Below are 115,343 nucleotides of genomic sequence, written 5' to 3' on the forward strand. Positions count from 1 at the left end.
AAATGCAATTAATCTATACAACGAAATAAGATTACATTTATCTTTAGACTATAAAACACCAAATATGGTATATAAATTAACAGCGTAAAATCAATTTTAACCTGTAGCCATATTTCAGGACTAGACAGTTGTTGCTCTTTGGATTATTTCTGTTTCAGTCTTATTTCCTGTTTTTTCAAAAACCTTATCAACAGTATCACAAAATCCATCTGTTTGCTTAACATCCTTATAGCTATAAATTATAAGTTGATTTGATGGAATGTTCTTGTTATTTAGCACATATTTTAACTGATCGATAACCATTAACCCATTTTTTGTCTCGATAATACCATAAATAAAATCATGTGTGATTGTTAATCTTACAAAACCACCATCACCAGTTTGCCCTCTATAGGTTTTTGATTTTCCGACAGGCTTAAATTCTATATTAGTATCTGAAACAGATAAACTTTCTCGATAACTTAAAGACCTAATATCTTTATTGTAAAGAGATAGTGAATATTGATGTTTATTACCTATCTGCCAATCTAATTGAGTTTCATTCCCATTAGAAACAATGGTATTTAGTTTTACCAAATCAATTTTAAACACCTCAAATTCACTAAACAGATTATCTAAACCTTTTAATTGACCAATGTTCATATCAATGTCAGAGCCTTTCAATTTATGTTGTGCTTGCAACAAGAAAAAATTAATTCCAAATAGAAGAATGAATAATAATTGTCTTTTCATAATTATCGCTGTGTTTTATTTTAATTTTGAATAATTTATTTTTCTACTCAACTTTTATTTTAGTGAGTTCAAAAGGGAATGCGCAAATATTCTCAACTTCAAATGTTTCAAATAAATAACCACTAAAAACAACATCTAATCCATCTTCCTTAAATTCTTCTGTAAGATTACAAGGGCTAAATGTTAATGTGTATTTTCCAGATTCATCTTCCAAAGTAAAAAGTTTAGAACAAGTTTGACTGTTAGGGCCAATAATTTTCCCTTTAGCATTTTCAAATGTAGCTATCACCTTTCTGTTTTCATCTTTATAGCAGGTTGGATTGATAGATTCATCACTATTGGAACAACACATCAATGTTATTCCTACAAAAAAAACAATCAAAGACTTCATAGTTTTATATTTAAGGTTATACCCATTAGATGCAAAAACACCTAAAAGGTTGCTTCAATTTTTGTAAGAAATAATTTTAAGCAAAACTAGCCTATTTAAAACTTGTGTAATATGATATAAGTCAGTTTTTGTAAGATTTTGAATATGCTTAAATAAGTGGGAGTCACGTTTATTTTAGAGAAAACATAAACGTTTACGATGCTAGACAGGAGTTAAGCGCTAGCTTATATGGGGGGGGGGGGGCTAACTAAAGCTTTAAAAATAAATTTTATAAATCAAAAAAGCGAGATGCCCACGGGTAACTCGCTTTTTTTTGTTCAATTAAAAAAATTGAAAAAAAGTAAAGAAAATGCTTTAAAAAAAAGTAACAAGTATATTTACAGAAATAGTAGTAAGAACCAAAATAATTAACCCTGCTATAAAGTATTTTTCTAGACTGTTGTTTGTTTCCATGTTGTTTATTATTAGGATAGGCTTGAGGAATGTTGATTTTTCTAAAGAAGACTCTGCTTTAAAAAAACAGAGCCCTCATAAAAATTCTCCCTATAAGAATTAATTAATAGCTTTGTAAAGGTATGTTATAGAGGTGTTATAAAAAATACGTAGTTCTACGTATTTTTTGCAATCGCCTAGTTTAAATCTAAAAGAAACCCTAGAGGTTTTCGTTTAAATTGGCTTTTTTCGAGAATGCCGAAAACTGGCTGTACTGCTTCGAATATAGTGTGTTTCAAGAAATTTTTATTGTAGAAAAAAAGGCTCTAAATCATAACAATTTAGAGCCCATTTAATAATTCTCCCTAAGAACTAATTAATAGCACCGTAAAGGTATGTTATAAGGTGCTTATAAAAAATACGTAGTTCTACGTAATTTTTACAAGACGCTTGTTTTATAAATAAAGAAAGCTCTAAATCATTACAATTTAGAGCTTTCAATAATTCTCCCTAAGAACTAATTAATAGCTCTGTAAAGGTAAGTTATGGAGACGATATAAAAAATACGTAGTTCTACGTATTTTTTCAAATCGGTTATTTTAATTGTTAACGGGTATTACAAAAAGTTTTTATTTAAACCTGCCCATTTAGAGAGCGATGTGGGTTTGTTGTCTAATTTTAATTTTGCTACAACATTACTTCGGTGTTTTTCTACGGTTCTTACAGAAATGCTTAACTCTTCAGCAATATCTTGGCTCGTTTTGTTTTCGGCAATAAGCTTAACTATTTTAAGCTCAGATTTACTTAACAACTCTAGTCCTTTAGGCTTTTGCCCTAAATTATTATGGTTTAGATACGATGCGATTTCTTCACTAAAATAAGACCTGTTGTTTACAACATGAGCAATACAGGTTTCAATTTCTTCAATAGCAAATTCTTTTAAAATATAGCCGTAAACACCAACTTCTATGGCCTTATCGTAAATTTCTTCTTCCTTGTCAAAGGTTATTAAAATAACTTTAGTATCAAGGTTGTTTTTTTTACAAGCTTCGGCAACCTCCAGCCCTGTTTTATGGGGCATTCTTATATCTAAAATAGCAATTTCTGGCTTTAATTTTACAATAAGATTATACGCAGCATTGCCATCTTGGGCGCTGCCAACAATGTTGAATCCTTTTGAGGTTAAAAAATCTGACAAACCTCTTAACATAAGCGGATGGTCGTCCGCAATTACAATACTGTGGTTCATTAATTAATTCGTGAGAGATTATTTTTTGCTATTAAACATAAAAGTAATTATTATAATTGTACCATGTTATAATTTTAGATATAAATATTTTTTTTCATAATCAATTATGGCTTTTGCCTTTTTTAAAATATCGGCACCAATAATGCCATCAACCGGTTTTGAGTTATGATTTATAAGTGCGGTATTTACATGCGTTAGGTTGAATAAAACCAAAACCACTTTATCGTGTTTCCACTTGCCAATTTTAACTTTGTTTTTTTTAGCCATTTGGGTATCCATATCTATAGCGCCAGCACCGGCGGCTTTAATTTGGGAGTCTTCGGCCAATAGTTTAAAATTTTCAACCGCCTCAAAACCTACGCAAGAGCTTGAAGCTCCGGTATCTAAAATAAATAGCCCTTTTACGCCATTTATGGTAGCTTTAACTTCAAAATGATTGGTTTTGGTAAGTTTCAATTTTACTTTTGTATAGCCTTTGTCGAGCAGAAATTGTTGAAGGGTTTGCATCTATTTTAGTTTTAAACAAAGATAATCCTATAAAACAATTATTTTTGAACTCATTTAAAAAAATACAAAATTTGATCATTACAGATACCCACACCCATTTATACAGCGAAGCTTTTGATGATGACCGCAATGCGATGATTAATCGCGCCATAAAACAAGGCATTACACGCTTTTTTATTCCAGCCATCGATTCAACATATACAGCAGCAATGCTTCAGCTTGAAAAAGAATATCCCGAAAATGTGTTTTTAATGACGGGTTTACATCCAACATATGTAAAAAACAATTATAAAGACGAGCTAAAACATGTTGAAGATTTACTAGCAAAGCGGCATTTTTATGCCATTGGAGAAATTGGTATTGATTTGTATTGGGATAAATCGACTTTAGAAATTCAGAAGCAAGCCTTTAAACATCAAATACAGCTTGCAAAACAATATAAATTACCCATTGTTATTCATTGTCGTGAAGCTTTTAACGAAATATTTGAAGTTTTAGAAACAGAAAAGAGCGACGATTTATTCGGTATTTTTCATTGCTTTACCGGTAATTTAGAACAAGCACACCAAGCCATATCCTATAATATGAAATTGGGCATTGGAGGTGTTGCCACCTTTAAAAACGGAAAGGTTGATAAATTCTTAAATCAAATCGATTTAAAACATATAGTGCTGGAAACCGATGCGCCATATTTAGCGCCAACACCCTATAGAGGCAAACGAAACGAAAGCGCATACATATTAAAGGTGTTAGAAAAATTGTCTTATATATATAATAGAAGTGAAGCAGACATTGCTAAAATTACCACCGAAAACTCAAAAGTAGTTTTTAAAATATAAATTATGAGTAAAACCAAACCCAACATATTACTTATTTATACAGGCGGCACCATTGGTATGGTAAAAGATTTTAAAACGGGAGTACTGCGAGCTTTCGATTTTAAAAATATTTTAAAACGCATTCCCGAATTATACCTATTAGATTGTAATATTGATACCGTATCGTTTAAAGAACCCATTGATTCTAGTAATATGAACCCTAAATATTGGGTGCAAATTGCTGAAATAATTGAAAAAAATTATGACAGTAACGACGGATTTGTAGTGTTACACGGCAGCGACACGATGAGTTATACCGCATCAGCTTTAAGTTTTATGTTGGAAAATTTAGCAAAACCCGTTGTGTTTACGGGCTCTCAATTGCCTATTGGCGATTTACGAACGGATGCCAAAGAAAATTTAATAACCTCTATCCAAGTGGCATCGTTGCAACATCGACAAAAACCTGTAATTAAAGAAGTGTGTTTGTATTTTGAGTATAAATTGTATCGCGCCAACCGAACCACAAAAATTAATGCCGAACATTTTGAAGCTTTTGCCTCTTTAAATTATCCAGATTTAGCAGAATCTGGAGTCCATTTAAAAGTAAATAATGAATATTTGTTAAAACCTAATTTGAATAAAAAATTAATAGTTCATAAAAATTTAGATAAAAACATTGCACTTATAAAATTGTTTCCAGGCATTTCTGAAGCCGTTTTACAAAGTGTTTTTAACACACCAAATTTAAAAGGCGTTATTTTAGAAACCTACGGCGCAGGGAATTGCACCACCGAGGCTTGGTTTATAATTATTCTAAAAAAAGCCATTAAAAAAAATATACATATTATTAATGTAACACAATGCTCTGGCGGAAGTGTAATTATGGGGCATTACGAAACCAGTAATCAGTTAAAAAAAATAGGCGTTATCTCGGGCAAAGACATTACAACCGAGGCCGCAATACCCAAGTTAATGTATCTTTTAGGAAAGGACATTTCTACTAAAACCTTTAAAACAAGCTACGAAATGCCCTTAAGAGGGGAAATATCATAAAATTAACCATTAAAATTTTAACAGCTTAATTTTTTTTTGTTATTTGAGCCACCGTAATTAAAAGGGCTTAAAAAAAACAGAGAGGTGGCCGAGTGGCTTAAGGCGCACGCTTGGAAAGCGTGTATGCGTTAATAGCGCATCGAGGGTTCGAATCCCTTCCTCTCTGCTGTTTTTTGTTTTTTATTACTTTATTTTTTATATCTTTAACACTTTAACTAATAAAATTAAGATCGAGAACATGAAAAGATTATTTTCTATCCTTGCCATATCTGGAATGATGGCATTCGGAACTGTTAATGCAACTACAAATGCAAACGCAACTACAGCAGTAACAACAGTTGCAACTACGACTCAAGAAACAGATGCAACACCTGCAAAAGAGGCAAACTTTCATCAAGAACTAAAAAAGCGGTTCGTTGAAGGTGGCCCAGGGTTTATGGGTATTGTATTATTGTGTTTAATTTTAGGCTTAGCCATTGCCATCGAGAGAATTATCTTTTTAAACCTTTCTACAACAAACACAAAAAAATTAACTCAAAATGTTGAAGATGCACTAGCATCTGGTGGTGTTGAAGCAGCAAAAGAGGTTTGTAGAAATACAAAAGGCCCTATCGCTTCTATCTTCTATCAAGGATTGGACAGAACAAACGAAGGTGTTGATGCGGCCGAAAAAGCTGTTGTAGCTTACGGCGGTGTGCAAATGGGACAGTTAGAAAAAAACGTGTCTTGGATTTCTTTATTTATCGCCCTGGCGCCGATGCTTGGTTTTATGGGTACGGTAATTGGTATGATTCAGGCCTTCGATAAAATTGAAGCCGCAGGCGACATGAACCCTTCTTTAGTAGCTGGTGGTATTAAAGTAGCACTTTTAACAACCGTATTTGGTTTAATTGTTGCTATTATACTTCAAATTTTTTACAATTATATTATTGCAAAAATCGATAGTATTGTTAACGATATGGAAGATGCTTCAATTACGTTAATGGACATGTTGGTTAAGCACAAGAAGTAATTCATTATCATTGTAAGTAGCAGTAAATGGGCCAGAACAATTAAAATTACGTTACGTAAAACGGGTTTTGGTTAATTACATCCCTGTACAAAGCTTGGTCTAAGTACACTTATATAAATTAATAAAACGTAAAAAAATGAAAAAAATATTAACCATATTGTTAGGTATAGTAGGCGTAGTATCTATTATATTTCTCGCAATGATAATTTCAACAGGCGATGAGGCTATTAAAGCAGGCGAGTCTAGTGGTACAGTAAACACCATTATGTACATAGGCTACGTTATCTTGCTCTTAACCCTTGTGTTTGTTGTTGTTTTTAGTTTAAAAAACATATTAAGCAATTCAGAAACACTTATAAATACCCTTAAAGGTTTTGGTGCTTTTGCACTGTTAGCGGCCATAAGCTATTTTGGGTTGGCCACTGGAGTAGAAACACCATTAAAAGACGGGGACATGTTATCTGCGGGCGGTTCTCAACTATTAGGGGCAGGATTATATTTATTCTATCTTCTCTTGGCTATTGCGGGCGGATCTATGTTGTTTTTCGGAATTAAAAAAATGATTAAATAATATGGCAAAACGAGCAGCACCAGAAGTTAATGCAGGCTCAATGGCCGACATAGCTTTCTTATTATTAATATTTTTCTTGGTAACCACTACCATTGAGAAAGATTCGGGAATTAACCGAAAGCTCCCTCCTATGGAAGAGTCTGAAGAAGATGTTATTATTAAGCAGAAAAATATTTTTACCGTTGTTATAAACAAAAACGATAGGTTGTTGGTTGAAGACGAGATTATGGATATTAAAGACCTGCGAAAAGCAGCCGTTGAGTTTTTAGACAACGGTGGAGATGGCACTTGCGACTATTGCCAAGGTGCTAAAAGCCCAAGTTCTTCAGATAACCCAGATAAAGCTATTATATCGCTAAGCAACGATAGAGAAACATCTTATGCTGCTTATATTACCGTTCAAAACGAGTTGGTAGCAGCTTATAACGAGTTAAGAAACAGAAGAGCCCTTGAGGTTGGCCCACAAAAAGGTTTTAATAACATGAACTTTATTGAAATGCAAAACAACCTTAAAGATGTAAGATGGACTGGTAACAAAGACAAGTTAAAAGAGGTTGTCGATCAAATCAAGAAAGAAATACCTCAAAAACTTTCTGAAGTTGTAGAATAATTTAGAATTAAATAGAACAAAGATTATGTCTAAATTTAAAAAGAAAAAAGATGGAGGATTGCCTCCTGTTAACACAGCATCATTGCCAGATATAGTATTTATGCTATTGTTCTTTTTTATGGTAGCTACCGTAATGCGAGAAGACACATTAAAAATACAAAATAAGTTACCATTGGCAGACCAGGTAGAAAAGCTAGACAAAAAATACCCGATTAGCTATATCTATATGGGCAAGCCAAGTGAAAACTATAAAAAATTTGGTACCGTTGCCAGAATTCAGCTTAACGATAAATTTGCCGATGTTTCTGAAGTTGGACGCTTTATAGAAGCTGAAAGGTTAGCTTTAAGAGAAGAACTTATTCCGTTTTTAACCGTGTCCCTTAAAGTCGATGAAGAAGCCAATATGGGAATTGTTGGCGATGTTAAGCAAGAACTTAGAAAAGTAAATGCATTGAAAATCAATTACACAACAGGTATTGGTGATGCATTAGGAAACATGGATTAAATCAATCTTAATTTTATATTATAAAAGCGTTTTGTTAATTCAAAGCGCTTTTATTTTTTAATCATAGTACAATTTTAGCAGCACTTTACTAGTTATACCAAATGAGCTTTAAAATGATTGATGATAAACTTGAAGTCATTTTCATTTAAATGAAATAGAAACAGCAAATTCATGAATTGGTTAATTTAAACACACATCCGCATAAATGAAAAACATCTTTTTGGCAATATTTTTTATAATGGGTTTTAATTGTGTTTACTCGCAAAACACTAAAGGCACAGTTACAGATTCGCTTTATAAAGAAGATCACTTTTATGCTGGAATCACCTATAATTTATTAGCGGGCACACCAGAAAGCATTAAGCAAAGTGGATTTTCAACAGGCTTTCATTTAGGGTACATTAAAGATATGCCCTTTAATAAAGGCAGAAATATTGCCCTAGGCATTGGGCTTGGGTATTCGGCCAATTCGTTCAACCAAAATTTATTGGTTAACAAAGAGACTTCAGGCCTTTTTGAGTACAGTATTTTAAACGATAAGAGCAGCTATTCCAAAAATAAAATCTCAATGCATTTAATTGAACTGCCCTTAGAGTTTAGGTGGCGAACATCTACACCAACCAACTCAGATTTTTGGCGGGTTTACACAGGGTTTAAACTAGGTTATTTGGTAATGCACACCGCAAAACATGTTGGCGATTTGGGAGTTTTAAAATACAGCAATGTCAATAATTTCGAAACTGTTCAATATGGTTTAACTCTAAGTATTGGCTATGGTACATGGAATCTTCATTTATATTATGCACTAAGCCCTATATTTAACAAAAAAGCTACAATAAACGGCAGTTCAATAAACATTAAGGCCATTAAAGTGGGTCTGGTATTTTATATACTTTAAACCGTTTCTTTGTTTTTAAGTGAAGATACCGCCAATCTTTATAACCAATAGTTAACCAAAACCAACTGCGGAAACAGGCCTATAAAACAGCCTATAATCAATTCTTTGTAGGTATGGGCATTTAAGTGCAATCTCGATGTTGCCACAGCACCGGTAATAATAGACATTAGCGCCAACGTACCATTAATGTTTATGTTAAAATGAATACTTAAAGCAATAAAAAACATGAACACCCCAGATATGGCAATCATATGAATGCTCGTTTTAAATTTAAAAAACGCTAAAAACAAACATGCCAGAGTAGAAATTAATATTCCAACAAAAAAGTAATACAGCTCTATAAACTGGCTTGGTTTAACAATACGCTGCAGTACCAGTAGAATAACCAAAACATTAAGTATAAGCGGGAAAATACGCTCTTTGGTGCTTTCTAGGTAAATAGATTTTACTTTGCCCAGAGTTTTTAACAAATAGTATAGCAAGATGGGCAATGCAATGGTTAAAATGAAAAGCGAGATTAATTTAGCTCTAATAATTTCTATGGGAATAAACCTTGGTGACTTGGCAAAGTAAAACACCACGCCCAGTAAAGGCATTATTAACGGGTGGAAAATAAACGAGATGCTTCTTAAAACGCGGTCTATCATGCCCATTAAATTTTTTTGCGTAAACGTGCAACGGGAATATCTAATTGTTCTCTATATTTTGCTACGGTGCGTCTGGCAATAGGGTATCCTTTTTCTTTTAGAATAGACGCTAAAGCTTCGTCTGTAAGGGGTTTGCGTTTATCTTCTTCTTCAATAACGGTTTCTAAAATTTTCTTTATCTCTCTTGTTGAAACGTCTTCGCCTTGATCGTTTTTCATCGACTCAGAAAAGAATTCTTTAATCAATTTAGTACCGTAAGGTGTATCGACATATTTACTGTTTGCCACTCTTGAAACCGTTGAAACGTCCATCGAAATTTCATCGGCAATATCTTTAAGGATCATGGGTTTTAAATTGCGCTCGTCTCCAGTTAAAAAGTACTCTTTTTGATAGTGCATAATGGCACTCATGGTTACAAAAAGGGTTTGTTGGCGTTGTTTTATGGCCTCTATAAACCACTTAGCCGCATCTAGTTTTTGTTTAATAAAAACTACGGCATCTTTTTGCGAACTCGATTTTTCCTTACTGTCTTTATAGCCTTTAAGCATGTTGCTGTATTCTCTGGATACGTGCAGCTCTGGTGCGTTTCTGCCGTTTAGCGTAAGTTCTAGTTCGCCATCAACAATTCTAATGGCAAAATCGGGCACTATATGTTCTACAATGCGGTTGTTACCGGCATAAGTTCCGCCGGGTTTTGGATTTAAATGCTCGATTTCTGAAATGGCATCTTTGAGTTGAATTTCTGAAATATCGAATTTTTGAAGTAGTTTTTTATAATGCTTTTTGGTAAACTGATCGAAAGCAGTATCAATAATATTGATGGCTAATTGGGTATCGGGCGTTTTTTCTTTTCGGTGCAACTGAATGCTTAAACATTCCTGAAGATTCCTAGCACCTACACCAGCAGGATCCAATTGATGTACAATGCGCAAAACCGATGCTACTTTGTCTTCATCGGTATAAACGTTTTGTGTAAACGCCAAATCATCGGTAATATCGGATAACGAACGACGGATGTACCCGCTTTCATCAACACTTCCTACTAAAAATTCAGCAATATCGCGTTCTTCGTCAGATAACCTATAGGTGTTTAATTGATTGATTAAATGTTGTGTGAAAGATGTTCCTGCGGCATAGGGCATCGTTTTTTCCTCATCGTCGCTACTGTAATTATTTACTTGTGTGCGGTAATCCGGGATTTCATCATCACTTAAATATTCATCTACATTAATATCTTCGGCATTTATGGTTTCATTATCACCATAATCATCGGTAGAATTATCTAAATCAGAATCGTAATCGTTGTCCAATTCTTCTTTACCACCTTCAAGCGCTGGATTTTCTTCAAGTTCTTGCTTTATACGTTGCTCGAAAGCCTGTGTGGGCAACTGTATCAATTTCATTAATTGAATTTGCTGCGGCGACAGTTTTTGCGATAATTTGAATTGTAAATATTGTTTAAGCATGTTCCGATTTGATTATTGTAAAAATATAAAACTATTTTTAAAAAAGAAGACCTGTCTGGTTTAGATACTGAAACAAGTTAAGCACAGTGAACCTGACAGGTCTATTTGAGACGAAAGTAAATCTAAAACTCTGCGTTTTGCGGGGTTCTTGGGAAAGGAATAACGTCTCTAATATTGCCCATTCCTGTTGCGAACATAACCAAACGCTCGAAGCCTAAGCCAAACCCAGAATGTACAGCGGTGCCGTATTTGCGTAAATCGAGGTACCACCAAAGTTCCTCTTCGTCGATATCCAAAGCCTTCATTTTTTCTTTTAGAACCTCTAAACGCTCTTCGCGTTGCGAGCCACCAACTATTTCGCCAATGCCTGGGAACAGTATATCCATGGCACGAACGGTTTTGCCGTCTTCGTTTAAACGCATGTAAAAGGCTTTTATATTTGCCGGATAATCAAATAAAATAACAGGGCATTTAAAGTGTTTTTCAACTAGGAAACGCTCGTGTTCGCTTTGTAAATCGGCACCCCATTTGTTTATAATATATTTGAATTTCTTTTTCTTATTGGGTTTGCTGTTGCGCAGAATATCGATAGCTTCGGTATAGCTTACACGTTTAAAATTGTTTTCGGTAACAAATTTTAATTTTTCAATTAACGACATATCGCTACGTTCTGCCTGAGGTTTTGTTTTTTCTTCGTCTTGTAAACGCTTGTCTAAAAATTCTAAATCTTCGCGGTTATTTTCTAAAACATAAGCGATAACCGATTTCATAAAATCTTCAGCTAAATCCATATTACCAGCTAAATCCATAAAAGCCACTTCGGGTTCAATCATCCAAAACTCAGCTAAATGGCGCGAGGTATTCGAGTTTTCTGCGCGAAAGGTTGGACCAAAGGTATATACTTTGCCTAAAGACATGGCATAGGTTTCGGCTTCCAATTGACCCGAAACGGTAAGGTTGGTTTCTTTTCCGAAGAAATCTTTTGAAAAATCGACTTCGCCTTCATCATTTAACGGCGGATTTTTGGCATCTAAATTGGTAACGCGAAACATTTCGCCTGCACCTTCGGCATCGCTTCCTGTAATAATTGGTGCGTGCATATAGTAAAACCCGTTTTCGTTAAAATATTTATGAATGGCAAATGATAACGAAGAGCGTAAACGCATTACCGCGCCAAAAGTATTGGTACGGGTGCGTAAATGGGCGTTTTCCCTTAAAAACTCAAAGGAGTGTTTTTTGGGTTGAATAGGAAAGGTTTCGGCATCAGAATCGCCTAAAATTTCAATGGAACTTACATTGATTTCAACGTTTTGGCCTTTGCCTTGGCTTTCTACCAATTCGCCTTTTATATGTAGCGCAGCACCTGTTGTAATACGTTTTAAAATAGCTTGGTCTGTATTTTCAAAGTCCACCACACATTGTATATTATTTAAAGTAGAGCCATCGTTTAAGGCTATAAAACGGTTTGCTCTAAAGGTTCTTACCCAACCTTTTACTTCTACTTCTGGCAGGGTAATTTCCTGCGATAATAATTGTGATACGGTACGTAATTGCATGTGTATTTAATTTTAAAGTGCAAATATAATATTTAGTACACAGTAATCAGTCGCCAGTAGGCAGTAATTTTAAGGCTTAAGGGCTTTGGGCTTTCAATCTTCAAATAATTAAAAAACAAACTCCAAAATGAGAAATATTTTTTGGAATTTAGTATTTGTTTTTTTTTGGAATTTTATTCAGCCTCGTCCTCCTCTGGAATAATATTTATTGAAGGTTCTTTCAATACTTCTTTATTGGCAATACTGCGTTCTAAAGACAGTAATAAAGACGGTAATAACAAGAGGTTTGAAAGCATAGCGAAAAGTAAAGTCGCCGAGACCAAAGCCCCTAATGCCACCGTACCGCCAAAGCTGGAAATGGTGAAAACCGAGAACCCGAAGAATAAAACAATGGAGGTGTAAAACATGCTTACCCCCGTTTCGCGTAAAGCGGCGTAAACCGATTTTTTAATCTTCCAATGGTTGGCCTGTAACTCTTGCCTGTATTTTGCTAAAAAGTGAATGGTATCATCTACCGAAATACCAAAGGCAATACTAAATACCAAAATGGTCGAGGGTTTTATAGGTACGCCCAAATAGCCCATTAAACCTGCGGTTACCAATAATGGCAGTAGGTTTGGGATGAGCGAAACAACAATCATTCTAAAAGACCTAAACATATAGGCCATAAACAAGGAAATAAGAAATATAGCCAGCGATAAAGAAATTACTAGGTTTTTTACCAGATATTCTGTGCCTTTTTGAAACACCAACGCTTTGCCAGTCATGGTAACGTTGTAGCGTTCTTTAGGGAAAAGCTTGTCTATTTCGGTTTGCAGGTCTTCTTCGATACGCTCCATTTTATCGGTACCAATATCTTTCATAAATGTTGTAATACGCGCATACTGCCCCGTGCTATCAACAAAATTTTTAAGCAAATCGACATTTGATGTCGAGTTTTTGGCATACGATAAAATAAAACTATTTTCTTGCGATGTTGGCAGTTGATAGTGCTTTGGGTTGCCGTTGTAATAGGCCTGTTTGGAGTATTTAACCAAACCAACCACCGAAATGGGTTTAGAGAGTTCGGGCGTTTCAGCAATTAATTCCTCCAGTTCGTTCATACGTTTTAAAGTGGCGAGTTTCATAACACCTTTTTTGCGCTTGGTGTCAATCATAATTTCCAATGGCATAATGCCGTTAAACTCGTTTTCAAAAAAGCGAATATCGTTTACAAATTCAGATTGCTGTGGCATATCTTCAATTAAACTGCCCGAAATTTTTATTTGATAAATACCAATAATACTAGCTATTAACAGCACTACCGATGTTGCGTAAATGGCTATGCGTTTTTGCTTTACCATGCGCTCCATCCAGTTTACAAAAGCACCTATCCATCGTTTGTTCAAATGCTCTAAATGGCGCTCTTTGGGGTAAGGCAAAAAGGTGTAAATAATAGGAATTATGAGCAGGCACAAAATAAAAATGGCCAAAATACTTAGCGATGCCACAATACCAAATTCCTTTAAAAGTTTGCTCTCGGTTAAAATAAAGGTAGCAAAACCAGAAGCCGTGGTTACGTTGGTCATTAAGGTTGCATTCCCGATTTTGGTAATTACGCGTTGCAACGATTTTACTTTATTGCCGTGTAGTTTAACCTCGTGTTGGTATTTGTTTATTAAAAAGATGCAGTTTGGAATACCGATTACAATTATTAATGGCGGAATCAAGGCCGTTAAAACGGTAATCTCGTAATTTAACAAACCTAGGAAACCCAAGGTCCACATCACGCCAATACACACCACGATTAGCGAAATAAAAGTGGCTCGAAACGACCTGAAAAAGAAAAAGAAAATAAGGGAGGTAACCAATAAGGCAGCGACTATAAATTTGCCTATTTCGTCTATAATCAATTGAGCGTTAAGGGTTCTTATATAAGGCATTCCAGAAACCCTAACATCTAAATTTTGGGCAGCTTCAAAGGCTTCAATGGCGGGGTTTAAAACATTAATAACAAAGTCTTTTCTGGCCGATGTGTTAACAATATCCTTTTTTAAATAAATGGCCGTTCTAATCGTTTTTGTTTCTTTATTAAACAGGAAATTGTCATAAAATGGATACTTTTTAAAAAGCTCATCTTGAAGCGTTTCAATTTGTTTTAAAGATGAAACCGAATCTTTTATAAAAGGTTCGAGCCTGAATTTTGCGTTTTCATCATCCTTGATAAGCTTTTGTAAATCTTTGATTGAAATAACAGTTTCAACATCTTCAAATTGTTTGAACGATTCTGAAAGTTTGTTCCAAGCATTCAGCTTTTCAACGGTAAAAAGGGAAGTATCTTTAACTCCAAAAACAATTAAGTTACCTTCTTCACCAAAGATTTTTAAAAAATCGTTATAAACCACGTTTACCTCGTGGTCGTCCGGTAATAAGTTGGCTTCGGTGTGCGTAAACCGCATGTTTTTCCACTGAAAACTAAAAAATACAGTAGCCCCAATTATGGCAACAAGAATGGCTATTTTGTTACGCAAAATAAGTCTTGCCGTTACATCCCAGAAGTTTTTTGTGAATAGTTTAAACATGCTCTGTTTTAAAGATGCGCAAAGGTAGAAAAAACCTATATATAACTAGCCTTAAATAGCTTATAATGTAATATTGAAAGTAAATTTAAGTGCGATATTATCGGCAATTTCGGGCAAATGGTAGGCACCGTACCTGTAAGTAAAGCTTAGGCCAAAACCAAAAAGTAATTTGTTAAGCTCGAAACCAGATTCTGTAAAGCCCTTATTTAAAGAATTAAATGTTATGTTTTGATGTCTTTCTGGATTTTCTATGTCGCCAATGGCATATCGGGTTATTAATACCAGTTGTGGTTGAAAACGCTTTGATATTTTAAATGGCGCAATAAAATGTTTGAGTTGAAGGGTTGTAAATTTATCTGAAAAAAACTCATTAAAAAACATGGTTTCAAAGCTGTTTAAGCCTGCTACCGAAAACCGTTGCATAATGGTTTCTTTTCTGATGTTGTTTGGGTATGCGTGATACAAATGGGTTAACGGCGCGTTTTGGGAAGTAATTCCAGAGACTAAAGTAATTTCTGATAGCGTTTCGTTTTTATACTGGATTTTATGAATGGTTCTAAAATCCAGTTTTGAAAAATTGATGTTGCTGTTAAACACATTTTTAAAGCTATTGGTAAACTGAAGCGTAAATTTAGGGTAGCCTTCTTTGGTTTCAACTAATTTATTTTCGGCATATTCAAAACTGTTAAAAGGGCTCCATTGCAATGCCAAAGTTGCGGTACTTAAATGAAACTCGCTGAGTGTATGGCCATTAAATACGTATTGATAGTTATAGGTTGGGTTTATGTTGCTAACGGCAAATTGGGTTTCAGATATAAGTTTGGGCGTTATTTGGTGCTCTATGGAAAGGGTTTTTGTAACGTGTTTATGAAACAAATCGATATTTAACAAACGTGGTTCGAAAAACTGGAAAAAGCGTGTGTCTGTTAAAAACTTTGTGCTTCCTGTTTCCTGTAAATCGTTAGTATATGAAGCATTTAACCAGGTGTTGGTTTTTTCGGCTAACATAAAACCGGCGCCAATACTATATTTAAAACGGTGGTCTTTAAAACCGTAAACGGTATAACCGTTAACTCTGAATGTCTTTGAAAACGCCTCGTTGGTTATACCGCCAATACCTGTACGGAGGCCTTCGTATTGATTGAATTTTACTAAATAACGTAAATCGAAATTAAAAAACTTGGTGGGCAAAAAACCGTTACCGAGCTGTTTTACAAAAGCTTTTTTTTTAATGGAATCTTGTTTGGGTTCTATGTTAATATTTGAAAAAGATTGAGAGTGCAGCAACATTGTAAAAATAAAAAACAGGAAAGTTGTACAATGTTTTGGCATGCTAGCAATAAAAAACTCTGGTTAAAAAAAAGCGACAATTTAGTCGCTTCTTAATTTACACGGTCATGATTTCTTTTTCCTTATTTTCAAAGACCTCATCAATCTTTTTAACGTATGTGTCGGTAATTTGTTGTATGTCTATTTCAGCGTTCTTTTTTAGGTCTTCAGATATACCATCATTCTTTTTAACATCGTTCATGGCATCTTTACGCGCAGCCCTAACACTAATTTTGGCATCTTCGGTCTCAGATTTGGCTTGTTTAGCCAAATCTTTTCGACGTTCTTCGGTTAAAGGTGGCACATTAATTATAATGGTTTCTCCGTTGTTCATGGGGTTAAAGCCAAGGTTGGCATAAGCAATACTACGCTCGATTTCCTGCAGCATGCTTTTTTCCCAAGGTTGCACGGTTATGGTTCTGCCATCGGGTGTGTTTACGTTGGCCACTTGACTTAAGGGCGTTTGCGAGCCGTAGTAATCTACCATAACGCTGCCCAACATTGCAGGACTTGCTTTACCTGCTCTAATGTTAACCAATTGTTTTTCTAAATGCTTTATGGCATTATCCATAGCTTCTTTTGCCGTGTCTAGTATAAATTGTACGTCTTCGTTCATGGTTTTAAAATTTTATATCGATAATTTCAAAAATTGAGCCAAACTAAAATGCTTTATTTTTATAATATTGTTTCCTTAGACTTCCTTTTTATTCATTAAATAATATTTTTTATGATAATGAATTGATGAATCTTCTATTTAAAGGGAATGACAATTTATTTGAAACTTTAAGGCAATACCTTAAAGTTATATTTTAATAATTAAATATTCACTTCTGTTCCTATTTTCTCGCCGGTAACAACCTTCATTAAATTTCCTCTGGTATTCATATCGAAAACTATTATTGGCAGTTTGTTTTCTTGGCTTAATGTAAAAGCGGTAGTGTCCATAACTTTCAGTCCTTTTCTTAAAACATCATCAAATGTAATATTATCAAACTTTATAGCCGATGTGTCTTTCTCAGGGTCGGTGTTATAAATGCCATCAACTCTTGTGCCTTTTAAAATCACGTCGGCCTCAACCTCAATAGCTCTTAAAACTGCAGCAGAATCGGTTGTAAAATATGGGTTTCCTGTGCCGCCGCCAAAAATAACTACGCGCCCTTTTTTAAGATGGCTCATGGCTTTTCTACGTATAAACGGTTCTGCAACTTCGTTTATTTTTATAGCGGTTTGCAAGCGTGTTTTTACACCAGCATCTTCTAAAGCGTTTTGTAACGCTAAACCATTTATTACTGTTGCGAGCATGCCCATGTGGTCGCCCTGTACTCTGTCCATACCATTTACCGCACCTGCTACACCTCTAAAAATATTACCGCCGCCAATAACAATGGCCACTTCAATGCCTTTTTCTGTAACGGCTTTAATATCTTGGGCATATTCTGCTAATCGTTCTGGATCTATACCGTATTGCCGGTCGCCCATTAAGGCTTCGCCAGATAGTTTGAGGAGTATTCTTTTGTATTTCACTTGTCGTTTTTATTTGATAAGATTTCCGCGTAAGCGAAAACTAAAGTTTAGCAAAACTAAACAAAATTTAGGATTTAATGAATTTTAAATAAAATACTAAATTTTGAAATGCAAATATAATTTCGTTTTTTTATAATTGATTAACCTCCGTTGAAATATGAAAGTAAAATTTTTAGTTATATGCGCTTGTGCCTTAGTTTTAACATCTTGTAAACAAAAAGAATTAGACACAAAGCTTATAGCGTCTAAATATTATAAAGGTGTTGTAAAAGTTTTGCTTTTTGATTCTGAGCTAGAAAAAGCAAAACCTGGTAAAGGTTATCTAGGTAGGGGCTCTGGTTTTATTGTTACAGATGATGGCTATATATTTACCAACAGGCATGTAGTGGAAAAATGCGTTAAGGGTTATATTGATTATGATTATTATAATTCTAACAAGAAAAAATCGTCTAAAGTAGCTCTATATTCTGATGCCATTGTAAATAATAAAAATTTAATTAAAGCTTACAGGGTAGGCTACACCACACCAATAATTCAGGTTTTTAATAGTAATAACGAAACAGACTACACCTTGTATAGGGCAGAAGTTATAGCTATTGGAGAAGGTGCTTATGATGGGGCGTTACTTAAAATAGTAAGTGATTTTGACGGTAAGCCCATAAAAGAAAAATTTACAACCGTACCCATTGGTAATTCTGATAATGTGTCGCAAGGCGAACAATTGTGCGTTTTTGGTTTTCCGCAGCAAATTAAAGGATCGGCAAGTGTTATGTTTAAAGACATGAGTACCTTAAGCATTGGTATTATGAGCGGTTTGGATTATAATTTTAACGCAGACTATGGGTATTTGAAAACCGATGCCGAAATACACCCAGGTAATAGTGGCGGCCCTGTATTTAATGAAGAAAACAAGGTAATTGGCATAGCAACGGCCTATGGAAAAGCCACTGGCATTGGTTTGGTAGGAGGCATAAACGGTATGTATTATATTTCTGCAATTGATAGTAAAGCGCACTCTAAACTTATAGAAAAAGGGCTTACCCTACCCAAAAGGTCGGCATCAATAAACACAACCCGCGGCACTAAGCAACCCATTAAAACCGTGGCTCAGATTAATGCCTTGGTTGAGGCCAGAAAACCCAAAAAGATAACCTATAAGATTCCAACAAAAAAAAACAATGTAGATTATTATAAAAATTCCAAGGTCTTTTTTGCAAACGTTTCAACAAAACAGAATAACAATAAAAAGCCTAGTGTGTCTCAAAGGCATACCAAGTTTTCTATGGATCCGAAAAACAAAGGCGGAAAAATATGGGTTTATATAGATAATTATATTACACCATTAAATACAGACCAAATTAAAGTGTATATTGATAAAATGTCTGCTAACGGAACTTACAAAAAATATAAAAATCTAGTTTACAATGTATCGAAAACCTCATATTACACCTATTTTTCTTATGATTTTTATGAAGCTGGAAAATATAAAATTTATGCCTATTCAAAAGAAAACAAATATATAAACAGTAATGTTGTTGAGCTCTATTTTAAAAAATAAATTGAAATGAATAATAAGAGGTTGTCTAAAAAAGGCAGTCTCTTTTTTTATGATTTAGATTTATAAAAAAGTGTTTCTTTTTGTATCTTAAAAGTATGAAAAGCAATGTCATTCATAGCCATAGCGAAGAATCTCAATTTATTTTAATACTTTCATTCTATGAAAACAAAAGGCAGCCATAATTATTACGTTTATATCCCACCTAACCAACAAAAACAAAACGGTTTTATATACAGGTGTAACTAACAATTTGAAAGACCGATTGTATTTTCATAAAAACCCATTACCGTTTTCAAAAACGTTTACTGCTAAATATAAATGTTTTTATTTGTTGAATTACGAACATTTTTTAGAAATTGAAGATGCTATAGCAAGGGAGAAACAAATAAAAGGGAAAAGTAGGTTAAAGAAAGAGAAGGTAATTTCAAAGGTTAATCCTGAATGGCTTTTTTTGAATGATAGTATTTGTTTTATAGATTCTTCGGTCGTTCCTTCCTCTGAATGATAAAGTGTGCCTATTTCTGTATGATAAAATAACTTTCCAATCGTTAAACGAAACGCAAAATGTCATTCAGAGCATTCCGATAATTATCGGAGTCGAAGAATCTATAATTGAAGTGAGGAATGGAGCGTTCTAGATTCTTCAGTCGTTCCTCCTTCTGAGTGACAAACGAGCGAAAAAAAAACCACTACAATCATAGAGAAAATAGTGGTTTTCAATTTTATATCGAGGTTCCTGGTTTTCGCAGGAATTAGAATTACCCTAAAGCAACACGTTTAAATCCAGCAATTTCAACATCGCCAAAAGAAGAAACGTATTCTGCAACGGTTTTCTTTTCGTCTTTAATAAACTTTTGATCTAGTAAGCATTGTTCTTGATCTAAAGTGGTGTTATCAGAAATAAAACGCTCCATTTTACCAGGTAAAATTCTGTCCCAGATTTGTTCGGGTTTGCCTTCTGCCTTTAGTTCTGCTTTTGCTGCTTCTTCAGCTTCAGCTAAAACTTCGGGTGTTAATTGTGCCATTGAGATGTATTTTGGTACATTTTTTAAGGTTTTACCTAAACGCCCTAATTCAATATTGTCTTTTTCAATAACAGCAATTCTAGCTTCAGTTTCTGATGCAATAAATGCGGGGTCAAAATCTTTATAAGATAATGTGGTGGCACCCATAGATGCTACTTGCATGGCAATATCTTTAGCTAATACGTCTGCGTTTTCAACTTTAGTAGTTAAACCAACCAAAGCCCCAATTTTATTGATGTGTACGTAAGTACCAACATAGGCAGCTTCTAATTTTTCAAAAGCTTTAATATCTAGTTTTTCACCAATAACACCAGTTTGCTCAACTAATTTATCGGCAACCGTCATACCATCAAAATCGGCTGCTAAGAAAGATTCTTTGGAGTCGTGATTTAAAGCAATATCGGCCAATTGGTTTGCCAGTGCTAAAAAGTTTTCGTTTTTACCAACAAAATCAGTTTCGCATCCTAAAACAATGGCAACGCCTTGTGTGTGGTCTGCGTTTATTTTAGAAACGGCAGCACCTTCAGAAGAGTCTCTATCAGCTCTTTTCTCAGCTACTTTTTGCCCTTTTTTGCGAAGCACTTCAATGGCTTTGTCAAAATCGCCTTCGGCTTCAACTAAAGCTTTTTTGCAGTCCATCATGCCTGCGCCAGTTGCTTGTCTTAATTTGTTTACTTCTTGTGCTGTTATTTTTACTGTGGTACTCATAGTTATTATAATTTAAAAAAGCCGTTCAATATGTTTTCTGTGGAGAAAAAAATTAAACGACTTAATTATGTTTTATTAATGTTGTTTATTCTTCTTCTTCGGCTGTAGCCTTTTTAGCTGGAGCAGCTTTAGCCTTAGCTTTAGGAGTGTCTTCTTTAGTTGAAGCCGCGGCTTCTTTTTCAGCTTTACGTTCGGCTAAACCACCTGCAATTGCAGAAGCCACATGAGAAAGCACTTTATATATCGATTTAGAAGCGTCATCATTTGCTGGTATTACATAATCAACTTGACGTGGATCAGAATTGGTGTCAACCATTGCAAAAATTGGAATGTTTAATTTTTGAGCTTCTTTAATCGCGATGTGCTCACGTTTAATATCTACAACAAATAAAGCTCCTGGTAAACGTGTCATGTCGCTAATAGATCCTAGGTTTTTTTCTAACTTAGCTCTTAAACGATCTACTTGTAAACGTTCTTTTTTAGATAATGTTAAGAAGGTGCCGTCTTTCTTCATTCTATCAATAGAGGCCATTTTTTTAACGGCTTTTCTAATGGTAACAAAGTTGGTTAACATACCACCTGGCCATCTTTCAGTGATGTAGGGCATGTTGATTTCGCTGGCTTTTTCAGCTACAATATCTTTAGCTTGTTTTTTTGTTGCAACGAATAAAATCTTACGGCCTGAGTTTGCAATTTTAGCTAATGCTGCACCTGCTTCGTCAATTTTAGCCGCTGTTTTATAAAGGTTTATAATATGGATGCCGTTGCGCTCCATATATACGTAAGGCGCCATGTTTGGATCCCACTTACGTGTAAGGTGACCGAAGTGTACACCTGCTTCAAGTAATTCTTTTACTTCTACTGCCATTTTGTAATAGTTTACGTTCTGTTGAATTAGCAATGTTCCATTTGGCTTTTAGCTTTTAGCTGCTGGCTTTTGGCTTCATTTAGATGCTAAACTAAATCCTGTTTTTTACAACTAGGACAACAATAACTGTTTTTTTATACTGAACTTGTTTCAGTATCTTTTTAATAATTTGTTTTGAATATGATTTGAGGAACTGATAAACAGATTCCCAACCAAGTTGCCAATAAAATTAACGTTTCGAGAATTGGAATTTTTTACGCGCTTTCTTCTGTCCGAATTTTTTACGCTCTACCATTCTTGGGTCTCTAGTTAACAAACCTTCTGGTTTTAAGATTAATCTGTTCTCTGCATCAAGTTCGCACATAGCGCGAGAGATTGCTAAACGAACAGCTTCTGCTTGCCCTGTAATACCTCCTCCAAATACATTTACTGTAATATCAAAGTTGGCGTCATTGTTAGTCATAACTAAAGGTTGTTTTACTTTGTACTGTAAAGTAGCGGTAGTAAAATAATTAGTTAAGTCTTTTTTATTGATTGTAATGTTACCTTTTCCTGGGGCAACATAGGCGCGCGCAACAGCCGTTTTTCTACGGCCAATTTTGTGAATTACATCCATTATTTGAATTCGTTTAAGTTAATTGCTTTTGGTTTTTGAGCTTCGTGTTTGTGCTCTGAACCAACAACAACGGTTAGATTACGGAATAATGCTGCACCTAATTTGTTTTTAGGCAGCATCCCTTTTACTGATTTTTCTACTACTCTTGCAGGGTCTTTCCCGTACAGTTCGTTAGCAGTTAAACTTTTCTGACCTCCTGGGTAACCGGTGTGACGAACATAGGTTTTGTCGTTCCATTTGTTACCAGATAACGTGATTTTTTCAGCATTGATAACAATTACATTATCTCCGCAATCTACGTGAGGTGTGAAGTTTGGCTTGTGCTTACCTCTTAAAAGTTTTGCAACTTTAGATGATAAACGACCAAGCGCCTGACCTTCAGCATCAACCAAAACCCACTCTTTGTTTACAGTAGCTTTGTTTGCTGAAATCGTTTTGTAGCTTAATGTGTCCACACTTTAAATTTTTTCTAATTAAACATTCCTCTCTTAAAAAAGAGTTTGCAAATTTACGATTATATATTTGATTACCAAATAGTGAAGTGAGATTATTTTAGATTAATAATTATGGGTTTGTACCGATTGGGATATGCAAACAAAAAGCCTAATTAGACCTCTTTTTTAATAAGATAGACCAAATAGGCTAAATATTGGTTTTATATAATTTTCGCTAAGGTTTAGTTGGCTCTACAAATTTAAGATTTATGCCCACTGAAAACAAAAAATTTCTATCGGTAAAATAACTGGGTTGGGTGTAATTATTACCGTATTCGTTTAGTAATTTACTGGTTACAAAATTAACCTCACTGTTAAATGGCAGTTTGCCATTGGTTAATCTGTTTAGTGGCAGTTTAGCTCCAAAGCCCCAAGTAAAGCCTTTTTTATTATCGGTAACCCATGTGCCGCCGCCAGATTTAGGGCCATTGGGTCGTTTTTCGTTATAATAACCCATTCTTATAGCTATTAGATCCATAAACCAAGCTTCGGCACCAATACCAATAGCGGTGTTGTTTTTGTGGTCAGGATTTACAGAGTTTTTCTTTGATCCTTTCATTAAATCTTTATACTGTAAGTGCAACGATAAATCTACGGTGTTTGGTGCACCTTCAAAAAACCCTTTGTTTTGAGTAAAACCAACATTAAAAGGTAAGCTTGCATGGTACGATGTGCCAAGGGTTAAATAGGTTGGTAAATCTCTGTAATGTAAAAAATTTTGATAGCGTTGTTCAATTTGGTTTTTCATTAGTAGGTTTACAAAACTGCCTGCAAATCTTATTTTTTGGTTGCTTACGTTTTCAGCTTTTATCCAATTCACTTCTTTGTCATATACAGCTCCAAAAGACAAAATAAATTCTGAATTTGTTACCGTATTATTAACAAATTTCTCGACCAAATAATTACCCGATAATCCTAAATTCAAGTTAGGAATAACCTCAAAAGCCCCTACCAAGGTATATGCCGATTGACTTCTACGTTTTACGTTTTCACTAAACCCACCTATTATGGTGGTCCATGGCGAATTTTTTTCGTCGAACCAATTTAAGGTACTTGCGCCAACAATTAATTTTTCGTTAACACGATAGGAGACTCCAAGAAAAGGGTATTTGCCGCCTTTATAAACTTGGTTTCCGGATGCATAATTTATATGAACAGCAATTTTTTCGTCAGTTAGTCCAACGGTTGCTGGATTATAAAATGCATTTTCAATACCTTCTAAGGTAATGGTTGTTAAGCCCATGCCTGTAGCTCTGGTGCTTGAGGGTTGCCCGTTGAACACACCGCGATAATGGGTAGGTATGTAGTAAGAGGTTTGTGCACTAACTGTTTGGGTAAATACCGCAAAAAAAACGAGAGCACTGATTTTGATATTTTTTTTCATAATTAATAACGATTGATTAGTTGTATGTACATCGTATTAAAAAAAAAATGTCATCATTAAATTAAAATGCCTGCAACCAATTATCGTTAATTTCCAAATCGACATCAAACGCGACTTTTCATTTATAGGTGTTTTTCATTTCAGTGTTAAACTTTGTATATATTGAAATATTGATGTTTATCCTTAACATTACAAAAAAATAATGTATCTTTAAAGAGTAACCAACAAGAACTTCTTATGAACCCAATACAAATTAAGAAGCCCCTCCATTGTTGCCTACAATATTTTATTATTATATATATTACTTTATTTTGTTCCTCTTTTGTATCTGCACAATTTAATATTGCTGGGATGCAAAATAATGGGCAAATGGTTAATGTAGCTAAATTGTCAATACACGAACCTAACAAGCCTCCTTATACACAAACCATTCAGTATAATCCAACTAAACAATATCAGTTTGGAACAACAATCACAACTTTTGGCACTGCTGTATCAACAATGTACAAAGGCCAAAGGCAAATAATTCACCCAAATTCATCCTTAAAATTAATCAAGGAAAAATATGGGATAAAGGCTCAAACCGTTAAAGGAACAGTAGATCATATATTAAAGAATGTAAAACAAAATGTTGGGTTTTATAAAGCGGGCAATGGCTATACCTGGGGGCATGCAGATGGCACTCAGTTTAGAGTTCAAGCTGCTGGACAAAGTAAGGCTGTAAATATTCAAACAGCAGAGGGTCGAGTTGTTATTATCGATCAAGTTCCTGTTATAATAAACCAAAACGCAACAACAAACATAGGCGGAAAAAAAGTTGGATCTCAATTAAATACCACAGTTAGAACTACAAATACTGCTGGTGATTCTTACTCGACTCATCAAAAAAGGGATACAATTTTTTATAAAACTTACGAGCAAGCCATTGATGCTTTTAAGAAAGACACCTATAATAAAGAACAGAGCGGAAATGCCTACTTTGAAGAGCTGGCAGAAAACTATAGCCTAATAGGAGAGCTATATATGGAAATTGGCCAGTTTGAAAAAGCCATTATACCTTTAGGCAAAGCTGTTGAGTATATGGCAATGTCTGACCCTGAAGATATATACATACTCGATACGTCGCTGTATTTAAGTGAAGCCATGATAAGCACAAATATTACTGAGTACCAAAATATAGGGAATACCTTAGCGATCGATATTATAAATATCCTTATTCCTGAGCTAAATGAATATATAAGCGAATATAAATATGCAATTCAATATAATGATGAGGATTGGGCATGGGATATCTGCTACGATTTAGTTGATATTAATGAATATTTAGGTTGGGCTTATGAGCTGTTAAAGAATTTCAAAAAATCTGACTTTTATTACGATTGGGCAGACGAATACGATAGCAGGTTATAAGTATGGAAACACTAACTCTTAAACGTTTTGCAATATATCTCATTACGTTTTTTACTTTATTAATTGTTGCATTAACAATAACTAAATTCTGGAAAGATTGGGATTACGCATTTTATAAAAAGGTATATATGAATGAGAGCGATGCTGCTTCAAAGCTCTCTTCTCGTATTGCGGTTGTAAATATTGAAAAACCAAATCTAGACAGTAAAAATGAATCTTTAAAACAGTTTCGGAAAAAAATCATCTCTTTTCTCAATACAGTTCAACACCATAACACAACCAATCAAGAAAGTCCAACGGCTGTTATTTTAGACATTTCATTTTCTAATGATACAATTCAACTTAAAGAACTAAAAGAAGCAATTAAAAAAGTAAGAGCCAAACGTATTGATGTATATGCTGTTTATAGCCTCAGAAATTATTATGCTCAAGACTCTATTTTTGAGACTAATGATTTTAAGCAGGCTAAAACCCTGTATGATAGTGATAGTATTTTAGTTGGAGGAAGGCTTCACGCTGGTTTTGTAGCAGATAAAGAGTTAATTCATTACCCATCAGATTTATTTTTAAAAACCGCATTTGGAGATACGTTAAAAATAGAATCTATCATAAAGCGTATTGCTTTAAACGACGATTCAAATAGTTTTCCAAATGAATTCGAAAACCTTGCGGTGCCTCTAGGCCCAATTGAAGCTATAGAAAAACAGCGCTATGATTTTGTTGCACCAGATGAAAGCTCGAAATCTATTGGCAGCTTTAATGTTCCTTTAAAGATGCACAAGAAGTATGTAATTGCAGGAGATCTTAAAAATGATTTTCAGAAAGATATTTCAATGCCTAGAACTTATTTTTTGGCTTGGGCTCTAAACGAAAAAATAATCGATGTTAAAATAGCTAAACAACCAATAACAAATTTGGCCATTATTTTAGGACAAACATTGTTTTTTAGTTTATTTACCGTATTCGTTTTTGCATTGCTATTTAAATACATAAAACGGCTGCAAACCAAACCCAAAACCCTTGCGGTAATTTCATTTTTAATTAGCGCAATTTTCTTTGCCACATACGGGCTTCTGGTATTTGCTTTTAATAAAGTTATCCCTATTGGTATGACCTTAATGGGTATGGCTGTTGCAGCATTTTTAACATGGCGCTATGCACTTAAATTTCTGGTTATGGGAATTATTGAAGGCGGAGGCGTTTATGATGTGTTTATAAGTTATTCGCACAATGATTACGATTGGGTAAAAAAAAATCTTTACTTACCACTATCAGAATTTAAAAAAGAAGACGGAAATAAACTAAAAATATTTTTTGATGAAAAGAGTATTGGCATTGGCGAACAATTTACAATTAAATATATGAAGGGCATTGCAGACTCTAAAGTTATTATTCCCGTAATATCTAAAAGTTACAATGTTAAAAACCATTGCCAAAATGAATTAAACATTGCCATTAAAAGATCGGTTGAAAAGTTAATGATAATGACCCCAATAACATTTGATTTTGCCGACGTACCAGAAATTCTAACCCATATTTTGGTACTAGATGTTAATCAAAACAAGAATTATTTAGAAAGCATAAAAACAGAATTAAACAAAACTTTAAAATAGAATTTTTTATTACCGTGAGTGCAATATATATTATCCCTTTTTTGTAGTACATCAATATTCGATTCGGGTGGGTATAAGCCATCAGCCAATAAACCAGATATCTGATTTGGCAATAAAAAAAATCTACAATATCAGTACGTTTGGCAATGATGCTAACTTTTTTTAAAACAACCTCGGCAAATTAAAAATGATAAAAAGCATTCTCTAAATGCTCAATACCAAAACCCTTCTTTTCTTTAACAATGGCAATAATATCAAAACGCACCTCAACATCTAAGTCGTTTGCGGTAACATACGCATCAACAGCTTTCACAAGGCGTTGTATTTGTTTGGGTTTAACAAAATCCTGCGGATTTCCAAAATCGGTGGTCGAACGTGTTTTTACTTCAATAACGGCAAGAATGTCTTTTTTTTGGGCAATAATATCCACTTCGGCTTTATCAAAAAAATAGTTGCGCTCAATAATACCGTATCCGTTTTCCAACAAAAAATCTACTGCCAGTTGTTCGCCTTTTTTACCAAGCTCGTTGTGTTGTGCCATGTTGCTAAAATAAATATATTAAATGAAATTACTGCACCTTTAAGAAGGAGGCACGACTAAAGCATCTTTTTTAACGAGTTTTATATTTAATCTATGGGGTTTTAGGTGTTTCGCTACGCTCATCGCGAGCAAGCATGACCAAGCAATCTTTCAAATAAAAGAACCAGTAAAACCAAGATATGTTTCGCAGCGTTCTGCATGCCTTAGCCCCTAAACAAAAAGAAATCGTCCTTCATGTGTTCAATTTTTGCATCTTCGTTGGTTATAATATAATCGATGGCCTGCGAGGTAAAATAGTCGCCTTTTTCGGTTAGCGATACAATATTTTTTTCAATTAAAATCATATTATTTTTCAAAGCCAATTCTAGCACCGTTTTAGCCCTCACTTTTTGCCAATTAATATGTTCGTTTAAATGGTTTACATGGCGTTCTTCTTCTTCATAATGGTTTTTTAAGTGTAGTAAAAACGTTAATAAAGAAACTTCTATGCGTTGCTGCTTTTCTCTGTAAAGCACCGCAATAACACCTTTGCTTGGGGCAAATAAATACACGATTAAAAACAGTAAACCCAAAACAGTTGTTATCGAGCCGGCAATGGAGGCATCGAGCCCATGCGCAAACCAATATCCAGAAAGGGCGCTAAAAACCCCAAATGCTATGGCCAGGGCGAGCATTTTCTTTAAATTGGTTGTTAAAAGGTATGCGGTTGCTGCCGGGGCAATCATAAGCGCCACGACCAAAATAGCACCAACAGCATCAAAAGCACCAACAATGGTTACCGAGGAAACCGACATGAGACCGTAATGAACAATAGCCGGCGAAAAACCAAGCGATGCCGCCAAACCAGCATCAAAGGTGCTTAGCTTCAACTCTTTAAAAAATGCCAACAGCAAAAGCACTGTAATTATTAAAATACTGCCAATAACCCACAACGATTTTGGTCCAAGATCGACACCAGAAATAAGCAATCTATCAAATGGCGCAAAAGCCAATTCACCCAATAAAACGGCATCGACATCTAAATGAATATCATTGGCGTTTTTGGCAATCATTATTACTCCAATACTAAACAAAGCAGGAAATACTAAACCAATTGCCGTATCTTCTTTTACCAATCCTGTTTTTTGAATATACTCTACCAAAACAACCGTAATAATTCCTGTTAAGGCAGCAAGCAATATGAGTAATGGCGAGTTGAGGTCTTGTGTGATAAAAAAACCAACAACAATACCTGGTAATATGGAATGACTAATGGCATCGCTTATCATTGCCATTTTTCTGAGCACTAAAAATGTACCCGGAATAGCGCAAGCCACGGCCACTAAACTGGCAATTAATTGTATTTCTATTTGAGCACTATTCACTGGCTTGTTGATTGTAAAGATTTGAGGCTGTTTTAAAGCCATACTCCGTTAGGCTCCACATGTTCCCATCAAGTTTTACGTAATTCTTTTTTACTAATTTTTGAAGTGTTCCTTTGGTATATCCCTGAAAATTATTCAATATTTTAATAGCATGCGGATGCGAAATATTCTCGTGCGTTTCAGCAATATGATACATGAAGGCCAAGGTTTTATGAAGCTGTAAATCGCGTCTGTTTTTAATAAAACGGATCTGTTTAAACAACAAACCGCGGCTTGGAGAAAACACAAACGAAAATACCACAAAAACCGCAGCAACCAAAACAATAACGGGTCCGGTCGATAAGTTGTTTTGGCTCGCGCTAATGGCTGTACCAAACACCCCTGAAAACGCACCGAAAACCGCAGCAAGAAAAACCATGGTACCCAAACTGTTTGTCCACTGTCTTGCGGCGGCGGCGGGCGCCAACAACATGGCACTCATTAAAACCACTCCAACGGTTTGCAAACCTAAAACAATGGCCAAAACAATAAAAGAGGTAATTAAAACATCAATAAACTTAGTGTTGAAACCTAGGGTTTTTGTGTAATCGGCATCAAACAAAAGTATTTTAAATTCTTTCCAAAAAAGCAGTAACACTATTATACAAACACCTGTAACCAATGCCATGAGCCAAACATCGCTTTCAACCAATGTGGCGGCTTGTCCGAATAAATATTTATCCAATCCCGCTTGATTGGCATTGGGCTGTTTTTGTATGTATGTAAGCAATAGCATGCCAAACCCAAAGAATAGAGACAGGATTAAACCCAAGGCCGTATCGGATTTTAAATGGGTTTTGGTAATAATTCCACGAATCCAAAACGTTCCAATTAGACCGCTTACCAAAGCCCCTAAAAGCAATACGTTGGTATCTTTTGTGCCAGTAATTAAAAAAGCAATAGCAATGCCTGGTAATGCCGCATGAGATATGGCGTCGCCCAAAAGACTTTGTTTACGTAACACTGCAAAACTACCCAGCATACCTGTTACAGCACCTAAAATAGCTGTTCCGAGTGTGATGGTTCTTAGAGTGTAATCACTAAATACTAAAGAAAAATAGTCTTGTAAATTCATTTTTGTCATTCCTGCGAAGCAGAAACTAATTTAGTTAATTTTTTTTTTGAAACTATTTCTGCTCATTTTGCATTGATGTAAAATCCTGATAATAAGATTGTTAACTTGTTTTATTCTTGAATACTTACTTTATAGTTTATACCGTAAGTCTTTGTCAAATTATCATCGTTAAAAATATCTTTAACGGGGCCTGTGGCAATTTTTTTTACGTTTAAAAAGGTTACCCAATCAAAATATTCGGGTACGGTTTGCAAATCGTGATGCACAACAATAACTGTTTTTCCCGCTTTTCGCAACTCTTTTAAAATGTTGATAATAGCAATTTCGGTGGTGGCATCTACACCTTGAAACGGCTCGTCCATAAAGTATATTGAAGCATTTTGCACCAATGCTCTTGCCAAAAATATACGTTGTTGTTGGCCACCGGAAAGCTGACTTATCTGCCTATTTTTAAAAGCCAGCATGCCTACTTTTTCTAAAGCTTCGAGTGCTGCCTTTTTTTCTTTTTGCTTAGGGCGTTTTATCCACCCCAAACTACCATAAGTTCCCATCATTACAACATCTAACGCCGTGGTTGGAAAATCCCAATCTACACTTCCTTTTTGGGGTACGTAAGCGACCAATTTGCGTTGCTCGTCGTAAGGCTTTCCGTAAATACTAATGCTTCCGGCAATGGGCTTTAAAATGCCCAAAATTGCTTTTATGAGCGTTGATTTTCCTGCACCATTGGGCCCAACAATAGCCATAAGCACACCTTCGGGGATTTCTAAATCGATATCCCAAAGTACGGGTTTGTAGTTGTACGCAACGGTTAAATCGTCTATTTGTACTGCGATGTTTTGTTTCATCTTTTATTTTTATTTGTCATTGTGAGGAGGGAAACGACGTGAAAATCTGTTCAATTTTGGGTTATAATTTAACAGATTTTCACGTCGCACTTTTGGTGCTCCTCAGAATGACGTTTCATTTCAACGCATTAACAATCGTGTTCACATTATACTCGAACATACCAATATAAGTCCCTTCAACCGTTCCTGCATTTCCTAAAGCATCAGAGTATAAGGTGCCTCCAATTTTTACCTCATGCCCTTTCGAATTTACTGCGGCTTGCAAGGCTTCGATTGTGCGCCTTGGCACAGAGCTTTCAACAAAAATAGCTTTTACATTATTATCTATAATGAAGGCTGCCAGTTTTTGTACATCCTGCACACCCGCTTCGGTTGCCGTAGATAAACCTTGCAAGCCAACCACTTGAAAACCGTAACTTTTTCCGAAATAATTAAAGGCATCATGTGCGGTTACCAATATTCTTTTTTCATTTGGAAGTGTTTCAATCAAGCTTATAACTTTATTTTGAAGTTCCTCTAATTTCTTCAAATATTGTGTTTTATTTTCAGTATAATTAACTGAATTTTTTGGGTCTTTTTCAGATAAAACCGCGGTTACTTTTTTTACGAATTGCTTATAGTATTCAATATTAAACCACACATGCGGATCGAAATTAGACCCAAAATATTCAGAACCTATTAAGGTGCTTTTATCAATCTCTTCAGCTAAAGCAATAGGCGATTTGCTTTTCATTTTTTCAAAAACATCAACTAATTTACCTTCAAGGTGCAATCCGTTGTAAAAAATAATATCGGCATTTACGAGTTTGGTAACATCGCCTTCGCTGGCTTTATAAAGGTGCGGATCTACACCGCTACCCATTAAACCTTCAATATTAATATAATCTCCGCCAATATTTTTTACCAAATCGGTAATCATGGTTGTTGTGGTAACAATGTTGAGTTTGCTGTTGTCTTTTTTGTCGGTTTTACAACTAATAGTGGTTGCTAAAACCAACAGTATAAGTAAATTTTTTATCATGTTTATTTTTCGTGAAAAAGGAATTATTTTTTAATTTAATTTGTATGTATTTCTGTCTTCGCAGGAACGACAAACGGTTTTAATTTTGATTTGAAGGAATTCTAAAACTAGCCCCAGCACTTAATAATATGTCTTGGCCTTTGGTGATGCTTGATCCAATAGTAACATCCAATTGCGCATTGTTGTTTATTAAATAGGTTAAACCAGCATCCCAAAAATGGTTGGCTTTATTGTTTTCTGGTATATCGCCATACAATTCGGCGTAAGCGCCTAATTTATTTGTAATGCTTTGCCCGTAAGAAATGGTGTAAACATAAGAGGCTTCTGGAGAATCGTTGCCCCAAGCCGCACCAAGGTTGTAAGATAAACTTGAATTTTTGTTGAGTGTATGTGCAAAAGCAAATCTAAAATCCACGCCCGTGGTTCCTGGTTTATAATCATTACTTGCGGTAAATGGCAAATACAAATGACCCAATAATCCTATTTCTGGAAAGCATCCGTTTTCTTTGGCAATACCGGTTTTAACACCTAATAACAAAGGGCTAAAGCCACTAGATATATTGCTTAAAGTAGTTGTTTTGCCTTCTATAAAATGCCAACCCAATCGTAATTCTAGGTTGTCCAACAACCCGAATCGCATTAAGGTTGTGTTAAAAGTGAACTCTTCGTTTTTAATATTATTGCTTTCAAACGCTTCGTAAGAAGCTCCGGTTTCAATTTGAAGAAAACCTTTGGACATTACTGTTGAAGACTCGGTTTGGTCTGGTCTATCTGTAATTAAAGATTCTGCTTTGCTGTTGCTTTGCGCGAATGAAAACACAGACGCTTTTAAAGCAATACCTATAAATAGGCTGTTTTTATTTGGTTTCGTTAACATAGATAATATTTGTAAAATCTTGGTTTAAAACAATGGTGTTGTTATTAATAGAGATTTGAGTCATTTTATTTTTGCTGAATTGTTTGGTTACCACAATGGAGTTCCCGTATTTTAAACCGTTTTGCGCGCAAAAATCGAAGAACTCTTTTTCATCGCTCATCAATCTAGAAATAGTATAAGTTTTGCCTTCTTGAGTATTTGATAAGGCCACCGAGGTATCGTTAGTGGTAATTTCCCCTTTTGAATTTGGTATGGGATCGCCATGCGGATCGAACTTGGGGTTACCTAAATACGCACTTATTTTATTGGCCAGAAAATCGGAGGTTTGGTGCTCTAATAATTCAGATTCCCTATGTATTTCGTGCAACGACATATCGAACATCTTAAACAATAAACATTCCCAAAGGCGGTGTTTACGAACCACATTGAGTGCCATTTTTGTGCCTTTTTCGGTTAGCTTCAACTCTTGGTATTTCTCGTAATGCAGTAAATCTTTAGTTGCTAATTTCTTGGCCATATCTGTAGCCGCAGCATTAGATATGCCCAGTTTTTTAGCAATATTACCGGGTTTGGTATCATTACTGTCGTTTTTATCGTTTTTGTAAATGGCCTTTACAAAATTTTCTATGGCTATAGACATTTATGGTTTATTTAACAAAATATTTAAGTAAGCTTAAAAATTTTTCAAATATAACTAAAAAATTTAATTATTAAAGCAAGCACAATAATTATTAACTTTAAGCTTTTAAATAAAAAATCTGTATGAATCGTTTTATCCTTTTTCTAGTTTCAGTCGTATTTGCCAACAACGTTTTTTGTCAAATTAAAAAAGAACCATTTCAAGCTTTAGATGTTTTTGAATTGGAATGGGCATCAGATCCTCAAATTTCACCTAACGGAACACAAATTGTGTACAAAAGAAACGGTTTTGATATTATGACGGATGAACCCAAGGGCAACCTGTGGATTATAAATGCTGATGGCACATCTCACCGTAAATTAACCACCAGAGAGGTTAACGAATCGCAGCCACGATGGTCGCCAAGTGGCGATAGAATTGCGTTTACAAGCACGACTGAAGCAGGATCAGAATTATACATGTATTGGGTAAATACAGGGCAAATTGCAAAGCTGTCTCAATTAGAAAAATCTCCAGCTTCATTAACCTGGTCGCCAGATGGAAAACACTTGGCATTTACCATGTTTGTACCGCAAGAAGCTCCAGTAATTATAAAAATGCCCGCAAAACCTAAAGGTGCAAATTGGGCAAAACCGGTTAGAATAACAGACCGATTAAAGCATGAAGCCGATGGGAGAGGCTATCTAGAACCGGGATTTACCCATATTTTCACTATGCCAGCAGACGGCGGAACACCTAGACAAATCACCTCTGGCAATTTTAACCATAGCGGAAACTTTTCGTTTGCTCCAAACGGACAAACCATTTATTTTTCTGGCAATAGAAGCGATAATTGGGAATACGAGTTTAGAAACAGCGAAGTGTATAAAGTCGATGTAAATACAAGAGCAATTACCGCGCTTACCACTCAAAACGGGCCAGATTACTCACCTAAAGTTTCACCCGACGGAAAAACCATTGCTTTTTTATCTTACGAAGACAAAATGCAAGCCTTTCAAACCACAAAATTGAATATCATGAATGTTGATGGTAGTAAACGACGTGTTTTATCCACCAATCTAGATCGTAGTGTGAACAATATTTCTTGGGACAGCTCCGGAAAAGGCTTATATTTTACTTATGATGATAAAGGGAATTCTAAAGTGGCCTATATTTCTAATTCAGGAAAAATAACAAAGCATGCCGATAATATGGGTGGCACCACACTGGGGCGTCCTTATGCATCGGGATCGTATTCGGTGTCTAAAAATGGCGTTATTGCGTTTACACAATCTACACCAGATTATCCTGCGGATTTAGCTGTTATTCAGAATAAAAAAGTCGCTAATCGCATAACCCGTTTAAATGATGATGTTTTAGCCTTTAGAACCTTAGGAACAACCGAAGAAGTTTGGTATAAATCGTCTTTCGACGGTCGAGATCTTCAAGGCTGGATTGTAAAACCACCGTTTTACGACCCCTCAAAAAAATATCCTTTATTGGTTGAAAATCATGGTGGCCCTATTTTAAACTATGGCGACCGCTTTACGGCAGAAATTCAATTATACGCTGCCGATGGTTATGTGGTATTCTACCCAAACCCACGTGGAAGTACGAGTTACGGCGAAGAATTTGCAAATTTATTATACCATAACTACCCAGGCGAAGATTATATAGATGTGATGGATGGCGTAGATTATTTAGTTGAAAAAGGCATCGTAGATAATAACAAACTTTATGTTACTGGCGGTAGCGCAGGTGGCATAATGACCACTTGGTTAATTGGTAAAAACAACCGCTTTAAAGCTGCCGTAGTTACAAAACCCGTTATAAATTGGATTAGTAAAACATTGGTTGCCGATAATTATTATGCTTATGCCGACACGCGTCTACCTGGGCAACCTTGGGAGAATTTTGAAACCTATTGGAAGTTTTCGCCAATATCTTTAGTGGGCAATATTGAAACCCCAACCATGCTTATGGTGGGTATGGAAGATTTGCGCACGCCACCAAGCGAAGCCAAACAATTGTACCATGCTTTAAAATTACGGAAAATAGAAACGGTTTTAGTAGAAATCCCAGGTGCTGCCCATGGTATTGCCAAAAAACCAAGCAATTTAATTAGCAAGGTGGCACATACTTTGGCTTGGATTAATAGGTATAATGAATAAATTAACTACAGCCGCAACCAGCATCACTTCCGCAGTCCCGATAGCTATCGGGATTGTTGGTTTTCTTTTTCGGGTTCCAAACAAACTTTAAGATTAAAAACCTAATCGCAAAAGCAAGTATGGTAAAAGCGATAATGTTCTGTATGATAGTATTCATAATTCCTTTTAAATCAATCTAAAGCAACTGCTTCAAAACAACAATCATTCATTAAATTTAGTGTTTTTATTTCAATTTAAAAGATTGTTACCTCGTAAAAACTCTTCACAACAACGAATCATTTCAAAACCTGAAACGCAATTAATGCCACAACATAAGCAAAAGCACTCATAATAACCAGTTGCCACATGGGCCATTTCCAGCTATTGGTTTCTTTTTTAACAATAGCAAGCGTACTCATGCATTGCATGGCAAAAGCATAAAACAACAATAACGAAATACCCGATGCGAAATTAAACAGTGGTCCGCCCAAAATGGGGTTAACTTCTCCAGCCATACGGTTTTTAATGGTTTCTTCTTCATCGCTTCCAACACTATAAATGGTTGCCAGTGTGCCTACAAACACCTCGCGGGCGGCAAAACTGCTTACTATGGCAATACCAATTTTCCAGTCGTAACCCAATGGCCTAATAGCAGGCTCAATGGCTCTTCCTGTTATACCAATAAAGGAATGTTCTAGTTTATGGGAGGCGATATGCTCTTCTAATTCGTCTTCACTTAAATTTTGGGAGGCATATTTAGTTTCTACAATAGTTTTGGCATTTTTAAACTCTTCTCCGGGGCCAAAAGAAGCCAAAAACCAAAGCACTATGGAAATAGCAAGAATAATCTTGCCTGCGCCAAACACGAAGGCTTTTGTTTTTTCTACCACCGTTAAAGCGACATTTTTAAGTAGGGGAAGCTTATAATTTGGCATTTCGACCACAAAAAACGATTTGCTTTTTATTTTTAAAATTTTGTTTAATACGTAAGCCGAAAGTACCGCTGTGCCAAAACCAATAAGGTACAAAAGCATTAAAGTAAGAGCTTGGTAACTTATTAAACCTAAAAACCGCCCTTCAGGAATAACCAGTGCAATAATAATTAAATACACGGGCAATCGTGCAGCGCAGGTTGTAAAAGGCGTTACCAAAATGGTAATTAAACGTTCTTTCCAGCTTTCAATATTACGGGTTGCCATAATAGCTGGAATAGCACAAGCGGTACCAGAAATTAAAGGCACCACACTTTTTCCACTTAAGCCAAAACGCCGCATTACTTTATCCATTAAAAATACCACGCGGCTCATATACCCGCTTTCTTCAAGTATGGCTATAAATAGAAATAAGAAAGCAATTTGAGGTATAAAGATAACCACACCACCAAGTCCAGGTATAATACCGTCTGCAAGTAAACTTGTAAACGTGCCTTCTGGTAGTTGGGTGTTGGCCCACTCGCCTAGTGATGCAAAAGCACTATCGATGGCGTCCATGGGGATGCTGGACCAATCGTAAATAGCTTGGAAAATAAGGAGCAATATGAATAAAAATATAAAGTAACCCCAAAACCTATGCGTTAGTATTCTATCGAATTTTGTGCGTAAATCTTTAGCTTTAGAAGCATCTATGGTTTGCCCCTTTTTTAGCACCTTATTAATAAACTGATAGCGCTTTATGGTTTCTTTTTGCTGCAATCGTTTTAAGTCGCTTTTACTTTTTGTTTTAAAATCGGCAACGGCATCAAATTCATTTCTATTTATGGTTCCAAAGTTTACATCTTGGGTAATAACCAACCAAAGCTTATAAATTAACTGATTGGGGAAAGCTTTACGTAAATTGTCGAAATATTCTTTGTCGATTTCTGTGGCGTTCAAGCAAGGCGAAACCGGAATATCCTTATAATTGGCTATAAGTTGTTTTAAGTTATTAATGCCTTCGTTTTTACGTGTGCTAACTAAGGCTATTTTGGTGTTTAGTTGTTGTTCTAAATACTCAATATCCAAAGTAATACCTTTGTAGCCCATACGGTCGCTCATATTTATTACAAGTAGCGTAGGGATTTCCAAATCTTTTATTTGGGTAAAAAGCAATAGGTTTCTTTTAAGGTTTTCTACATCGCTAATAACAACGGCAACATCAGGAAAATCTTTATCGTTTTTGTTAAGTAGAAGTTCGATAACCACATTCTCGTCTAGCGAAGAGGCATTTAAGCTGTAAGTACCCGGTAAATCGATAATATGGGCTTTTACACCACGTGGTAATTTGCAGATACCCTCTTTTTTTTCGACGGTAATGCCCGGGTAATTACCAACCTTTTGGTTTAAGCCTGTAAGCGCATTAAAAACAGAGGTTTTTCCTGTGTTTGGGTTTCCTATTAAAGCTACATTTATTTGCTTACTCATGTGCTATTTTTTCTATTAAAATATGAATAGCAGTTTCTTTTCTTATTGCCAGATGCGTACCGTTAATGTTTAAATACATGGGGTCTTGAAACGGGGCAAGCTGCAAAAGTTGAACGGGGTTACCTGGTAAACAACCCATTTCTAAAAGTTTTAGGGGGATATGTACAGACGAAACATCGGTAATTATGCCGCGTTCTCCTCGTTTTAAATTGGCTAATGTATCCTGCAAGCTTATTTAGATTGGTTTTAAAGAAGCAAAAGTAATGTAAAAAAGTTTCAAGTTCAAAAGTTTCAAGTTCAAAAGTTTCGTTATCGTTCAACTAAACTAACAATGGGCAATTAGCAAAGTACTGGAACGCTTTTTTTAATTCTTCAGATTTTCATTTTTCAAAATTTCAATATCGCCCAAAAGCCTATCAATTTCTTCGGCGTTTGTACCATCATAAAACCCGCGAATCTGTCGTTTTTTATCTATAAGCATAAAGTTTTCGGTGTGTATCATATCAAATTCATCTCCGTTGCCATCATCTAAGACAGCTAGGTAGCTTTTTCTGGCGAGCTTATAAATTTGTTTTTTATCGCCAGTAACTAAATTCCATTTCGCATCAATTACACCTTTAGATTTGGCATAACGTTTTAGTTGCGCCACCGTATCGATATCTGGGGTTACGGTATGCGAAAGCAACAAAATATCGGTATCGTTAATAATCTCTTTCTGTATTTTAGCCATGTGGTCAGTCATTATCGGGCAAATAGTTTGGCAGGTGGTAAAAAAGAAATCGGCAACATAGATTTTGTCCTTGTAATTGTCTTGGGTAATGGTTTTTCCGTTTTGGTTTACAAGTTTGAAATCGGCAATTTTATGGTATTTTTTTTTGTGCTGAATGGTGCTATCCACCAAGGCGGTGCTAACCATGGCGGGCTGGTAAATTGGCAGCGGTTTATACACGTTTAAAGTGTTGTAAATAATGGCAATTATAACAATTGAGATAATGGAAAAAACAATAGCAAACCCTTTGTATTCTTTAAAAAATGAAAGCATTAATTAGGAATTGAAATTATACAACAGCAAAAATACAATGAAACACCCACGACCAAAAATTTAAAGTATTAAGATTTTAACTAAACTTAAAATCGTGTTAAAAATATATGCCTTAAAATAATAGTCTTTCTAAAGTTGGTTTAAAAGTGTACTTTTGCACGATTAAAAAATTTGACTGAAGCTATATGGAGTTTGTTATTAAAATATCTCAATTTTTATTGAGCCTTTCTTTATTAATTGTTTTGCACGAATTGGGGCATTTTATTCCTGCTAAAGCCTTTAAGACCAAAGTAGAGAAGTTTTATCTGTTTTTCGATGTAAAATTCTCGTTATTTAAAAAGAAAATTGGCGACACCGTTTATGGTATTGGTTGGTTGCCCTTAGGTGGCTACGTAAAAATTGCCGGTATGATTGATGAAAGCATGGATACCGAGCAAATGGCAAAAGAGCCTCAACCTTGGGAGTTTCGCTCTAAACCGGCGTGGCAACGTTTAATTATTATGCTTGGTGGCGTTACGGTTAATTTTGTGCTGGCCTTAATAATTTACATTTTTGCCTCATTCTTTTATGGCGACACAGACATATCGGCATCAAGTTTACAAGACGGTTATTCAATAGAAAATCCGTTACTAACCGATTTAGGCTTTAAAACCGGCGACCAAATTGTAGCTGTAGGCGATTATAAGATTGAAAATTATTTCGATATTAAAAAAAACATAATTGGCGCACAGTCGGTAACAATTAACAGAAATGGCACTGAAAAAACCATTCAATTTCCTGAAGATTTTTTAGGGCAACTCTCAACAAGTAAAGACAGAAGTCTTTTTGAAATAAGAAGGCCTTTTGTTTTTGGAAAAGTAAGCGATTCTTCGTTAAACAAAAATACCAATTTAAAAAAGGGCGATGTAATTATTGGAATAAATGGAGAAAAGTATAAATATTTTGACCAGTTTAAACCCGTTTTAAGCAGCCTGAAGAACCAAACCGTTTCTGTTGATGTTTTAAGAGATAACGAAACTTTTACAACCGAACTGAAAATTGACGATAAAGGGGAGTTTGGTTTCTTTTCAACCGGTTCGTACGATATGTTTGAAGAGTTAGGCTATCTATCCATTACAAGAAAGAAGTACACCTTAGGCGAAAGCTTTGGTGTTGGTTATAATAAATTTATTGATCAAATCGCATCGTATGGCGACCAATTAGCAGCAATATTTAGCCCAAGCACCGGAGCCTATAAAGGCGTTGGCGGTTTTAAAGCCATATTCGATATTTTTCCAGACACCTGGAGTTGGGAAGCGTTTTGGGGTATTACTGCCTTTTTATCGATAATGCTGGCCGTTTTAAACTTGTTGCCAATACCTGCCTTAGATGGTGGCCATGTAATGTTTTTACTGTACGAAATGATTTCTGGCAGAAAACCAGGCGATAAGTTTATGGAGTACGCGCAAATGGTAGGCTTCTTTATATTAATTGCCTTGGTACTATTTGCCAACGGAAACGATATTTATAAAGCTATTTTTAATTAATTTTTTAATTGTTAATTTACGCTGAGGACAAATATTAAGCACAGTGTGAAACTTTGTTTTAATTAAAACTAAAAAAATATTAATTTTAATTAAAAGTCGTTTTGTAGTATATAAAAATATATATATATTTGCGCTCGCTAAAGCGAAACAACCTTACTCTTTAGCTCATCCCGATAGCTATCGGGAGGTTAGAGCAAAGTTGAAAAATGTTCTTTTAAATATTAATATGAATTTTGTTTACATTTTGTATTCTAAATTGCTTGACAAGTTTTATGTTGGTGAAGCATCAAACTTAGAAGAACGAATTGAACAACATAATTATGGTTTTTACAATAATGCTTTTACAAACAGGTTTCAGATTGGATGTTATATTATCATATCGAATGTAAATCTAGGGTTCAAGCCAGAAAAATAGAAGCCCATATTAAAAAAATGAAAAGTAAAGTGTATATTCAGAATTTGGTTAAACATCCTGAAATTACAGAAAAACTTAAAAACAAATATAGTTAACCTTCCTCTTTAGCTCAGTTGGTTAGAGCATCTGACTGTTAATCAGAGGGTCCTTGGTTCGAGCCCAAGAAGAGGAGCAAACAAAACCCAATACGAAAGTGTTGGGTTTTTTTGTGGAAAGGATTGGGTGAGAAGTTTATGCTGAGCGTAGTCGAAGTAAGCCCAAGAAGAGGAGCAAACAAAACCCAATACGAAAGTGTTGGGTTTTTTTGTGCTCAAAACTTTCCTTGTGTTACCTGCATTTACTGCACTACCTACATTTTACTTCAAAAGTCAAGTTGTCAAGTTTTTTAACTTAAAAGGCATACTATAAGGTGTACCATTTTTTCTTCAAGGTGTACCATTGAATAATCTAATAAAATATTGAAAATCATGAAATTAAATATATTATTCCTATTGTATAAATCTAAAATCAATTCTAAAGGAAAATGTCCTATTAGATGCAGAATAACATACAATAAAACACGTAAAGAATTCTCTACAGGACAATTCGTAAATCCCAAAAACTGGAATAGCAAACAACAATTAGTAAAACCACTAGAACCTGATGCTGAATTTATAAACACACAACTAAGCCTTATTAAAACCAAAATTAATAAGGCTTTTTTATTGCTTCAAGTTAAAGAAGAAAACTTTACTGTAGATGATGTTTATAACGCCTACAAAGGCAAAAAAGCCACAAAAGATTACAATCTAATCCAATTCTATGAGAACTATTTAGATACACTTAAAGCACTTGTAAGTATTGATATAAAGCAAGTAACTTATAATAAGTTTGAGTACATTAAGCTTGATATAAAACGCTTTGTTAAATTTAAATTTAAAACTAATGATATTCCTCTAAAAGAGTTAAAATCTAATTTTTTAACAGATTTGGATTATTATTATAAAACAACGCATAATCCACAATTAAAACAGATTACGATAAACAAAAAGATACAACGTTTTAGAAAAGTGATAAGAGTTGCGGTAGCAGAAGGATATTTAATTAAAGACCCATTTATGCTTTATAAAGCCAAAAACATTATTAAAAAAGTGGTGTTTTTGACAGCAGAGGAACTTGAAAAACTGGAGAATCACAATTTTAGCCAATCTAGGTTGCGATTTGTAAAGGACTTATTTGTATTCTGCTGTTATACAGGTTTGCCGTATAATGAGCTGATGCGGTTGGAAAACAAGCATATATTTGTTGGTTTTGACGATAACCTGTGGATTAAAATTAAGCGAGAGAAGACCTCTAGGGAACTATCTGTTCCATTGCTATCAAAGGCTGAAACTATTTTAAATATTTACCAGAATGAAGATAATTTGGTATTTCCCAGAATAAGTAACCAGCGTTATAATTCCTATTTAAAGGAAATAGCTACTATTGTTGGGATTGATAAGAACCTTACTACACATATGGCTAGACGAACCTTTGCAAGTACCGTATTGCTTTATAATAATGTACCGATGGAAATTGTTAGCGAGTTATTGGGGCATTCCAGCATGAAAGTAACACAGGAAAGCTATGGTAAAGTGGTGCAGAAAAAGGTTAGTTTGGAAATGGAGCGGTTGAAAAGCAAATAAAAGCTGTATAAAGCTTACATCAAGTTGCCAACTTTTTTATTGGAATTCAAAGAGGTGTGTTATTTTAACTTTTAAAGCTTTTGCTAAAACATAAACCGTGGAAATGGTTGTGTTAACCTCGCCTCTTTCTATTCTGCCTACTTGTGATAATGGTATATCGGCATCATTAGCCAAATCTTCTTGGGAAAGCCCTGCTTCATTGCGAATCTTTTTTAGGTTCCCTCCAAAAGCAGAAATAAATTCTTTGTTCTTAACATTAATCACGGATTAAAAATCCACAAAACAATTACATTTTATAGACGCATATATGCGTTATTTGTTTATTTTCGTATAAATTTAATTACATCCAACTGAGGGTTTCCACAAAGAAAATAGAATCCTTATAAAAATATTTGCATTATGCAAAAACACAACTAAGCATTAATAAATAGCTCACAAGGCTAAACTTAAACCAATTAAAAAATGAAAAAAACACTTTTCTTATTAGTATTTCTAGGAGCAATAATTACAAGTTATTCTCAATCAAGCAAATTATTTTTCTTAAAAGCTGGGATTAACAGTAATACGATAAAAGACAATAATTTAGAAGAAAGCACTATTAGCCCTTATATTGGTGTAGGTCTTGATTTTGGAGATAAATTTTCTTTTCAACCAGAACTACAGTTTAACATATATAAATTAAACATTTCAAATTCTGGAAGTGATGGTCTTTTAAATGAAGATTATGCTTATGATGGTAATGTTATGAAAATAAGCTTACCGTTACTTATTAAACAAGAAATAATAGAGAATTTTTCAATATATACAGGTATTACACCATCGCTAATTTTGGTAGATAAAGATAAAAGTGAAATCAATAGTTCTATAAGGGGAACTGCTCAACCCAAAAGAAAATTTGACAACAACTCAAGTTTTAATGGAGCATTTACATTTGGAGCTGAATACACAATTAAAACAAACTTTTTTATAGAAGCAAGATATAGTTTTTCTCCATCATTTTTAAATGATACGGATGATACTGTTATTCTAAGCACAAGTGAATTTAGCTTACATGAGAAGAGTAGTATTCAGTTTGGTATGGGTTATAAATTATTTTAAATCAAAAAATTAAATGAAAAATCAAATTTTAATTTACAGTTCCAGAATAATAGTGTTTTTTCTGTTATTTATTTCATGTAGTAGTAGCGAAGACTCCTCCGATATAGAAGACAACATTTCTAAACAATTTATTAAGACAATTCAAAAACAAAATCCTGAAAGTTGGCAGAAAGGAAGTCAATTTTTTTATAATAATGATAAGCTAGAATATGTATTTCTAGATAATTGTAGCGGAGAACTTTATTATTTTGAATATAATTCTAGCGGGAAAATTTCTAAAAGGTATGAAGGCACAACCTCTTTTAATTCAGCCACTTTCAACCCAAATATATTTGATTTAAATGCGTTTAAGCAAAATAGTGAAGTTTTAAAATATGTTTATGAAAGTGATAAGCTAGTTAAAATGCAATACAACGATAATTTTATAGATTATCAATTTAGTTACAATTCTGACGGCAAGGTTCAAGTAATTGAATGGTTGCTGCCAAATATCGGTTTGTGGGAAAAGGTAATTGTTACTTATGCAAATGATAAAATAAGTAATTTAAATAAAATTGAATTTAATACTCCAGGCGGTTCAGTCACTTCAAATTACAATTACACTTTTGAATATGATGATAACATTAATCCATTTTATGTACTTACTGAAAATTCTGGACTTTTAAGTTTATATACCTGTACTGGTTTTGATTATATAACATCAGAAGATATGGGCATTAAGCTTTTTGAGAATAACGTAACTAAAGTTTATCGTAATGGAGAGTTGTTATATTCAGCTACATACCAATATGATGAAAATAAATATCCAACTAGAATAAGTTATACTAATATAAATGGTAATTATTCTAGGGTTGACTTAATTACTTATGAGGAATAACGAAAATTTGAAAAAAAGTAAAACTAATAATTATAAAATATGGAATTAGACCAATTAGTAAATTTAGCAAATGGATTAATAAAAAATGAGGAACTACAAAAGGGAAAAAACGTATTAAATCTTATAAAACAATCAATAATAGCTAATCCCGCTCAGCTAAAAAACCTTAATGATTATTTTTCAACAGGGGAATGTTTCATGTTGGCATTAACAGAAGAAATATCTGATAATGTTGATGTAAACCAAATGTTTTCAAGTTTAAGCTACTATTTTTCTAGTTCTGGACTGTATATTAATAACGAAAATTTGAATTTGCGTAAAAATAGACTATTAGCAATGTTTTATGGATTTGAACCTATTACGTATACTGTTATGAATGCTTTAGATTTAACCCCTCATATTTCAGATATATTTAGTAATTCTGGTTCAATGGCTCCTATCAAAGCAAGGGACGCAATCTTTAGAATGGAAATAGCAGACCTTGAAATGTACCCAGAGTTGTGTCAAATGGAATTCTTTAATAACAGAATAAAAGTGCTTAGAGGAATGATTGATGCTGGTTTTTTTAGTGAAAATACGAAAGAGCAAATAATTGAAACAGGCAAAAAATATCATCAAAAACTTTACGAATATTTAAAAAGTAAAATTTTAATTGAATCAGAAATTGATTTTTAGTTAAAAAATCCTAATTTTAATAGACTACTTCTTGTTATTAATTAGCTAGATTTAAATCTGTGTATTGTTTTTTAAAACTAAAACTATACTTTTTTTGTTATAGAAAGAGATATAATAACTGATTTCAAAATTGAAGATGACCCGCAGCCAATTCAACAACCTAAACCGCAAGCAAAAGCTACTAGCTATACAAACAAAGGGCATAGAAGTCGCTAAAGATTTTACTAGGTATGGAGCCATTAAACTAATGACCTGTTATTCACTCGATGGTTTTTTTGTTGAAGTTGTTCTCCATGTAGCAAATCAAGAAATCGAAGAAGTCGTAGCATTCGTTGATGGCGAAAGATTAAATCGTTACACAGATAAAGGCATGCGGGATGTTTTAAATGAAGCCCCTTTATTTTTTAGTATGCTTGAATTTATTGCTGATACTCTTAGAATTAATTTTAAGGATTTTAAATATAACAAACAGCTAACCTTACAACTTGTAAAAGCAATAAACACTTTAGACGCAAACTTATTGGAAGGCTTATTTGATGAAGATATTGTTTACGAAGAACAAAAACCTTTTTTTGCAATTAGAGGTAATGGTCATATCAAAAATTACTTTTATGTGCTATTCAAGAAGTTAAAAACTAAAAACCGACAGTATTTTGCTAGTTTGGGTTATTATAAAAATGATAAAGATAAACCTTGCATAATTATATGTACAAGCAATAAAAACAAAAAAACCGCCTTAGTGATGGTAAACACAGTAAATAATAAAATCAATAGGATTTATTATTGTACAAAACAGTCATATTTAGAATTAGGTTATGTTAAGATGAATTAATTGGTATCAAATTCTCAAAACAATAGACGATAATAAAAAGCAAATGATAAATTTAATTAAAACACTAGCTAAATCATATAATAATCTAAATCAAGATGGTTTAGAATCTGTTTTGGATGAAAATATTATCTACGAAAGCCAAAACGTTTTAAATGCACTTGAAGGAAAGCAAAATGTTTTAAGTTATTTAGAAGGTAAATTTAAAACAATCCATAATTCTGGCAATCAAGTTTATGCCGAATTGGGATTTCTTGATAAAGCCAAGAAAAAACCTTGTATTATCTTATCGCAAGGAGATAAAGAAAACAAAGGGGCATTAATACTCATTGAAGCAAAAAACAACTTAATTACCAGAATAGATATCTGTACGGTAGTACCACATTGGAAATCAGCAATACAAACTAACGAGTATCCTAAATAAATTCTTCCAAAAAAACTTGGCAACTTGTCAAACGCCATAAAGCCAACTTATTTTATAAAATTTTTTCAATTTTTTTGAGAAATTTTATATAGCCAAGATTGATTTATAATTAAGCAATGCACCCTGCCCAAATAGTGAGGCTGGGACAAACCCCGCCATTGTTTAATTTAAATTATAATACTATGGTAACGATTAAAGATTACAAGAAGAGAGAAACTAAAACTGGTGAAGAATTTTTTGTGCTAATTCTACAAGGCGGTGTAGTACCAGTAAAAAGTAAAGAAACCAACAGAATGTATTTTACAGCTAAAACCTGTTCTATAGCTAGTACATTTGATGAAGACACCTGCCAGCAGATTATAGGTCAGCAATTCCCTGGCAATATTGTTAAAGTAAAGACAGACCCATACGAATATGCATTACCAGAATCTGGTGAGATAATTACCTTAGAGCATCGTTGGGAGTATCAAGATGATTCCTTAGAGGAAGTTCCGAAGGTGCTTACAGAAAATATTATCGAAGAAGAAGAGGTGATGTAAACATTACTAACTAAGAAAAGAGGTTTAATTGCCTCTTTTTTTGGTTTTATATGTAACTAAAAAATAGTATAACCAATAACATTAATATATATGAAACTTAAACAAGCACAACGAGAACAAGTAAAGCTACGTATTGGACTTAGTGGAGCATCTGGATTTGGCAAGACCTATTCAGCGCTATTATTGGCTTATGGCATTACTAATGATTACTCTAAAGTAGCTATAATCGACACAGAAAATCAATCAGCTAGCTTATACTCACATTTAGGAAGTTACAACACATTAAGTATGCAACCTCCTTATGCCCCAGAAAAGTATATAGAAGCTATTAAAGTATGCGAAGAATCTGGTATGGAGGTAATTATAGTCGATAGTATTACACATGAATGGAATGGCAAAGGCGGATGTTTGGATATTCATGAGAAACTAGGTGGGAGGTTCCAGAATTGGGCACAAATAACCCCAAGACATCAAGCATTTATTGATGCTATTTTACAATCTAAATGTCACATCATTACTACAACAAGGCGTAAGGTGGATTATTCTATGGATACTGATAATAATGGTAAAACTAAAGTTATAAAACATGGCACTAAAGAAATTACCAGAGAGGGATTTGAGTACGAATTAACTGTAAATCTTGAATTAATTAACGACAACCATTTAGTTAGAGCTTCTAAAGACAGGACTGGCTTGTTTATGAATAAACCAGAGTTTGTTATAAATGCTTCCACAGGTAAAAAATTAATGCGTTGGTGTAATAATGGAAAAGATTTAGAACAAGCTAAAGCTGAAATTCAAAAATGCGAAACTGTTGATGGTTTAAGGCATATTTATGCTAAATACCCCAATTACCAAAAAGTAATTAAAGCTGATATTATGGAAAGGAAGGTACTTATTGAAGCCATAGACCACAATATCGTGCCTAATTCAGAAATTATTGAACAACAAAAACCCAACGAAAATGGAACTACAACAAGTACAGAATAATTTAGTCATACCAGAAGAGCAGATAATTACCAAATCACCAAACCCATTTATAGAGGCTAACACACATGAGGTTAGCCTTTCTCATTTACAAAATGATTGTACCATCCCGGTATTTTCAAAGGATAACGAGTGTACTTTGGCTCATCACGAGTTTATTGATGCAGTTGATAGTTGTGCAAGAACTGTGTTTTCAGGGCAACGTATTTTAAAACCAGAATTGAGAGTAAGCCATGTCATAAAAGGGAGAATTCCCGAAGCTATTGGCAAACCTGTTAAGGAGTTAACAGAGCAAGATAAAACCATTTATTACGAAAGAATGATGTTTAAAATAGAGGTGCCTAGTATTTCAGAAACCATTAATGGCAATGACTTAAGCTTAGTGATAGGTGGCGTTAGAGCCTATAATCAAGAAAATTTATACAGTAAAAAGAACTACGAAAAGTTTAAGGTGTTTGTAGGTTTCAAAAATATGGTATGCACGAATCTATGTGTCAGTAGTGATGGAATGGTAGAAGAATTAAGAGCAACAAGCATCGAGGAACTGAAATCCAAGGTGTTAGAGCTATTGGGCACTTATGAAATGCAAAACCATTTAAATGCTTTGAAGCAGTTATCAGAACACTATTTAACTGAAAAACAATTTGCAAGATTTTTAGGCAAGTGTCGTATGTATAACTATTTGCCAAAGCCAGAAAAAAGAGAAATTCCCACCTTAATGCTGAATGATGGACAAATCAACTCAATAGCTAAAGGGTATTACGAAGATGAAAATTTTTCAAGGCAACAGGATGGCAGTATCAATTTATGGAATGTGTTTAACCTATTAACCGAAGCAAATAAGAGCAGTTATATAGATTCCTTTTTAGGAAGAAGCTTGAACGCACACGAACTTATCCAAAAACTATCCTTTTCAATGCAAAATGATTCACCTTTCTGGTATCTCAATTAAATATTAATAGCTAAAACATGCTCAGGTGTTATGCTTGGGCATTTTATTTAATCCTTATGAAAAATGAAGAACTGGCTGAACTTTTTAAATATTGTTCGCCAAAATCCATACTCGTAATCACATGGTATGGAAAATTAAAAACTTTGCATTGCCCTATTACCGTTAAGATTGCACATGACATTGGGGAATTGACTAAAGGGGATTATGCTAAAGTAACTGAAGTAAAACTATCCAGTTCTGGCAACACCGTATTTATCATCAACAAAAGAGCTTACTATTATTACTATTTCGACATTTTAACCCATTTGTGATAATAATATAGCTAAAATTAAAATCTATAGATGTACGTTATGTTGCATTTTCTTTACTCGATTCTTTTGAGACTTTTTCGTACTAAAATAAAAATACTGAAAAGAATCAGAAATATATGCATTACCTGCACTTTGTGCATTTCTAGGAAATTTTTGCCTTTTGATGGCAGGTAGTGCTCATATTTATTGATGCTTTCAGAGATATTAACAGCTTGGTTAATAAGATTTTGAAAAAATGCTTTTTTCAAATCTTTTTTTTTGAGATATTTGTAGAGTTCAAAGTGGACAAATTCTTTAGTCACTTACAACTTCATAAACGGAAACATTAGCTTCAAAAAAATGTTTCTAAAAAGTGACTTTCATTGCAGTTTTATATTTTAATACATTAGATAGGTATGTCTTATCTGGAAAGCTTGTTTTTAAGTGTTTCTAGAGTATTCTATTAACGTCTTTAACTGCTTTGTTAATTAATATTTAACGCCGTTTCGGTAAAAATTAAAAAAAATGAAAGTAACAGAAGCTAAAGAAAAGGGTTATTTAACCTATGAAGAAATCGTAAAGTTATACGAAAAAGAGCCACCAATAACTTATTTATGGAGTGGTATTGTTGAAAATTCCATGGGCATATTTTTTGCTCCACCCAAAAGTGGAAAATCGACATTATGTGAGTGTTTGGGGATGCACCTAGCAGTAGGTAGAAAGGAGTTTATGGGTTTTAACTTAGATGGCAATCCCAGAAAAGTAATTTTTATAGGGCTTGAGGAGCATTGGAAAATGAGGGCAAGACGTAATATAAGCCAGTACCAAACGCTTAATGATGCTGAACAGCTATTGTACAACACTAATTTTACTTATCAACCAAAAGAGTATTTAAGGTTAATATCCAAGGATAGTGATTGGGCAAGGCTAAAAAAAACAATTAAAAGCTCTGAGGCGCAAGTTGTATTTATAGATAGTATTACTCGTTTAAATCATGGTAGCTTGGAAAAAAGTAGTGATGCAGAAAAAATCATGCTTAAACTCAGAAATTTAAGCCAAGACTTAAATATCACTTTGATTTGCATACATCACACTCCTAAAATTGGAAACAGATCATTAACAATGGACTGTATGAAAGGAAGTGTTGTTTTTGCACAAGAGGCTGATTTTATTATTGGTTTACGAAATACTAATAATAAAGTTAGATATCTAAAAAATATTGAATTTAGGTATAAAGAAGTAGATGATTCTGTAATACATCAGTTTCAATTCACCCAGAATTCAACAATTGACTATCAGGGAACTGGAACTGAATGGGAGCTATTGGAGGGTACAGATGGCAGACGAGCCGACAATCATCGTAATTCAATTATTAAAAAAATTAAAGAACTTGAATGTAAACCTGTATCTACAGCCGATTTAGTAAAAATTCTGAAAAAGGAAATAGGCTTAGAAGAACGCCAGATTAAAGAGCATTTAAGAGATTTGGTTAATGGTGGTAAAATTAAAAAACCTAAACACGGTTTTTATATTTCTATGGATTGCTCTAATAAAGTTGAGAACGATGAAGAAAAATAAAAAACCAGCAGGAATCATCTACACAGTCAAATGTGAAATCACTGGCGAGTTCTATGTAGGTGCAACTAAAGATTCATTACATCAGCGTAAACTAGACCATCAAGAACGTGCAAATAGGGGAGAAAAACACCCCTTTGCACAAGCCATAGCAACACATGATGTTGAAGCATTTACTTGGGAGCAAACAGATACTGCCAATTCAACAGACGAACTAGCCAGAAAAGAAAAGGAAACTATTAAAAAATTAGATTCTAAAGAAAAAGGCTTTAATGCAGATTCTGGTGGAGGCATCAAAAAAACAGTGTATCAGTACAATATAAAAGATGGTAGTTTACTAAATACTTATGATTGCCTACAAAATGCAGCTAATGCAGTTAATGCATATAAAACCTGTGTTGGGAATGCTTGTATTGGGCAAAATAAAACCTGCAAAGGTTATTATTGGTCTTACAACTTTAGTGTGCCCTTTTGTCCTGAAAAGGATTTGCGTAAAAAACAAGTAGTTCAATATTCCCTTTCTGGCAAACAAATAGCAGTTTACGAATCTGTTGCAGAAGCAAGTAAAAAAACGGGAGTTTCTAAGACCTGCATCAGCAGAGTTTGCAGAAATGAACGAGAACAAAGTGGAGGCTATAAATGGAGTTACTAAATTTTAAAAATAGAGGCGCTATAATGGCGCCTCTTCTTTTACCAAATACAAAATAATATCAATTTGAGATTCGGGGTGTTCATCCGTATTAATGTTTTGTATTCTGGTTTCAAATTTATCAAAGCCATATTTTAACAATAATGATAATTTTCTGCTCTCAAACTTAGGTACATAACCCAATTTTAAATCGTTGAAAAAAATCTCAATAGCATGTTTGTCATAGGTATTGGTAGGTTCTCTTTTAAGAGTTAATATCGTGCCTATTTCTAGGTTTTTAAAAGCAATAGCACCCTCATAATATGAAAAACCTGCAATGCTAAAACGTAAAAAGTAATCGCGTTCCATAGTTTTTGTGTTTTATTATTAATAGTATGCAATTTTAAGGACGATTCATGCAGTGTATGTGCACATAAAATTTTATGTTTACACAAACCAACAACCATGTCCACCAATAAACACGCTATTATTCGATATCAGAGCTTGGATAGGTGCTTTAAAAACACGGGTAAGCGATATTATATAGAAGATTTATTAGAAGCTTGTAATAACGCCTTATTTGAATTCGACCCTAATTCAGTAGGCATTAAAAAACGGCAATTATATGACGATATCAGGTTTATGGAATCCTCACAAGGCTTTTCCATTCCCTTAGAAAAAATTAAAGATGGTAGGCGTGCTTATTATCAATATAAAGACCCTTCCTTTTCAATAAACAATCAGCCCTTAAATCCCACAGAAGCAGAACAACTAAAATCTGCCATGTTAGTATTAGGGCGTTTTAAAGGCTTACCACAGTTTGAATGGGTTAATGAACTTTTGCCTAAGTTAGACCAAACCTTTAAACTATCTAATCAAAATCAAGAAATTATCAGTTTCGATAACAATAATTATTTAGTAGGAATAGACTATATAACACCGCTTTTTTCTGCCATTCAAAACAATCAGGCTTTAAAAATTGGGTATCAATCTTTCAACAATCCCGAAACACAATATTTTATTTTTCATCCTTATCATTTAAAACAGTATAATAATAGATGGTTTGTATTTGGAAAACATGATGATTATAATAATATGACCAATTTAGCATTAGATAGGCTAAAGCAAATCACCCAATCATCAAAACACTATGATACGAGCCAAATGGTTAATTTTGAAGACTATTTTGATGATATTATAGGGGTTACCAAACCCCATGATAAACCTTTGGTAAAAATAGAATTTCACGCAAAACCCGCTTTAGCACCTTATATAAAAACGAAACCTTTTCATGGCTCACAGAAAAAAGTAAAAGACGACGAAACTGGCTATACCTTTTCTATTGAAGTAGTACCTAATTACGAGTTAGAAAAACTAATTTTGTCGTTAGGCGAAGACCTCCGGGTTATGAAACCGACGTTCATTAAAGAAATCATAAAAAAAAGAGTAGAACAACAATACAAAAACTATTAGTGCGAATACACTGCACAGGTGTTAATTACTTTTACAACAGTAACTTAAAAACACATGTGCTATGAAACTACATGAATCTATGATTACAGGCGAATTAAAAAGTAAAATTGATAAAATCTGGAACGATTTCTGGACAGGAGGGATCTCTAACCCATTAACCGTAATAGAGCAGTTTACCTATCTTATATTTTTAAAACAGTTAGATAGCAAACAGATGGATAACGAAAAGGCAGCCAACCTATTGGGTATTCCATTGGAAAATGCCTTTTACAGCAAAAAACACGAACCATTACGTTGGAGCAGCTTTAAAGAAAAAGACCCTGAAGTGATGTTCGATTTGTTCACCAAACCACAGCGCAACTTAGACGATTTAACTGTTTTTGATTTTATGAAAAACATAGGCAAGCAAGGTGGTGTGTTTGCACAGTACATGAAAGGAGCTATTTTTATGATACAATCGCCTAAGTTGCTCGATAAAGTAGTACAACAAATAGACGCCTTAAACCTTGATAATAAAGATGCCAAAGGCGATTTGTACGAGTACATGCTCTCTAAAATAGCAGAAGCAGGAACAAATGGGCAGTTTAGAACGCCACGCCACATTATCCGTATGATGGTGGAGATAGTGCAACCACAACAAGACGATGTAATATGCGACCCAAGTTGTGGTACCGCAGGGTTTTTGGTTTCGGCAGGCGAGTATATTTACGATAAGCATAAAGATTGGTTTAACCAAAAAACCTTTAGAGAACACTTTCATAACAGCATGTTTAACGGTGTAGAGTTCGACCCTACCATGCTACGTATTGGTGCCATGAACATGCAATTACACGGTATGGATAACCCAACTTTAATTGGTAAAGACGCCCTAAGTGAAAGTAATAGCGATATAGAGAATCAATATTCTTTGATTCTGGCAAACCCACCCTTTAAAGGCAGTTTGGATTATGACGAAGTAGAAAGCAGCCTACTAAAAGTTACCAAAACCAAAAAAACAGAACTTCTCTTTTTAGCCCTCATGCTACGTATGCTAAAAACAGGAGGACGAGCAGCGGTTATTGTACCAGATGGCGTATTGTTTGGCAGTAGTAACGCCCATAAAAATATACGTAAAGAGCTAGTAGAAAACCAACAACTACAAGCTGTTATTTCTATGCCAAGTGGTGTTTTTAAACCCTATGCTGGCGTAAGCACCGCTATTTTATTCTTTACCAAAACCAATTCTGGAGGTACAGACACCGTGTGGTTTTACGATATGAAAGCAGATGGTTTAAGCTTAGACGATAAACGTAATTTATTAGTATCAGAAGACACTTTTGAGCAATGTTTTACCAAGCCAGAAACTATGCTTGAAGCGGTAAAAGGCAAATGCGACATCCCCCAAATACTATTAGATGCCAACAAAATAATGAATACCACGTCATTGCGAGAGCCTGCATTGAGCGGAGTAGAAATGAAGCAATCTCATGAAAAGGACTTCTCAGACCGCACCCAACAATCCTTTTTAGTGCCAAAACAAGAAATAGCAGACAACGATTGGGATTTATCCATAAACCGCTACAAAGAAATTGTTTATGAAGCCATTGAATACGAAAAACCAGAAACCCTAATTAATCAAATTAAAGATTTGGATGCCCAACGTAACGAAGCCTTGTTGAATTTGGAAAAGATGATGAATTAATGGAGTTAGTTGAATTAGGTAAAGTATTTAAAATTTCATCTGGAGGAACACCAAGTAGAAGAAAAACTGAATATTATAAGGATGGAAATATTCCTTGGGTTAAAACGGGAGATTTAAAACCAAAATATATAAACAAAGCTATTGATTACATTACTGAAGAAGGTTTAAATAATTCTTCTGCTAAGTTATTTCCAAAAGAAACGGTTTTAATTGCAATGTATGGCGCTACTATTGGGGCTACTTCAATTTTAGAGATTGAGGCAAGTACAAATCAAGCTTGCGCAGCTTTTTTGCCAACGGATAAATGTACTCCTTTATATTTGTATTATTTTTTTAAGGGGAATCAAACTGAAATTATTCGTATGGGTGTTGGTGGAGCACAGCCAAATATATCAGCAGGGTTATTAAAAAGAGTAAAAATCCCCCTACCACCACTAGAAACCCAAAAACGCATCGCTGCTATTTTAGATGAAGCCGACAAATTGCGCCAACTCAACCAACAACTCATCCAAAAATACGATGCCCTAACCCAAAGCCTCTTTTTGGATATGTTTGGCGACCCTGTTACGAATCCTAAGGGTTGGGAAAAAGTTAAATTTAATGAAGTTGGCAAATTAGATAGAGGAAAATCTAAGCACAGACCAAGAAATGCGCCTGAATTACTAGGAGGGAAATATCCCTTAATTCAAACAGGAGATATTGCAAATTCAGGTGGTTATATTACAGAGTATAAATCAACTTATTCTGAAATTGGTTTAGCTCAAAGTAGAATGTGGGAGTCAGGAACTCTATGTATTACTATTGCAGCAAATATTGCTAAGACAGGAATTTTAACATTTGATGCTTGTTTTCCAGATAGCGTCGTTGGCTTTCTACCTAATGAAAAAACGAATGCTGTTTTCACTCAATTTTGGATTTCATTTTTGCAAAAAATTTTGGAAGATTCAGCACCAGAATCAGCTCAAAAAAATATCAATCTTTCAATTTTAAGAGATTTAGATTTTTTGAATCCCCCAATCCACCTCCAAACCCAATTCGCAGAACGCGTACAACTCATAGAAGCCCAAAAAGCCCAAGCCCAAACCGCCTTACAAAAAAGTGATGCCTTGTTTAATAGTTTGTTACAAAAGGCATTTAAAGGGGCGTTGTAACGTCATGGCGAGAAGCGGCGACAGGAACGACGTGGCAATCTTATAAAGTTTGGTTACTAACTTTTAAATTGCAAACAAAATAAAAAAAAGATACTTTTATACCAATGAAAGAAAATAGTGGTTTAGATAAAAAGTCGTTATCCTTAATATCTGGTAAAACAGCAAACTGGAAGGAATTAGCAAAAGATTGTGTCTGTTTTGCTAATGGCTACGGTGGCAAAATACTTATTGGTATTGAGGATGATAAAGATGCACCTAAACCATCGCAAAAAATATCTAAACAACTTATAGAACAAATTAATAAACGTATTCCTGCATTGGCTTTAAATGTTGGTATCGCACCTCAAATTATCACAGCCGAAAATGGTGGTCAATATATAGAGCTTACTGTTTTTAGAAGCGCACAATCTATAGCAAGCACCACCGATGGGCGCTATTATATTAGGGTGTCAGACGAATGCAAACCTGTAATGCCAGACCAAATAGAACGCTTGTTTTCAGAAAAGAATGCTTTTGTTTGGGAAGAAAAAACAGTTAAAAAAGTACCGTTAGCAGATTGTGATATTGAAAAATTCAATACCTTTTTAAAAGATATAAAAAATTCTGAGCGTGTTAGTGGTTTTGTAAAAGACATGACTACCGAAGAAATTACAGATTATTATTTTTTAACCCATAATGGATTTTTAACAAACCTTGGGGTATTGTGGATTGGTAAACGTAGAGATAGAGCAACACTACATTATGCACCATCTGTTCAATTTATTAAGTATAATGAAGATGGTAATAAAGTGTATAAAAAGGTGTGGGATGATTACTCATACAACCCAAAAGAACTCATTTCAGATATTATAACACAAATACCAGATTGGAATGAATTTTTAGAAGTATCTGATGGTATTTTTAGAAAAAATATTTACAACTATCCGCCAGAGGTTATTCGAGAACTTATTGCTAATGCTTTTGCGCATAGGAACTACACCATGCGTGGCGATATTTTTATTAATCTATATCCAGATAGGTTAGAAATTCATAGCCCTGGTTTGTTACCGCTTGGTGTAACTCCAGATAATATTTTAACAAAATCGGTACAGCGTAACCAACTGCTAGCTAAATTATTTTATGATTTAAAACTCATGGAAAAAGAAGGTAGTGGTTATGATAAGGTTTATGAAGTGTTATTAGGTAATGGTAAAGAAGTTCCTGAAGTTTTTGAAGGAGACGACAGAGTTATTGTTACAGTTAAAAAGCAAATAATTAGCAATAAGGTTTTAAAATTAATGGATAAAGCATCCAAAGAATTACAATTAAGGCAACGCGAGTTAATTGCTCTAGGATTAATTGCACAAAAAGAAGGTGTTTCTGCTCCCGATTTATCTAAAGAATTAAATGTAAATAAACCCAATGGACTACAGCATTGGTTAGGGCGATTGCTTAAACTTGAAATTGTATTATCCAAAGGAAAGACCAAAGGAACACTCTATTATGTGAACCCTGAGTTTTTAAGAACAACAGATTTTATTGAAAAAACAAATTTAAAACGTATTGAACCTCATAGGCTTCAAGAATTAATTTATGAAGACTTGAAAAATTATCCTGAAAGTGCTATTAGTGAAATAAATAAACGTATTGGTAGTGAGATTAATCAACGCACACTTAAAGCTAAGTTAGATGAAATGATTATTAAAGGTTTGTTGGTAAAGCTAGGAGAAAAGAAAGGGACTAAATATATTATATCAACATAAAACCATGAAATAAACTTAAAAATGTTGATAAATGTTGATAAAAATGTTGATATACCTTAAGCTTTATTACGTAAACATCTGTTTTATGGAGGGTTGTATCAACATAAAAACCATGAAATAAAAGTAAAATAGTATAACATATAAAGAAAAACACATTTGCTTTACATGAAACCAAAACGTGTAAAGAAAATGGAAAAATCTTTACATGAGTATTTCAATTAAAAGAAAAGCCTTACTTTTAAAGCTGTGACTATTTTTATCTAAATGAGCAACTTCAATTTCCTAAAACAAGATTTTCCGCAGCTTTACACAGAAGCTATAAATGCTGAAAAATATACCTTTACAGAACCTAAATATGCCGCTTTGTTATGCAGAACGGTTTTAGAATTAGGCTTAAATTGGTTGTACGATAACGATGTAGAGTTTACAAAACCTTACGATTCTAAATTAGCTGCATTACTCTTTCATTACGATTTTAAAAGCAGTATTAAACCATCTTTATTTCACGAGTTAGATTTAGTGAGGCGTTTTGGTAATGATGGTGCACATGGCAACCTAGTAACTTCAAGAAAGTCATTATTATCTTTAAAAGCTATTTTTAGTTTTTCAGTCTATTTAGTAAAATATTATGGCGAAACCCATGCAGATATTCCTATTTTTGATGAAACCCTATTGCCAAGTCCACAGGATAATATAGTTAAAGACAAAACAAAAGCGCAATTAAAGGCATTAGCAGAAGAAAAGGAAGCACAACTTAAAGCTTTTAAAAAGCAACAAGAAGAAAAAGAAGCCTTAGTTAAAGAAAACGAACTTTTAAAACGCCAATTAGAACAACAATTACAAGAACTTGCAACACGTAAAGCAGCACGTAAAAAGGAGGTTGTCCAAGAACGTGATATTCCAAAATTAACACCAGAACTTGAAACACGAAAGCTTTATATAGATGTATTATTAAAAGAAGCAGGGTGGAATAATTTAAAAACTGGTGTAGATATCGAGTTTCCTGTTACAGGCATGCCAAGAAGCACCAACCCAACAGGTAAAGGCTATGTAGATTATGTGCTTTGGGGCGATAACGGATTGCCACTTGCAGTAGTAGAAGCAAAACAAACCTTACACGATGCAAAAAAAGGAAAACATCAAGCGGTATTATATGCCAATTGTTTAGAGCAAATGACAGGGCAACGTCCTATTATTTTCTATTCCAATGGTTTTGACACCTATTTATGGGAAGATACCTTTTACCCAGAACGACAAGTCTATGGTTTTTACACTAAAGAGGAGCTTAATTTCTTAATAGAGCAACGTAAAACCAGAAAGGATATTAGGCAGTTTAAAGTGAATACTGACATTGCTGGTCGTCCATACCAATTAGAAGCCATACAACGTGTAAGTGAAAGTTTGGTAACTACACACCAAAACCAACTAAAAGGAAAACATCGTGAAGCGTTATTGGTTATGGCAACAGGGAGCGGTAAAACCAGAACTTCTGCTGCTATAGTCGATATGTTTACCAAATATAATTGGGCAAAACGCATCTTGTTTTTAGCCGATAGAAATGCCTTGGTAACACAAGCCAAAAATGCGTTTAAAGAGCATTTGCCACATTTAAGCGCCATCGATTTAACTAAGGAGAAAGAAGATAGTAAAACAAGGTTGGTATTTTCTACCTACCCAACTATCATGAATAAAATTGATAAGCTGGATGATGATGAACGGTTTTATGGTGTTGGGCATTTTGATGTTATTATTATAGATGAGGCACACAGGTCTGTTTACCAGAAATATGGTGCTATATTCAATTATTTCGATGCTATTCTAATTGGTTTAACTGCAACACCAAAAAGTGATATAGACCATAATACTTATAATTTATTTGGAATAGAAGATGATAATCCCACCTTTGCTTATGAGTTAACTCAAGCTGTTAATGATGGGTATTTAAATCCGCCAAAAGCAAAAAAAGTACCCATTCAGTTTTTAGAAGAAGGTATTAAATACAAAGACTTATCTGAGGAAGATAAAATCAAATTTGAAGAAAAATTCGGAAGTTTTGAAGTAGAACCAGATGATGATTCGGTTCAAATTGATAAAAGCCAACTCAATAGCTTTTTATTTAATACTAAAACAGTTGATGTTGTTCTAGATTTTTTGATGAATGAAGGTGTAAAAGTGGATGGTGGCGATACATTGGGTAAAACCATCATATTTGCCAAAAACCATAAACACGCTGTTTTTATTGAAGAACGCTTTAATAAGAATTACCCAGAGTTTGGAGGTTCTTTTTTAAGAGTTATTGATAATTACGAATCTAAAGCACAAGATTTATTAGAAAAATTTTGTGATGATAAGCAGGAACAAGAACCTCAAATTGCGGTATCTGTAGATATGATGGACACAGGTGTAGATGCACCAAGAGTTGTTAATTTGGTGTTTTTTAAACCAGTAAAATCTTACGCTAAGTACTGGCAAATGATTGGTAGAGGCACACGATTACGCCCTCATTTATTTGCTCCAGAACAACATAAAGAACACTTTTTAATATTTGATTTTTGTGGCAATTTTGAATTTTTTGATGAGTTTCCAGATGGTGTAAAAACAGGTTCGTCTAAAACTTTGTCTCAAAAGGTGTTTGAAACAAAGCTAAATATCATTACAACCATCAGAGATTTAGCAGAAGCAACACCAGAAGATGATGCTATGGCCGCAGCATACACTAATCAATTACATACTGCTATTAACGATTTAGATGAAAAACGTTTTGAAGTTAGAAAATCGTTGCGCTATGTAAAAGATTTTAAAGATAGAGCACGTTGGAATAGCTTATCCGTTGGAGACGTGTTTGATATTTGTGATCATCTATCGCATTTACCAGTTTACAAATCAGATGATGATGTGTTAGCAAAACGATTTGATTTATTGGCTCTAAGATTACAATTAGCATTACTTAATAAAGCAAAGTCAGTAGAAACTTATATTCAGCAGATTTACGATGTTGGTGTTAATCTATATAAAAAAAGAAATATTCCTGTAGTAGCCGATAAGCTCACTACGATAAACCAAGTAAAAACTCAAGAGTTTTGGAAATCTGTTGATTTAGAGCAGATTGAGCATATTCGTATAGAGCTTCGAGAACTTATAAAGTTTATTAATAAAGAAGATATAAAGTCCGTTTACACCGATTTTGAAGATGTCTTGCATTATGATAAAGTTGAAGAACGTGATATATTACCAAGTTATACAAAATTACAAAGTTATAAAGACCGTGTTGAATCGTTTATAAGGAAAAATAAATCACATTTAGTGGTTAGTAAGTTGCATAAAAATATACCCATAACTGAAAAAGAATTAGCCCTTTTAGAAACGTTGTTATTTGAAGATTCCATTGGCACAAAAGATGAATACAAAAGGCAATATGGCGATATGCCTTTAGGGAATTTTATAAGAAGCATAGTTGGTTTAGATATCGAAGTGGTTAATCAGCTATTTGCAGATTTTATAAACAACGAAAATTTATCAGCTAGGCAAATAACGTTTATAAAAACGCTAATAGATTATCTTAATGTAAATGGGACTTTAGATAAATCACTACTGGTAAAACCACCATTTAACGAAGCACACGATGCTGGAATTATTGGAATTTTTCAAGATGAAAGCGATGTTAGGCAGATAATTTCTATTATTGATATTGTTAATGATAATGCTGGGTGATTTATGTAAAAAGGCGTATAAAAAGGAAGCTATTAAAGTTGTCAAGTTGTCAAATAGTTGATTAAGAATATTATACCTTCCTTGGTTCGAGCCCAAGAAGAGGAGCAAACAAAACCCAATACGAAAGTGTTGGGTTTTTTTGTGGAAAAGATTGGGCGAGAAGTTAATGCTGAGCGCAGTCGAAGTAAGCCCAAGAAGAGGAGCAAACAAAACCCGATACGAAAGTGTCGGGTTTTTTTGTGCCTTAAAATGGGCGATAAGTTTATGCATAAAGCCAGAAAGTGCTGTTTTTTTGCAGGTTAGTTGAAAAAATGACTTTAAAATGGGTTTTAAAAACCAACAAACAAAATTAACCAAAACCACTACTAAACCAGCCTAAAACTCAAATTTAAGCTGCACGCTAATACTTTTTCTTTCTGTTTTACTTCGGCTAAGCTCAGCACGAGTTTTTTGGGTTTCTGTATTTAGGTTAGATAAAGAAATGCCCAATAACCTAACAGAGTTTTTTAACTTTTCTTGATACAATAAGTCTTTTGCAGTTTCAATAATTATACTGGTATCGCTTATAAAATACGGCAAGGTTTTACTTCGTGTTTGTAATGTAAAATCGCTGTATTTTATTTTTAAAGTTACCGTTTTACCGGCCACTTTGCTTTTTTTTAATCGGCGCGAAACCTCATGCGCAATATGTTTTAATTTATCGATCATAAAAATTTCAGACGATAAATTTTCGCTAAATGTACGTTCGGCAGCCAAACTTTTCCGTATTCTATTTGGCTTTACATCACTATTTTGAATACCACGAACAATGTAATAATAATACCTACCTGACTTCCCGAAATTAGCATCTAAATACTCCAACGATTTATGCTTTAGATCCAATCCCGTAAAAATGCCTTTTTGGTACATTTTTTCGGCTGTAACCTTGCCAACGCCATAAAATTTCCTAATATCCAATTGCTCTAAAAAGCCTATAACCTCTTCAGGTTTTACCGTTTTTTGTCCGTTAGGTTTATTGTAATCGCTCGCTACTTTGGCAATAAATTTATTGATTGAAATGCCCGCCGATGCCGTTAAGCCAACCTCGTTAAAAATGCGTTGCCTAATCTCTTTGGCAATTAACGATGCGCTCGGGTTGCCCTTTTTGTTTTCGGTAACATCTAAATACGCTTCATCAAGAGAAAGGGGTTCAACTAAATCGGTATAATCATAAAAAATAGCTCTAATCTTTTTAGAAATATCAGAATACCGCTCAAAACGTGGTCTTACAAAAATTAAATCTGGGCATAATTTAGCAGCTAAATTTCCAGACATGGCACTTTTAACACCAAATTTTCTAGCTTCGTAACTTGCCGCACTAATCACACCACGCTTGCCACCGCCACCAACAGCAAGGGGTTTGCCTTTTAAATTAGGGTTATCCATTTGCTCTACAGAAGCATAAAACGCATCCATATCTACATGAATAATTTTTCGAATTGGTAAATTGAAAGACATACTGTAAATTTAGGCATTAAATGCCTTTTAATTATATTTACTCTTGCGGTTATTAAATTTAGATTGCGATAAATAATGATAGAAATTGAACGTAAATTTTTAGTAACTTCAAACGTTTTTAAAGACCAAGCCTTTAGCAGTACAAGTATTATACAAGGGTTTTTAAATCGGGATCCAGAACGTACCGTTAGGGTAAGGTTAGAAGGAAACGATGGCGTATTAACCGTAAAAGGAAAATCATCCAATAATGGATTATCGCGTTTTGAATGGGAAAAAACCATTAGTAAGCAGGAAGCCGAAGCACTTTTAAAACTGTGCGAAAAGGGTATTATTGATAAAATACGTTACCAAGTAAAACTTGGAAACCATGTTTTTGAAATCGATGAGTTTTTTGGAGATAACCAAGGTTTAATAATTGCCGAAGTAGAAATACAGCACGAAAACGAAACTTTTAAAAAACCAGATTGGTTAGGTAAAGAAGTAACGGGACACATAAAATATTACAATTCGCAATTAAGCAAGCAACCTTATAATACCTGGTAATTATGAAAAAAATATTTTTAATAGTAATTTCTTTAATAGCCTTTATAGCATGTAAAGAAGAAGTAAAAACACCAATTGAAGAAGTAAAAGAACAGCCTATAAAAACTACAGAAAAGCCCATAGATTCTATTGTTGAAGTTGAAGTAAAACTACCCGAAAAAAAATCTGTAAAACAGGTAAAAGCAGAGTTAACTGCAAAAGGATTTAAAACATTCGACTATATTGATGAAAAAACAAACGACACCATTTTAATGCAACAATATTTTATGGCCTTTTTAAAACGCGGTCCCATTCGTGGGCAAAACGAAGAAGAAGCTGCCGATTTGCAAAACGCCCATTTAGCCCATTTAAAAAAGATGTACGAACTTGGGTATGCCGATATTTCCGGGCCTTTTGGAGACGATGGCGATATTCGTGGCATTACCATTTACAACGTTCCAACACAAAAAATGGCCGACAGTCTAGCCAACGCAGACCCCATGGTAAAAGCTGGGCGATTGGAAATTGAAATACACCCGTGGTGGGCAGCAAAAGGCTTTCCCTTACGCTAATGCTTAAAATAAATTTCCGAGCACTTTACCTGTTTTTAAACATCGTAATTATTATTACGTTGTTGGCCATTCATTTTTTGATTAAAGAAAATAGCTACGAAAGTTCGCTGCTGTATTACACGTTCCCCTTGCCAATTATTATTCTTGTAATTTTATTTCTGTCTGTTCTTCTAAATAAAAAACACAGGAAAGTCAACATCATAATAGCATCAATAATATTGCTAATTTGGTTGTTGCGTAGTTTTAATATTAGTTTTCCTGAAGCTATTGATGAAGCCGATTTGGAAATTGTTTTTTGGAACTCCTCCAGAAACAGAGGTTTTCAAGATGCTTTTAACGTAAGTAAAGGTATCCCCGATGTTTTGGTTTTGGTTGAAGGCCGTAAAAACGATATTGAAAAACTGCAACTACAATTTCCTGATTATCACTTTTATCTGTCTGATAAAGAAATTGCCCTGTTTTCAAAAACGCCAATAAAAATCATTCAAGAAAACACTTCAAAGTACAATTCAACTATAATACATTTTCAAACTAACGCGCTTAATTTTTATGCCACAGATATTACCGGAAGCCAAGATGTACCGCGGTCTTGGGAGTTAGGTTTTGCAAACAAACATGTTAAACTAAAAGAAAACACAATAGTATTGGGCGACTTTAATGTGCCTTTTGAATCTAAATATTTAAGCGCATTTAAAAGTAATTTCAACCATGCTTTTAACCAAAAAGGCAATGGTTTTAGAGAAACTTGGTTTTGGAATATTCCGTTGCTTTCTCTGGACCATATTTGGGTTTCAAAAGATTTAGAAATTCTTAAAACCGAAAAAATTGGAACTTTTAAATCGGATCACAGTATGCTTAAAACCTATGTTAGAAACTGATTTGTTTTTTGGGAATGTAATTAGACAGAGCGAGAAACCTTGCGATTATAATAAGATTCCTCCTCATTCTTCGTTTGGAATAACATTGTTGTTCAATTAACATAAAGCTAAAAAGAGGTTGTTACTCCAAAATTTCAATCTGCTGTTTAGCCTCATTCCCAAATTCATCAACCACGGTAATTATATGTTGTCCTTGTTTTGGCTTAACAGCAAACTCGTGGATGTCTTTTGTGCTTCCTAAAAACCTATTGTTTAAATACCAAAACAATGTCGATTCCGGTTTAGAATGTGCCATTTTTAAAACCAGATTGTTGGTATTGCCATCAAAATCTTTTGGTAAAAAAATACTGTTGTTTTCTTTTGGGTAAATAAATTGCATAGACATGGTATTATTGCCCAAGCAATCTTCTCTAAATTTTGGCAAGGGTTTGTAAAACGGGTTTTTAGCTTTGTAATAATAGGCCATTAAAGGCGGCAACACAAACCACGACTTATGATTGATGCTATCAATGCTTTCGCAGGATGAATTGACTTGAAATGTTTCAGTTTTATCCAAATGAATTAAAACATGATACGGACAAGGTTTCGTTTTCAACCCACTTATTTGAATGAATTTAGTGTCTATATTTTCACAATTATGAGACGCGCGATGGCCACTTTCTTTACAAATTTCAACATCTTGCATTTCATCAAAAGGTTCAGCAAACCAATCGCTATTTGGCAGCAAATCAAACACGTCAAATAAAATAGGGGCAGCGGTTTCTACGCCAACTAAACCAGGGCGACCTTCGCCATCGGCATTGCCAACCCAAACTCCAACCACGTAATCTTTTGTGGTGCCAATGGCCCAAGCATCTCGAAAACCAAAACTGGTACCGGTTTTCCAAGCAATTTGTTTCGAGCCATCAAAAAAAGCCCAATTTTCGTCGCTTTCGGGCCTGTTCACTTCTTTTAAACTGTTGTAAGTTAAATAAATAGAAGCGGCATCAAATAAGGTTTTAGCGGTAGTTTTGATTCCAAAATCTATTTTTTCAGAAGCTAAAAAAGTAGGTTCGCAAAATTCATTTGAAAAATATTCTGATGAAGTTTCAGAAAAATGATTTAAAGTTGAAGATAGTGCCGCATAACTTTTGCACAAATCCCACAAATTGCTTTCGGCACCGCCAAGAATTAAAGACAAGCCATAATGGTTGGCATTATATTTTAAATCTTTTAACTGCAATTGTTTTAAATAATGATGAAATCTATCCAACCCAAAAGTATGCAGCATCCTAACCGAAGGCACGTTTAAAGACCGCGATAGTGCTCTACTTGCAGGTACAACACCATCGAATGTTTTGTTGTAATTTTCGGGGTTGTAACTTCCAAATTGCGTAGGCACATCGGCCACCAAAGTGTGTGGCAACATATCGCCGGCATCCAACATGGCGGCATATAAAAACGGTTTTAAAATACTGCCTGTGCTTCTGGGTTTGTTAATAATATCTACGTCTTTTTGATGCGCTTTATTTGTTGGTGTATTGCCCACATAAGCTAAAACCTGTCTGGTTTTTACATTTAAAACCAAAACGGCAGCGTTGTAAATCTCGTTCTGGCTTAATTGGTTGTAATGGTTTTTAACCATGGCGTTAACCTGTTTCTGAAGCTGATGGTTTACAGTGGTTTGTATGCGTTTTCCGTTATGCGATGTTGCAATTTTTTGTAATAAATGTGGTGCTGTTTGTGGTAACGGATAGGGTTTTTGTGGCAAGCCTTCAACAATCGATAAACTATAAGTAAGCGAATCTATAATGTTTTTATCTAATAATTTTTTAAGTAAACGATTGCGTTTTTTTAACAATCGTTCCTGGTTTTTTCCCGGGTAAATTAAACTTGGTGCATTGGGCAAAACCGCTAAAGTTGCACTTTCTGCCCACGATAAATTATTAGCATGTCTGTTAAAGTAGCGCCACGAAGCCGCATCGAGCCCAACCACATTTCCGCCAAAAGGCGCATGACTTGTATAATAGGATAGAATTTTGGTTTTGCTTTCGCGGAACTCTAATCGGGTTGCTAAAATAATTTCGATAATTTTTTCAAAATAGGTGCGTTTTGTTCCTTTTCTTGATAACCTAATAACCTGTTGTGTAATGGTGCTTCCGCCTCGTTTAACCTTGCCGGATTTAATATTGTGGTGCAGTGCTTTAAAGATTGAAACGGGATTAAACCCTGGATGTTTATAAAAATACTCGTCTTCAAACTGAATGATGCAGGTTTTAAATTTTTCTGGAACCGTATCAATTTCTGGAAATCGCCATTGCCCATCTTTAGCTATTTTTGCCCCTAACAGCATATTATTGGCACTTGTAATTACAGTTGAGTTTGGGTCTTTAAAAAGTTGGTTTGGTAAACAGAAATAATAAACAAGCAATAGCACAGCAATTATTGCCGTTTTTATTTTATGTCTTTTTATGTAGTTTACTAATCGTTGCACTTAAAATATATACTCTAAGCCTTTTGTGTTTGGATGTGTATTAAGATAATTTTATGAGGATTGTGAGGCTTTTGTGCGAATCATTTTTTAAAAAATTGGTACTCGCGTTCTACTTTGCATATTTTAACATTATACCAACTGTACCACTCTTCTCGCCCTTTTTGTTGGGCTTGCAAATGCTCGCTTTGTTGTTTCCAGTTTTTTATGGCTTCTAAGGTTTGCCAATAGCTTACTGTAATTCCAACGGTGTTTCGTGCGCTATCAATTCCTAAAAAACCGTTTTGTTTTTTTGCTAAGGCTTCCATTTTTTCAGCCATTTCAAGATAACCGTTGGTGTTTTCGTTTTGGGTTGATGTAAAAATAACGGCGTAATAGGGTTTAAATATTGGTTTCATTTGTAGTATTTAATAGAATGGGTTATCTGATAATTCATTAAAACCGAAACACTAATATACTTTTATTTTTTCTGAAACTTGAGCATATATTTATAAACAAAAAAAAGATAGCAGCCAATACCACTACCTTTTAGTTTATTGGGTTAGAGCTTTATATTACTTTACCAAAACCCCTTTTACGTCCATTAAGGGAAGTGGTTGCAAAGCCTTTAAGTTAATGGTGTTTTTTCTAAAAAGGTAGGTTTTGTCAAACATGGTAGCGCCTTCAAAAAATGAAACTTTAAAGGTATTGTTTAAGGCGAATAGTTGGTCTTGCATCAGCTCTATCTTGGCATAGCTTTTTTTGGGGAGCAGATCGATTTTTTTTCTGAAAACCGAAGTTGTTTTTTTTTTCAGAATACCCACTGCTTACAATAATAACCATCTCTAAATCTACCGCTTTATCGTTAATAATGTAGGCGTTCCAATCTTGGGTTTTATAAATGCTGTTGTATTCGTTTACAATGGCTATGTAAACGTCTTGTACTTCTGGTATTTCGATGTCTTTTTTCACTTTACAAATATATTATTTATATAAAGAAGTGATTTGCATTTTTTTATTTGTTTAAAACTTGGCTGTATCGAAAAAAAACGAAAACTTAATTTAGGCTTGTGTATAAATAGCAAAACTGTGTTTTAATACTCGATGCGATTAAACAATTTTTAAAAAGCAGAATTAAACTGCTCTAAAAATCGCACATCGTTTTCGCTTAGCAATCTAATATCGCCAATTTGGTGCAATAACATGGCAATACGGTCTATACCAACGCCAAAAGCAAAGCCCGAATATTTGGCCGAATCTATTTTGCAATTCTCCAATACATTGGGATCTACCATACCGCAGCCACCTATTTCCAGCCAGCCAGTGCCTTTGGTTATTTTGTAATCGGTTTCAGTTTCCAATCCCCAATACACATCAATTTCTGCGCTTGGTTCTGTAAACGGGAAGTACGATGGGCGCAAACGTATTTTGCTTTTGCCGAACATTTCGGTTGTAAAGTATTGTAGGGTTTGTTTTAAATCGGCAAAACTCACATTTTTATCAATATACAAGCCCTCTACTTGATGGAAAAAACAGTGCGAACGTGCCGAAATGGCTTCGTTTCTGTAAACGCGCCCCGGCGAAATGGTACGTATGGGCGGTTTATTGTTTTCCATGTAGCGCACTTGTACCGAACTGGTATGGGTGCGCAATAAAATATCTGGGTTGGTTTGTATAAAGAATGTATCCTGCATATCGCGTGCGGGATGATATTCTGGAAGGTTTAAGGCTGTAAAATTGTGCCAATCGTCTTCTATTTCTGGGCCTTCGCTTACGTTAAAACCTATGCCTGCAAACACGTCTATTATTTGGTTTTTTACTATGGATATAGGGTGTCGGGCACCAATTTGAAGGGGTTCGCCCGGGCGCGACAAATCGCCAAAAACGCCTTTTACATCGTCTTGGTTTTCCAGCGCTTCTTTTAAGGTGCTTACTTTGGCCTCGGCTGTTTTTTTAAGTTGGTTTATGGTTTGCCCAAATTCTTTTTTCTGCTCGTTGGCTACATTTTTAAACTCTGCAAAATAGGTGTTTAGCAAGCCTTTTTTACCTAAATATTTTATGCGGAAGGCTTCTACTTCTTCTATGGATTCTGCTTTAAAGGCTTCTGCTTCGGTTATTAGTTCTTTTAGTTTATCGATCATAACGTTTTGAAAAAATGATGGCAAATTTACTGTTTTTTACGTGAACTGCGTTAGGGATTGAGGCATTTGTTGAAGCTCTTTTTGCGCTGCCCAACTGCCTTGGGGTAGTTGGGCAGCGCAAAAAAGCGACTGCCGAAAGCCCGACCTGAAAGGGAACGCCCTAATTTTGGATACCGTTTAGAAAAAACTGAAAACTTTAGATGTGCGGTTTAATGCTCGTTTAACAGCTTTGAGAGCTCGTCTAATTTTGGTGTTAAAACGACTTCTATCCGTCTGTTTTTTGCTTTACCCTCAGCTGTGTCGTTTGTTGCGATTGGGGCGTGTTCGCCACGGCCTGCAGCCGTTAGGTTTTGTGGGTTTATTGCTGGGTTTTCTCTTAAAATATTAACGATTGCAGTGGCACGTTTTGTTGATAAATCCCAGTTTCCGCTTAAATTCCCACTACCTTGATAGGGTGCGTTATCGGTGTGACCCTCAATTAAAACGGCAATGTCTGGGTTTACGCCCAAAACGCTGCCCAATTGCTGAACGGCTCTTCGGCCTTCTGTTCCTACTGCCCAACTACCCGGGCTGAACAGCAGTTTGTTTTCCATGGATACATATACTTTACCGTCGCGCTGATTAACGGTTAAGCCTTTGCCTTCAAAATCGGTTAAGGCTCTTGAAATGGCATTTTTTAAGGCAGTCATTGCAGCGTCTTTTGAGGCGATTACACTTTCTAATTCTGCTACACGGTCTGAGCGGTCTTGCAGCTCTTTTTTAAGTTTTGCCAATCGTGCGTTTTCTGCTGCCAAGGCTTGTTCTTTGGCTTCTAATTGTGCTAATAATTCTCTGTTTTTTTTAGAATTTTCGGCTATTGAAGCAGAACTGTTTTTTTCTAAAGCAGCGTATGAGGCTTTTAAATTATCTAAATTAGATTTAGTTGCGTTGAAATCGGCTTGGAGTTTATCGCGTTCGGCAACAGCTTCATTATAGGCCGCTGTAAGTTGTTTTAATTCGTTTTCGGCTGTGTTTTTTGCATTTAAAAGGGCATCGTTTTCGTTTAAAAGGGTTCTGTTTTCCTGTTTTAGATTGGCATATTTATCTTCTAATTCTTTATAAACTTTTGGCGATACGCACGAGGCAACCAACACTAAGGTTAATACTGCTAATGGGATTTTTTTAAACATGATTTTGGGTTAAATTTATTGTTTGTTAAATATTATTTTTTCATTTCTACTAAAATGGGACAATGATCGCTGTGAACAGCTTCAGAGAGTATAACGGCTCTTTTTATGTTTTCTTGTAATGGTTGCGAAACCATGGCATAATCCAATCGCCAGCCTTTATTGTTTGCACGGGCATTGGCGCGGTAGCTCCACCAGCTGTATTGTTGTAATTTGGGGTTTATAAACCGAAAGGAATCAATAAATCCGCTTTTTATAAAGTTGCCAATCCATTCGCGTTCTATGGGCAAGAACCCCGAAACGCCTTTCATTTTTGGGTTGTGGATGTCTATTTCTTCGTGGCAAATATTGTAATCGCCACAAATTATCAAATTCGGAATGTCTTTTTTCAGCGTATTTATATAGTCTTGAAACATGTCCATATATTCCAATTTATGGTTTAACCGTGCATCGTTTGTGCCCGATGGCAAATACAAGCTCATTACGGAAACGCCGTTAAAATCGGCTCGAATATTTCGCCCTTCAAAATCCATAGATTCTATTCCTGTGCCATATTCTACATGATTGGGTTCTGTTTTGCTTAAAACAGCAACGCCGCTATACCCTTTTTTTTGAGCACTAAACCAATAATTGTATTTGTATCCGGCGTCTTCAAATAGGCTTAAATCCAACTGCTCTTTCATGGCTTTAATTTCTTGAAGGCAAACCACATCGGGATTGGCGCTTTTTAACCAATCGATAAGGCCTTTGTTAATGGCGGCGCGAATGCCGTTTACGTTATAGGATATAATTTTCATTCTGCTCCCTTAACCCTCTCCAGAGGAAAGGGAATTATTTATTTTGGTTAATAATTATGAGATCCTCAAGGGCTCTTCAAATTTGTTTCAGCTAAAATAAATAATGCGTTACATTTACACTATTATTTGTTTAAGGAGTTTTAACGAAGCTATTAACAAAATATTTTAAACGTATTGCAGTTTAAGTATCTGATGAAGTTTTTTACATGCATTTTTATTATTTTGATTGGTTTTTACGGATTTTCCCAAGACCAAAACTCTAATTACAAAACTAAAAAAGTTGCTGTAAAAGATACCATTAGAATTGATAGCGTAAGTATTAACCCCAATTTGTTTTCAATTAAAAGGAAAGACAACTCGATAATCGATTCTACTTATTACTCAGTAAATTTTGCAAAAGCTATTTTAACCTTAAAAAGGCCTATTGAAACAGATTCCATCGTTATTAATTATTTAAAGTTCCCGGATTTTTTAACCAAAACCTATAAACAATTAGACGATAATATTATTGTTGAAAACAACAGTAACGCCCAAACATTATACAAATTATCGCAACCCAACGCCTCTAAAAATTTTATTCCTTTTGATGGCTTAACAACGGCTGGAAGCATTTCCCGTGGTGTTACCATTGGCAACAACCAAAACTCAGTTTTAAAAAGCGAGCTCGATTTACAAATTACAGGAAAGCTTAACGAAAAAGTGTCGCTACGAGCCTCTATTCAAGATGCAAATATTCCACTACAAGAAAGCGGATATTCGCAGCGTTTGGATGAGTTTGACCAGGTGTTTATAGAGCTGTTTAGCGACCGCTGGAACATTCGTGCAGGCGATATCGATTTGGTAAACACCGATTCTTATTTTGCTAGTTTTTCAAAGCGGGTACAGGGATTAAATATTAATGTAAAATTGGGTAGCGAAGCAGCGCAAACCAAATTTTTTGCAGCCGGAGCTTTTGTGCGCGGGCAATTTACAAGAAGCGAATTTAAAGCACAAGAAGGCAACCAAGGGCCGTATAAATTACAAGGGCAAAATGGAGAATTGTTTGTGCTTATAGTATCGGGCAGCGAAACGGTTTACGTAAACGGTGTCGCCGCAAAACGTGGTGAAAACCAGGATTATATTATCGATTATAACGCCGGCGAAATCATTTTCAACTCCACATTTCCCATTACTTCCGAAATGCGCATTACGGCAGATTACCAAGTAAGCGAGCGTAATTACTCGCGTTTGGTGGCTTTTGGTGGCGGCCGTTTTGAAAGCGACAAACTCAAACTTGGTGTTTCGGTATATTCTGAAAACGATGCCAAAAATCAGCCTTTGCAACAAAATCTATCGACCAAACAAGTTGAAATTCTGGCAAATGCCGGTGATGATAGCGTGCAAATGGTTGCGCCATCAGAGGTTTTAGAGGCTTTAAACGAAAATAGAATCCTTTATAAAAAAGAAATTATTGGCGGTGTTGAAGCTTTTGTGTTTTCTAACAATCCGGACGACGAGCTGTATCGGGTTACCTTTACACAAGTTGGCGAAAACAACGGCAATTATATTTTAAGCAGCATTAACGCCATCAATAATATTTATAAATATATTGGTGTTAATCAAGGTAATTACGCGCCTATTATTCAATTGGTTGCGCCCACCAAACTTCAAATAGCAGTGGTTAACGGAAGCTATAATCCCACAAAAAAAACTGCTATTCATTTTGAGGCTGCCGGTAGCAAAAAGGATTTAAACCTTTTTTCCAATTTGAACGATGGTGATAACGACGGATTTGCCGGCAAACTAAAGATTACCCAAAATATCATTAAAAAAGACAGCCTTTGGAGTTTAAACGCTTTTATTGATGGCGATTATATTCAAAAAAACTACAAAACCATTGAGCGTTTGTACAATGCTGAATTTTCTAGGGATTGGAATATTGAAAACCCTTTGGGCAATCAGCAATTTACAAAAACGGGGCTGCAACTCATTCATCCCAAAAAAGGCATTATAAACTATCAGTTTGAACATCTGGAATTCTCTGAAAATTTTAACGGGAACCGGCATGTTGCCAACATTAATCTGTTGCTTAATAAATTCATAATCAATTCCAATTCTAGCTTCTTAAAGGCGCAATCCAACACAAGTTCATCTACTTTTTTAAGGTCGTACAATAGCATAATTTACAGTATGAAAAAAAGTTGGATGGGCACAAAATTAGCGATTGAAAATAATGAACAAAAAGATAATGCTACACAAATTTTAACACCTTTAAGCCAGAAATTCAAATCGTACGGGGTGTTTGTTGGTGTTGGCGATAGCACCAAAGTTTTTGCAGAATTTGGATATAAAAATAGAGTAAACGACAGCATCAGAAATAACGCATTGCAAAAAGTAAATACATCCAATACCTTTTATTTAGATTCTAAACTCATACAAAACAGCAACACCAATTTGTCGTTTTTTGCCAATTACAGAACGCTTAAGAATGAAGACGGCACTATTGATGCTTCGACCTCGCTCAGCACAAGCAACGAGCAATCTATAAACTCCCGATTGCAATTCAACCAAAAACTTTTTAAACAAGCCGTGTTATGGAATACTGTTTTTGAAACCAATTCGGGCACCTTGCCACAACAAGATTTTACTTATGTGGAAGTTGAAGCTGGACAAGGCGCCTACACTTGGATTGATTATAATGCCAACGGTATTCAAGAATTAGAAGAGTTTGAATTGGCGCAATTTCAAGACCAAGGCAAATACATTCGGGTATTATTGCCCAACCGAATTTATTTAAAAACACATCAAAACAGGTTGAGCCAAACGGTAACTGTTAATCCGTCGCAGTGGTCGGTTAGCAAGAATAAGTCTAGGAAATTTTGGTCGCATTTTTACAATCAAACCAGTTATTTAATTGATAGAAAAATTAAGCGAGATGGCAATAGTTTTAACCTGAATCCTTTTGAAAACGATGCGGAGAACCAATTGGGTTTACAGTTAAACTTTAGAAACGTATTGTTTTTTAATCGCGGAAAACAGCGTTACACCACATGGTACACATATTTGTCCAATCAATCTAGAAATATTTTATCCATCGGTTTTATTGAAAATAGCCTGAAAAGCCATCAGTTTAATTTTAATCATAAAATTGAAGAAAGTTGGTTGCTGTCTTTTCAAACGGCATTTGATAAAAATGAAAGCACCAGCGAAAACTTTACCAGCAAGAATTACAATTTTGATGAAGCGCTTTTCAATCCTAAAATCTCTTATTTATTTAATGATAATTCCAGTTTCGATATTATTTATCAGTACAAAAAAAAGGAAAATACCATTGGTGGTTTTGAAACCTTAAAACAGCAAAAATATGGCGTATCTTTTGCTTTTTCAAACCAAGGAAAAAATGCTATAAATGGTGAGTTTAATTATTTTTCGAATGCTTTTAATGGTAGTGCAAATACACCTGTTTCGTATCAAATGTTAGAAGGTTTACAACCCGGAAAAAACTTTACTTGGAGTTTATTGGCGCAAAAAAAACTAACTGATTTTTTAGATTTGAATTTAAACTACTTTGGCAGAAAAACAGAAACCAGTAAAACCGTTCATACAGGAACGATTCAATTGAAAGCTTATTTTTAAAAAGCCATTTAAATTTGAATGTTTGAAATAAAGCACATATCATCGTAATATTGCAATATTACGATAAGTTAAACACTTAAAAAACCCAAACCGTATTATGTTTGGGCCTATGATAAATTTAATGTTGTGGTTTAAATGCTAGCCTTGATTAACTCCCTATTCATGCGTGCAATATTATCTAACGAAATCCCTTTTGGGCATTCAATTTCGCAGGCACCGGTATTGGTACAGTTTCCAAAACCTTCTAAATCCATTTGGGCCACCATGTTTTTAACACGATCGGCAGCTTCAACTTGACCTTGAGGCAATAATGCATATTGACTAACTTTGGCGCCTACAAATAGCATTGCGGACGAATTTTTACAGGTTGCAACACAGGCTCCGCAACCAATACAGGTTGCTGCATCCATGGCTTGATCGGCAGCATGTTTGGAAATAGGGATGGAGTTTGCATCTTGGGTATTGCCAGAGGTGTTTACAGAAATATAGCCTCCAGCTTGTTGGATGCGCTCAAACGAAGTCCTATCTACAACCAAATCTTTTATTACAGGAAATGCTGCTGCTCTAAACGGTTCTATGGTAATGGTGTCGCCATCTTTAAACATACGCATGTGTAACTGGCAGGTTGTAATGCCTCTGTCTGGGCCGTGGGCCTCACCGTTTATATACATGGAGCACATGCCACAGATACCTTCACGACAATCGTGATCGAACGCTATGGGTTCTTCGCCAGAGTTTACCAATTGCTCGTTCAAAACATCCATCATTTCTAAAAAAGACATGTGCTCTGAAATATCAGCCACTTTATAATCGACCATCTTGCCTTTGTCGTTTGCGTCTTTTTGACGCCAAATTTTTAACGTAAGATTCATTGTTTTTAAGTTATTGCGTTGTTATTTAGTTATTGGTTATTTAGTTATTTCTAACTGAACCCTTACTAACTTACTCACTTTATTTTAACTTTTAATTCTTTAGGTACTTAATGTATCCATTCAAAATTAAAAGTATTTTACTTTGTATATTTCTTAATTTGTTTAAATTTTCTTCCGAAATTTAGCCTTCATCAAAAGCTATAATTCCGTGATCTAAAGTTTCAAATAATGATCCTCTAGCAATTCTACAAAACTGAATATTCTCTTGAAAGTGAAATCTTCCATATCCTTCAGCTACATCATTTCCAACCGAACGCGAAGAGCGTTTTATTTGGCCAATAAGTGAAAATTTTCAGAATTAGGTAGTTTGGTTATAATATCTTTTGTAACAAATAATCTTAAATTCCTTGCTTGTTTCCAACATTGCAATTCTTAAAACGATTTAAAATTATTCACAGCTTAATAACTTTACAACCTAATAACTATTTATAACTACGCTGCTTCAATTCAATATCTTTAAATTCCAATTCTTCTTTATGCAAAACCGCATTTGCGGGTTCGCCTTTATATTCCCAAGCGGCTACAAAAGCAAAGTTTTTATCGTCGCGTTTGGCTTCGCCTTTTTGTGGCCCGGATTCTTCAGCAGACTCTTCCCTAAAGTGCCCGCCACAAGATTCCTCGCGCATTAATGCATCTTTTGCAAAGAGTTCGCCAAGTTCTAAAAAGTCTGCAACTCGACCAGCTTTTTCAAGTTCTGGGTTCATCTCGTTTGCTTTTCCGGGAACTGAAACTTCTTTCCAGAACTCTTCTCGAATAGCTTTAATTTCAGCCATGGCTTCTTTTAAGCCTGTTGCGTTTCTTGACATACCTGCTTTGTCCCACATTACTTTTCCTAATTTTTTGTGGAAATAATCTACAGATTTACTGCCTTTATTGTTTACAAAAAAGTTTATTCTATCGGTTACCTCCTTTTCGGCTTCGTCAAACTCTTTGGTGTTGGTTGGTATTTTTCCGGTTCGAATATCGTCGGCCAAATAATCCCCTATTGTATAGGGCAGCACAAAATAACCATCGGCTAATCCTTGCATTAAAGCCGAGGCTCCTAGGCGGTTGGCTCCGTGGTCTGAGAAATTGGCCTCTCCTATGCAGTAACAGCCTGGGATGGTAGTCATTAAATTATAATCTACCCAAACGCCACCCATTGTGTAATGTACTGCGGGGTAAATCATCATTGGTGTTTTGTACGGGTTTTGATCTACGATTTTCTCGTACATTTGGAATAAGTTTCCGTATTTGGCTTCAACGATAGCCTCTCCTAGTTGTGTTATTTTTTCTTTTGTAGGGTTTAAGATATTATGAATTTTAGCCTGCTCTTTTCCGTAGCGTTCAATGGCCGCGGCAAAATCCAAATACACAGCTTCACCTGTGGCATTTACACCATAACCGGCATCGCAACGTTCTTTTGCGGCTCGAGAAGCTACGTCTCGAGGCACCAAATTACCGAATGCAGGATAGCGACGCTCTAGGTAATAATCGCGTTGGTCTTCAGATAAATCGGTTGGTTTTTTTCGGCCTTCGCGAATGGCCATAACATCTTCTTTGTGTTTTGGCACCCAAATGCGGCCATCGTTACGCAAGGATTCAGACATTAAAGTTAATTTAGACTGATAGTCGCCCGAGCGCGGGATGCACGTTGGATGGATTTGGGTAAAGCAAGGGTTGGCAAAAAACGCACCTTTTTTATGTATTTTCCATGCCGCCGTGGCGTTGGAGCCCATTGCGTTTGTTGAAAGGAAATATACATTGCCGTAGCCACCGGACCCCACTACAACAGCGTGAGCGGAGTGTCTTTCAATTTCACCTGTTATTAAATTACGGGCTATAATACCTCGCGCTTTTCCGTCAACAATAACAACGTCGAGCATTTCGTGGCGGTTAAACATCTCAATTTTACCACGAGCTATTTGCCGGTTCATGGCCGAATATGCGCCTAATAATAATTGCTGTCCTGTTTGTCCTTTTGCATAAAACGTTCGCGATACTAAAACACCACCAAACGATCGGTTATCTAAAAGTCCGCCATAATCACGAGCAAAGGGTACGCCCTGGGCTACGCATTGATCGATGATATTGGCAGATACTTCGGCCAAACGATACACATTCGCTTCACGCGAACGATAATCGCCACCTTTTACGGTATCGTAAAACAATCTGTATGTTGAATCGCCATCGCCTTGATAATTCTTTGCGGCATTAATTCCGCCTTGAGCGGCAATAGAGTGTGCACGCCTTGGAGAATCTTGATAAGCGAAGGCTTTTACGTTATAGCCTAATTCGGCCAAGGTTGCAGCTGCCGATCCGCCGGCCAAACCTGTGCCAACAACAATTACATCGATATGACGTTTATTGGCTGGATTTACTAAATCGATATGATTTTTATAATCTGTCCATTTATCTTTTATTGGACCTTGAGGTACTTTTGAATCTAGTGTTGCCATATCTATGATAATAGGTATTTAAGATGATGATAAAGTGCAATAAAAATAAATCCTAATGGTATTGCTATTGAATATACTTTACCAATAGTTTGTAAGCGTTTTTTACGAATAGTTGAAGCTCCCATAGATTGAAAAGCCGATGTAAAACCATGCCATAAATGCAGTATTAAAAATATAAATGCAATAACATAAGCCAGGGTTCTTATAGGGTTGTGAAATTTATGTGTAAGCTCTTCGTGATAACGAAAACCTTCTACGCCTTGCATAGTGCCAGACCAATCGCCTTGTATAAATTTGGTGTTAATCTCTGGAAACCAAAAATCTATAAAATGCAAAACTATAAATGCCAAAATAGCAATACCGCTCCAAATCATGTTCCTGCTCATCCAAGTAGAATTTGCAGCTCCGTTGTTTTTTGCATAGGCAATGCCCTGGGCTTTTTTGTTTTTAATTTCTAATACAAACCCCATAATAAAATGGAACACCACGCCAAAAATCAAAACCGGTTGTAATGCGAATTGCACCAATGGGTTTGTTCCCATAAAATGGGATACCTCATTGAATAGATCTGCGCTAAAAACAGATAAAAAATTAATAGCTAAATGTTGAAGCAAAAAAAACATAAGGAAAAACGCAGAAAGCGCCATGGCTACTTTTCTTCCTATCGAAGATTTAAAAAATCCGCTCATTATTTTAAAGTTAATTTATAGTTTTACAAAGGTAGTTATGCATGGAGTTATAGACAAATTACAAATGTTATGTTTTTGCTATTTAGAATCGTTTTAATCTAACTATTTAATTAATGGCGAGTTTTGTTTTTTCCGATCTTATTTGAATGCCATACATACCTTTTGGCAAGTAATATTTACCGTTTTCGGCTTTGTGTATTTTTATACTTGTATTTTCTTTCATCAGCATATTTTTAGCTTTTTCAGAAATGGTTAAATCGTATTGCGCTACATTAAATCCTTTATCTGCTTTCACTTTAATTTGATGTAATTCAGACTGGTTTTCAGATAAGATTTTAATGGTTTGAACACCGGCATTATTGGTATAAAATTTAATATCGATTGAGGGTTCAAAAACCTTGGACCATGCGCTATAGGCGCTTCCCCAACGTATTGAATGTTTAATGTCGTCAACATCAAAAAGCACACTGGATTGATTCATTTTTGATGCATCCATGGTTTGAAAGTGCGCAATATTGGTTTTGTAAATACCTCTTCCGTGAGTGCCTAAAAGCAAATGGTTCGCCTTTGGCTGCACCACAATATCGTGCACGGCAACTGCTGGCAATGTGTTGCTAAAAGCTTCCCATGTTTCGCCTTTATTGAACGATATGTAAGCACCGTTATCTGTTCCTAAGTACAAAATGTTTTGGTTTTTAGGATCTTCTCTAATTACGTTTACCGGAGATAGCGGTATGTTTGAACTTATGTTTTTCCATGTTTTTCCATAATCATCGCTACAGTAAACATACACCAAAAAGTCGTCCCAACGGTAACCGTTTAAAGTTACGTAAACACGCTCTTTTTTATGTTGCGATGCTATAATGCGCGATACCCATAAATCTTTTGGCAGGTTGTTTGAAATATGCTCCCAACTTCCACCCCCGTTTTTAGTGATATGAATTAACCCGTCGTCGCTTCCGGTGTAAATCAATCCGAATTGAAAAGGCGATTCGCTAATACTTGTTAAGGTGCCATAGGCAACATTTCCGGGCTTTCCGCCGTTTGTCAAATCGTTGCTAACGGCTGTCCAATCATCACCTTGATTCATGGATCGCATTAATTTATTGCCGCCCAAATACAAAATATCTTGATTGTGCGGCGATAATAAAATAGGGGTTTGCCAATTAAAACGATAGGGCTTTTCGCCTAATTTATGCTTTGGTTGAATGTATTTTTGCTCGCCAGTTTTTCTGTTGATTCTAAAATAATTCCCGAATTGATAGCCTGTGTAAACCACATTGGAGTTTCTGTTGTCTATTTGAATGTGCATGCCGTCGCCGCCCATAAGTCTTTGCCATGGGTGTTTGCCTTCTTGCTGCCACTGTTTATCGATTTTTGCATTATGGGCCCCAACCCAAACACCGTTATCCTGCAAACCACCGTAAACGTTGTACGGTGTTTCGTTATCGATATTTATAGCGTAAAATTGCCCAACGGAGGTTACGTTTAGTTTCTCCCAACTTTCGCCATCATCGTAACTAATGTTTAGTCCACCATCGTTTCCATCTATTAAATGCCCTTGTTTTTTTGGGTTTACCCAAAGTGCTTGATGATCGACATGCACATTTTCCTTATTTATATTTACAAATGTTTTTCCGCCATCCTTAGATTTTAAAATGGGTACGCCCATAATATAAATACCGTCTTTGTTTTGCGGATCTACTCGTATTTCCCCAAAATAATACCCGTAACTATAATACAAATCGTCTATGTAATTTTCGTGTGTTTTTTGCCATGTTTTTCCGCCATTGGTGCTTTTGTAAACTTCGACGCCAATTACTGGTGTATCGAAAAGGAGTGAATTGGCGTCTTCAAGATATTTAGCCAAATCAATAGGCTTCACGCTGCCGCTTCTTACCAATTGTTTTACGTTTTCGGCACGGTATTTTTCTTGAAATCCATTGGTTTTTAAAAACTCGTTAAGCTTTTTGTCTTCAATATTTAAGAAAGTTGTAACGGTCATGGTTTTAAAATCTTCTTTGGTTAAACCGTTTTTTTTGTCGTTTTTACTTTCTGAAGCCCTTCTGAATTGACTGTCGTGCAAGGCGTAAATAATGTTTTCGTTAAACACTGCCAAACCAATTCTGCCAACGCCATCGCCCGTAGGAAACCCGCTTTCTGAAGTCGTTATTTTAACCCAAGTATTTCCGGCGTCGGTACTTTTATAAATTGCGGATTGGTTCCCGCTTCCATTAAAATTCCAGGCTTTTCTATCTTTTGTCCACGATGAAGCAAACATAATGTTGTAGTTGTTTGGGGCGTGCTGCACATCGATAATACCACTTACATCGTCAACAAATAGTTTTTGTTCCCAAGTTTTACCGCCATCGGTGGTTTTATAAATGCCTCGCTCCTTATTTGGAGAATATAAATGTCCCGTAACACCTACAACAACCTCATCGGCATTATTGGGGTTAATAAGAATCCTGCCAATGTGATGGGAATCTGGCAACCCAACATGAGTCCAGGTTTTCCCGTTATCGGAAGATTTTAAAATACCTATTCCCGCATAACTTGAGCGCGATGCGTTATTCTCACCGGTGCCAACCCAAACGGTTTTGGTTTTCCAATCTACCGCAATATCGCCGACGTTTTGAGTGCTTGAAGTATCTAAAATCGGTTCAAATGTAGAGCCGTTATTGGTTGTATGCCAAACGCCACCAGAAGCATAACCTACATAAAATTCTATGGGATTTTCTGGATTTACATCCAAATCTACAACCCTGCCGCTCATTATGGTTGGGCCTATATTTTTAAATGGCACATTTTTAACCAATGAATTTTGGGTTGAGGCCTGCTTTTGTTGAATCGCTTTTTCTAAAACTTTTGATGATGTTGATGGCTGTTGAGTATAGCCAATATAGAAACATAAAATGAAGCAAAAAGTAAACTTTTTTATAATGCGCATGTTGATTGGTTTTTATGGTTATGAAAATTAACTATTCTAATTGTTGTGGCAAAATTTAACCGTTTTTATTTACATTCCATTGAAAAATTCTGACGGGTGGAGATAAAAAAAAGCCTGTAAATTTTACTTCACAGGCTTTCATCTTATTTTACAAGCTTAACTTAATCTAACACAATTTTTTTAGTAATTACTGCTAAATCTGAATGGATATTTACAAAATAAACACCTTTTGAAGCAGCATGCATTTTAATGGTTTTCGTGTTTGAAGCATTTGAAAGATCGTGTTCTGAAATCAATCGTCCGCTAATATCATAAATAACGGCTTTTTGCAAATTAACATACGATGCCTTATTGATATGAAATTGATTTTTTGCAGGGTTGGGATATAAACTAATGGCATTGTATAGCTCATCTTCTTCTATACTCAAAGAACAAGAGTGGTTGGTCATTAAAGTACTGCTGCAACCGGCATCGATCGATATACTTCTGCTTTGTACATTGTTCCCGCCATCAATATCATCACCACTCAATGTTCTATTGTTTTGGCCAGCACCTATTGAGCGGTGCATAATAGCATTAGAATTTATAACATGGCCCAATTGATGTCCATGACCTAACTCGTGTACGGCCACAGATTCAAAATCTGTTTTTGGACTCACAGCCGGTTTTGTTCCGTACTCCCAATTTGTATCATCGTTAAAGACAATATCCAATTCTTCTACTATCACATAAGTGGTTCCGGTGCTCGAACAGGTTGATGGATAGGTATAACAAACACCTAAAGTATTGGCTTCAAGTTCGTTTCCTACATCAAATCGTATAATGTTTGTGCCATCCCTTTGTTGGGAGTTTATCATGGTTGTTGCGCCAATATCCCAGTTTACACCTGTTTCGCACCTCCAAGTATCAAAGGCTCTTAAAAAGGATGCTTTTGCGGCAGCATTGGCATCAAAATCAGTATTCATTTGCCATGTATAACCTCCTAAACCATTAGTATCTACATGTTGTGTTTGATATTCAGAACCTCCACTTATAATCGTTATTTGAGCATACGGCACAGTAATAAATGCTAGCCCACTAAAGTTGGATTTATTCGGTATTGGTTCTGCATCTTCTACCTGGATGGAACCTGTTCCTGCATCTCCGGGCACTTGTACTTGCACTTCAGTATTCGTCCAGCTTACTATTTGAGTATCTAATGCAGTAATTTGACCAGATACTGAATTGGCATCTTGAAAATATACTTTACCCATATTTGCTCCAAAATCGTTTCCAGTAATTGTTAAAACGGAATATGTTCCTGCCGTAATGGTTGAAGGAGATACACCAGTAATTTCAATGGTGGGTCCTTTTACTTTACCTGTTGAGTTTGCTTTGGGCTTAAAACTTTTGCTTGCTAATTCCTTATAATTGGTTTTGGTTTTTAACGTAATGGCAGTGTAAAAACTATCCTCAATGCCTTGAAACGATTTAAAAACATTATTTACCGTGTTTGATTGTGTGTTGTATTTGTAAAATGCTTGTGCTCCGCTATAAGGGTTGTATTTTTTTAAAGCGCTATTGTTGTTTATTAGTTGCGTTTTAGAATCATATAGAAAAAAAACACCTGTTTCTCCTGGTTTTACCTGCAAACTAGGTGTAACAGTTTCTCCCATACCTCCTACCCAACCACCTTTGGTAATGAGTTCTATTTGACTGGGTGCTTCGCCTTTAAACACTTTATAGACTTCGATTGTGTTGCTCGTGAAAATATTTGTGTAATCGGTATTCCAAAATGATTTTTGAGCTATAACTTTACCTTCAACAATTAATTGGGTGTTTTCAATTTGATCATTTAAAGGCATTTCAACTAAAGCGCCTTGAGCTTGTAATTTGGGCGTGTAGGATAGAAAAAAAAACATTGTGAAAACAATGCTTATCAGCGTAGTTTTATTCATAATTTATTAAATTTTTTATCAAAAATAACAAAAAAACTAGCATTTGCTAGTTTTTTTGTTATTTCTTAAATGTAATAACGTATTTTATTCTAACACAATTTTTTTAGTAATTACTGCTAAATCTGAATGGATATTTACAAAATAAACACCTTTTGAAGCAGCATGCATTTTAATGGTTTTCGTGTTTGAAGCATTTGCAAGATCGTGTTCTGAAATCAATCGTCCGCTAATATCATAAATAACGGCTTTTTGCAAATTAACATACGATGCCTTATTGATATGAAATTGATTTTTTGCAGGGTTGGGATATAAACTAATGGCATTGTATAGCTCATCTTCTTCAACACTTAAATTACAAGAGCCTGTATAATTGCTCATTGCTGTTGTATTACACAGTGCTGCACCTGTATTAAAACCTTGAATTACTGTTGCTGCATTTATGTCGTTGGTGCTTAAATCCCTTAATGTTAAGCCACGTGGAAAATTATAATGCATTACCGCGTTGGGATCTATAACATGCCCTAATTGGTGGGCGTGCCCCAACTCATGGAGTGCTGTACTCTCAAAATCCCAGTCAAAACCAACACCATTAGGGTCGCTACCAAAATACCAAGGGGTATCATTATCAAAAACAATATCAGCCTCACTAATTAAATCACGCACTGTTCTTGGGCTACAGGTGTTTATTACATAGGTACACCTCCCTAAAAGTCCATCTGGTAGCGGGTTTGCAGCAGTATCAAATGTTACAAGACTAATTCCATCTATCTCACTACTGCTAACCGGGGTGTTAGCACCAATTATCCAATTAATTTTAGTTTCGCAACGCCAAGTTTCAAAGGCTCTTAAAAAAGCTGTTTTTGCTGCGGTATTGGCATCAAAATCTGTGTTGAGCTGCCATGTCATATTTCCAGTATTATTTGCTGAAAAGTGCTGCGTACCCAATCCGTCATCAGAGTTTATTAAAGCGTATGTTATGGTTAATTCGGCTGATGAAACGCCCGTAGAATTATCATCGTGGGTAACTCTTATGTCTCCCGTTCCTGCTCCAGCAGGAACTTCAACAGTAATTTGAGTGTCGGACCATGTTACTTGACTATCTAAAGCATCAATATACTTAGGGGTGCTATCTGATTGCGACACGGTACCGCCTGTGTCGGCATCTCTAAAACCAACTTTTCCTTTTGTTGTACCAAAGCCAGATCCGGTAATAGTAAGTACCGACTGCGTTCCCGCTGTTATGGAGCTCGGAGAAAAAGCTATGCCCATTGGAGGAGAAAAAACCTTTGCTTGCGTATTGGGTTTAGAAATAAGATCTTGAATATTAAAGCCTGAAATCTCCATGTATTTCGTTTTTGTGTATTTCATTATTTCATTATAAAACCCTTTTGAAACATCTTTTTTTGAACGAAAAGGATTTAAAGCTACGTTATTAGCTAAGTCATATTTATAAAACCCCTGTAGAGAACTATAAACCCTATATTTTTTTATTGATGATTTTCCAAGAATATTTTCCGTAACCGCTCTTTCATGCAATGTAAACACACCTGTGTCATTAACATTTAATTTTAAACCCGGTATTACAACCTGTTCTGTATCCCCTACCTTTCCGCCTCTTGTAATAACCTCAATGGTTTTTGGTTGCTCTCCTTTAAAAACTTTATATACTTCAACAGTATTTATAGTGTATATGTTATTGCGCTCTGCATTCCAAACAGATTTTTTAGCAATCACTTTCCCTTCAACCACTAAGCTCGAATTTTCAATTTGTTGTTGTAAAGGTATTTCTCTAAGCATCTCTTGTGCCCATAAATGTCCGGCGCTTATTAAAAATAATAAGGCTATAAGTAATGTAGTTTTCTTCATCATCTTGTTTATTAATGTTAAAGTTAAAGTTAAAAACCAAAGGTTTTGGCCTTAAAATAAAGGCTGTAAGTTTCTGTATGGCTTTAAAAAAATCTATAGGGATTACCAAATATAGCAATTTATAGCCAATGATTTACTTATAATTATTACATTTATCGTCTTAATTTAATCGTTATTATGAAATATCATCGCATTAACACAGAACTCTTTATAAAAAACAGAAAAAATTTCGCTGCATGTATGAAGCCCAATAGTTTGGCTGTTTTTAACTCTAACGACATCTATCCCATTGGCGCAGACAGCACCATGCCTTTTCAGCAACATCGTGATATTTTTTATCTAAGCGGTGTAGATCAAGAGGAAAGTATTTTGGTATTATTCCCCGACTGCCCTAAAGAAAGCCATCGTGAAATTCTTTTTTTAAAAGAAACCAACGAGCATATTGCGGTTTGGGAAGGCGAAAAACTAAGCAAAGAAAAAGCCTTGGAAACCAGCGGAATAAAAACCGTGTATTGGCTGCAGGACATGGAGAAAATCATGTTTGAAATCATGACCCAATGCGACACCGTTTACATTAACACCAACGAGCATTACCGTGCTAATGTTGAAACCGAGACCCGGGAAGACAGGTTTACCAAATGGCTAAAAAACAAATACCCTGCGCACGCGGTTGCCAAAAGCAATCCTATTTTACAACGCTTGCGATCGATTAAAGACCCCATAGAAATAGATTTAATACAACAAGCCTGCAACATTACCGAAAAGGGTTTCCGTCGTATTTTAAACTTTGTAAAACCCAATGTTTGGGAGTACAATATTGAGGCCGAATTTATGCACGAGTTTTTAAATAACCGCTCTAAAGGTTTTGCATACACGCCCATAATCGCTTCTGGTAACAATGCCAATGTATTGCATTATATTGAAAATAACCAACCCTGTAAGGCAGGCGATTTAATTTTATTGGATGTTGGCGCAGAATATGCTAACTATGCCAGCGACATGACGCGAACCATTCCGGTTTCGGGTACATTTTCTGAAAGACAAAAAGCCGTTTATAACGCTGTTAATCGCGTAAAAAATGAAGCGACTAAAATGCTTGTTCCTGGTGCTATTTGGGCAGATTACCATGTTGAAGTTGGTAAATTAATGACCAGCGAATTATTGGGCTTAGGCTTGCTTGATAAGGCCGATGTAAAAAACGAAGACCCCAATTGGCCCGCTTACAAAAAATATTTTATGCACGGTACCAGCCACCACATGGGGCTAGATACGCACGATTACGGCATTTTAACAGAACCCATGCAAGCCCAAATGGTTTTTACGGTTGAGCCAGGGATTTACATTCCGGATGAAGGCTTTGGCATTCGATTGGAAGACGATGTAGTTATTCAAGAAACCGGCGAACCCATTAATTTAATGCGCAACATTCCTATTGAAGCCGATGAAATCGAAGAGCTAATGAACCAATAAAACCAGAGGCTTAATAGAAGATTGAGCTTTTAACGGCACATGGTGCACCATGGTAAAACATTAAAAGTAAACACTAGATGTTTTACCATGGTGTGTCAAACCAAATATTAGGCAAATTTATAGAGTATTTAAATCAAATAAATAACGATTTAACTTTTGCAGTGTTTTTATTTTATCGTTAGAGTTAATTAATAACGAAATGTTGTTTTTGCTTCCGCCATAAGAAATCATCCTGATTTTTACATCTTTTAAAATTTCGAATAGCTTGTAGGTTTGCTGGTGATTTACAATTTCATGCCCAACTAAGCATATAATACTTTGGTTTTTATCAACTTCAATTAGTGCACATTGTTCCAGCTCTGCTACAATTTTATCTAAATTTCTATCGTCATCAATAGTTAGCGACACAGCGACCTCAGAGGTTGTAATCATGTCTATGGATGTTTCGAAAACCTCGAAAACCTCGAAAACCTTCTTTAAAAAACCATAAGCCTGAAGCATGCGCACAGATTTAATCTTTATGGCCGTAATGTTATCTTTTGCAGCCATGGCTTTTATACCTTTTTCTGAGGTTTCATTAGATATTAAAGTGCCGGGAGCAGATGGGTTCATTGTGTTTTTTAAACGCACAGGAATACCAAGTGCACGTACTGGCGTAACAGTTTGCGGGTGCAATATTTTAGCACCAAAATAAGCCAATTCTGCAGCCTCATCGAAAGACAGGTTTGAGATAGGTTTAGTGTTTTCAACATACCTTGGGTCGTTGTTGTGCATACCGTCTATATCGGTCCATATCTGCACTTCCTCAGCTTTAATTACAGCCCCAATAATAGTGGCTGTGTAATCGCTACCGCCACGTTGCAAATTTGATATGTCGCCTTCGGCATCTAAACAAATAAAGCCTTGGGTTATATAAATATCTGCGGTTTCGGTGGTATTGAAAGCAGTATCTAAATGTGTTTTTATGTAAGACAAATGGGGCTCTCTCGAGCTATCTGTTCGCATAAAGCCCAAAGCGGGCAACAAAGCAGAACGAATACCTTCTTGCTTTAAAAAACAATTGAACATAAAGGTTGAAAGCAATTCGCCTTGCGCCAAAATGGTATTTTCTAATTTGTTTGAAAATGTTTTGTAAGTTGAATCAATTAATTGTCCAAAAATATCCGAAACATATTTTTTGGCTTCATTGTTTAGCGTTTTATTTGATAAAAGCGCATCAATGGTTTGTTTATAAGTTTTATGAAGTTTATAAATTTTATCTTCGGCCTCGCTCGTGTTTTTACCTTTTATACAATTTGAAATGGCAACCAACTCGTTTGTGGTTCCAGACATGGCAGATAACACCACTATTTTTTTATTGCCATCGTTAATTATATTTTTAACGTTAATAATGTTTTCTACCGAACCTACCGAGGTACCGCCAAACTTTAATACTTTCATTGTAATGATTTTAGGGTGTAAAATTATAACTCCTTTTTTCAATAAAGATATTTTCTGAAAAAATTGTTTACATTTGCACATATTGTTATATAATTAACATACGCATCAAGGACTTTATATTTAATTTTAAAAAACTTTTGATTTTTAACGTGAGTTCGATTTAAAATTTTTATAATTATATACTTTAGTTTGTTGTTTTTTAGTTGTTTGTCATTTCGACAGAGCGAGGAAAGAGCGACGAGAAATCTCATTCAATAGAGATTCTTCCTCATTCTTCGTCTGAATGACATAGTTTTAACTTTGTAAATTTACAACCTACTGATTATGAACTACAATTATATCGAACTCACCTATTTTTATGTTATTACAATCACAAAAGCAAAAACTATTACATGAAAACGGTATCTAACTGCGTTGAAGATATTTTGATTTCGCAACCTTATTTAGAAGAGGCTTTATCCAGAAACATTATAAATTTTAGCGCCTTAGCCATTGAGCTAACCAAACCCATTAGCGATATGCTAAAAAAAGATGTAAAACCCGGTGCTATTATGATGGCGTTAAGGCGTTACAACCCGCCCGTAACCTTATCGAATTCGGTAAAAATGAAACGTATGCTGCAGCACCTTGGCGATATAACGGTGCGCTCTAATTTAACCGATTTTACAGTAAAAAACTCGAACAGCCTAATACACAATCACGCTAAAGTACTGGAGAAAATAGATGATGAGTCTAAACTGTTTTACACCTTTACCCGAGGCATCCACGAAAGCAATATGATTATTTCAAGCAGTTTAAAAGATTATATTACCACACATTTAAAGCACGAAACCTTTCTTGCGGTACAAGACAACTTAACGGCAATAACCATAAACCTGCCGCAAGACAACTCGAAAGTTGCCGGACTGTATTATCATTTTTTTAAACGATTAGCCTGGGAAGGTGTTGTGCTTTACGAGGTGCTTTCTACAACAAACGAGTTTACCATATTGGTAGAAGATCAATATGTTGACAAAGCGTTTACGGCCATTAAAAGGGTAAAAAACTAAAAAGCAAATTAAAACACGTTGGCAAAACGGGTTTTTGGCATTATCTTGTTTTTTTAAGTAAGCGTAAAACATCGGGCTTTTCAAACAAAATGGTTTTGTACAAAACCATTTTGTGAGCAGTTTGCACTTTATGGTTTAAAAAGATGTGACGGTCTGAAAAGTAATTTATAGAGTGATATTGGTCGCAGTCGAAATATCTAATATAACTGATACATAGATTACTCGACTGCGCCCAGAATAACAAACTACTTTTATTTTGCCTTTTTATAAAACCTCGTTTTACGGTTATTTGAAGCAGCTAAAGGCAAGCCATGTAAAAGCCTAAATTTAAGCAGTATAGTGCTTTGTAATTTTCTGCTCGATTGTGTCATCCCAGATCCTGGTCAATATATTTTTTGCCATACGGGAATAATATTTAGCCTTTTCTTTATTGTCTAGAATTTTAAAAACATGGGCCAGCTTGTACATTGAAGGAATATGCATACTGTTAATTTCCAAGCAAATTAAATATTTGGCAATAGCTTCTTGGTAAGAGCCACTTTTAACCAAGGTATTGGCTTGCTTAAAATAGTCTTCAATTTCTTTTACTTCATTGTCGTATTTTAAATCTAAAATATCTGCTGTTCTGGTTGTTATAAAAGAGCAGGGTACTTTGCGGGTAACTTTCTCTGTTACGCTACCCATAACAAATCTATTTAAACCGGATCTGCCGTGTGTCCCCATAATTAACAAATCATAATTGTCTTCTTTAATGGTTCGCAATATTTGCTCGTGGGCCAATCCGTCTTTAATTTTTATGCTATAGTTTACATCTTGCAGATCGAAATCTTTAATAAATGTATCTAATTCGGTTTCAATATCCTTTAGCCTTTTGGCGTTTTCCTTTTCGGCTTCATCCTTAAACCTTACCGATAAACTGGAAAACTTTTCATAAACGCCTAAAATGGTTAAACTGGCATTAAAAAACTTAGCCAGTAAAATGGCATTGTTAAGCGCATAAACAGAGTGTTTAGAAAAATCTACCGGACACAATATATGGTCTAGCTTGTTTGTTTTATCAGATTTAACAACCCATACAGGTATATTGGATTGCCTCATTACTTTTTCGGTAGTACTGCCGCGTTTAAATTCTTCTTTTTTTTCCTTACTGCCCGACCCCATAAGAATAAGATTTACGGCTTCTTTGTCGGCTATTTTAAGAATATGGTTTACAGCATTGCCGTTCTCTATTACTTGTTTGCTTACTTTTAAGCCTTCTTTTTTAAACAGCTCTTGTATTTCATTTAACGCATCCGATACGTTGCCGGTTACCACATGCCTAATGGCAGGATCTAGACCTTCTTCTGGGAGCACATGCAATATGATTACTTCGGAATTACCCAAATTCGCGATTTTTATTGCGGTATCTATTTGCTCTTTCGAGTCGATGTTAACATCAATTGGAACCAATATTTTTTCTAGTAGTTTCATGTTATTCGGTTTAAAAATTATTGACTAATTATTATAAATCCCATAACTTAAACCGCTATGGCATTAAGATATGGAATAACTAAAAATGTAAAAAAATTACACAACTTTTGTAAAACAAATACAAATATAATGAATATATAAGTCTAAAAGCCTGTTCTTAATACCTATGTTTTTTTCTTTGGCATACAAGTGCCTAAAAAACAATTGAGCGGCTTTATTTAAGCTATTTGCCTGTTATATGCTCTAGGTACAAAATACAAAAAAATACTGTCTTTTGCAAAGTTTTAAACCTACAAAAGGCAAACGCTTTAGCTCTTTTTTTAGGGGGTTGTATTTTTTATTATTCAGGTTAATTAATGCCATAAACCAACCTGGTTTTGTTTTAATAAAGTTAGTGCCTATTTTAGCCATAAGCCTTCCATCAAATAAACACATACAATAAATTTTATACTACAAAGCATGGTATTAAGAAGCCGTTCAACAACAAGCTTATTAATACCATGCTTATTTTAAAACTACTTTTAATACCTTACGTTACTTAACCGTTAATGTATATTCTGGTGTTTTATTAAAAGGGCAGAAATATTTATACGTTCCTTTGTTAAGCGTTACGGCTTTTGTAGATTCAGTTTTACCATGCTTTACCATTTGCAAGACATAAGCATCTGCAATATGGTTTTCAGGTTTAGAGCCATCTTTACCAGCTTCAATTAAAACCAAACCAACTTCTGGAGCTGCATTGTTATTTGATACTTTAAAAATATAAGTCCCCTCTTTTAGGGTTAATTTCTTCTGTGTAAACTCACCTTTTGTTTGCTCTAACGATACTGTTTTTACAGCATCGGTTTTCGTCATTTTTTCTTGCGCAGTAGCAGTTAATGTAAAGGCTACTAAAAACAATCCTACTATTAAATTTTTCATGGTTTTCATTTTTATTCTATTTTGGTTTTACTGTTTATTTTTTTATTTGGGCGTTACCCCGCACTTCGACTCCGCTCAGCGACCAATGGGGTCGGGCTTTCGGCAGTCGCTCCCTCCTGCGTCGGGGAGCTTCAACAAATGCCTCAATCCCTAACGCAGACTTCACGTTTTTCAATTCAACTTTAATATTCAAATTGAAATCCTTAACAATTTTTAAGCCCCTATATTTTAATTATTAGTTAACGTGAGTTCGACATATTTATAGCTCATAATCAGTAGGTTGTAAATTTACAAAGTTAAAACCATGTCATTCAGACCAAGAATGAGGAAGAATCTCTATTGAATGAGATTTATCGTCGCTCGTTCCTCACTCTGTCGAAATAACAAACAACTAAAAAACAACAAACTAAAGCATATAATTATAAAAATTTTAAATCGAACTCACGTTAGTTAGCAGTTACTTTAAATTTTCCAGCCTCAACACTAGGGAAATCCACTTCAGTTTCCGCAATGTGGTTTACATAATTTGTTAAAGTATTGGCCACTACGTTTAACACAATTTCTAAAATATCAGCGTCGTTATAGCCAGCTTCTTTTACCGATTTTATAGCTTCAGTTGAAACTTGCCCTCTATTTTTTGTTACATTTTGTGCAAATTGCAAACCAGCTTGAGTTTTTGCATCGGCGGCAATTGCTTGTCTGTTTTGCTCGGTTTCTTCAATGCTTAAACCATTCATTTTTCCAATGGCGGTGTGTGCAGATAAGCAATAGTTACAAGCATTTTCTTCGGCAATTGCTAATGCTAATTGTTCTCTAAATTTGTTGCTAAAGTTGCCACTTGCAGTTAACTCGCCTAAACTTAAATAGGTTTGCAATGTTGCAGGCGAGTTGCCAAATACTTTAATTAAGTTTGGAATAAATCCTAACTTGTTTTGTACGGCGTTAAATAATTCTTTTGATTTTCCTGTTGTTGTTTCCGGGTTTAATGTTTCAATTCTTGTGCTCATAATATTCAATTATTTATTTGTCATTCCCTCGAAAGAGGGAATCTCGTTAATTTTTTATTGTTATTTACTTGTGTTTTTACATTCGCATAATTGGCGTTCTGGATAATTCTCATCATATTCTTGATAGCCCCAGCAATTAGGGCATTGCGTGTTTTCTATTGTATTCATAATTGTTTCTTTTTAATTACAATGCAAATATGCGACGGATAGTAAAGTGAAAAAATGGACAAAAGTTCCTAATGATTGGATTGGTAATTTTTAAATGTCATTTAAAGGAAAAAAGTGAGCCTATGCTGAAACGCAGTCGAAAACATGGCAATCTCATTTTATGAAACAGATTGCCACATCTTGTTTGAAAAAAAACAAGATTCGCAATAACGTTAATAGTCTTTTTTAAATTGAAGTGGCGATTTTGCAGTCGCTTTTTTAAAGAATCTGGTAAAATAAGCCGCATCGTTAAAACCCAAACCGTAGGCGATTTGTTTTACAGATTGATTACTGTAAATTAACTGGCGTTTTGCCTCTAAAACAATTCGGTTTTTTATAAAACTGCTTGGTGTTTGCGAACCCGTTTTTTGAAAATTTTTGGTTAACGATTTTGGCGAAATCCCCAAACGATTTGCATAATCTGTAACAGAATGTAGGGTTTTAAAATTCTGCTCAACCAGTAAACTAAAATCTTTAAAAAGCTTGGTTTCAGTATCGTCTTTTATAACATGATGCTCTTTTTTTACGCGTACCGAAAGAATAATGAATTGTTTTAAATACGCCTGAAGCATATCGTATTGCGCAGTTGCTTCCTCTTTCTTAAACTCATCAATTAAACTTTCTAAAATGAAGTTTAATTTTTTGGTATCGCTTTTAGAAGGTTTTACAAATGGCGTTTCGTATATATTATTAAAAAGCACACCATTGCAGGCCACTTCTTTATCGTGCGCTTGGATGCAGTAAAAATCGCGAACAAAATTAAGTTTGTAAGCTTCTTTAATTTTTTCTGATTCAACTGAAAATACTTGTCCCGGCGATAAAAAGAATAGCACATTATCATTAAAGGCATAACTTTCAAAATCGATATTATAAACTCCTCTTCCTTGTTTAATCCAATAGATATTATAAGCATCAATTTGTTCGGGTTTATTAAATACACAAGCTTTTTCAAATTGAACTACGCTTAACGAAAAAATGTCTTTAAAGGAATAGGTTGAAATATCTTGAACTGCCATACATCAAAATTAATTGGATGTGGCTTTAGTCGTAAAAGTTTTAATATTTAACACAAAAAATGTAATTAATGCGGGTTGCACCCAACCCAAATTTAAATTGGCCAACGGCATAAGTTGTTTTAAATTAAATAACAAACCCAAAAAACCAGCAAATAATGCAAATCCAAACACAAAGGTTAGCCTCGTTTTATTTGTTCCTTGCATATCTTTGCACAAAAGAGTTTAAAAATGATTTTACAACACAAAGGGATTCCTGTTTTTTTTACAGATTCTGGTAAAGGGCCAGCACTTGTTATGCTTCACGGGTTTTTAGAAAACTCGAACATGTGGAACCCTTTTCTGCCAGAATTAACCCAAAAAAACCGAGTGATCCGCATCGATTTATTGGGCCACGGGCAAACAGGTTGTTTGGGGTATATACATTCCATGCAACTTATGGCTAGTGCTGTTAAAGCCGTTTTAAATCATTTAAAAATTAAACAATCTACATTTATTGGGCATTCTATGGGCGGTTATGTGGCACTCGCTTTCGCGGAAAGAAACCCAGATGCCGTAACGGGCTTATGTTTAATGAATTCTACCGCCGAAGCAGATTCAAAAGAGAAAAAAGAAAATAGAGATCGAGCCGTAATCGCTGTTAAACAAAACCATAAAACGTTTATTAGAATTGCTGTCCAGAATTTATTCAGCCCAAAAAACAGAAGCGTTTTTGCCAAAGCCATAGAACAAATCGTTGCAGAAGCTTTGCAAACGCCATTGCAGGGTATTGTTGCCGCATTAGAAGGCATGAAAACAAGACCGAACAGAGAGGCCGTTTTAAGCAGCAAACAGTTTAAAGCAATGATGATTATTAGTAAAGAAGACCCTGTTTTAGAGCATAGCGCATTACTATTACAAGCTAAAAAAGCAAATGCAAAAGTGGTTGAATTTCCAGACGGGCACATGTGCCATATCGAAAATAAAGACGATTTCTTACACAGTATTATGTATTTCATCGAAAATTAACATCGTTTTATCGTTATTATTGATTTTTTTACTTAAGTTTATTGCCCAAATGCTTGTCCCATGAAAAAAACTACCAACAAACCTACTTTTATCCCAAAAATGTACTGCAACCTTTTTGGGCACGATTACCAAGTAACAAAAAAAGTAACCTACCACGTAAAAGAGTACACCTGCAAACATTGTAAAAAAGAGTTAACAACCAACAGCAACGGAGATTTAATCGAGCTTACCCCAAAATTCAGGGAGATAAACACTATTTTAAGTCGCATACACGCCTCAAGAACCCAACGTTTAAAGGAAAAATCATTCGCTTCGTCGATTTATTAAAAGAGCCTCGACAACTTTAACGGTTTTTTTAATATATTTAAAGTCTATCCCTAAAATAGTATTGATTAATAGTTAAAGTTTTATGAAAAACATGCATTGCAAGATGTTTGGGCATGATTTACATATATCTCGAGATGTTACCCATCATGTTAAAGAATATGCCTGCAAATATTGCCAAAAAGAATTTACAACCAGCAGTTCTGGTAATTTAACACACCTTACGCCTAAATACAGAGAGATTAATAGCGTTTTAGAGTACATTCACAAAAAACGTATTTCTAAAACCAATCGTAAAAAGCTTAATCCTGACTTACTGGTTTTTAAGCATTAAAGTTTTTCCAGCCTTGTGCCTTGATTGGTATTCTTGATTCTGCTCGGGTTACCAGATGCATACCTGCGCTTTCTTCTTTGATATGTCCAATTATTGAAAAATTAGGATTGGCCTTTATTTTAGGATAATCTTCTTGAGCAATCGTAAATAAAAGTTCGTAATCTTCACCACCATTTAGCGCAACCGTAGTGCTGTCTATATTAAATTCTTCGCAAGTAGAAATAACCTGCGGGTCTAACGGAATTTTTTCTTCATACAAATCGCAACCTACCTTACTCGCTTTACAAATATGAATAATTTCAGAAGATAAACCATCGCTAATGTCAATCATCGAGGTGGGTTTTAATTTCATATCGCTTAATAATTTAACAATATCTTTTCTAGCTTCCGGCTTTAATTGACGCTCAATAATATAGGAATAAGGCTCTAAATCGGGTTGATTATTGGGGTTAACTTTATACACTTCTTTTTCGCGCTCAAGCACTTGCAAGCCCATGTAAGCACCGCCTAAATCGCCGGAAACCACAAGTAAATCGTTTGGTTTTGCTCCGCTTCTGTAAACTTCAGCGTCAGCTTCAATGACTCCAATGGCGGTAACCGAAATAAGCAAACCGGTTGTAGAAGATGTGGTGTCTCCACCAACAACATCAATATTATAAATGTTGGCAGCAGTTTCAATGCCTGCATACAAATCTTCAAGGGCTTCCAAAGGAAAACGGTTAGAAACCGCAACAGACACCGTAATTTGTGTAGCCGTTGCATTCATCGCATACACATCCGATAAATTAACAATTACAGCCTTATAACCCAAATGTTTAAGTGGCATATAACTTAAATCGAAATGCACGCCTTCAACCAGCAAATCGGTGGTAACAACCACTTTTTTGTCTTTAAAATTTAAAACAGCGGCATCGTCGCCAATACTCTTAATGGTCGATTTATGATTTATTTTAAAATTCTTGGTTAAATGCTCAATAAGTGCAAACTCTCCTAAATTACTTAATGGCGTGCTTTGTTGGTTTTTATCTTCTATCATGCTGCAAAAATAAGAAGCTATTTTTATTAATCAGCATGCTTTTCATTTTATAACTTTAGAAAGAAGTGATTTTTCAAAATTCAATCATTCAATTTTAACATTAAAATCGATGAGTTGTCGGGTTTATTAAGTATCATTAAACTAATTTTGTTGCTCAACATATAATCTAAATCATTATTTATTAGTTTTTTAAGATTATAATATTTGTAACAAATCGTTCGTTTTAATATAATGCTATGATATTAAAATCGATTCTAAAGATTGAAAAAGAATAATTAAAAAAATTGCGAATATGAGTATGTCTCAAAAAAGCACCAGCATCCTAAAAATTTTAAGTATTAGCATTTTCTTATTATCAATAACTTATTCTTGCGATAATGAAACTGTAGAAATTGTAAATACCATTATTGACACCGATAATGATGGCATCGCAGAAAGCTTAGATAATTGTCCATCTATTGCAAACCCAGATCAAGCAGATGCAGATAATGATGGTATAGGCAATTTATGCGATAGCGATTTTGTTAATTCTAAAGATCCTGCTGCAATTTGCGAAAATGGTTTTGCAGGTATTTACCCTTGTAAGGATTATGATTTAATGGCGCATTTACCAATAAATACATTTAATGCTTTAGAAGGAAATGATTCTTGGGGTTGGACAGACTCTACAACAGGAAATGAATATGTGTTATTGGCAACCGATGCGAATGTAGCTTTTATTGATATTACCGAACCTACAAACCCCATTTACCTTGGCAATGTACCAACAGAAACGGTTAGCAGTTCTTGGAGAGACGTAAAAGTATATAAAGACCATGCCTTTATTGTTAGTGAAGCCAATAACCACGGTATGCAAGTTTTCGATTTAACACGTTTACGTAATGTCGCAAATCCGCCAGAAACCTTTACCACCGATGCGGTTTTTACTGGTGTTGGTAATTGCCATAATATTGTAATTAACGAGCAAGAAGGTTTTGCCTATTTAGTAGGTTGCAATACCTTTAGCGGCGGCCCCAATTTTGTTGATATTACTGACCCTAAAAACCCAGTTGCAGCTGGTGGTTATGCTGCCGACGGATACTCGCACGATGCACAAGCAATAACTTATAATGGACCTGATACCGATTATACCGGAAAACAAATCTACATTGGTAGCAACGGCAGTACCTCTGGCACTAACAAAGTGGTAATTCTTGATGTTTCAGATAAAGCAAATCCACAATTTATTGCAAATATAACGTACTCAAATTCGGGTTACGCACATCAAGGTTGGTTTACTGAAAATCAACAATATTTCATTTTTGGGGACGAACTTGATGAACAATTTTTTGGAAACAATACCAAAACTTTGGTTTTCGATTTTAGCGATTTAGATAATCCTACATTATCTTCTACTTATTTTGGACCAACATTAGCCATCGACCATAATGGTTATGTAAAAGGAAACACTTACTATTTAGCAAATTACAGGGCAGGATTACGAATATTGGATATTACCAATATTGCGGCTTCATCAAACGCCATGACCGAGGTTGGATATTTTGATACCTTTCCATCAAGTGACAGTGCAAATTTTAATGGTGTTTGGAATGTATATCCGTATTTTGAAAGCGAAAATATTGTGATTAGCGATATTGAGGGTGGATTGTTCATCGTTAGAAAAAGCGGCACATAATCCTATTTTTATGCTGAAAAAATGCCTTAAAATACTATGTCTTTTTATTCTTGTTTTCTTCTTTGTAAACTGTTCAAAAAATGAAGATGATGCAAAAGAAACTATTCCTTTTCAACCCGAAATAGAATTCGTAAAATCCTTTGGTGGCTCTAAAAATGAAAGTGCAAAAGCAGTTGTTAAAACTCAAGATAATGGCTATGCAGTTTTTGGGTATACCCAAAGCAATGATGCCGATATAACTAATAAACAAAACGATTTGTTTGATTATTGGTTACTTAAATTTGATGAAGCCAGTAATTTACAATGGCAAAAAACTTATGGAGGAAATGATGATGATAGAGGCACTGATATTATACAAACTTCCGATGGCGGATTTGCTGTTTTTGGTTTTAGTCAAAGTAACGATGGCGATGTCACCGAAAACGCTGGAGCTAGTGATTTTTGGATTTTAAAATTAGATGCTTCTGGAATTATATCTTGGCAAAAATCTTATGGGTTTTCTGGAGCTGATGATGGTATTTCAATAATTGAAACAAACGATAATGGTTATCTTATAACTGGTGTTTTAGATGTAACGGCTTCCGGCGGTTTGGGAAACAGTAAATCATTGACAACTAAACATGCTGGCGGCGATTATTGGGTCATAAAACTTAATGCTACTGGCGATAAACAATGGAGCAAATTTTATGGCGGATCGTTTACTGATACACCTTACGATGTAATTCAAACCAACGATAATGGTTATATTTTAGTTGGCTCTTCAGATAGCAACGATGTCGATATTTCAAACAATAAAGGCTCTTATGATTTTTGGGTGATTAAAATATCAGAAACTGGAACTTTACAATGGGAAAAATCATTTGGAGGCTCAGAAATTGATGAAGCTAGAAGTATTACAAACTCAAATGATGGTAATTATATTATAGTTGGCGATACTAGAAGCAACGATTTAGACGTTTCTCGAAACAACGGAGCAGCCGATTTGTGGGTGATTAAAATGTCGCCTTTAGGCGATATAATTTGGGAGAAAACTTTTGGAGGCACCAGTTTTGATGTGGCTCGATCTGTCTCAAAAACGCAAGATAATGGTTTTTTAATTTCAGGAAGTTCAAGAAGTAGTGATGGCGATGTTACAAATAATAACGGACAAAACGATGCTTGGATTATAAAAATAGATGCTAATGCTAGTTTAAAATGGCAAAAAACCATTGGTGGAAGCGCTATTGATTTTGCTTACAATGCTGTCGAGCTAAACGATAAGTCCATCATAGTTGTTGGCGAAACTAACAGTTCGGATATTGATATAAATGAAAACAAAGGGTTTACTGATATGTTGATTTTCAAAATAAAATAAGTCCTACAAGGTTTCAAAAACCTTGTAGGTCTGATAAAAAAGAAGAAATGAAAAAATTAGCTTCAATAATATTTGCTTTTTTATTAATCATATCTTGTAGCGAAGATAATGACGATACCGTTACTCAAGTAAATACAACATTCAATTTTACTCATAAATGGGACGGAACATCGGTTTCAAACACCAATTTCAACACCATTCAATATACCAATGAAAATGGCGAACAATTAAGCATCACTAAACTCAGATATTTAATATCCAAAATCACTTTTCAAAAATCAAACGGCGAAAAAATTATTTTAGATGGCTACAATTTAGTTGATGTTACTAATGATTCCAATTTATCATTTACACCAACATCACCAATTCCCTCAGGTAATTACAGTCATGTTTATTTCACTTTCGGATTTGATAATGATGACAATTATAATAACAATTATCAAGATTTAAATTCTACTTCATGGTCAGTCCCTGCAATGCTCGGTGGTGGCTATCATTTTATGCAATTAGAAGGTAAATTCATTGATAATACGGCAACCGAAACTGGTTACGCTTATCATGCTATAAGAGCGGTTGATATTTCTAAAACACCAAAAGAATTTCAAGACACTTTTTTCGAGGTTGATTTAGGGGCAGCAAGCATTGAAAAGGATACGACATTTAATATTGAAATGAATATTGCAGAGTGGTTTAAAAACCCAAATACCTGGAATTTAAATGCTTTAAACAACGCGCTAATGCCTAATTTTAATGCCCAAGTTATGATGTTTGAAAATGGACAACATGTATTTAGTTTAAAATCTGTTACACCCTAATCTTTTTGAGAAAATGGATTCTACATATTGCCTGTGTTTTTGTTTTCATCTGCTCGTCGTGTTCAAATGAAAGTGTTGAAACCTATGTGGCTACTCCAAGTCCGTTACAAATTCCGCAATTATTTGAAGACAATATTTTAAACCCTGTTATTCCAATCGATAACCCTCAAACTGTTGAAGGTATTGCTTTAGGAAAAAGGCTGTTTTTTGATCCTATTTTATCATCAGATAACTCACAAGCATGTGCTGATTGCCATGCACCTGAAAATGCTTTTTCTGATGCTGATCGATTTAGCGATGGTGTTGACGGTATTCGCGGTAACAGAAACTCGATGCCACTATTCAATCTCGCGTGGCATTACGATGAAAAATTCTTTTGGGACGGGAGTGCATTCAGTTTGGAACACCAAGCTTTTGTGCCGGTTTCAGACCCGATAGAAATGAAAAGTTCGTGGACGCAATTAGAAACCGAGCTTCAGCAACATTTAGAATATCCCAATTTATTTCAACAGGCTTTTGGCACTTCAAAAATCGATTCAACTTTGGTTACCAAAGCTATTGCGCAATTTGAACGTACTTTAATTTCATCCAATTCAAAATTCGATAAATTCCTTTTAAATGAAGCCACCTTAACGCCCGAAGAACTCAACGGATTTAATGTTTTTATGGACGAAACCAAAGGTGACTGCTTCCATTGCCATGGCAGCGATAAAAACCCACTTTGGACCGATAATATGTTTCATAACAATGGTTTAGATGCAGTAATTACAGATTTAGGTTTAGGCGAAGTAACTGGCGATCCAGCTGATAATGGTAAATTCAAATCGCCATCATTACGCAATCTTGCATTTACAGCACCTTATATGCACGATGGCAGGTTTGAGACACTAGAAGAAGTAATAAATCATTACAGCGAAGGTTTACAAAATTCGCCAACTATAGATCCATTAATGAAAAAAGTGGCACAAGGCGGCGTGCAATTATCAAGTCAAGATAAAGCCGATTTAAAAGCTTTTTTGTTATCACTTTCTGATTATGAGTTTATAAGCAATCCCAACTTTCTAAATCAATAAAAAAAACCTATAAAACCATATATTAATATAATGTTAGGTTATTCGGTAATCCATGACTTATATTGTATATTTGCACTCTATTTAGACACAATCTATATAAAAATTATGATAAAAGTTTCTGAAACAGCTAAGAAAAAAGTGGTCGAGCTTATGGCAGATGATGGCTATAATGCCTCTACTGACTTTGTTCGCGTAGGCGTAAAAAGTGGTGGTTGTTCTGGGTTGTCATACGATTTAAAATTTGATAAAGAACAGCAAGATGGCGATAAGGTTTTTGAAGACAATGGTGTAAAAATTATTGTAGACAAAAAAAGCTTCTTGTATTTAATAGGCACAACCCTAGAATACTCTGGTGGATTAAACGGAACTGGTTTTGTATTCAACAATCCGAATGCGAATCGTACTTGCGGTTGTGGCGAATCATTTTCGTTATAAAACTATTAAAAGATTAAAAAGATTTAATAATTAAAAATGAAGCGATTTGAAGATTTAGAAGTGTATCAATAAGCATTGGAGTTTTCAATCAAAATTTATAAAATAACAAGTTTTAAAACATTTGATTATAATATAAAAAATCAAATTCAAAGAGCAGTATTATCAATACCATTTAATATTGCAGAAGGTTTTGAATTACAATCAAATAAACAATTTATAAAATTCTTATACATAAGTAAAAGTTCTTGTGCAGAAGTTAGAAGCTTATTAAGAATTTGCGAAAGATTAGAATATATAGAAAGTAAAAACATACAAGAATTAATAATTGAGAGTAAAAACATCTCTAAACAATTATCTAAATTTATTAACTATTTAAAAAAAAGTGAGATTTAATAAATTTTTCAGCCCATTAATTTTTGAATTGTTTAATCTTTAAATCTTTATAATAAATATGAAGTATACAGAAGACGATTTACGCGAAGAGCTAAAAACCAAAGAATACGAATACGGTTTTTATACAGATATAGAATCGGAAACATTTCCCAATGGGTTAAATGAAGACGTGGTACGTGCCATTTCAAAAAAGAAAGAAGAACCCGAATGGATGACCGATTGGCGATTGGAAGCCTTTAAAGTTTGGAAAGAAATGACCGAACCCGATTGGGCCAATGTAAATTACGAAAAACCCGATTTTCAAGGTATTTCGTATTATTCGGCACCAAACAGCAAACCTAAATACGATAGTATTGATGAAGTTGATCCAGAGTTATTAGCAACTTTTGAAAAACTAGGCATCTCTTTAGACGAGCAAAAAAAACTAGCTGGCGTTGCCATGGATGTTGTGGTAGATTCGGTTTCGGTAGCTACCACATTCAAAAAAACATTAGGCGAAAAAGGCATTATTTTTATGAGTATCTCTGAAGCCATTAAAGAGCACCCAGAGCTTGTTAAAAAATATATAGGCACCGTAGTACCACAAAAAGACAACTTTTATGCAGCCTTAAATTCGGCTGTATTTAGCGATGGTTCTTTCTGTTACATTCCAAAAGGCGTAAAATGCCCTATGGAATTGTCCACCTATTTTAGAATAAACCAAGCAGGAACTGGCCAATTTGAAAGAACTTTGGTTATTGCCGATGAAGGCAGTTACGTTTCATACCTAGAAGGTTGTACGGCTCCAAGCAGAGACGAAAACCAATTGCACGCAGCCGTTGTAGAGCTAATTGCTTTAGATGATGCCGAAATAAAATACTCGACCGTACAAAACTGGTATCCCGGAAATGCCGAAGGTAAAGGTGGTGTTTACAACTTTGTAACCAAACGAGGGATTTGCGAAAAGAACGCAAAAATCTCATGGACCCAAGTAGAAACAGGTTCTGCCGTTACTTGGAAATACCCAAGCTGTATTCTTAAAGGCGATAATTCGGTTGGTGAGTTTTACTCTATCGCAGTAACCAATAATTATCAGCAAGCCGATACGGGAACCAAAATGATTCATTTGGGAAAAAACACAAAATCCACCATTATCTCAAAAGGCATTTCAGCCGGAAAATCCCAAAACAGTTACCGCGGTTTGGTACAAATAAATTCCAGAGCAGAAAATGCACGTAATTTTTCGCAATGCGATAGTTTATTAATGGGCAACGCCTGTGGCGCGCACACCTTCCCATATATTGAAGCTAAAAATAAATCGGCTAAAATAGAGCACGAAGCAACCACAAGTAAAATTGGTGAAGACCAAATTTTTTACTGTAACCAACGCGGCATCGATACCGAAAAAGCCATTGCATTAATTGTAAACGGGTTTAGTAAAGAAGTACTAAATAAACTCCCCATGGAGTTTGCCGTTGAGGCTCAAAAATTATTGGAAATTAGTTTAGAAGGCAGTGTTGGGTAACATTTTTGTCATTCCTACTAAGGCAGGAATCTCATAAATCCGGCAAAAAACATTATGCAAATAAAAAAAATATTCATCCTATTATTAACGCTGTCAACATTTATTAGCTGTAAAAAAGAAGGTGAAATATTGATAGGCGAATTTGTCTATTATGCAGACGCCGCAGTTTTACAAACCGAAGATGAAATTTACGGTGTAATTATTAACCCTAAAGTTGACAAATTAAACCAAAAAGCTAAAGCCTTTAAAAAAGAACCCACAGATTTCGTACAAGTCGAGATTCGCGGAAAAATAACAAAAAAACCAGAAGGTGAAGAAGGTTGGGACAACCGTGTGGAAATAAAAGAAATATTAAGCGTTACAGCTTCAAAAAACGATAACAATAATCTAATAAAACTAGGAAAAGAATAATTATGTTAAAAATAAACAACTTACACGCAAGCGTTGAAGATAAAGCCATTTTAAGAGGAATCAATCTTGAGGTAAAACCTGGAGAAGTACACGCTATTATGGGGCCAAACGGCTCAGGGAAAAGCACATTGGCATCCGTTATTGCAGGAAAAGAAGAGTACGAAGTAGAGCAAGGCGAAATCATTTTAGAAAACGAAAACATCGACGAGCTTTCAGCCGAAGAACGCGCCCACAAAGGTGTTTTCCTATCGTTTCAATATCCGGTAGAAATCCCTGGGGTTTCCGTTACCAACTTCATTAAAACCGCTATAAACGAAACCCGTAAAGCTAAAGGGTTAGAAGATATGCCGGCAAAAGACATGCTAAAACTAATTCGTGAAAAAGCCGATTTATTAGAAATTGATAGAAAATTTTTATCGCGCTCGTTAAACGAAGGTTTTTCAGGTGGCGAGAAAAAACGAAACGAGATCTTTCAAATGGCCATGCTCGAACCTAAATTAGCTATTCTAGACGAAACCGATTCTGGTTTAGATATCGATGCCTTGCGTATTGTAGCCAACGGTGTAAACAAACTAAAAAACAAAGACAACGCTGTTATTGTTATAACCCACTACCAACGCTTATTGGATTATATCGTACCCGATTTTGTACACGTTATACACGAAGGGCGCATAGTAAAATCTGGCCCTAAGGAACTGGCTCACGAGCTTGAAGAAAAAGGCTACGATTGGATTAAAGAAAAAGCGAACGCATAACAGTAACTAGTCCACAGTCCACAGTAAGCAGTCTTTTTTAACTGTAAACTGAAGACTGCAAACTGAATACTTATCAATATGGATTTAAAAGAAAAATTAGTATCATCATTTTTAGTATTAGAAGATCAAGTAGATGTCGATTCTTATGTGCACAATGTTAGAAACCAAGCCATAAAAATATTTGAAGAAAAAGGATTCCCCACTAAAAAAGAAGAAGCTTGGAAATACACAGCCTTAAACAAACTGCTTAAAGAAGATTACAGCGTTTTCCCAAAACAAGAAAGCACCATAGACTATAACGACATAAAAAAATATTTTATCCATAACATAGACAGCTATAAAATAGTGTTTATAGATGGTAAATACTCATCGCACCTATCGCAAACCACCCACGATGGTATCGATGTATGCTTAATGTCGGCAGCACTAACAAAACCAAAATACCGTTTGGTAATTGAAAACTATTTCAACAAAGCTGCCGAAAAAGATAGCCTGTCGTCGCTCAACACGGCATTTTCAAAAGAAGGTGCTTACATTCATATCCCAAAAAACAAACTGGTAGAAAACCCCATTCAAATCATCCACCTATCAACGGGTAGCGAATCGGCATCCTTAATGCAACCACGTAACTTAATCGTGGTTGACGAGAATTCGCATGTGCAAATTATAGAGCGCCACCAAAGTTTAACCAATAACGCGGTGCTAACCAATAGCGTTACCGAAATTTTTGCCAATAAACGCGCCATTGTAGATTATTACAAAATACAAAACGACAACGCCAACGCATCATTAATAGACAATACCTTTATCAAACAAAAGCGTGAAAGCGTTGCATCGGTGCACACCTTTGCCTTTGGCGGTAAATTAACGCGCAACAACCTTAATTTTTATCAACAAGGCGAACGCATCAACTCTATCTTAAAAGGCGTTACCATAATAGGCAACAAACAACATGTCGATCATAACACACTGGTACACCACATCGAGCCCAATTGCGAGAGCCACCAAGACTACAAGGGCATTTTTAATGAAAACGCAACCGGTGTTTTCAACGGTAAAATTATTGTAGAAAAAGAAGCCCAAAAAACCAATGCCTTTCAAGCCAATAACAATATTTTGGTAAGCGACAAAGCCACGATAAACACCAAACCGCAGCTCGAAATTTTTGCCGACGATGTAAAATGCTCTCACGGTTGTACCATTGGGCAACTCGACGAAAGCGCCCTGTTTTACATGCGTTCGCGCGGTATTCCAGAAAAAGAAGCCAAAGCCCTTTTAATGTACGCATTTAGCAACAACGTGCTAAGCTCGGTTAAAATACCCGAGGTAAAACAACGCATTACCAAAATAATCGCCAATAAATTAGGGGTTAATATTGGGTTCGATTTATAACAATTTTTTGTAGCTATTTCCCGCTATCCACTGTATCTTTTTTGCTTTTAATGGCAAAAAAGGATGCCGTTTCTATCGGGGCTAAACCATCAGCCATGTTCAATGTAAACGATATAAGACAAGACTTCCCGATACTTAACAGACAAGTAAACGGCAAGCCTTTAGTGTATTTCGATAATGCAGCCACCTCGCAAACCCCACAACAGGTTATTGATGTTATTGTAGATTATTACTCCAATTACAACGCCAACATCCACCGTGGCGTACATACCTTAAGTCAACAAGCAACCGATTTATACGAACAAGCGCGCTTAAAAATACAAGCCCATTTCAACGCAAAGTTTTCACACGAAATTATACTCACCTCGGGCACAACGCACAGTATTAATTTAGTGGCAAACGGCTTTTCATCACTCTTAAAAAAAGGCGACGAGCTTATCGTTTCAGCCTTAGAGCATCACAGCAATATTGTACCTTGGCAAATGCTTTGCGAGCGCACCGGTGCTGTTTTAAAAGTCATCCCCATGAACGAAGAAGGCGAGTTGGAAATGGCAGCATACAATAATTTGCTTTCAGAAAAAACCAAGCTTGTTTTTGTAAATCATATTTCAAATGCTTTAGGCACCATAAATCCTATTGAATATATTACAGAGAAAGCGCACCAAGTTGGAGCAGCCGTTTTAATTGATGGCGCACAAGCCTGTCCGCATATAAAACCAGACGTTCAAAAACTGGATGTCGATTTTTACGTTGCCTCGGCACATAAAATGTGTGGGCCAACGGGTGTTGGCATGCTTTACGGAAAAGAAGACTGGTTAAACAAACTACCGCCCTATCAAGGTGGTGGCGAAATGATTGCCGAAGTTACCTTCGAGAAAACCACTTATGCCGATTTACCGCATAAATTTGAAGCCGGAACTCCAAACATTTGTGGAGGCATCGCTTTTGGCGCAGCCATTGATTATATGAACAACATCGGTTTCAATACTATTGAAAACTACGAACACGAGTTGTTAGATTATGCCACCAAAAAACTTATAGAAATTGAGGGTTTAAAAATCTACGGCACATCCAAAAACAAAACATCGGTTATTTCATTTAATTTAGAAGCCATCCATCCGTACGATGTGGGTACTATTTTAGATAAAATGGGCATTGCCGTTCGTACTGGTCATCATTGTGCGCAACCCATCATGGATTTTTATAAAATCCCGGGAACCGTTCGTGCTTCCTTTGCATTTTATAATACCAAAGCAGAAATTGATGCTTTAGTATCAGGTGTTAAAAAAGCTAAAATGATGTTGTCTTAACATTTTGGCTTCCTTTTTGTGTATCCTGTTATAAACTAAAAATCTAAATTGAAATGAAATTTATGCTAGCCCTTTTTAGCTTGATTCTGCTACGCGGTTGTTGGGCATCTGCAGACCATAAAATTATAGAAGTACAAAAAAACGATGACACCATTTTTAAAACACTAAACGGAACTTATAAAATAAACACTTTAAATAATAAAGATGTTTCAGCTTACAACCTCAACATTGTTTTTAACGACAGTACAAAACAAGTAGCTGGTTTTGCAGGTTGCAATCGTTTTTTTGGTTCTTATTCTTTAGAAAACAACACATTAAAATTTGGCGCTTTAGGAGCTACTAAAATGCTGTGCGACGTTAAGGCAAATACAATGGAAACCCACTTTTTTAAAGCACTAGAAAAAGCCAATTTAGTAGTTTTTACAAAAGATGGCTTTTCAATCTATAATAAAAAGAAAGAATTATTATCAGCTATTAAAGAAGAAACAAATGTAAATGTTAGTTTTGAATATTCTGCTTTGTCAAGAGGTACCTATAAATTAATTAAAATTAATCAAAAAAAAGTTTCAGTAATAAACAAACAAAACGGCAAACCTAAAGCCAATGCATGCAATAAAAATGATTGGCAAAAACTAATTAAAGCTTTTAAAACTTTTGATGTTAAAAACATATCAAACCTAAAAGCACCCTCTAAAAATCGCTTCTTTGATGGCGCTGCCATTGCAAATTTAAAGATTGCATACAACGGAGTAGTTTACGAGTCGCAAAGTTTCGACCACGGCAATCCTCCAAAAGAAATCGCTGCACTTGTTAAAGAAATCTTATCTATTTCCAAAAATATTGAATAGCAACATTTCTTGTTGTATTTTTGTATAAAATTGAATCTATGAGTATTGAAGACATTCAAAACGAAATAATAGACGAGTTCTCAATGTTTGAAGATTGGGAAGAACGCTACCAATATATGATTGATTTGGGGAAAGACCTCCCTTTAATTGACCAGCAATACAAAACCGAAAGCAATATTATAAAAGGCTGCCAAAGTAAAGTTTGGGTACATGCCCAAATGAACAACGATAAAATAGTATTTACTGCCGATAGCGATGCCATTATTACAAAAGGTATAATTGCTATTTTAATTCGCGTATTTTCAAACCAGCACCCCAAAGATATTATTGATGCCGATACCGGTTTTATCGATAAAATAGGTTTAAAAGAACACTTGTCGCCCACACGCGCCAATGGTTTGGTAAGTATGGTAAAACAACTAAAAATGTATGCCATTGCATACCAAACGCAACTTAATTAAAAATTCACTCCAAAAGTTTTTAACTTTTGGTTTCAGATAAACTGTCATTCCCGAGACATCGGGAATCTACTTAAACAGATTTCCGCTTTCGCGGAAATGAAAAAAATTTAAAATTATGAGCGATACAACAATAGACGTAAACGCCTTAGGCGAAAAAATAGTAAACGTTATAAAAACCATATACGACCCGGAAATACCTGTTGATATTTACGAACTCGGATTAATTTACGATGTATTTGTAAACGAAGATTACGATGTTAAAATTTTAATGACGCTTACAACACCAAACTGCCCTGTTGCTGAAACTTTGCCTTTAGAAGTTGAAGAAAAAGTAAAATCTTTAAACGAAGTAAAATCTGCCGAGGTTGAAATCACTTTCGATCCGCCTTGGAGCCAAGATTTAATGAGCGAGGAAGCGAAGTTGGAATTGGGGATGCTTTAAAAACAGTTGGCAGCGTTCTGTTTCCAGTCGCAGCTTTTCAGCTTAAGAAGAGACAAATAAACAACATGCTTTTTTGAAAGACAAAATCATAAATCGCGTAGCGAACAGCAAGTTAATAACCGTTAACCTTGAGGATTATTATCCCGATGGCAAACGTGTGCTTTTTGATATCAAAGATTGGTTGTTTGAAGGTTTCGTTTTGCGCGAAAAAGATTTTAGGCAAAAAGCCACCGAACACGATTGGTCGCAGTACAAAAATTGTTATGTCGCATTAACCTGCAGTACCGATGCCATTGTTCCGGCTTGGGCGTTTATGCTATTAAGTGTTTATTTAGAGCCTTTTGCTAAAAAAACCATTATCGGTAATCTTGAGGTTTTAGAAACTTCAATCTATCAAGACGTTCTTAAATCACTCGATGTTTCAGAATATACCAACAAACCAATCATTATTAAAGGTTGCTCTAGTAAACCTGTACCGCAAAATGCTTATATTATGTTGGCAACAAAACTAAAACAGGTTGCCAAATCTATTATGTATGGCGAAGCCTGCTCTTCGGTGCCCTTATTCAAAAAAAAATAATTTCCCTTTTTTGTGTGACCTAAACCAACAAATTGGGGTCTTATTGATTAAACAAACTCTATATTTAACTATAATTAAAATGAAAAAAACGCTATTATTTTTTACTTTTCTTATTGGAATAATTTCTATAAACGCCCAAACTTTAGAAGAGTTAAAAGCAACTCAAAAGGTAAAAAAAGATTCAATCGCTGCCATTCAAGGGCGTGTTAATGCTATTCAAGGACAAATTGATGCACTGCCCGGTTGGAAAAAAGGGGCTTTTGGTACCATTGGCGGAAGCATTTCCGGTTTTAAAAATTGGTTTGCTCAAGGCACTCCAAATAACAATTCAGGGAATATTGGTTTTACGGTTAATGCTTTTGCAAACTTAAATCAAGATAAATTCTTTTGGCGAAATGCTGCAAATGTAAACCTGTCTTGGGTAAAACTAGATGATAAAGACGACCCAACGGATAGCGACAAATTTAGAGAAGCTACCGATGTTTTTAATTTAACCTCGTTATACGGGCACAAACTAAGCGAGAAATTCGCAATCTCTGGTTTAGCAGAATACAGAACTACAATTTTAAGCAATTTTAACGACCCTGGCTTTTTAGATTTGGGTGTTGGTGCTACTTGGACACCTGTTAAAGATTTAGTGGTTGTAGTGCATCCGTTAAACTACAACTTTGTGTTTAGCAGTAATTCGGTTATCGATTTTGAGTCTTCTATGGGTGCTAAAATTCTGGCCGATTATACCCGACAAATTGGAGCGGTAAGTTTTAAAACAAACTTATCGATGTTTCAAAGTTATAAATCTGGAGATTTATCGAACTGGACCTGGACCAACTCTTTTGGTTACACGCTATGGAAAATGATTGGTGTTGGTTTTGATTTTGGTTTAAGGCAAAATAAGCAGGAAGCTTTTAACTACCAGCAAAGCCAACCAGGTAGCACTGCACTTGCAAGACTTGAAAATGCCGATAACAAATTACAATCGTATTGGATGTTTGGGCTTAATTATAAGTTTTAATTTAAAGACAAAAAGACTACTTTACTGTTAGATTAAAGAAGCAATACAATACAACTAATAATAATAAAACCCCGTAAAAGTTGAGCTTTTACTGGGTTTTGCGTTAGGGATTGAACGGCATGTTTGAGCTCGCCGACGCAGGAGGAAGCGAGTAGTGAAAGCCCGACCCTTGTGGTAACGCCCAAATACTACTACATATCTTCGTAATTATAATCTGGATACAGGAAATGGTTGTACGGGAAACGGGTAACGTGAATTTCGCGAACTTCGTTGTAAACACGCTTTTTAAAATCTTCTAAATTCTGTTTGTTTAGTGCCGATATAAACAAGGCGTTGTTGCCTACTTTGTTCATCCATGTTTTTTTCCACTCGTCTAAACTGTAATGGGCTTCGGTTCTTTGGGCAACTAAATCGGTGTCATCAAAAGGTTCGGCTTGGTAAGCATCTATTTTATTAAACACCATAATTGTTGGCTTGTCGCCGCTTTTTATTTCGCCCAGAATCTTTTCTACAGATTCTATATGTTCTTCAAAATTAGGATGCGAAATATCTACAATGTGCAACAGCAAATCGGCTTCTCTAACCTCGTCTAAGGTGCTTTTAAAGCTATCTACCAATTGTGTTGGCAGCTTGCGTATAAACCCAACGGTGTCGCTTAGCAAAAAAGGCAAATTTTGAATTACCACTTTGCGTACCGTGGTATCTAGGGTTGCAAATAGTTTGTTTTCGGCAAATACTTCGCTTTTGCTTATCACGTTCATTAGTGTAGATTTGCCAACATTGGTGTAACCTACCAGCGCCACTCTAACCATTTTGCCACGGTTACCGCGTTGCACAGCCATTTGTTTATCGATGGTTTTTATACGCGATTTTAAAAGGGCTATTTTATCGCGTACAATACGTCTATCGGTTTCTATTTCGGTTTCCCCCGGACCGCGCATGCCAATACCCCCTTTTTGGCGTTCAAGGTGGGTCCACATGCCTCTTAGGCGTGGCAATAAATATTCGCATTGCGCCAATTCTACTTGGGTTCTGGCATAACTTGTTTGGGCGCGTTGCGCAAAAATATCGAGTATTAAATTGGTTCTGTCTAGCACCTTTACATTAAGTATTTTACTTATGTTTCGTTCTTGTGCTGCAGATAATTCGTCATCAAAAATAGCGGTGCCAATATCATTATCTTCAATAAATTGGCGTACGTCTTCCATTTTGCCGCTTCCAATAAAGGTCTTTGGATTGGGCATGTCCATTTTTTGGGTAAAGCGTTTTATAACATCGCCACCAGCGGTAAAGGTTAAAAACTCAAGTTCGTCTAAATATTCTTTAGATTTTTCTTCGTTTTGGTCTTTGGTTATAATACCAATTAAAACGGCTCGTTCTAAATTGAGGTCTTTCTCTTCTATCATATTGCAAAGTTACATAATTACAAGCATTTTATTTGAGAAAGAATTTATTGGGGCTTTGACTCATGGTTGCCTTTGAAATTGTCATTCTCGCGAATGCGGAAATCTAAAATTATAATCAATTACAAAATTCATTACTTTTATATTTTTAAGCATAATTTTTATTTATGGTAAACCCTTATGAAGACCTTCCTATTCGAGATGATATGCAAACGGTTGCATTTTATAACCTTGAAAACTTATTTGATTTAAACAACGATAAACACAATAATGATAACGATTTTTTACCTACATCGGTTAAAAAGTGGACGCCAAAACGCTACAAGAACAAGCTTAGAAAATTAGGCTTTGCCATTTCTAATATTGGCCGAAAAGAAACGGGGAAACATCCTGCTATAGTGGGATTATGCGAAGTTGAAAACGCTAAGGTTATTGAAGATCTATTAGCCTCAAAACACTTAGAAAACTGCAATTACAACTATGTGCATTACAACTCTTTAGACGAACGCGGAATTGATGTGGCTTTACTTTACGATGTGAATGCTTTTGAGGTTTCTTCTTCTGAAATATTTACTATAAAACTAACCGATGAAGATGGCTCGCCAGATTACACCAGAGATGTTTTGTTGGTTTCTGGTTTGCTTGACGGCGAACAGGTACACATTATTGTAAACCATTGGTCCTCTAGACGCGAAGGCGAAAAAGAAACGGAGTTTAAGCGTATGGCTTCATCACACAAAGTTGGAGAAATTATTACGGCTTTAAGCTTAGAAAATGATGATGCTAAAATTATTGTTATTGGCGATTTTAACGACAATCCAAACAACGCCAGCGTAAAACAATTGGTTAATGGTTTTAAGCTGTTTAACACTACTGAAACACTGCGCTCTTATAGCCGAGGAACAACGTACCACAAAAGACAATGGAATTTATTCGACCAAGTTTTAATTTCGACCAATTTTTTTAAAACTTCTGATAATTTATATGAATATTACACAGCCAATATTTTTGATGAAGATTTTTTAAAACTTGTTAACGGCAAATTTAAAGGTTCGCCTTTTAGAACTTATGTTGGCAAACGGTATCAAGGTGGTTACAGCGATCATTTTCCGGTGTATGCTATTTTTAAGAAGTGATAATTGTAAAATAAAAGACCTATAAGGTTTTTACTAAACAGCTTGAAACACAACATAAGCCAAAACCAAAGCTATAAATGGCAAAACCCAAAGCAACCAAATATTAATTTGAGGTTTATTCTTTTTAACCATTTTTGCGTTTATCATCATACGTTTTTTGCCTGTGTATTGTATCCAGTTTTTAAAATGAATAGCAATAGCAGACATAATAAATAATGCCCACGCACTTGTACTCGACATCGTATCGGCACGCATTTGATTAAAAAAAGCAGCAAAAAAACAGCCCAAAAGCAATACTAAGCTTATTTGAAGCAAAGACACATAAGCCAGTGCAATACTGTTTGCCTTTTGTTTGTAACGTTTTTTATAAAACGAAAACACGGCATGGTAAAATTGATCGAAAACTGTTATCTGCGACATGCTAAATTATTTATTTTTAAAATAAATGAGGCTAACTAAAAAGTCTTTATAAATTAAGTTGTCAGGTTGAGCTTCTCGAAACTGATATTGATTATAAGGAAGCTGAAAATATTTCGACAAGCTCAATATAACATTACAGCTATTATTTAGACAGCCTCTTTTTTTACTTTTTTATACGATGCAAACCTAATTTTTTTAAGCCAATAAAATAGTTTAAACAACCTTTGTTATTGCTCATCTTTTTTAAAAGTCTTGTTATCAATATCAGTACTTAAAATATTAGGAAAAATAATTGGCACTAAATTTTTTACAGGTTTGTAAAGAGCCGTGTGGTCTATTTTATCTTCATCAACAAAGGTAATGGTACTGTTTAGCTTATTAAATATATTTAGAGCTACGCTTAAAATAAGTGCAATTTTTAAAGCCCCAAAAACACCTCCTAAA

Annotated in this window: 108 protein-coding genes, 2 tRNA genes and 1 pseudogene (1 of these 111 running past the window's edge); 59 read left to right on the forward strand and 52 right to left on the reverse strand. The window is 35.1% G+C overall.

All coding sequences use genetic code 11. From position 1 onward, the window contains the following. Positions 1-120: 120 nt before the first annotated feature. From ACFSQS_RS12945 to ACFSQS_RS12960, 4 genes are all read right to left on the reverse strand, one after another. Positions 121-732, reverse strand: a complete 612-nt coding sequence (locus ACFSQS_RS12945) for a hypothetical protein (protein ID WP_388019651.1) — start codon at positions 730-732, stop codon at positions 121-123. A gap of 43 nt (positions 733-775) precedes the next feature. Beyond that, positions 776-1,123 (reverse strand): hypothetical protein, encoded by a 348-nt coding sequence (locus ACFSQS_RS12950; protein WP_388019654.1) that lies wholly within the window; start codon positions 1,121-1,123, stop codon positions 776-778. Between the two features lie 1,048 nt (positions 1,124-2,171). Further along, a complete protein-coding gene (locus ACFSQS_RS12955; RefSeq protein WP_388019657.1) occupies positions 2,172-2,804 on the reverse strand; it encodes a response regulator in 633 nt (210 codons plus the stop codon). A gap of 66 nt (positions 2,805-2,870) precedes the next feature. Further along, positions 2,871-3,311, reverse strand: a complete 441-nt coding sequence (locus tag ACFSQS_RS12960) for a retropepsin-like aspartic protease (protein ID WP_388019660.1) — start codon at positions 3,309-3,311, stop codon at positions 2,871-2,873. A gap of 71 nt (positions 3,312-3,382) precedes the next feature. Here ACFSQS_RS12960 and ACFSQS_RS12965 point away from each other — a divergent pair, with 71 nt between their 5' ends. The 8 genes from ACFSQS_RS12965 (at position 3,383) to ACFSQS_RS13000 (ending at position 8,781) form a co-directional block, all read left to right on the forward strand. Next, positions 3,383-4,150, forward strand: a complete 768-nt coding sequence (locus ACFSQS_RS12965) for a TatD family hydrolase (RefSeq protein ID WP_388020167.1) — start codon at positions 3,383-3,385, stop codon at positions 4,148-4,150. 3 nt (positions 4,151-4,153) lie between these two features. Further along, complete coding sequence (locus ACFSQS_RS12970) at positions 4,154-5,185, forward strand: asparaginase (protein ID WP_388019663.1); 1,032 nt, start codon at positions 4,154-4,156, stop codon at positions 5,183-5,185. A gap of 78 nt (positions 5,186-5,263) precedes the next feature. Then, positions 5,264-5,351: transfer RNA gene (locus ACFSQS_RS12975), tRNA-Ser, on the forward strand. A 72-nt stretch (positions 5,352-5,423) separates the two neighbouring features. Continuing rightward, a complete protein-coding gene (locus ACFSQS_RS12980; protein WP_388019666.1) occupies positions 5,424-6,197 on the forward strand; it encodes a MotA/TolQ/ExbB proton channel family protein in 774 nt (257 codons plus the stop codon). A gap of 136 nt (positions 6,198-6,333) precedes the next feature. Then, positions 6,334-6,768: a hypothetical protein gene (locus ACFSQS_RS12985; RefSeq protein WP_388019669.1), complete on the forward strand. Its 435-nt coding sequence runs from the start codon at positions 6,334-6,336 to the stop codon at positions 6,766-6,768. Position 6,769: 1 nt separating this feature from the next. Next, positions 6,770-7,378, forward strand: coding sequence for an ExbD/TolR family protein (locus tag ACFSQS_RS12990; RefSeq protein ID WP_388019672.1), 609 nt, complete (start codon positions 6,770-6,772; stop codon positions 7,376-7,378). A 25-nt stretch (positions 7,379-7,403) separates the two neighbouring features. Next, positions 7,404-7,883 carry an ExbD/TolR family protein gene (locus tag ACFSQS_RS12995; protein WP_388019675.1) on the forward strand — a complete coding sequence of 160 codons (480 nt, stop codon included), beginning with the start codon at positions 7,404-7,406 and terminating at the stop codon, positions 7,881-7,883. 205 nt (positions 7,884-8,088) lie between these two features. Further along, complete coding sequence (locus ACFSQS_RS13000; protein WP_388019678.1) at positions 8,089-8,781, forward strand: porin family protein; 693 nt, start codon at positions 8,089-8,091, stop codon at positions 8,779-8,781. Between the two features lie 38 nt (positions 8,782-8,819). On the opposite strand, the gene ACFSQS_RS13005 is transcribed toward ACFSQS_RS13000, so the two are convergent. The 7 genes from ACFSQS_RS13005 to pyrH form a co-directional block, all read right to left on the reverse strand. Beyond that, positions 8,820-9,428 carry a hypothetical protein gene (locus ACFSQS_RS13005; RefSeq protein ID WP_388019681.1) on the reverse strand — a complete coding sequence of 203 codons (609 nt, stop codon included), beginning with the start codon at positions 9,426-9,428 and terminating at the stop codon, positions 8,820-8,822. A 5-nt stretch (positions 9,429-9,433) separates the two neighbouring features. Continuing rightward, the gene (gene rpoN, locus ACFSQS_RS13010; protein ID WP_388019684.1) at positions 9,434-10,894 is read right to left on the reverse strand and encodes an RNA polymerase factor sigma-54; all 1,461 of its coding nucleotides are present in this window, start codon (positions 10,892-10,894) and stop codon (positions 9,434-9,436) included. Between the two features lie 122 nt (positions 10,895-11,016). Next, positions 11,017-12,450, reverse strand: a complete 1,434-nt coding sequence (gene asnS, locus ACFSQS_RS13015) for an asparagine--tRNA ligase (RefSeq protein WP_388019687.1) — start codon at positions 12,448-12,450, stop codon at positions 11,017-11,019. Between the two features lie 173 nt (positions 12,451-12,623). Then, positions 12,624-15,011 (reverse strand): efflux RND transporter permease subunit, encoded by a 2,388-nt coding sequence (locus ACFSQS_RS13020; protein WP_388019690.1) that lies wholly within the window; start codon positions 15,009-15,011, stop codon positions 12,624-12,626. Positions 15,012-15,071: 60 nt separating this feature from the next. Further along, a complete protein-coding gene (locus ACFSQS_RS13025) occupies positions 15,072-16,301 on the reverse strand; it encodes a hypothetical protein (protein ID WP_388019693.1) in 1,230 nt (409 codons plus the stop codon). Positions 16,302-16,398: 97 nt separating this feature from the next. After that, positions 16,399-16,956 (reverse strand): ribosome recycling factor, encoded by a 558-nt coding sequence (gene frr / locus ACFSQS_RS13030; RefSeq protein WP_388019696.1) that lies wholly within the window; start codon positions 16,954-16,956, stop codon positions 16,399-16,401. A 200-nt stretch (positions 16,957-17,156) separates the two neighbouring features. Beyond that, positions 17,157-17,864, reverse strand: a complete 708-nt coding sequence (gene pyrH, locus ACFSQS_RS13035) for a UMP kinase (protein ID WP_388019699.1) — start codon at positions 17,862-17,864, stop codon at positions 17,157-17,159. 157 nt (positions 17,865-18,021) lie between these two features. Here pyrH and ACFSQS_RS13040 point away from each other — a divergent pair, with 157 nt between their 5' ends. After that, positions 18,022-19,422 carry a S1C family serine protease gene (locus ACFSQS_RS13040; RefSeq protein ID WP_388019702.1) on the forward strand — a complete coding sequence of 467 codons (1,401 nt, stop codon included), beginning with the start codon at positions 18,022-18,024 and terminating at the stop codon, positions 19,420-19,422. A gap of 262 nt (positions 19,423-19,684) precedes the next feature. Next, positions 19,685-19,927 carry a hypothetical protein gene (locus ACFSQS_RS13045; RefSeq protein WP_388020170.1) on the forward strand — a complete coding sequence of 81 codons (243 nt, stop codon included), beginning with the start codon at positions 19,685-19,687 and terminating at the stop codon, positions 19,925-19,927. Between the two features lie 253 nt (positions 19,928-20,180). Here the strand turns inward: ACFSQS_RS13045 and tsf are convergent, their stop codons facing one another. From tsf to ACFSQS_RS13070, 5 genes are all read right to left on the reverse strand, one after another. After that, on the reverse strand, positions 20,181-21,155 hold the full coding sequence (tsf, locus tag ACFSQS_RS13050) for a translation elongation factor Ts (protein WP_388019705.1): 975 nt from the start codon (positions 21,153-21,155) through the stop codon (positions 20,181-20,183). Between the two features lie 85 nt (positions 21,156-21,240). Beyond that, positions 21,241-22,023: a 30S ribosomal protein S2 gene (gene rpsB / locus ACFSQS_RS13055; protein WP_388019708.1), complete on the reverse strand. Its 783-nt coding sequence runs from the start codon at positions 22,021-22,023 to the stop codon at positions 21,241-21,243. Between the two features lie 229 nt (positions 22,024-22,252). Then, positions 22,253-22,639 carry a 30S ribosomal protein S9 gene (gene rpsI, locus ACFSQS_RS13060; RefSeq protein ID WP_388019711.1) on the reverse strand — a complete coding sequence of 129 codons (387 nt, stop codon included), beginning with the start codon at positions 22,637-22,639 and terminating at the stop codon, positions 22,253-22,255. Then, positions 22,639-23,094 carry a 50S ribosomal protein L13 gene (rplM, locus tag ACFSQS_RS13065; RefSeq protein WP_388019714.1) on the reverse strand — a complete coding sequence of 152 codons (456 nt, stop codon included), beginning with the start codon at positions 23,092-23,094 and terminating at the stop codon, positions 22,639-22,641. The genes rpsI and rplM overlap by 1 nt, the downstream gene beginning before the upstream one ends. Positions 23,095-23,308: 214 nt before the next feature. Further along, complete coding sequence (locus tag ACFSQS_RS13070; protein ID WP_388019717.1) at positions 23,309-24,517, reverse strand: hypothetical protein; 1,209 nt, start codon at positions 24,515-24,517, stop codon at positions 23,309-23,311. A 351-nt stretch (positions 24,518-24,868) separates the two neighbouring features. Here ACFSQS_RS13070 and ACFSQS_RS13075 point away from each other — a divergent pair, with 351 nt between their 5' ends. Both ACFSQS_RS13075 and ACFSQS_RS13080 read left to right on the forward strand, forming a co-directional pair. Next, positions 24,869-25,927 (forward strand): hypothetical protein, encoded by a 1,059-nt coding sequence (locus ACFSQS_RS13075; protein ID WP_388019720.1) that lies wholly within the window; start codon positions 24,869-24,871, stop codon positions 25,925-25,927. A gap of 2 nt (positions 25,928-25,929) precedes the next feature. Further along, complete coding sequence (locus ACFSQS_RS13080) at positions 25,930-27,540, forward strand: toll/interleukin-1 receptor domain-containing protein (RefSeq protein ID WP_388019723.1); 1,611 nt, start codon at positions 25,930-25,932, stop codon at positions 27,538-27,540. 181 nt (positions 27,541-27,721) lie between these two features. On the opposite strand, the gene ACFSQS_RS13085 is transcribed toward ACFSQS_RS13080, so the two are convergent. The 7 genes from ACFSQS_RS13085 to ACFSQS_RS13115 form a co-directional block, all read right to left on the reverse strand. Beyond that, complete coding sequence (locus tag ACFSQS_RS13085) at positions 27,722-28,081, reverse strand: YraN family protein (RefSeq protein WP_388019726.1); 360 nt, start codon at positions 28,079-28,081, stop codon at positions 27,722-27,724. A gap of 203 nt (positions 28,082-28,284) precedes the next feature. Further along, positions 28,285-29,445 carry a metal ABC transporter permease gene (locus ACFSQS_RS13090; protein ID WP_388020173.1) on the reverse strand — a complete coding sequence of 387 codons (1,161 nt, stop codon included), beginning with the start codon at positions 29,443-29,445 and terminating at the stop codon, positions 28,285-28,287. Further along, a complete protein-coding gene (locus ACFSQS_RS13095) occupies positions 29,438-30,559 on the reverse strand; it encodes a metal ABC transporter permease (protein ID WP_388019729.1) in 1,122 nt (373 codons plus the stop codon). The genes ACFSQS_RS13090 and ACFSQS_RS13095 overlap by 8 nt, the downstream gene beginning before the upstream one ends. Before the next feature lie 110 nt (positions 30,560-30,669). Beyond that, positions 30,670-31,407: a metal ABC transporter ATP-binding protein gene (locus ACFSQS_RS13100; protein ID WP_388019732.1), complete on the reverse strand. Its 738-nt coding sequence runs from the start codon at positions 31,405-31,407 to the stop codon at positions 30,670-30,672. 115 nt (positions 31,408-31,522) lie between these two features. Further along, the gene (locus ACFSQS_RS13105; RefSeq protein WP_388019735.1) at positions 31,523-32,428 is read right to left on the reverse strand and encodes a metal ABC transporter solute-binding protein, Zn/Mn family; all 906 of its coding nucleotides are present in this window, start codon (positions 32,426-32,428) and stop codon (positions 31,523-31,525) included. 79 nt (positions 32,429-32,507) lie between these two features. Continuing rightward, positions 32,508-33,305 carry a transporter gene (locus ACFSQS_RS13110; protein WP_388019738.1) on the reverse strand — a complete coding sequence of 266 codons (798 nt, stop codon included), beginning with the start codon at positions 33,303-33,305 and terminating at the stop codon, positions 32,508-32,510. Continuing rightward, entirely contained in the window at positions 33,286-33,945 is a 660-nt protein-coding gene (locus ACFSQS_RS13115; RefSeq protein ID WP_388019741.1) for a metal-dependent transcriptional regulator, read from the reverse strand. The genes ACFSQS_RS13110 and ACFSQS_RS13115 overlap by 20 nt, the downstream gene beginning before the upstream one ends. A gap of 122 nt (positions 33,946-34,067) precedes the next feature. Here ACFSQS_RS13115 and ACFSQS_RS13120 point away from each other — a divergent pair, with 122 nt between their 5' ends. Next, a complete protein-coding gene (locus ACFSQS_RS13120; protein ID WP_388019744.1) occupies positions 34,068-36,095 on the forward strand; it encodes a S9 family peptidase in 2,028 nt (675 codons plus the stop codon). Between the two features lies 1 nt (position 36,096). Here ACFSQS_RS13120 and ACFSQS_RS13125 read toward each other — a convergent pair whose 3' ends face one another. The 4 genes from ACFSQS_RS13125 to ACFSQS_RS13140 form a co-directional block, all read right to left on the reverse strand. After that, positions 36,097-36,252 (reverse strand): FeoB-associated Cys-rich membrane protein, encoded by a 156-nt coding sequence (locus ACFSQS_RS13125; RefSeq protein WP_388019747.1) that lies wholly within the window; start codon positions 36,250-36,252, stop codon positions 36,097-36,099. A 118-nt stretch (positions 36,253-36,370) separates the two neighbouring features. After that, entirely contained in the window at positions 36,371-38,473 is a 2,103-nt protein-coding gene (feoB, locus tag ACFSQS_RS13130) for a ferrous iron transport protein B (RefSeq protein ID WP_388019750.1), read from the reverse strand. Next, entirely contained in the window at positions 38,466-38,702 is a 237-nt protein-coding gene (locus ACFSQS_RS13135; RefSeq protein WP_388019753.1) for a FeoA family protein, read from the reverse strand. Before ACFSQS_RS13135 ends, feoB begins: the two co-directional genes overlap by 8 nt. Before the next feature lie 135 nt (positions 38,703-38,837). Further along, a complete protein-coding gene (locus ACFSQS_RS13140) occupies positions 38,838-39,515 on the reverse strand; it encodes an SCO family protein (protein ID WP_388019756.1) in 678 nt (225 codons plus the stop codon). Between the two features lie 185 nt (positions 39,516-39,700). On the opposite strand from ACFSQS_RS13140, the gene rseP reads away from it, so the two are divergent. From rseP to ACFSQS_RS13160, 4 genes are all read left to right on the forward strand, one after another. Then, a complete protein-coding gene (gene rseP / locus ACFSQS_RS13145; protein WP_388019759.1) occupies positions 39,701-41,041 on the forward strand; it encodes an RIP metalloprotease RseP in 1,341 nt (446 codons plus the stop codon). 226 nt (positions 41,042-41,267) lie between these two features. Continuing rightward, positions 41,268-41,456, forward strand: coding sequence for a GIY-YIG nuclease family protein (locus ACFSQS_RS13150; protein ID WP_388019762.1), 189 nt, complete (start codon positions 41,268-41,270; stop codon positions 41,454-41,456). 98 nt (positions 41,457-41,554) lie between these two features. Then, a tRNA-Asn gene (locus ACFSQS_RS13155) sits at positions 41,555-41,628 on the forward strand. A 295-nt stretch (positions 41,629-41,923) separates the two neighbouring features. Then, positions 41,924-43,120, forward strand: a complete 1,197-nt coding sequence (locus tag ACFSQS_RS13160; protein ID WP_388019765.1) for a site-specific integrase — start codon at positions 41,924-41,926, stop codon at positions 43,118-43,120. Between the two features lie 36 nt (positions 43,121-43,156). Here ACFSQS_RS13160 and ACFSQS_RS13165 read toward each other — a convergent pair whose 3' ends face one another. After that, positions 43,157-43,384 (reverse strand): helix-turn-helix domain-containing protein, encoded by a 228-nt coding sequence (locus tag ACFSQS_RS13165; protein ID WP_388019768.1) that lies wholly within the window; start codon positions 43,382-43,384, stop codon positions 43,157-43,159. A 198-nt stretch (positions 43,385-43,582) separates the two neighbouring features. On the opposite strand from ACFSQS_RS13165, the gene ACFSQS_RS13170 reads away from it, so the two are divergent. From ACFSQS_RS13170 to ACFSQS_RS13220, 11 genes are all read left to right on the forward strand, one after another. After that, positions 43,583-44,218, forward strand: coding sequence for a porin family protein (locus ACFSQS_RS13170; protein ID WP_388019771.1), 636 nt, complete (start codon positions 43,583-43,585; stop codon positions 44,216-44,218). 13 nt (positions 44,219-44,231) lie between these two features. Beyond that, positions 44,232-45,095 carry a hypothetical protein gene (locus tag ACFSQS_RS13175; protein WP_388019774.1) on the forward strand — a complete coding sequence of 288 codons (864 nt, stop codon included), beginning with the start codon at positions 44,232-44,234 and terminating at the stop codon, positions 45,093-45,095. Between the two features lie 39 nt (positions 45,096-45,134). Then, positions 45,135-45,770 (forward strand): hypothetical protein, encoded by a 636-nt coding sequence (locus ACFSQS_RS13180; RefSeq protein WP_388019777.1) that lies wholly within the window; start codon positions 45,135-45,137, stop codon positions 45,768-45,770. Positions 45,771-45,906: 136 nt separating this feature from the next. Next, positions 45,907-46,602, forward strand: a complete 696-nt coding sequence (locus tag ACFSQS_RS13185) for a hypothetical protein (RefSeq protein ID WP_388019780.1) — start codon at positions 45,907-45,909, stop codon at positions 46,600-46,602. 43 nt (positions 46,603-46,645) lie between these two features. After that, the gene (locus ACFSQS_RS13190; protein ID WP_388019783.1) at positions 46,646-47,023 is read left to right on the forward strand and encodes a hypothetical protein; all 378 of its coding nucleotides are present in this window, start codon (positions 46,646-46,648) and stop codon (positions 47,021-47,023) included. Positions 47,024-47,205: 182 nt separating this feature from the next. Further along, positions 47,206-47,562, forward strand: coding sequence for a hypothetical protein (locus tag ACFSQS_RS13195; protein WP_388019786.1), 357 nt, complete (start codon positions 47,206-47,208; stop codon positions 47,560-47,562). A gap of 90 nt (positions 47,563-47,652) precedes the next feature. Further along, entirely contained in the window at positions 47,653-48,552 is a 900-nt protein-coding gene (locus ACFSQS_RS13200) for an AAA family ATPase (protein WP_316984583.1), read from the forward strand. Further along, positions 48,527-49,501: a DUF3871 family protein gene (locus ACFSQS_RS13205; RefSeq protein WP_316984582.1), complete on the forward strand. Its 975-nt coding sequence runs from the start codon at positions 48,527-48,529 to the stop codon at positions 49,499-49,501. The genes ACFSQS_RS13200 and ACFSQS_RS13205 overlap by 26 nt, the downstream gene beginning before the upstream one ends. 17 nt (positions 49,502-49,518) lie before the next feature. Then, complete coding sequence (locus tag ACFSQS_RS13210) at positions 49,519-49,812, forward strand: hypothetical protein (RefSeq protein WP_388019791.1); 294 nt, start codon at positions 49,519-49,521, stop codon at positions 49,810-49,812. A 504-nt stretch (positions 49,813-50,316) separates the two neighbouring features. Further along, positions 50,317-51,369 carry an AAA family ATPase gene (locus ACFSQS_RS13215; protein ID WP_388019794.1) on the forward strand — a complete coding sequence of 351 codons (1,053 nt, stop codon included), beginning with the start codon at positions 50,317-50,319 and terminating at the stop codon, positions 51,367-51,369. After that, positions 51,356-52,018, forward strand: coding sequence for an NUMOD1 domain-containing DNA-binding protein (locus ACFSQS_RS13220; protein WP_316984579.1), 663 nt, complete (start codon positions 51,356-51,358; stop codon positions 52,016-52,018). The genes ACFSQS_RS13215 and ACFSQS_RS13220 overlap by 14 nt, the downstream gene beginning before the upstream one ends. Before the next feature lie 18 nt (positions 52,019-52,036). On the opposite strand, the gene ACFSQS_RS13225 is transcribed toward ACFSQS_RS13220, so the two are convergent. Next, a complete protein-coding gene (locus tag ACFSQS_RS13225) occupies positions 52,037-52,363 on the reverse strand; it encodes an HIRAN domain-containing protein (RefSeq protein WP_316984578.1) in 327 nt (108 codons plus the stop codon). Between the two features lie 96 nt (positions 52,364-52,459). Here ACFSQS_RS13225 and ACFSQS_RS13230 point away from each other — a divergent pair, with 96 nt between their 5' ends. The 5 genes from ACFSQS_RS13230 (at position 52,460) to ACFSQS_RS13250 (ending at position 61,752) form a co-directional block, all read left to right on the forward strand. After that, complete coding sequence (locus ACFSQS_RS13230; RefSeq protein WP_388019798.1) at positions 52,460-53,467, forward strand: helix-turn-helix transcriptional regulator; 1,008 nt, start codon at positions 52,460-52,462, stop codon at positions 53,465-53,467. 61 nt (positions 53,468-53,528) lie between these two features. After that, positions 53,529-55,148: a type I restriction-modification system subunit M gene (locus ACFSQS_RS13235; protein ID WP_388019801.1), complete on the forward strand. Its 1,620-nt coding sequence runs from the start codon at positions 53,529-53,531 to the stop codon at positions 55,146-55,148. Continuing rightward, a complete protein-coding gene (locus ACFSQS_RS13240; RefSeq protein ID WP_388019804.1) occupies positions 55,148-56,299 on the forward strand; it encodes a restriction endonuclease subunit S in 1,152 nt (383 codons plus the stop codon). Before ACFSQS_RS13235 ends, ACFSQS_RS13240 begins: the two co-directional genes overlap by 1 nt. A 104-nt stretch (positions 56,300-56,403) precedes the next feature. Continuing rightward, positions 56,404-58,041 carry an ATP-binding protein gene (locus ACFSQS_RS13245; RefSeq protein WP_388019807.1) on the forward strand — a complete coding sequence of 546 codons (1,638 nt, stop codon included), beginning with the start codon at positions 56,404-56,406 and terminating at the stop codon, positions 58,039-58,041. Positions 58,042-58,305: 264 nt separating this feature from the next. Then, complete coding sequence (locus ACFSQS_RS13250) at positions 58,306-61,752, forward strand: DEAD/DEAH box helicase family protein (protein ID WP_388019810.1); 3,447 nt, start codon at positions 58,306-58,308, stop codon at positions 61,750-61,752. Between the two features lie 375 nt (positions 61,753-62,127). Here the strand turns inward: ACFSQS_RS13250 and dinB are convergent, their stop codons facing one another. Next, positions 62,128-63,249, reverse strand: a complete 1,122-nt coding sequence (gene dinB, locus ACFSQS_RS13255; RefSeq protein WP_388019813.1) for a DNA polymerase IV — start codon at positions 63,247-63,249, stop codon at positions 62,128-62,130. A 75-nt stretch (positions 63,250-63,324) separates the two neighbouring features. On the opposite strand from dinB, the gene ACFSQS_RS13260 reads away from it, so the two are divergent. Genes ACFSQS_RS13260 through ACFSQS_RS13270 form a run of 3 tightly spaced genes read left to right on the forward strand, consistent with a single transcriptional unit; the run spans position 63,325 to position 65,221 of the window. Further along, positions 63,325-63,792, forward strand: a complete 468-nt coding sequence (locus ACFSQS_RS13260; RefSeq protein ID WP_388019816.1) for a CYTH domain-containing protein — start codon at positions 63,325-63,327, stop codon at positions 63,790-63,792. 2 nt (positions 63,793-63,794) lie between these two features. Next, positions 63,795-64,343, forward strand: a complete 549-nt coding sequence (locus ACFSQS_RS13265) for a YciI family protein (protein ID WP_388019819.1) — start codon at positions 63,795-63,797, stop codon at positions 64,341-64,343. Then, positions 64,343-65,221 (forward strand): endonuclease/exonuclease/phosphatase family protein, encoded by an 879-nt coding sequence (locus ACFSQS_RS13270; protein ID WP_388019822.1) that lies wholly within the window; start codon positions 64,343-64,345, stop codon positions 65,219-65,221. Before ACFSQS_RS13265 ends, ACFSQS_RS13270 begins: the two co-directional genes overlap by 1 nt. A 121-nt stretch (positions 65,222-65,342) precedes the next feature. On the opposite strand, the gene pbpC is transcribed toward ACFSQS_RS13270, so the two are convergent. The 6 genes and pseudogenes from pbpC to ACFSQS_RS13300 form a co-directional block, all read right to left on the reverse strand. Next, positions 65,343-67,694, reverse strand: coding sequence for a penicillin-binding protein 1C (gene pbpC / locus ACFSQS_RS13275; protein ID WP_388019825.1), 2,352 nt, complete (start codon positions 67,692-67,694; stop codon positions 65,343-65,345). A gap of 80 nt (positions 67,695-67,774) precedes the next feature. Continuing rightward, a complete protein-coding gene (locus ACFSQS_RS13280; protein WP_388019828.1) occupies positions 67,775-68,089 on the reverse strand; it encodes an antibiotic biosynthesis monooxygenase family protein in 315 nt (104 codons plus the stop codon). A 156-nt stretch (positions 68,090-68,245) separates the two neighbouring features. Then, positions 68,246-68,642 (reverse strand): annotated as a pseudogene (locus tag ACFSQS_RS13285) (hypothetical protein). Positions 68,643-68,791: 149 nt separating this feature from the next. Beyond that, on the reverse strand, positions 68,792-69,811 hold the full coding sequence (gene pheS / locus ACFSQS_RS13290) for a phenylalanine--tRNA ligase subunit alpha (protein ID WP_388019831.1): 1,020 nt from the start codon (positions 69,809-69,811) through the stop codon (positions 68,792-68,794). A 209-nt stretch (positions 69,812-70,020) separates the two neighbouring features. Beyond that, the gene (locus ACFSQS_RS13295) at positions 70,021-70,980 is read right to left on the reverse strand and encodes an OmpA family protein (protein ID WP_388019834.1); all 960 of its coding nucleotides are present in this window, start codon (positions 70,978-70,980) and stop codon (positions 70,021-70,023) included. Between the two features lie 32 nt (positions 70,981-71,012). After that, positions 71,013-71,774, reverse strand: coding sequence for an exodeoxyribonuclease III (locus ACFSQS_RS13300; protein ID WP_388019837.1), 762 nt, complete (start codon positions 71,772-71,774; stop codon positions 71,013-71,015). Positions 71,775-71,966: 192 nt separating this feature from the next. Between ACFSQS_RS13300 and ACFSQS_RS13305 the strand changes: the two genes are divergently transcribed. Next, positions 71,967-75,389: a hypothetical protein gene (locus tag ACFSQS_RS13305; RefSeq protein ID WP_388019840.1), complete on the forward strand. Its 3,423-nt coding sequence runs from the start codon at positions 71,967-71,969 to the stop codon at positions 75,387-75,389. A 131-nt stretch (positions 75,390-75,520) separates the two neighbouring features. On the opposite strand, the gene ACFSQS_RS13310 is transcribed toward ACFSQS_RS13305, so the two are convergent. The 7 genes from ACFSQS_RS13310 to ACFSQS_RS13340 form a co-directional block, all read right to left on the reverse strand. Continuing rightward, positions 75,521-76,261 carry a succinate dehydrogenase/fumarate reductase iron-sulfur subunit gene (locus tag ACFSQS_RS13310; RefSeq protein ID WP_388019843.1) on the reverse strand — a complete coding sequence of 247 codons (741 nt, stop codon included), beginning with the start codon at positions 76,259-76,261 and terminating at the stop codon, positions 75,521-75,523. Between the two features lie 181 nt (positions 76,262-76,442). Then, on the reverse strand, positions 76,443-76,601 hold the full coding sequence (locus tag ACFSQS_RS13315) for a four helix bundle protein (RefSeq protein WP_388020176.1): 159 nt from the start codon (positions 76,599-76,601) through the stop codon (positions 76,443-76,445). Positions 76,602-76,743: 142 nt separating this feature from the next. After that, on the reverse strand, positions 76,744-78,759 hold the full coding sequence (locus tag ACFSQS_RS13320; protein WP_388019846.1) for a fumarate reductase/succinate dehydrogenase flavoprotein subunit: 2,016 nt from the start codon (positions 78,757-78,759) through the stop codon (positions 76,744-76,746). 2 nt (positions 78,760-78,761) lie between these two features. After that, the gene (locus ACFSQS_RS13325; protein ID WP_388019849.1) at positions 78,762-79,448 is read right to left on the reverse strand and encodes a succinate dehydrogenase cytochrome b subunit; all 687 of its coding nucleotides are present in this window, start codon (positions 79,446-79,448) and stop codon (positions 78,762-78,764) included. A 106-nt stretch (positions 79,449-79,554) separates the two neighbouring features. Further along, a complete protein-coding gene (locus ACFSQS_RS13330) occupies positions 79,555-82,398 on the reverse strand; it encodes a VPS10 domain-containing protein (protein WP_388019852.1) in 2,844 nt (947 codons plus the stop codon). A gap of 161 nt (positions 82,399-82,559) precedes the next feature. After that, entirely contained in the window at positions 82,560-84,335 is a 1,776-nt protein-coding gene (locus ACFSQS_RS13335) for a T9SS type A sorting domain-containing protein (protein ID WP_388019855.1), read from the reverse strand. 84 nt (positions 84,336-84,419) lie between these two features. Next, on the reverse strand, positions 84,420-86,204 hold the full coding sequence (locus ACFSQS_RS13340; protein ID WP_388019858.1) for a T9SS type A sorting domain-containing protein: 1,785 nt from the start codon (positions 86,202-86,204) through the stop codon (positions 84,420-84,422). Between the two features lie 174 nt (positions 86,205-86,378). Here ACFSQS_RS13340 and ACFSQS_RS13345 point away from each other — a divergent pair, with 174 nt between their 5' ends. After that, positions 86,379-87,671: an aminopeptidase P N-terminal domain-containing protein gene (locus ACFSQS_RS13345; protein ID WP_388019861.1), complete on the forward strand. Its 1,293-nt coding sequence runs from the start codon at positions 86,379-86,381 to the stop codon at positions 87,669-87,671. A 117-nt stretch (positions 87,672-87,788) separates the two neighbouring features. On the opposite strand, the gene ACFSQS_RS13350 is transcribed toward ACFSQS_RS13345, so the two are convergent. After that, on the reverse strand, positions 87,789-89,111 hold the full coding sequence (locus ACFSQS_RS13350; protein WP_388019864.1) for an aspartate kinase: 1,323 nt from the start codon (positions 89,109-89,111) through the stop codon (positions 87,789-87,791). A gap of 392 nt (positions 89,112-89,503) precedes the next feature. Between ACFSQS_RS13350 and ACFSQS_RS13355 the strand changes: the two genes are divergently transcribed. Next, positions 89,504-90,160, forward strand: coding sequence for a hypothetical protein (locus ACFSQS_RS13355; protein ID WP_388019867.1), 657 nt, complete (start codon positions 89,504-89,506; stop codon positions 90,158-90,160). Positions 90,161-90,487: 327 nt separating this feature from the next. On the opposite strand, the gene ACFSQS_RS13360 is transcribed toward ACFSQS_RS13355, so the two are convergent. The 4 genes from ACFSQS_RS13360 to ACFSQS_RS13375 all read right to left on the reverse strand — a co-directional run bounded on the left by ACFSQS_RS13360 (position 90,488) and on the right by ACFSQS_RS13375 (position 94,781). Continuing rightward, positions 90,488-91,630, reverse strand: a complete 1,143-nt coding sequence (locus tag ACFSQS_RS13360) for a universal stress protein (RefSeq protein WP_388019870.1) — start codon at positions 91,628-91,630, stop codon at positions 90,488-90,490. Between the two features lie 534 nt (positions 91,631-92,164). Continuing rightward, complete coding sequence (locus ACFSQS_RS13365) at positions 92,165-92,551, reverse strand: cupredoxin domain-containing protein (RefSeq protein WP_388019873.1); 387 nt, start codon at positions 92,549-92,551, stop codon at positions 92,165-92,167. A gap of 446 nt (positions 92,552-92,997) precedes the next feature. Continuing rightward, a complete protein-coding gene (locus ACFSQS_RS13370) occupies positions 92,998-93,558 on the reverse strand; it encodes a carboxymuconolactone decarboxylase family protein (protein WP_388019876.1) in 561 nt (186 codons plus the stop codon). A 380-nt stretch (positions 93,559-93,938) separates the two neighbouring features. Beyond that, a complete protein-coding gene (locus ACFSQS_RS13375; protein WP_388019879.1) occupies positions 93,939-94,781 on the reverse strand; it encodes a helix-turn-helix domain-containing protein in 843 nt (280 codons plus the stop codon). 228 nt (positions 94,782-95,009) lie between these two features. Here ACFSQS_RS13375 and ACFSQS_RS13380 point away from each other — a divergent pair, with 228 nt between their 5' ends. The 3 genes from ACFSQS_RS13380 to ACFSQS_RS13390 all read left to right on the forward strand — a co-directional run bounded on the left by ACFSQS_RS13380 (position 95,010) and on the right by ACFSQS_RS13390 (position 96,444). Next, positions 95,010-95,786: an alpha/beta fold hydrolase gene (locus ACFSQS_RS13380; protein WP_388019882.1), complete on the forward strand. Its 777-nt coding sequence runs from the start codon at positions 95,010-95,012 to the stop codon at positions 95,784-95,786. 60 nt (positions 95,787-95,846) lie between these two features. Further along, positions 95,847-96,113 carry a hypothetical protein gene (locus ACFSQS_RS13385; RefSeq protein ID WP_388019885.1) on the forward strand — a complete coding sequence of 89 codons (267 nt, stop codon included), beginning with the start codon at positions 95,847-95,849 and terminating at the stop codon, positions 96,111-96,113. 91 nt (positions 96,114-96,204) lie between these two features. Continuing rightward, positions 96,205-96,444 carry a hypothetical protein gene (locus ACFSQS_RS13390; RefSeq protein WP_388019888.1) on the forward strand — a complete coding sequence of 80 codons (240 nt, stop codon included), beginning with the start codon at positions 96,205-96,207 and terminating at the stop codon, positions 96,442-96,444. Here ACFSQS_RS13390 and thiL read toward each other — a convergent pair. Continuing rightward, positions 96,434-97,480 carry a thiamine-phosphate kinase gene (thiL, locus tag ACFSQS_RS13395; RefSeq protein WP_388019891.1) on the reverse strand — a complete coding sequence of 349 codons (1,047 nt, stop codon included), beginning with the start codon at positions 97,478-97,480 and terminating at the stop codon, positions 96,434-96,436. The two genes, ACFSQS_RS13390 and thiL, sit on opposite strands and share 11 nt — an antisense overlap. A gap of 292 nt (positions 97,481-97,772) precedes the next feature. Here thiL and ACFSQS_RS13400 point away from each other — a divergent pair, with 292 nt between their 5' ends. The 16 genes from ACFSQS_RS13400 (at position 97,773) to ACFSQS_RS13475 (ending at position 111,940) form a co-directional block, all read left to right on the forward strand. After that, positions 97,773-99,155: a choice-of-anchor B family protein gene (locus ACFSQS_RS13400; protein ID WP_388019894.1), complete on the forward strand. Its 1,383-nt coding sequence runs from the start codon at positions 97,773-97,775 to the stop codon at positions 99,153-99,155. A gap of 10 nt (positions 99,156-99,165) precedes the next feature. Further along, the gene (locus ACFSQS_RS13405) at positions 99,166-100,509 is read left to right on the forward strand and encodes a hypothetical protein (protein WP_388019897.1); all 1,344 of its coding nucleotides are present in this window, start codon (positions 99,166-99,168) and stop codon (positions 100,507-100,509) included. A 47-nt stretch (positions 100,510-100,556) separates the two neighbouring features. Continuing rightward, positions 100,557-101,324, forward strand: a complete 768-nt coding sequence (locus ACFSQS_RS13410) for an MbnP family protein (protein ID WP_388019900.1) — start codon at positions 100,557-100,559, stop codon at positions 101,322-101,324. A gap of 5 nt (positions 101,325-101,329) precedes the next feature. Beyond that, positions 101,330-102,397, forward strand: coding sequence for a cytochrome-c peroxidase (locus tag ACFSQS_RS13415; protein WP_388019903.1), 1,068 nt, complete (start codon positions 101,330-101,332; stop codon positions 102,395-102,397). Positions 102,398-102,502: 105 nt separating this feature from the next. Beyond that, positions 102,503-102,832: a HesB/IscA family protein gene (locus ACFSQS_RS13420; protein WP_388019906.1), complete on the forward strand. Its 330-nt coding sequence runs from the start codon at positions 102,503-102,505 to the stop codon at positions 102,830-102,832. Between the two features lie 75 nt (positions 102,833-102,907). Continuing rightward, positions 102,908-103,225: a four helix bundle protein gene (locus tag ACFSQS_RS13425; RefSeq protein WP_388019909.1), complete on the forward strand. Its 318-nt coding sequence runs from the start codon at positions 102,908-102,910 to the stop codon at positions 103,223-103,225. A gap of 58 nt (positions 103,226-103,283) precedes the next feature. Further along, on the forward strand, positions 103,284-104,729 hold the full coding sequence (gene sufB / locus ACFSQS_RS13430) for a Fe-S cluster assembly protein SufB (protein WP_388019912.1): 1,446 nt from the start codon (positions 103,284-103,286) through the stop codon (positions 104,727-104,729). Between the two features lie 54 nt (positions 104,730-104,783). Beyond that, positions 104,784-105,140: a hypothetical protein gene (locus tag ACFSQS_RS13435; RefSeq protein ID WP_388019915.1), complete on the forward strand. Its 357-nt coding sequence runs from the start codon at positions 104,784-104,786 to the stop codon at positions 105,138-105,140. Positions 105,141-105,142: 2 nt separating this feature from the next. Next, positions 105,143-105,895 (forward strand): Fe-S cluster assembly ATPase SufC, encoded by a 753-nt coding sequence (sufC, locus tag ACFSQS_RS13440; RefSeq protein ID WP_388019918.1) that lies wholly within the window; start codon positions 105,143-105,145, stop codon positions 105,893-105,895. Positions 105,896-105,973: 78 nt separating this feature from the next. Further along, positions 105,974-107,287, forward strand: coding sequence for a Fe-S cluster assembly protein SufD (gene sufD / locus ACFSQS_RS13445; RefSeq protein WP_388019921.1), 1,314 nt, complete (start codon positions 105,974-105,976; stop codon positions 107,285-107,287). Positions 107,288-107,382: 95 nt separating this feature from the next. Beyond that, the gene (locus ACFSQS_RS13450; protein ID WP_388020179.1) at positions 107,383-108,597 is read left to right on the forward strand and encodes an aminotransferase class V-fold PLP-dependent enzyme; all 1,215 of its coding nucleotides are present in this window, start codon (positions 107,383-107,385) and stop codon (positions 108,595-108,597) included. A 53-nt stretch (positions 108,598-108,650) separates the two neighbouring features. Next, positions 108,651-109,445, forward strand: coding sequence for an META domain-containing protein (locus ACFSQS_RS13455; protein WP_388019924.1), 795 nt, complete (start codon positions 108,651-108,653; stop codon positions 109,443-109,445). A 38-nt stretch (positions 109,446-109,483) separates the two neighbouring features. Continuing rightward, entirely contained in the window at positions 109,484-109,906 is a 423-nt protein-coding gene (locus ACFSQS_RS13460; RefSeq protein ID WP_388019927.1) for a SufE family protein, read from the forward strand. A gap of 115 nt (positions 109,907-110,021) precedes the next feature. After that, positions 110,022-110,348 (forward strand): DUF59 domain-containing protein, encoded by a 327-nt coding sequence (locus ACFSQS_RS13465; protein ID WP_388019930.1) that lies wholly within the window; start codon positions 110,022-110,024, stop codon positions 110,346-110,348. 73 nt (positions 110,349-110,421) lie between these two features. Further along, positions 110,422-110,928, forward strand: a complete 507-nt coding sequence (locus tag ACFSQS_RS13470) for a DUF2480 family protein (RefSeq protein ID WP_388019933.1) — start codon at positions 110,422-110,424, stop codon at positions 110,926-110,928. Positions 110,929-111,007: 79 nt separating this feature from the next. Beyond that, entirely contained in the window at positions 111,008-111,940 is a 933-nt protein-coding gene (locus ACFSQS_RS13475; RefSeq protein WP_388019936.1) for a DUF3078 domain-containing protein, read from the forward strand. A 191-nt stretch (positions 111,941-112,131) separates the two neighbouring features. Here ACFSQS_RS13475 and hflX read toward each other — a convergent pair whose 3' ends face one another. Continuing rightward, positions 112,132-113,346, reverse strand: coding sequence for a GTPase HflX (gene hflX, locus ACFSQS_RS13480; protein WP_388019939.1), 1,215 nt, complete (start codon positions 113,344-113,346; stop codon positions 112,132-112,134). A gap of 164 nt (positions 113,347-113,510) precedes the next feature. Here hflX and ACFSQS_RS13485 point away from each other — a divergent pair, with 164 nt between their 5' ends. Further along, positions 113,511-114,479, forward strand: coding sequence for an endonuclease/exonuclease/phosphatase family protein (locus tag ACFSQS_RS13485; RefSeq protein WP_388019942.1), 969 nt, complete (start codon positions 113,511-113,513; stop codon positions 114,477-114,479). A 33-nt stretch (positions 114,480-114,512) separates the two neighbouring features. Here the strand turns inward: ACFSQS_RS13485 and ACFSQS_RS13490 are convergent, their stop codons facing one another. Together ACFSQS_RS13490 and ACFSQS_RS13495 are read right to left on the reverse strand one after the other, a co-directional pair. Then, positions 114,513-114,899, reverse strand: coding sequence for a hypothetical protein (locus ACFSQS_RS13490; RefSeq protein ID WP_388019945.1), 387 nt, complete (start codon positions 114,897-114,899; stop codon positions 114,513-114,515). Positions 114,900-115,126: 227 nt separating this feature from the next. Continuing rightward, positions 115,127-115,343, reverse strand: the 3' end of a protein-coding gene (locus ACFSQS_RS13495) for a CvpA family protein (RefSeq protein WP_388019948.1). 302 nt of this gene lie beyond the right edge of the window; only the last 217 of its 519 coding nucleotides appear in the window; its start codon lies beyond the right edge, outside the window — the gene reads right to left on this strand; it ends in the stop codon at positions 115,127-115,129.

Origin of the sequence: Gelatiniphilus marinus, assembly GCF_042684345.1 — a bacterium.
Taxonomy (GTDB): Bacteria; Bacteroidota; Bacteroidia; order Flavobacteriales; family Flavobacteriaceae; genus Gelatiniphilus; species Gelatiniphilus marinus.

Bases quoted from the DNA above. Each gene is read 5' to 3' on its own strand.
- ACFSQS_RS12945 (WP_388019651.1), bottom strand. From the start codon at position 732: ATGAAAAGACAATTATTATTCATTCTTCTATTTGGAATTAATTTTTTC.
- ACFSQS_RS12950 (WP_388019654.1), bottom strand. From the start codon at position 1,123: ATGAAGTCTTTGATTGTTTTTTTTGTAGGAATAACATTGATGTGTTGT.
- ACFSQS_RS12955 (WP_388019657.1), bottom strand. From the start codon at position 2,804: ATGAACCACAGTATTGTAATTGCGGACGACCATCCGCTTATGTTAAGA.
- ACFSQS_RS12960 (WP_388019660.1), bottom strand. From the start codon at position 3,311: ATGCAAACCCTTCAACAATTTCTGCTCGACAAAGGCTATACAAAAGTA.
- ACFSQS_RS12970 (WP_388019663.1), top strand. From the start codon at position 4,154: ATGAGTAAAACCAAACCCAACATATTACTTATTTATACAGGCGGCACC.
- ACFSQS_RS12980 (WP_388019666.1), top strand. From the start codon at position 5,424: ATGAAAAGATTATTTTCTATCCTTGCCATATCTGGAATGATGGCATTC.
- ACFSQS_RS12985 (WP_388019669.1), top strand. From the start codon at position 6,334: ATGAAAAAAATATTAACCATATTGTTAGGTATAGTAGGCGTAGTATCT.
- ACFSQS_RS12990 (WP_388019672.1), top strand. From the start codon at position 6,770: ATGGCAAAACGAGCAGCACCAGAAGTTAATGCAGGCTCAATGGCCGAC.
- ACFSQS_RS12995 (WP_388019675.1), top strand. From the start codon at position 7,404: ATGTCTAAATTTAAAAAGAAAAAAGATGGAGGATTGCCTCCTGTTAAC.
- ACFSQS_RS13000 (WP_388019678.1), top strand. From the start codon at position 8,089: ATGAAAAACATCTTTTTGGCAATATTTTTTATAATGGGTTTTAATTGT.
- ACFSQS_RS13005 (WP_388019681.1), bottom strand. From the start codon at position 9,428: ATGATAGACCGCGTTTTAAGAAGCATCTCGTTTATTTTCCACCCGTTA.
- rpoN (WP_388019684.1), bottom strand. From the start codon at position 10,894: ATGCTTAAACAATATTTACAATTCAAATTATCGCAAAAACTGTCGCCG.
- asnS (WP_388019687.1), bottom strand. From the start codon at position 12,450: ATGCAATTACGTACCGTATCACAATTATTATCGCAGGAAATTACCCTG.
- ACFSQS_RS13020 (WP_388019690.1), bottom strand. From the start codon at position 15,011: ATGTTTAAACTATTCACAAAAAACTTCTGGGATGTAACGGCAAGACTT.
- ACFSQS_RS13025 (WP_388019693.1), bottom strand. From the start codon at position 16,301: ATGTTGCTGCACTCTCAATCTTTTTCAAATATTAACATAGAACCCAAA.
- frr (WP_388019696.1), bottom strand. From the start codon at position 16,956: ATGAACGAAGACGTACAATTTATACTAGACACGGCAAAAGAAGCTATG.
- ACFSQS_RS13040 (WP_388019702.1), top strand. From the start codon at position 18,022: ATGAAAGTAAAATTTTTAGTTATATGCGCTTGTGCCTTAGTTTTAACA.
- tsf (WP_388019705.1), bottom strand. From the start codon at position 21,155: ATGAGTACCACAGTAAAAATAACAGCACAAGAAGTAAACAAATTAAGA.
- rpsB (WP_388019708.1), bottom strand. From the start codon at position 22,023: ATGGCAGTAGAAGTAAAAGAATTACTTGAAGCAGGTGTACACTTCGGT.
- rpsI (WP_388019711.1), bottom strand. From the start codon at position 22,639: ATGGATGTAATTCACAAAATTGGCCGTAGAAAAACGGCTGTTGCGCGC.
- ACFSQS_RS13070 (WP_388019717.1), bottom strand. From the start codon at position 24,517: ATGAAAAAAAATATCAAAATCAGTGCTCTCGTTTTTTTTGCGGTATTT.
- ACFSQS_RS13075 (WP_388019720.1), top strand. From the start codon at position 24,869: ATGCAAAATAATGGGCAAATGGTTAATGTAGCTAAATTGTCAATACAC.
- ACFSQS_RS13080 (WP_388019723.1), top strand. From the start codon at position 25,930: ATGGAAACACTAACTCTTAAACGTTTTGCAATATATCTCATTACGTTT.
- ACFSQS_RS13085 (WP_388019726.1), bottom strand. From the start codon at position 28,081: ATGGCACAACACAACGAGCTTGGTAAAAAAGGCGAACAACTGGCAGTA.
- ACFSQS_RS13095 (WP_388019729.1), bottom strand. From the start codon at position 30,559: ATGAATTTACAAGACTATTTTTCTTTAGTATTTAGTGATTACACTCTA.
- ACFSQS_RS13100 (WP_388019732.1), bottom strand. From the start codon at position 31,407: ATGAAACAAAACATCGCAGTACAAATAGACGATTTAACCGTTGCGTAC.
- ACFSQS_RS13105 (WP_388019735.1), bottom strand. From the start codon at position 32,428: ATGATAAAAAATTTACTTATACTGTTGGTTTTAGCAACCACTATTAGT.
- ACFSQS_RS13110 (WP_388019738.1), bottom strand. From the start codon at position 33,305: ATGTTAACGAAACCAAATAAAAACAGCCTATTTATAGGTATTGCTTTA.
- ACFSQS_RS13115 (WP_388019741.1), bottom strand. From the start codon at position 33,945: ATGTCTATAGCCATAGAAAATTTTGTAAAGGCCATTTACAAAAACGAT.
- ACFSQS_RS13120 (WP_388019744.1), top strand. From the start codon at position 34,068: ATGAATCGTTTTATCCTTTTTCTAGTTTCAGTCGTATTTGCCAACAAC.
- ACFSQS_RS13125 (WP_388019747.1), bottom strand. From the start codon at position 36,252: ATGAATACTATCATACAGAACATTATCGCTTTTACCATACTTGCTTTT.
- feoB (WP_388019750.1), bottom strand. From the start codon at position 38,473: ATGAGTAAGCAAATAAATGTAGCTTTAATAGGAAACCCAAACACAGGA.
- ACFSQS_RS13140 (WP_388019756.1), bottom strand. From the start codon at position 39,515: ATGCTTTCATTTTTTAAAGAATACAAAGGGTTTGCTATTGTTTTTTCC.
- rseP (WP_388019759.1), top strand. From the start codon at position 39,701: ATGGAGTTTGTTATTAAAATATCTCAATTTTTATTGAGCCTTTCTTTA.
- ACFSQS_RS13150 (WP_388019762.1), top strand. From the start codon at position 41,268: ATGAATTTTGTTTACATTTTGTATTCTAAATTGCTTGACAAGTTTTAT.
- ACFSQS_RS13160 (WP_388019765.1), top strand. From the start codon at position 41,924: ATGAAATTAAATATATTATTCCTATTGTATAAATCTAAAATCAATTCT.
- ACFSQS_RS13170 (WP_388019771.1), top strand. From the start codon at position 43,583: ATGAAAAAAACACTTTTCTTATTAGTATTTCTAGGAGCAATAATTACA.
- ACFSQS_RS13175 (WP_388019774.1), top strand. From the start codon at position 44,232: ATGAAAAATCAAATTTTAATTTACAGTTCCAGAATAATAGTGTTTTTT.
- ACFSQS_RS13180 (WP_388019777.1), top strand. From the start codon at position 45,135: ATGGAATTAGACCAATTAGTAAATTTAGCAAATGGATTAATAAAAAAT.
- ACFSQS_RS13185 (WP_388019780.1), top strand. From the start codon at position 45,907: ATGACCCGCAGCCAATTCAACAACCTAAACCGCAAGCAAAAGCTACTA.
- ACFSQS_RS13190 (WP_388019783.1), top strand. From the start codon at position 46,646: ATGATAAATTTAATTAAAACACTAGCTAAATCATATAATAATCTAAAT.
- ACFSQS_RS13195 (WP_388019786.1), top strand. From the start codon at position 47,206: ATGGTAACGATTAAAGATTACAAGAAGAGAGAAACTAAAACTGGTGAA.
- ACFSQS_RS13200 (WP_316984583.1), top strand. From the start codon at position 47,653: ATGAAACTTAAACAAGCACAACGAGAACAAGTAAAGCTACGTATTGGA.
- ACFSQS_RS13205 (WP_316984582.1), top strand. From the start codon at position 48,527: ATGGAACTACAACAAGTACAGAATAATTTAGTCATACCAGAAGAGCAG.
- ACFSQS_RS13210 (WP_388019791.1), top strand. From the start codon at position 49,519: ATGCTCAGGTGTTATGCTTGGGCATTTTATTTAATCCTTATGAAAAAT.
- ACFSQS_RS13215 (WP_388019794.1), top strand. From the start codon at position 50,317: ATGAAAGTAACAGAAGCTAAAGAAAAGGGTTATTTAACCTATGAAGAA.
- ACFSQS_RS13220 (WP_316984579.1), top strand. From the start codon at position 51,356: ATGAAGAAAAATAAAAAACCAGCAGGAATCATCTACACAGTCAAATGT.
- ACFSQS_RS13225 (WP_316984578.1), bottom strand. From the start codon at position 52,363: ATGGAACGCGATTACTTTTTACGTTTTAGCATTGCAGGTTTTTCATAT.
- ACFSQS_RS13230 (WP_388019798.1), top strand. From the start codon at position 52,460: ATGTCCACCAATAAACACGCTATTATTCGATATCAGAGCTTGGATAGG.
- ACFSQS_RS13235 (WP_388019801.1), top strand. From the start codon at position 53,529: ATGAAACTACATGAATCTATGATTACAGGCGAATTAAAAAGTAAAATT.
- ACFSQS_RS13240 (WP_388019804.1), top strand. From the start codon at position 55,148: ATGGAGTTAGTTGAATTAGGTAAAGTATTTAAAATTTCATCTGGAGGA.
- ACFSQS_RS13245 (WP_388019807.1), top strand. From the start codon at position 56,404: ATGAAAGAAAATAGTGGTTTAGATAAAAAGTCGTTATCCTTAATATCT.
- ACFSQS_RS13250 (WP_388019810.1), top strand. From the start codon at position 58,306: ATGAGCAACTTCAATTTCCTAAAACAAGATTTTCCGCAGCTTTACACA.
- dinB (WP_388019813.1), bottom strand. From the start codon at position 63,249: ATGTCTTTCAATTTACCAATTCGAAAAATTATTCATGTAGATATGGAT.
- ACFSQS_RS13260 (WP_388019816.1), top strand. From the start codon at position 63,325: ATGATAGAAATTGAACGTAAATTTTTAGTAACTTCAAACGTTTTTAAA.
- ACFSQS_RS13265 (WP_388019819.1), top strand. From the start codon at position 63,795: ATGAAAAAAATATTTTTAATAGTAATTTCTTTAATAGCCTTTATAGCA.
- ACFSQS_RS13270 (WP_388019822.1), top strand. From the start codon at position 64,343: ATGCTTAAAATAAATTTCCGAGCACTTTACCTGTTTTTAAACATCGTA.
- ACFSQS_RS13280 (WP_388019828.1), bottom strand. From the start codon at position 68,089: ATGAAACCAATATTTAAACCCTATTACGCCGTTATTTTTACATCAACC.
- pheS (WP_388019831.1), bottom strand. From the start codon at position 69,811: ATGATCGATAAACTAAAAGAACTAATAACCGAAGCAGAAGCCTTTAAA.
- ACFSQS_RS13295 (WP_388019834.1), bottom strand. From the start codon at position 70,980: ATGTTTAAAAAAATCCCATTAGCAGTATTAACCTTAGTGTTGGTTGCC.
- ACFSQS_RS13300 (WP_388019837.1), bottom strand. From the start codon at position 71,774: ATGAAAATTATATCCTATAACGTAAACGGCATTCGCGCCGCCATTAAC.
- ACFSQS_RS13305 (WP_388019840.1), top strand. From the start codon at position 71,967: ATGAAGTTTTTTACATGCATTTTTATTATTTTGATTGGTTTTTACGGA.
- ACFSQS_RS13310 (WP_388019843.1), bottom strand. From the start codon at position 76,261: ATGAATCTTACGTTAAAAATTTGGCGTCAAAAAGACGCAAACGACAAA.
- ACFSQS_RS13320 (WP_388019846.1), bottom strand. From the start codon at position 78,759: ATGGCAACACTAGATTCAAAAGTACCTCAAGGTCCAATAAAAGATAAA.
- ACFSQS_RS13325 (WP_388019849.1), bottom strand. From the start codon at position 79,448: ATGAGCGGATTTTTTAAATCTTCGATAGGAAGAAAAGTAGCCATGGCG.
- ACFSQS_RS13330 (WP_388019852.1), bottom strand. From the start codon at position 82,398: ATGCGCATTATAAAAAAGTTTACTTTTTGCTTCATTTTATGTTTCTAT.
- ACFSQS_RS13335 (WP_388019855.1), bottom strand. From the start codon at position 84,335: ATGAATAAAACTACGCTGATAAGCATTGTTTTCACAATGTTTTTTTTT.
- ACFSQS_RS13340 (WP_388019858.1), bottom strand. From the start codon at position 86,204: ATGATGAAGAAAACTACATTACTTATAGCCTTATTATTTTTAATAAGC.
- ACFSQS_RS13345 (WP_388019861.1), top strand. From the start codon at position 86,379: ATGAAATATCATCGCATTAACACAGAACTCTTTATAAAAAACAGAAAA.
- ACFSQS_RS13350 (WP_388019864.1), bottom strand. From the start codon at position 89,111: ATGAAAGTATTAAAGTTTGGCGGTACCTCGGTAGGTTCGGTAGAAAAC.
- ACFSQS_RS13355 (WP_388019867.1), top strand. From the start codon at position 89,504: ATGAAAACGGTATCTAACTGCGTTGAAGATATTTTGATTTCGCAACCT.
- ACFSQS_RS13360 (WP_388019870.1), bottom strand. From the start codon at position 91,630: ATGAAACTACTAGAAAAAATATTGGTTCCAATTGATGTTAACATCGAC.
- ACFSQS_RS13365 (WP_388019873.1), bottom strand. From the start codon at position 92,551: ATGAAAAATTTAATAGTAGGATTGTTTTTAGTAGCCTTTACATTAACT.
- ACFSQS_RS13370 (WP_388019876.1), bottom strand. From the start codon at position 93,558: ATGAGCACAAGAATTGAAACATTAAACCCGGAAACAACAACAGGAAAA.
- ACFSQS_RS13375 (WP_388019879.1), bottom strand. From the start codon at position 94,781: ATGGCAGTTCAAGATATTTCAACCTATTCCTTTAAAGACATTTTTTCG.
- ACFSQS_RS13380 (WP_388019882.1), top strand. From the start codon at position 95,010: ATGATTTTACAACACAAAGGGATTCCTGTTTTTTTTACAGATTCTGGT.
- ACFSQS_RS13385 (WP_388019885.1), top strand. From the start codon at position 95,847: ATGAAAAAAACTACCAACAAACCTACTTTTATCCCAAAAATGTACTGC.
- ACFSQS_RS13390 (WP_388019888.1), top strand. From the start codon at position 96,205: ATGCATTGCAAGATGTTTGGGCATGATTTACATATATCTCGAGATGTT.
- thiL (WP_388019891.1), bottom strand. From the start codon at position 97,480: ATGATAGAAGATAAAAACCAACAAAGCACGCCATTAAGTAATTTAGGA.
- ACFSQS_RS13400 (WP_388019894.1), top strand. From the start codon at position 97,773: ATGAGTATGTCTCAAAAAAGCACCAGCATCCTAAAAATTTTAAGTATT.
- ACFSQS_RS13405 (WP_388019897.1), top strand. From the start codon at position 99,166: ATGCTGAAAAAATGCCTTAAAATACTATGTCTTTTTATTCTTGTTTTC.
- ACFSQS_RS13410 (WP_388019900.1), top strand. From the start codon at position 100,557: ATGAAAAAATTAGCTTCAATAATATTTGCTTTTTTATTAATCATATCT.
- ACFSQS_RS13420 (WP_388019906.1), top strand. From the start codon at position 102,503: ATGATAAAAGTTTCTGAAACAGCTAAGAAAAAAGTGGTCGAGCTTATG.
- sufB (WP_388019912.1), top strand. From the start codon at position 103,284: ATGAAGTATACAGAAGACGATTTACGCGAAGAGCTAAAAACCAAAGAA.
- ACFSQS_RS13435 (WP_388019915.1), top strand. From the start codon at position 104,784: ATGCAAATAAAAAAAATATTCATCCTATTATTAACGCTGTCAACATTT.
- sufC (WP_388019918.1), top strand. From the start codon at position 105,143: ATGTTAAAAATAAACAACTTACACGCAAGCGTTGAAGATAAAGCCATT.
- sufD (WP_388019921.1), top strand. From the start codon at position 105,974: ATGGATTTAAAAGAAAAATTAGTATCATCATTTTTAGTATTAGAAGAT.
- ACFSQS_RS13450 (WP_388020179.1), top strand. From the start codon at position 107,383: ATGTTCAATGTAAACGATATAAGACAAGACTTCCCGATACTTAACAGA.
- ACFSQS_RS13455 (WP_388019924.1), top strand. From the start codon at position 108,651: ATGAAATTTATGCTAGCCCTTTTTAGCTTGATTCTGCTACGCGGTTGT.
- ACFSQS_RS13460 (WP_388019927.1), top strand. From the start codon at position 109,484: ATGAGTATTGAAGACATTCAAAACGAAATAATAGACGAGTTCTCAATG.
- ACFSQS_RS13465 (WP_388019930.1), top strand. From the start codon at position 110,022: ATGAGCGATACAACAATAGACGTAAACGCCTTAGGCGAAAAAATAGTA.
- ACFSQS_RS13475 (WP_388019936.1), top strand. From the start codon at position 111,008: ATGAAAAAAACGCTATTATTTTTTACTTTTCTTATTGGAATAATTTCT.
- hflX (WP_388019939.1), bottom strand. From the start codon at position 113,346: ATGATAGAAGAGAAAGACCTCAATTTAGAACGAGCCGTTTTAATTGGT.
- ACFSQS_RS13485 (WP_388019942.1), top strand. From the start codon at position 113,511: ATGGTAAACCCTTATGAAGACCTTCCTATTCGAGATGATATGCAAACG.
- ACFSQS_RS13490 (WP_388019945.1), bottom strand. From the start codon at position 114,899: ATGTCGCAGATAACAGTTTTCGATCAATTTTACCATGCCGTGTTTTCG.